Origin of the sequence: Paenibacillus chibensis (assembly GCF_004001045.1) — a bacterium.
Taxonomy (GTDB): domain Bacteria; phylum Bacillota; class Bacilli; order Paenibacillales; family Paenibacillaceae; genus Paenibacillus_AQ; species Paenibacillus_AQ chibensis.
Map to the genome: position 1 here is coordinate 1 of NZ_BIMK01000004.1, position 115,343 is coordinate 115,343.

The 115,343-nt window shown below is 48.2% G+C and carries 97 protein-coding genes and 5 pseudogenes (1 of these 102 running past the window's edge); 69 read left to right on the forward strand and 33 right to left on the reverse strand.

The features are described from left to right. The 40 genes and pseudogenes from PCH05_RS03890 to PCH05_RS04085 form a co-directional block, all read left to right on the forward strand. On the forward strand, nt 1–289 hold a 289-nt coding region (locus PCH05_RS03890), incomplete at its 5' end, for a YunC family protein (RefSeq protein ID WP_246049349.1). Between the two features lie 36 nt (nt 290–325). Then, complete coding sequence (gene dpsA, locus PCH05_RS03895) at nt 326–1,252, forward strand: dipicolinate synthase subunit DpsA (RefSeq protein ID WP_127600886.1); 927 nt, start codon at nt 326–328, stop codon at nt 1,250–1,252. A gap of 325 nt (nt 1,253–1,577) precedes the next feature. Next, on the forward strand, nt 1,578–3,752 hold the full coding sequence (locus tag PCH05_RS03900; RefSeq protein ID WP_127600888.1) for a PAS domain-containing protein: 2,175 nt from the start codon (nt 1,578–1,580) through the stop codon (nt 3,750–3,752). Between the two features lie 158 nt (nt 3,753–3,910). Then, nucleotides 3,911–4,954: an ATP-binding protein gene (locus tag PCH05_RS03905; RefSeq protein ID WP_127600890.1), complete on the forward strand. Its 1,044-nt coding sequence runs from the start codon at nt 3,911–3,913 to the stop codon at nt 4,952–4,954. 196 nt (nt 4,955–5,150) lie between these two features. Beyond that, nucleotides 5,151–5,588: an Hsp20/alpha crystallin family protein gene (locus PCH05_RS03910; protein ID WP_054943631.1), complete on the forward strand. Its 438-nt coding sequence runs from the start codon at nt 5,151–5,153 to the stop codon at nt 5,586–5,588. Between the two features lie 105 nt (nt 5,589–5,693). Beyond that, nucleotides 5,694–6,041 carry a hypothetical protein gene (locus tag PCH05_RS03915; RefSeq protein ID WP_023559073.1) on the forward strand — a complete coding sequence of 116 codons (348 nt, stop codon included), beginning with the start codon at nt 5,694–5,696 and terminating at the stop codon, nt 6,039–6,041. A gap of 134 nt (nt 6,042–6,175) precedes the next feature. Then, a complete protein-coding gene (locus tag PCH05_RS03920; RefSeq protein WP_023559074.1) occupies nt 6,176–6,490 on the forward strand; it encodes a hypothetical protein in 315 nt (104 codons plus the stop codon). A 175-nt stretch (nt 6,491–6,665) separates the two neighbouring features. Beyond that, nucleotides 6,666–6,854 (forward strand): annotated as a pseudogene (locus PCH05_RS03925) (SpoVA/SpoVAEb family sporulation membrane protein); the annotation flags it as partial. A 26-nt stretch (nt 6,855–6,880) separates the two neighbouring features. Continuing rightward, nucleotides 6,881–7,076: pseudogene (locus PCH05_RS27600) on the forward strand (phospholipase D-like domain-containing protein); the annotation flags it as partial. 257 nt (nt 7,077–7,333) lie between these two features. Beyond that, nucleotides 7,334–7,591 carry a hypothetical protein gene (locus PCH05_RS03935; RefSeq protein WP_023559076.1) on the forward strand — a complete coding sequence of 86 codons (258 nt, stop codon included), beginning with the start codon at nt 7,334–7,336 and terminating at the stop codon, nt 7,589–7,591. A 525-nt stretch (nt 7,592–8,116) separates the two neighbouring features. Next, nucleotides 8,117–8,389, forward strand: coding sequence for a 30S ribosomal protein S18 (rpsR, locus tag PCH05_RS03940; RefSeq protein WP_076172485.1), 273 nt, complete (start codon nt 8,117–8,119; stop codon nt 8,387–8,389). 151 nt (nt 8,390–8,540) lie between these two features. Next, a complete protein-coding gene (locus PCH05_RS03945) occupies nt 8,541–10,370 on the forward strand; it encodes a sensor histidine kinase (protein WP_164766531.1) in 1,830 nt (609 codons plus the stop codon). Further along, nucleotides 10,363–11,946, forward strand: a complete 1,584-nt coding sequence (locus PCH05_RS03950; protein ID WP_164766532.1) for a response regulator transcription factor — start codon at nt 10,363–10,365, stop codon at nt 11,944–11,946. The genes PCH05_RS03945 and PCH05_RS03950 overlap by 8 nt, the downstream gene beginning before the upstream one ends. 294 nt (nt 11,947–12,240) lie before the next feature. Next, nucleotides 12,241–13,179 carry an ABC transporter permease gene (locus PCH05_RS03955; protein WP_127600898.1) on the forward strand — a complete coding sequence of 313 codons (939 nt, stop codon included), beginning with the start codon at nt 12,241–12,243 and terminating at the stop codon, nt 13,177–13,179. 18 nt (nt 13,180–13,197) lie between these two features. Further along, on the forward strand, nt 13,198–14,115 hold the full coding sequence (locus PCH05_RS03960; protein ID WP_127600900.1) for a carbohydrate ABC transporter permease: 918 nt from the start codon (nt 13,198–13,200) through the stop codon (nt 14,113–14,115). 167 nt (nt 14,116–14,282) lie between these two features. Beyond that, entirely contained in the window at nt 14,283–15,758 is a 1,476-nt protein-coding gene (locus PCH05_RS03965; protein WP_127600902.1) for an ABC transporter substrate-binding protein, read from the forward strand. A gap of 142 nt (nt 15,759–15,900) precedes the next feature. Next, the gene (locus tag PCH05_RS03970) at nt 15,901–17,187 is read left to right on the forward strand and encodes a glycoside hydrolase family 125 protein (protein ID WP_127600904.1); all 1,287 of its coding nucleotides are present in this window, start codon (nt 15,901–15,903) and stop codon (nt 17,185–17,187) included. 49 nt (nt 17,188–17,236) lie between these two features. Next, nucleotides 17,237–20,381, forward strand: a pseudogene (locus PCH05_RS03975) (beta-galactosidase). Between the two features lie 59 nt (nt 20,382–20,440). Continuing rightward, nucleotides 20,441–23,194, forward strand: coding sequence for an alpha-mannosidase (locus PCH05_RS03980; RefSeq protein WP_127600906.1), 2,754 nt, complete (start codon nt 20,441–20,443; stop codon nt 23,192–23,194). Nucleotides 23,195–24,062: 868 nt separating this feature from the next. Continuing rightward, nucleotides 24,063–25,802: a peptide-binding protein gene (locus tag PCH05_RS03985; protein ID WP_127600908.1), complete on the forward strand. Its 1,740-nt coding sequence runs from the start codon at nt 24,063–24,065 to the stop codon at nt 25,800–25,802. A 120-nt stretch (nt 25,803–25,922) separates the two neighbouring features. Beyond that, on the forward strand, nt 25,923–26,891 hold the full coding sequence (locus PCH05_RS03990) for an ABC transporter permease (RefSeq protein ID WP_127600910.1): 969 nt from the start codon (nt 25,923–25,925) through the stop codon (nt 26,889–26,891). Next, on the forward strand, nt 26,891–27,877 hold the full coding sequence (locus PCH05_RS03995; RefSeq protein WP_127600911.1) for an ABC transporter permease: 987 nt from the start codon (nt 26,891–26,893) through the stop codon (nt 27,875–27,877). The genes PCH05_RS03990 and PCH05_RS03995 overlap by 1 nt, the downstream gene beginning before the upstream one ends. Then, entirely contained in the window at nt 27,844–28,863 is a 1,020-nt protein-coding gene (locus tag PCH05_RS04000; RefSeq protein WP_127600913.1) for an ABC transporter ATP-binding protein, read from the forward strand. Before PCH05_RS03995 ends, PCH05_RS04000 begins: the two co-directional genes overlap by 34 nt. Then, entirely contained in the window at nt 28,856–29,860 is a 1,005-nt protein-coding gene (locus PCH05_RS04005; protein ID WP_127600915.1) for an ABC transporter ATP-binding protein, read from the forward strand. Before PCH05_RS04000 ends, PCH05_RS04005 begins: the two co-directional genes overlap by 8 nt. 330 nt (nt 29,861–30,190) lie before the next feature. Continuing rightward, on the forward strand, nt 30,191–31,765 hold the full coding sequence (locus tag PCH05_RS04010) for an MFS transporter (RefSeq protein ID WP_127600917.1): 1,575 nt from the start codon (nt 30,191–30,193) through the stop codon (nt 31,763–31,765). Nucleotides 31,766–32,222: 457 nt separating this feature from the next. Continuing rightward, a complete protein-coding gene (locus PCH05_RS04015) occupies nt 32,223–33,233 on the forward strand; it encodes an LCP family protein (protein WP_127600919.1) in 1,011 nt (336 codons plus the stop codon). Nucleotides 33,234–33,385: 152 nt separating this feature from the next. Further along, on the forward strand, nt 33,386–33,820 hold the full coding sequence (locus PCH05_RS04020; RefSeq protein WP_127600921.1) for a CBS domain-containing protein: 435 nt from the start codon (nt 33,386–33,388) through the stop codon (nt 33,818–33,820). A 233-nt stretch (nt 33,821–34,053) separates the two neighbouring features. Beyond that, nucleotides 34,054–34,356, forward strand: coding sequence for a MazG-like family protein (locus tag PCH05_RS04025; RefSeq protein WP_127600923.1), 303 nt, complete (start codon nt 34,054–34,056; stop codon nt 34,354–34,356). An 11-nt stretch (nt 34,357–34,367) separates the two neighbouring features. After that, the gene (locus PCH05_RS04030; RefSeq protein ID WP_246049350.1) at nt 34,368–35,279 is read left to right on the forward strand and encodes a DUF2232 domain-containing protein; all 912 of its coding nucleotides are present in this window, start codon (nt 34,368–34,370) and stop codon (nt 35,277–35,279) included. Nucleotides 35,280–35,289: 10 nt separating this feature from the next. After that, the gene (locus PCH05_RS04035; protein ID WP_127600925.1) at nt 35,290–37,305 is read left to right on the forward strand and encodes a DHH family phosphoesterase; all 2,016 of its coding nucleotides are present in this window, start codon (nt 35,290–35,292) and stop codon (nt 37,303–37,305) included. After that, nucleotides 37,302–37,745 (forward strand): 50S ribosomal protein L9, encoded by a 444-nt coding sequence (gene rplI, locus PCH05_RS04040; protein WP_127600927.1) that lies wholly within the window; start codon nt 37,302–37,304, stop codon nt 37,743–37,745. The genes PCH05_RS04035 and rplI overlap by 4 nt, the downstream gene beginning before the upstream one ends. A 1-nt stretch (nt 37,746) precedes the next feature. Then, nucleotides 37,747–39,108: a replicative DNA helicase gene (gene dnaB, locus PCH05_RS04045; protein ID WP_127600929.1), complete on the forward strand. Its 1,362-nt coding sequence runs from the start codon at nt 37,747–37,749 to the stop codon at nt 39,106–39,108. Between the two features lie 320 nt (nt 39,109–39,428). Then, on the forward strand, nt 39,429–40,712 hold the full coding sequence (locus PCH05_RS04050) for an adenylosuccinate synthase (protein ID WP_127600931.1): 1,284 nt from the start codon (nt 39,429–39,431) through the stop codon (nt 40,710–40,712). A 277-nt stretch (nt 40,713–40,989) separates the two neighbouring features. Next, entirely contained in the window at nt 40,990–41,766 is a 777-nt protein-coding gene (locus tag PCH05_RS04055; RefSeq protein ID WP_127600933.1) for a hypothetical protein, read from the forward strand. A gap of 308 nt (nt 41,767–42,074) precedes the next feature. Then, complete coding sequence (locus PCH05_RS04060; protein WP_127600935.1) at nt 42,075–43,628, forward strand: peptidoglycan DD-metalloendopeptidase family protein; 1,554 nt, start codon at nt 42,075–42,077, stop codon at nt 43,626–43,628. Between the two features lie 203 nt (nt 43,629–43,831). Beyond that, the gene (gene yycF / locus PCH05_RS04065) at nt 43,832–44,563 is read left to right on the forward strand and encodes a response regulator YycF (RefSeq protein ID WP_127600937.1); all 732 of its coding nucleotides are present in this window, start codon (nt 43,832–43,834) and stop codon (nt 44,561–44,563) included. A 75-nt stretch (nt 44,564–44,638) separates the two neighbouring features. After that, nucleotides 44,639–46,387, forward strand: a complete 1,749-nt coding sequence (gene walK, locus PCH05_RS04070; RefSeq protein WP_371860513.1) for a cell wall metabolism sensor histidine kinase WalK — start codon at nt 44,639–44,641, stop codon at nt 46,385–46,387. Further along, on the forward strand, nt 46,384–47,664 hold the full coding sequence (locus PCH05_RS04075) for a YycH family regulatory protein (protein WP_127600941.1): 1,281 nt from the start codon (nt 46,384–46,386) through the stop codon (nt 47,662–47,664). The genes walK and PCH05_RS04075 overlap by 4 nt, the downstream gene beginning before the upstream one ends. A 111-nt stretch (nt 47,665–47,775) precedes the next feature. Further along, nucleotides 47,776–48,573 (forward strand): two-component system regulatory protein YycI, encoded by a 798-nt coding sequence (yycI, locus tag PCH05_RS04080; RefSeq protein ID WP_127600944.1) that lies wholly within the window; start codon nt 47,776–47,778, stop codon nt 48,571–48,573. Nucleotides 48,574–48,578: 5 nt separating this feature from the next. Further along, nucleotides 48,579–49,385, forward strand: a complete 807-nt coding sequence (locus PCH05_RS04085) for an MBL fold metallo-hydrolase (protein WP_127600945.1) — start codon at nt 48,579–48,581, stop codon at nt 49,383–49,385. Here the strand turns inward: PCH05_RS04085 and PCH05_RS04090 are convergent. After that, nucleotides 49,354–49,560 carry a hypothetical protein gene (locus PCH05_RS04090; RefSeq protein WP_127600947.1) on the reverse strand — a complete coding sequence of 69 codons (207 nt, stop codon included), beginning with the start codon at nt 49,558–49,560 and terminating at the stop codon, nt 49,354–49,356. The genes PCH05_RS04085 and PCH05_RS04090 overlap by 32 nt on opposite strands. Nucleotides 49,561–50,284: 724 nt before the next feature. On the opposite strand from PCH05_RS04090, the gene PCH05_RS04095 reads away from it, so the two are divergent. From PCH05_RS04095 to rlmH, 3 genes are all read left to right on the forward strand, one after another. Beyond that, the gene (locus PCH05_RS04095) at nt 50,285–51,532 is read left to right on the forward strand and encodes a S1C family serine protease (RefSeq protein WP_127600949.1); all 1,248 of its coding nucleotides are present in this window, start codon (nt 50,285–50,287) and stop codon (nt 51,530–51,532) included. 177 nt (nt 51,533–51,709) lie between these two features. Next, a complete protein-coding gene (locus PCH05_RS04100; RefSeq protein WP_127600951.1) occupies nt 51,710–51,877 on the forward strand; it encodes a CxxH/CxxC protein in 168 nt (55 codons plus the stop codon). Between the two features lie 167 nt (nt 51,878–52,044). Then, the gene (gene rlmH, locus PCH05_RS04105; protein WP_127600953.1) at nt 52,045–52,524 is read left to right on the forward strand and encodes a 23S rRNA (pseudouridine(1915)-N(3))-methyltransferase RlmH; all 480 of its coding nucleotides are present in this window, start codon (nt 52,045–52,047) and stop codon (nt 52,522–52,524) included. Between the two features lie 259 nt (nt 52,525–52,783). On the opposite strand, the gene PCH05_RS04110 is transcribed toward rlmH, so the two are convergent. From PCH05_RS04110 to PCH05_RS04125, 5 genes are all read right to left on the reverse strand, one after another. Continuing rightward, nucleotides 52,784–54,451 (reverse strand): recombinase family protein, encoded by a 1,668-nt coding sequence (locus tag PCH05_RS04110; RefSeq protein WP_127600956.1) that lies wholly within the window; start codon nt 54,449–54,451, stop codon nt 52,784–52,786. A gap of 19 nt (nt 54,452–54,470) precedes the next feature. Then, the gene (locus PCH05_RS27870) at nt 54,471–54,593 is read right to left on the reverse strand and encodes a hypothetical protein (RefSeq protein ID WP_281278739.1); all 123 of its coding nucleotides are present in this window, start codon (nt 54,591–54,593) and stop codon (nt 54,471–54,473) included. A 108-nt stretch (nt 54,594–54,701) separates the two neighbouring features. Beyond that, on the reverse strand, nt 54,702–56,234 hold the full coding sequence (locus PCH05_RS04115) for an AICE element replication initiation protein (RefSeq protein ID WP_127600958.1): 1,533 nt from the start codon (nt 56,232–56,234) through the stop codon (nt 54,702–54,704). Between the two features lie 518 nt (nt 56,235–56,752). Beyond that, on the reverse strand, nt 56,753–57,226 hold the full coding sequence (locus PCH05_RS04120) for a hypothetical protein (RefSeq protein WP_127600960.1): 474 nt from the start codon (nt 57,224–57,226) through the stop codon (nt 56,753–56,755). Beyond that, nucleotides 57,196–57,600 carry a hypothetical protein gene (locus PCH05_RS04125; protein WP_127600962.1) on the reverse strand — a complete coding sequence of 135 codons (405 nt, stop codon included), beginning with the start codon at nt 57,598–57,600 and terminating at the stop codon, nt 57,196–57,198. The genes PCH05_RS04120 and PCH05_RS04125 overlap by 31 nt, the downstream gene beginning before the upstream one ends. Nucleotides 57,601–57,799: 199 nt before the next feature. Here PCH05_RS04125 and PCH05_RS04130 point away from each other — a divergent pair, with 199 nt between their 5' ends. The 3 genes from PCH05_RS04130 (at nt 57,800) to PCH05_RS04140 (ending at nt 61,776) form a co-directional block, all read left to right on the forward strand. Next, a complete protein-coding gene (locus tag PCH05_RS04130; protein WP_127600964.1) occupies nt 57,800–59,176 on the forward strand; it encodes a helix-turn-helix domain-containing protein in 1,377 nt (458 codons plus the stop codon). Nucleotides 59,177–59,178: 2 nt separating this feature from the next. Beyond that, entirely contained in the window at nt 59,179–59,682 is a 504-nt protein-coding gene (locus tag PCH05_RS04135; RefSeq protein WP_371860512.1) for a VOC family protein, read from the forward strand. Nucleotides 59,683–59,928: 246 nt separating this feature from the next. Next, entirely contained in the window at nt 59,929–61,776 is a 1,848-nt protein-coding gene (locus PCH05_RS04140; RefSeq protein WP_127600966.1) for a DUF262 domain-containing protein, read from the forward strand. Nucleotides 61,777–61,784: 8 nt separating this feature from the next. On the opposite strand, the gene PCH05_RS04145 is transcribed toward PCH05_RS04140, so the two are convergent. The 10 genes from PCH05_RS04145 to PCH05_RS04185 all read right to left on the reverse strand — a co-directional run bounded on the left by PCH05_RS04145 (nt 61,785) and on the right by PCH05_RS04185 (nt 74,216). Further along, complete coding sequence (locus PCH05_RS04145) at nt 61,785–63,431, reverse strand: recombinase family protein (RefSeq protein ID WP_127600968.1); 1,647 nt, start codon at nt 63,429–63,431, stop codon at nt 61,785–61,787. After that, nucleotides 63,428–64,987, reverse strand: a complete 1,560-nt coding sequence (locus tag PCH05_RS04150; protein ID WP_127600970.1) for a recombinase family protein — start codon at nt 64,985–64,987, stop codon at nt 63,428–63,430. The genes PCH05_RS04145 and PCH05_RS04150 overlap by 4 nt, the downstream gene beginning before the upstream one ends. 10 nt (nt 64,988–64,997) lie before the next feature. Beyond that, complete coding sequence (locus PCH05_RS27160; protein ID WP_164766533.1) at nt 64,998–65,162, reverse strand: hypothetical protein; 165 nt, start codon at nt 65,160–65,162, stop codon at nt 64,998–65,000. Between the two features lie 43 nt (nt 65,163–65,205). Further along, entirely contained in the window at nt 65,206–65,616 is a 411-nt protein-coding gene (locus tag PCH05_RS04155) for a JAB domain-containing protein (protein ID WP_127601271.1), read from the reverse strand. A 59-nt stretch (nt 65,617–65,675) separates the two neighbouring features. Continuing rightward, nucleotides 65,676–66,062 (reverse strand): hypothetical protein, encoded by a 387-nt coding sequence (locus PCH05_RS04160; protein WP_127600972.1) that lies wholly within the window; start codon nt 66,060–66,062, stop codon nt 65,676–65,678. Nucleotides 66,063–66,426: 364 nt separating this feature from the next. Further along, on the reverse strand, nt 66,427–69,366 hold the full coding sequence (locus tag PCH05_RS04165; protein ID WP_127600974.1) for a bifunctional DNA primase/polymerase: 2,940 nt from the start codon (nt 69,364–69,366) through the stop codon (nt 66,427–66,429). A gap of 116 nt (nt 69,367–69,482) precedes the next feature. Then, complete coding sequence (locus PCH05_RS27165; RefSeq protein WP_164766534.1) at nt 69,483–70,481, reverse strand: hypothetical protein; 999 nt, start codon at nt 70,479–70,481, stop codon at nt 69,483–69,485. Nucleotides 70,482–70,701: 220 nt separating this feature from the next. Continuing rightward, nucleotides 70,702–71,655 (reverse strand): helix-turn-helix domain-containing protein, encoded by a 954-nt coding sequence (locus PCH05_RS04175; protein WP_127600976.1) that lies wholly within the window; start codon nt 71,653–71,655, stop codon nt 70,702–70,704. 244 nt (nt 71,656–71,899) lie between these two features. Continuing rightward, complete coding sequence (locus tag PCH05_RS04180; RefSeq protein WP_127600977.1) at nt 71,900–72,586, reverse strand: hypothetical protein; 687 nt, start codon at nt 72,584–72,586, stop codon at nt 71,900–71,902. 34 nt (nt 72,587–72,620) lie between these two features. Continuing rightward, the gene (locus tag PCH05_RS04185) at nt 72,621–74,216 is read right to left on the reverse strand and encodes a hypothetical protein (protein ID WP_164766535.1); all 1,596 of its coding nucleotides are present in this window, start codon (nt 74,214–74,216) and stop codon (nt 72,621–72,623) included. Nucleotides 74,217–74,606: 390 nt separating this feature from the next. Between PCH05_RS04185 and PCH05_RS04190 the strand changes: the two genes are divergently transcribed. Beyond that, entirely contained in the window at nt 74,607–74,972 is a 366-nt protein-coding gene (locus PCH05_RS04190; RefSeq protein WP_127600981.1) for a helix-turn-helix domain-containing protein, read from the forward strand. Nucleotides 74,973–75,382: 410 nt separating this feature from the next. On the opposite strand, the gene PCH05_RS04195 is transcribed toward PCH05_RS04190, so the two are convergent. Together PCH05_RS04195 and PCH05_RS04200 are read right to left on the reverse strand one after the other, a co-directional pair. Beyond that, complete coding sequence (locus tag PCH05_RS04195) at nt 75,383–76,420, reverse strand: hypothetical protein (protein ID WP_127600983.1); 1,038 nt, start codon at nt 76,418–76,420, stop codon at nt 75,383–75,385. Between the two features lie 21 nt (nt 76,421–76,441). Beyond that, complete coding sequence (locus tag PCH05_RS04200) at nt 76,442–76,840, reverse strand: hypothetical protein (RefSeq protein ID WP_127600985.1); 399 nt, start codon at nt 76,838–76,840, stop codon at nt 76,442–76,444. Between the two features lie 219 nt (nt 76,841–77,059). Between PCH05_RS04200 and PCH05_RS04205 the strand changes: the two genes are divergently transcribed. Next, nucleotides 77,060–77,683 carry a BglII/BstYI family type II restriction endonuclease gene (locus PCH05_RS04205; RefSeq protein WP_127600987.1) on the forward strand — a complete coding sequence of 208 codons (624 nt, stop codon included), beginning with the start codon at nt 77,060–77,062 and terminating at the stop codon, nt 77,681–77,683. A gap of 76 nt (nt 77,684–77,759) precedes the next feature. Here PCH05_RS04205 and PCH05_RS04210 read toward each other — a convergent pair whose 3' ends face one another. Next, nucleotides 77,760–78,953 carry a DNA adenine methylase gene (locus tag PCH05_RS04210; RefSeq protein WP_127600989.1) on the reverse strand — a complete coding sequence of 398 codons (1,194 nt, stop codon included), beginning with the start codon at nt 78,951–78,953 and terminating at the stop codon, nt 77,760–77,762. A gap of 146 nt (nt 78,954–79,099) precedes the next feature. Between PCH05_RS04210 and PCH05_RS04215 the strand changes: the two genes are divergently transcribed. The 3 genes from PCH05_RS04215 to PCH05_RS04225 all read left to right on the forward strand — a co-directional run bounded on the left by PCH05_RS04215 (nt 79,100) and on the right by PCH05_RS04225 (nt 81,048). Beyond that, entirely contained in the window at nt 79,100–79,720 is a 621-nt protein-coding gene (locus PCH05_RS04215) for a class I SAM-dependent methyltransferase (RefSeq protein WP_127600990.1), read from the forward strand. A 190-nt stretch (nt 79,721–79,910) separates the two neighbouring features. After that, nucleotides 79,911–80,201: a DUF3892 domain-containing protein gene (locus PCH05_RS04220; RefSeq protein ID WP_127600992.1), complete on the forward strand. Its 291-nt coding sequence runs from the start codon at nt 79,911–79,913 to the stop codon at nt 80,199–80,201. Nucleotides 80,202–80,604: 403 nt separating this feature from the next. Next, nucleotides 80,605–81,048, forward strand: coding sequence for a GNAT family N-acetyltransferase (locus PCH05_RS04225; RefSeq protein WP_127600994.1), 444 nt, complete (start codon nt 80,605–80,607; stop codon nt 81,046–81,048). Between the two features lie 641 nt (nt 81,049–81,689). Here the strand turns inward: PCH05_RS04225 and PCH05_RS04230 are convergent. Then, nucleotides 81,690–82,954: pseudogene (locus PCH05_RS04230) on the reverse strand (IS110 family RNA-guided transposase). A 332-nt stretch (nt 82,955–83,286) separates the two neighbouring features. Here PCH05_RS04230 and PCH05_RS04240 point away from each other — a divergent pair. Further along, nucleotides 83,287–84,276, forward strand: coding sequence for a BtrH N-terminal domain-containing protein (locus PCH05_RS04240; RefSeq protein WP_127600997.1), 990 nt, complete (start codon nt 83,287–83,289; stop codon nt 84,274–84,276). Between the two features lie 188 nt (nt 84,277–84,464). Here the strand turns inward: PCH05_RS04240 and PCH05_RS04245 are convergent, their stop codons facing one another. After that, entirely contained in the window at nt 84,465–84,878 is a 414-nt protein-coding gene (locus PCH05_RS04245; RefSeq protein ID WP_127600999.1) for a MerR family transcriptional regulator, read from the reverse strand. A gap of 192 nt (nt 84,879–85,070) precedes the next feature. On the opposite strand from PCH05_RS04245, the gene PCH05_RS04250 reads away from it, so the two are divergent. From PCH05_RS04250 to PCH05_RS04265, 4 genes are all read left to right on the forward strand, one after another. After that, nucleotides 85,071–86,015, forward strand: a complete 945-nt coding sequence (locus PCH05_RS04250) for an MBL fold metallo-hydrolase (protein ID WP_127601001.1) — start codon at nt 85,071–85,073, stop codon at nt 86,013–86,015. 146 nt (nt 86,016–86,161) lie between these two features. Beyond that, complete coding sequence (locus PCH05_RS04255; protein ID WP_127601003.1) at nt 86,162–86,731, forward strand: TetR/AcrR family transcriptional regulator; 570 nt, start codon at nt 86,162–86,164, stop codon at nt 86,729–86,731. Nucleotides 86,732–86,849: 118 nt separating this feature from the next. After that, entirely contained in the window at nt 86,850–87,971 is a 1,122-nt protein-coding gene (locus tag PCH05_RS04260; RefSeq protein ID WP_127601005.1) for an ABC transporter permease, read from the forward strand. After that, on the forward strand, nt 87,971–88,666 hold the full coding sequence (locus PCH05_RS04265; RefSeq protein ID WP_127601007.1) for an ABC transporter ATP-binding protein: 696 nt from the start codon (nt 87,971–87,973) through the stop codon (nt 88,664–88,666). Before PCH05_RS04260 ends, PCH05_RS04265 begins: the two co-directional genes overlap by 1 nt. Nucleotides 88,667–89,027: 361 nt before the next feature. Here PCH05_RS04265 and PCH05_RS04270 read toward each other — a convergent pair whose 3' ends face one another. The 5 genes from PCH05_RS04270 to PCH05_RS04285 form a co-directional block, all read right to left on the reverse strand. After that, nucleotides 89,028–89,915, reverse strand: a complete 888-nt coding sequence (locus tag PCH05_RS04270) for a CPBP family intramembrane glutamic endopeptidase (RefSeq protein WP_127601009.1) — start codon at nt 89,913–89,915, stop codon at nt 89,028–89,030. A 188-nt stretch (nt 89,916–90,103) separates the two neighbouring features. Further along, nucleotides 90,104–90,334, reverse strand: a complete 231-nt coding sequence (locus tag PCH05_RS27495) for a response regulator transcription factor (RefSeq protein ID WP_174806225.1) — start codon at nt 90,332–90,334, stop codon at nt 90,104–90,106. Next, nucleotides 90,303–90,791: a response regulator gene (locus PCH05_RS04275; protein WP_174806226.1), complete on the reverse strand. Its 489-nt coding sequence runs from the start codon at nt 90,789–90,791 to the stop codon at nt 90,303–90,305. The genes PCH05_RS27495 and PCH05_RS04275 overlap by 32 nt, the downstream gene beginning before the upstream one ends. Further along, nucleotides 90,778–91,947 carry a sensor histidine kinase gene (locus PCH05_RS04280; RefSeq protein WP_127601011.1) on the reverse strand — a complete coding sequence of 390 codons (1,170 nt, stop codon included), beginning with the start codon at nt 91,945–91,947 and terminating at the stop codon, nt 90,778–90,780. Before PCH05_RS04280 ends, PCH05_RS04275 begins: the two co-directional genes overlap by 14 nt. A gap of 299 nt (nt 91,948–92,246) precedes the next feature. After that, nucleotides 92,247–93,116, reverse strand: a complete 870-nt coding sequence (locus PCH05_RS04285; RefSeq protein WP_127601015.1) for a helix-turn-helix transcriptional regulator — start codon at nt 93,114–93,116, stop codon at nt 92,247–92,249. A gap of 83 nt (nt 93,117–93,199) precedes the next feature. On the opposite strand from PCH05_RS04285, the gene PCH05_RS04290 reads away from it, so the two are divergent. The 5 genes from PCH05_RS04290 (at nt 93,200) to PCH05_RS04310 (ending at nt 97,460) form a co-directional block, all read left to right on the forward strand. Then, nucleotides 93,200–93,922 carry a DUF4386 domain-containing protein gene (locus tag PCH05_RS04290; protein ID WP_127601017.1) on the forward strand — a complete coding sequence of 241 codons (723 nt, stop codon included), beginning with the start codon at nt 93,200–93,202 and terminating at the stop codon, nt 93,920–93,922. Between the two features lie 44 nt (nt 93,923–93,966). Next, nucleotides 93,967–94,242 (forward strand): hypothetical protein, encoded by a 276-nt coding sequence (locus PCH05_RS04295; protein WP_127601019.1) that lies wholly within the window; start codon nt 93,967–93,969, stop codon nt 94,240–94,242. Nucleotides 94,243–94,366: 124 nt separating this feature from the next. Continuing rightward, nucleotides 94,367–94,945: a TMEM175 family protein gene (locus PCH05_RS04300; protein WP_127601021.1), complete on the forward strand. Its 579-nt coding sequence runs from the start codon at nt 94,367–94,369 to the stop codon at nt 94,943–94,945. A 17-nt stretch (nt 94,946–94,962) separates the two neighbouring features. Further along, the gene (locus tag PCH05_RS04305) at nt 94,963–95,487 is read left to right on the forward strand and encodes a nucleotidyltransferase domain-containing protein (RefSeq protein ID WP_246049351.1); all 525 of its coding nucleotides are present in this window, start codon (nt 94,963–94,965) and stop codon (nt 95,485–95,487) included. Between the two features lie 218 nt (nt 95,488–95,705). After that, entirely contained in the window at nt 95,706–97,460 is a 1,755-nt protein-coding gene (locus PCH05_RS04310; RefSeq protein WP_127601025.1) for a methyl-accepting chemotaxis protein, read from the forward strand. A 155-nt stretch (nt 97,461–97,615) separates the two neighbouring features. Here the strand turns inward: PCH05_RS04310 and PCH05_RS04315 are convergent, their stop codons facing one another. Next, nucleotides 97,616–98,524, reverse strand: coding sequence for a LysR family transcriptional regulator (locus PCH05_RS04315; protein WP_127601027.1), 909 nt, complete (start codon nt 98,522–98,524; stop codon nt 97,616–97,618). 144 nt (nt 98,525–98,668) lie between these two features. Here PCH05_RS04315 and PCH05_RS04320 point away from each other — a divergent pair, with 144 nt between their 5' ends. Together PCH05_RS04320 and PCH05_RS04325 are read left to right on the forward strand one after the other, a co-directional pair. Then, nucleotides 98,669–99,688, forward strand: a complete 1,020-nt coding sequence (locus PCH05_RS04320) for an alpha/beta fold hydrolase (RefSeq protein WP_127601029.1) — start codon at nt 98,669–98,671, stop codon at nt 99,686–99,688. 69 nt (nt 99,689–99,757) lie between these two features. Next, nucleotides 99,758–101,455: a M3 family oligoendopeptidase gene (locus PCH05_RS04325; protein WP_127601032.1), complete on the forward strand. Its 1,698-nt coding sequence runs from the start codon at nt 99,758–99,760 to the stop codon at nt 101,453–101,455. A 97-nt stretch (nt 101,456–101,552) separates the two neighbouring features. Here the strand turns inward: PCH05_RS04325 and PCH05_RS04330 are convergent, their stop codons facing one another. Together PCH05_RS04330 and PCH05_RS04335 are read right to left on the reverse strand one after the other, a co-directional pair. Continuing rightward, entirely contained in the window at nt 101,553–102,398 is an 846-nt protein-coding gene (locus tag PCH05_RS04330; RefSeq protein ID WP_246049352.1) for an SDR family NAD(P)-dependent oxidoreductase, read from the reverse strand. 361 nt (nt 102,399–102,759) lie between these two features. Then, nucleotides 102,760–103,338, reverse strand: a complete 579-nt coding sequence (locus PCH05_RS04335) for a DUF4062 domain-containing protein (protein WP_127601036.1) — start codon at nt 103,336–103,338, stop codon at nt 102,760–102,762. 186 nt (nt 103,339–103,524) lie between these two features. On the opposite strand from PCH05_RS04335, the gene PCH05_RS04340 reads away from it, so the two are divergent. Next, the gene (locus PCH05_RS04340) at nt 103,525–105,801 is read left to right on the forward strand and encodes a preprotein translocase subunit SecA (protein WP_127601038.1); all 2,277 of its coding nucleotides are present in this window, start codon (nt 103,525–103,527) and stop codon (nt 105,799–105,801) included. Between the two features lie 113 nt (nt 105,802–105,914). Here the strand turns inward: PCH05_RS04340 and PCH05_RS04345 are convergent, their stop codons facing one another. Further along, nucleotides 105,915–107,363 (reverse strand): DHA2 family efflux MFS transporter permease subunit, encoded by a 1,449-nt coding sequence (locus PCH05_RS04345; protein WP_127601040.1) that lies wholly within the window; start codon nt 107,361–107,363, stop codon nt 105,915–105,917. Between the two features lie 167 nt (nt 107,364–107,530). Between PCH05_RS04345 and PCH05_RS04350 the strand changes: the two genes are divergently transcribed. Next, nucleotides 107,531–108,085, forward strand: a complete 555-nt coding sequence (locus tag PCH05_RS04350; RefSeq protein WP_127601042.1) for a TetR/AcrR family transcriptional regulator — start codon at nt 107,531–107,533, stop codon at nt 108,083–108,085. A gap of 145 nt (nt 108,086–108,230) precedes the next feature. Beyond that, nucleotides 108,231–108,506, forward strand: coding sequence for a hypothetical protein (locus PCH05_RS04355; protein WP_127601044.1), 276 nt, complete (start codon nt 108,231–108,233; stop codon nt 108,504–108,506). Between the two features lie 308 nt (nt 108,507–108,814). Here the strand turns inward: PCH05_RS04355 and PCH05_RS04360 are convergent. After that, a pseudogene (locus tag PCH05_RS04360) lies at nt 108,815–109,837 on the reverse strand (SMEK domain-containing protein). 366 nt (nt 109,838–110,203) lie between these two features. Between PCH05_RS04360 and PCH05_RS04365 the strand changes: the two are divergent. Both PCH05_RS04365 and PCH05_RS04370 read left to right on the forward strand, forming a co-directional pair. Further along, the gene (locus PCH05_RS04365) at nt 110,204–110,803 is read left to right on the forward strand and encodes an SH3 domain-containing protein (RefSeq protein ID WP_127601048.1); all 600 of its coding nucleotides are present in this window, start codon (nt 110,204–110,206) and stop codon (nt 110,801–110,803) included. Between the two features lie 14 nt (nt 110,804–110,817). Further along, complete coding sequence (locus PCH05_RS04370) at nt 110,818–111,549, forward strand: hypothetical protein (protein WP_127601050.1); 732 nt, start codon at nt 110,818–110,820, stop codon at nt 111,547–111,549. A 111-nt stretch (nt 111,550–111,660) separates the two neighbouring features. On the opposite strand, the gene nspC is transcribed toward PCH05_RS04370, so the two are convergent. Beyond that, nucleotides 111,661–112,788, reverse strand: coding sequence for a carboxynorspermidine decarboxylase (gene nspC, locus PCH05_RS04375; protein ID WP_127601052.1), 1,128 nt, complete (start codon nt 112,786–112,788; stop codon nt 111,661–111,663). Between the two features lies 1 nt (nt 112,789). After that, nucleotides 112,790–114,028 carry a saccharopine dehydrogenase family protein gene (locus tag PCH05_RS04380; protein WP_127601054.1) on the reverse strand — a complete coding sequence of 413 codons (1,239 nt, stop codon included), beginning with the start codon at nt 114,026–114,028 and terminating at the stop codon, nt 112,790–112,792. Nucleotides 114,029–114,726: 698 nt separating this feature from the next. On the opposite strand from PCH05_RS04380, the gene PCH05_RS04385 reads away from it, so the two are divergent. After that, on the forward strand, nt 114,727–115,343 hold the 5' portion of the coding sequence (locus tag PCH05_RS04385; protein WP_127601056.1) for a DNA alkylation repair protein. 88 nt of this gene lie beyond the right edge of the window; the window shows 617 of its 705 coding nt (coding positions 1–617); it begins with the start codon at nt 114,727–114,729; the stop codon falls past the right edge of the window.

Here is a 115,343-nt window from a genome sequence, read left to right on the forward strand (position 1 = left end):
TGAAGGTCATCAGGTTATAAGTATCGAGGTCGCCCTGCCCAAAACAACACTTCTGGCCATCACAACCGATCACGGATATATCATGTGCGGAGCGCTTGATATTCGTTTGTTAAATGAGAAATTAAACGATCGCCGCATTGTGGCAGGACGCGCAACCGGGGTACGAACAATAGAGCAATTGCTGGATGCCCCACTCGATATGGTGACCACAGAGGCGGAATTACGCGGAATTTGCCCTGGGATGAAAGGAGCAGATGCGCTTTTAAAGATGGTAAACGAGGTTAGTTAATTTTAAATCCATACTTAAGGAAAGTAGGGGGATTTTTTGTTAACGGGTCTGCATATTGTTTTCCTTGGAGGCGATGCCCGGCATCTTGAAATCATTCGGTCATTCACAGACCTGGATGCAAATGTTGTGGTAATCGGTTATGAAGATTTGCACGAACAACTTCTTGAAGTTCAGCATTCCAAGCTTACGAGGGAGGTGCTTCGCAATGCTGATGTATTGATATTACCGGTTGTCGGTACAGACGACCATGGCAGAGTAGAGTCTTCATTTTCATCTGAAACGTTATTGCTGAACAAGGAATATATGTCTTCCTTGCCGAAACACGCAAAAGTCTGTACTGGCATAGCCAAGTCTTACTTGAGGAACCTTTGCGTAGAACTAGGAATAGATCTGATTGAATTATTCAGCAGGGACGATGTTGCCATATACAATTCCATTCCCACTGCGGAAGGCGCCTTATTGATGGCCATTCAACATACGGACATTACCATACATGGTTCGCGTTGTATGGTGCTGGGTTTGGGGAGAATCGGTCTTACGTTAGCCGGCATGCTTCACCGCCTGGGAGCACACGTCAAAGCGGGGGTTCTGAAACCGGAGCAGTTTGCACGTGCATGGGAGATGGGGATTGAGCCGTTTTATACGAAAGATTTGTACGATGAAGGCGTAAATGTGGATATTATTTTTAACACGGTTCCGGAGCAAATCCTTACTTCTCGTGTGTTGACCCGTATTCCGCATCACGCTATTATTATTGATTTGGCTTCCAAACCAGGTGGGACCGATTTTCGTTTTGCCGAAAAACGTGGAATCAAGGCCTTGTTGGCACCAAGTTTACCGGGATTGGCCGCCCCAAGAACGGCTGGACGTATATTGGCGAGAACGTTATGTCAATTGATCCAGGACGAACGGAGTCAAAATCGAGAGCAAATGGATATACTTGCTTGTCCTTCCGGGTTATGAGATCGTGAACACTGAATAACGAATCAATTGAAGGTGTGATTACTTGTGTATACTTGATCATAGAGGCTGGCAACTTTGCCGGCCTCCGTCTTATTTTCGTAAGAATTCGGATGATGAAGTGCGTGGTGAAGCGGCTCTTTCGCAGATCACAAGTCGGTTCCGTTTCCATGGCTAGCGTTCGGGGACTCCAAGTTAAGTTGGTCTCGGAATCTTGTTCCAACTGTTACAAATGACCTATATAATAGAGTACATACATAGGTTCTTAACAGAAGAACGTTACGTATGCAACTATACGCTTATTGCACAGTCGGAGGTTACTTGCACAATGGATATTTCAGATTTGCTTTCGCATCCTGTCGCCCACCACGCATTTCATTATACACTTGTCGGAAAAGCTATGGTTCGGCTCGGCGGGGAAGTGGAAATGGTCAATCGCTCGCTATGCAACATGCTGGGCTATACAGAACAAGAACTGCTGCGAATGAGAATACATGATATCATTTATACGGAAGACGTTCCATTATATAACGGATCCATCAATGACTTGTTAGGCGGTAATTCCGATTATGTCGAAATGGAAAATCGTTATATTTGTCTTGACGGCAGACACAAATGGGGAACGACAACCCTATCGATCATCGAAGTGGAGGAATATCCGGAAAGGATATTCTTGATCCAGATTCAGGAGATCACGTATCGCAAAAGGCTTGTTGAATTGAACGAGGAATACGCGGATAAATTCAGAATGATTGCTGACAATCATTCCGATCTTGTTTACGACGTCATGTTGGATGGAAGTATCAGCTATGTGAACCGCGCCTGCACGAAATTATTGGGCTATGACTTATACGAATTGGAAAGAACACTTGGAGACATCATTTGGAAAAGTCTGGAGCACGTGACGGAAACGTATACCAATGCCCCGTTTGAAATGGAAACTTCAATTGAAGCGAAAGACGGCCAAATATTAAAATTCAGCGTATTGCATATCCCGAATTTCATTCAGAATGAACTCGTAGGGCTGCATTGCATCGCAAGGGATATTACCCTGCAATCCAGTATGGAAAAGGCCCTGAAGCACAGCGAGAAAAAGTATCGTTTGTTAGCGGACCACACGGGGGAAATGATTGCTACACTGAATATCAATGGCATTATCTACTACATATCGCCGGCGTGCAAACCATTGCTGGGTTATGATGCGACGGAATTGATAGGAAGACCTGTCTGGGAACTGTTCTATCCTCCCGATATAGAAAAATTGGACAACTCGCAAGAGTGGATGAATGAAGACGGTTATGTCAACATTTTGCGATTACGTCGAAGAGACGGCTCCTTTGTTTGGGTGGAGGTCGTAAGCAACACGCTACGGTACGATTCGGGCAATGTTCGTGAAATAGTTAAGGTTTTTCGAGATATCACGAGCCGAAAGACGCTGGAAGACGTCCTGGCTACTCAAGAACGTGTCATGAGTGGTATTGTCGAAATGATGGATGTCGGCGTTGTGATTTGTGATGAAAATGGGATATTGACAAGCATGAATAGAGCCGCAAGACAATTGCACGAATTCGTACAGATACCTCTTTCTCCCGAACACTGGAGTTCTACATACGGATTGTATGAATCGGATGGAAAAACGCTGTTGAGCAAGGAACGCGTCCCGCTTTATCGGGCGTATCGGGGCGAAAGTTTCCGCGATCTGGAAATGGTCGTTAAAAAGTCGAATGGCGAGCATCGCCTCGTTCTCTGTCATGGGAAGCCGATCATTGTTCACAATAAAATTGTGGGCGGCATTTGTGTCATGCACGATATTACCGAATTTGATGCAGCCAAGCAATCTGCTCATCAGGCAGACAAATTATCCATAGCGGGTCAAATGGCCGCGGGAATTGCGCATGAAATTCGAAACCCGCTTACCGCGCTGAAAGGATTTCTGCAATTGTTAAGCGCCGGCAACGAAAATGGAAGTAAGTACTACGATATTATGAAGGATGAATTAACTCGTATCGAACTTATTCTAAATGAACTGCTGGCCTTAGCCAAACCGCAAGAGATGAACATGACGCGGCATGATCTTTCCGAGCTGATTCAGGATATCGTCGTGCTGCTTCAGGCGCAGGCCACTTTACATAATGTTGAAATTCACTTTCATCCAACCAAGGAATCCGTGCAGATCCGGTGCGATGGAAATAAAATGAAACAGTTATTTATTAATTTGATTAAGAATGCCATTGAAGCGATGCCTGAAGGGGGAACTGTCTGGATCGAACAAATGCGATGCGATGAATGGGTTAAAGTAAGCATAAGGGATAACGGGGTTGGAATTCCGCAAGAATTGTTGCAAAAGATCGGACAACCCTTTTTTACGCAGAAAGAGACAGGAACGGGTCTCGGGCTATCCATTTGTTATCAGATTGCAGAGTATCACAATGCGAATATTGAGGTTGCAAGCGAGGTTGGTGAAGGTACAACTTTCACCGTATCGTTTCCCGTCGCTCTGTAACAACGAATTTAATAACTTCTTTGAAAGTGGGTTTAATTTTATTCATAACCCATCCACTTCGTGACGAGAAATTCGCTCGCTTGTTTACTGCAGTTTGCACATGATAAGTGGCCGGGAAGGGAGTTAATGGAGGAAGCAAATGGAGGACGTTAATAGAGATGAAGCAAATCGTAGAGTTCCTTATGAATTCCGATCAAATGGATATTGGACTGGCTGTCGTTGATTCAGAAGCCAGAATTTTATGGTTAAATACAACCATGAACACATGGTACTCAGTAACCCCCGAAGAAGAATTCCCTGCACACTCGGCAATACAAGCGATCGTGGGGCAAGTATTGCAGGATAAAAAGAATTACCCGGGAGTACTCGTACAAGAGAAGTTAGATGGCAAAGTGCGATCCATGATCGCCTATGTATACCCTCAGTTAAAAGGGGAATGTTTTGTTCTAATGGCCGATATCCAAGATTTTCAACAGTACGTGCAAATTCAATGTGAGAAAGAAAGAAGGGAAACGATTGGGCATATGGCGGCGGGCACAGCCAATATCATTTTAAATCCTTTAGCGGTAATCAAAGGGACGCTTCAACTTCTGGAAAAAAGTTCGAAGGATCATGTTTCCGTTTTGCAATTTGCGGCATCTCCGCCTCATCAGAAAATGACAGGATACTTTAAGCTGCTCGATGAGCAAATTCAGACGATCGACAAAGCGTTGCAGCGGTTTTTGCTCTTTGGAAAGCCTTCCGAATTGAAATTTGTTCCTGTTTCCGTCATTTCGTTCATGCAGGAATGGGTTCCCGGTATACAAATCCAAGCACTAGACAAAAAAGTGCGTTTCGCTTTGGAATATCCGGAGCGAAACGGCTTTGTGTTAGGAGACCCCAAGCTGCTGCGAGCGGCGCTGCAAGAAATCATTGACAACGCATTAGATGCAAGTCCCCCAGGTTCTGTCTTAACGCTCCGAATAAACATTACGGATAATCATATCCACATCATTGTTCGCGATCAAGGAGCAGGAATTCCAAAAGATCTGCAGTCCCGAATCATCCTACCGTTTATTACAAGTAAACCGGACGCTATCGGATTTGGGCTTAGTTTCAGTCATGCTATGATCGCAAAAATGGGGGGCTCTTTGAATTTCGAAAGCTCGGAGGTCGGCACAAATGTTATCGTTCAATTACCGACATTTACGGGAACAACTTAAAATTGTCGGTAACATTGCTGTAAATGCCAATGGCTACACAACAAACCCTCAAAAAATTTTTTCGGGGGCTATTGCCGGGAGTTTCTGACCAAAGGCATATTCCAATTCAACTATGCAGGGTAGCAAAGAATAATATTTTCCGAAGAGTACAAAATAAAGCTGAAAAAAAAGATAATGTGACAATGGAGGAACTTACATGCCGCTCATTCCTTGGGATTCGTTTCGCAATACCGATCTATGGAGAAGGGATTTGGAAAAAATTTTTAACGAAGGTTTTCCTGAAATAGGCGCGCGTCTGGGATTTGCTACCCCTCGTATTGATGTATTTGAGACTGAACATGAAGTGATTGCTTCTTGTGAAATCCCTGGTTTGGATAAAAAAGAAGACCTTCATATCGATGTGGATGAAAACATGCTTACAATTAGTGGGACCATAAAGCAAGCGAATGAAGTGAAGCAGGAACAAATACATCGCAAAGAACGGTTTGTCGGACGGTTCCAACGGTCGGTGTCTTTGCCATCACGCGTTCAAACGGAAGGAACGACAGCCACGTACCGCAACGGTGTCCTTGAAGTTCGCATGCCGAAATTAAAAGCCGATACCCAACGGCAAATTGATGTGCAGTTTCATTAAAATGAATTGTGAGATCACAATATAGGCGTTACATGAAAAATGGGCGCTTGCACATAATAAGCTTTGGGGGATGAAGTCCTACCATATTGAAGGAGGTCAAAAATCGTGTATCAACAAAACCTTTCACAGCAAGCAAGCCAATGCGCGCAGATTATTCAACAGTTGATCCAGCAAACCCAGCAATCGAGCAACATGTATCAACAAATGTTGCAACAGGAGCAGCAAAACGCCGCCCAACTGGATCAGCTGGCCCAGAAAGAACGTCAAGCGGTTCAAACCATTCAATCTGTTCTGCAAGGACATCAAACTGCCATACAGCAGATGCAGCAGGCGATGCAAATTTGTTCTCAGCTTCAACAAACAGCGCAACAACAAGCCGGCGTGCAGAATGCGGGCTGGCCAATGGCTCAGAGCTGGCAGAATCAGAATTTGCAGCCACGGCAGTATCAATAGAACAGCAAGTGAAAAAACGATCGCTTTAAAAAGAAGGCGGTCGTTTTTTCACTTGACGATGCGTATACCCCAAAACCATTCAGCCGATTTTCTTTGCAAATAAGTCCCAAATGCCGCGCAAAAGGTTCAGCAACATGCCGAACGAGACTTGCACCCCTGCCTTGCCTAGCGCCTTCAGCCTCCCGAGCCAACCAGCGCGCCTTGGCTTGGGAGGCGACCTGACAAGCAAGCTGCGCAAGATTTGGGAGGGATACAGGCATGGCAACTGCAAAATTTCGCGAGGAGCAGTAATCGTGATCAGCGTATGCAAGGTTTGCGGGGCTGAAGAGCGGGAGGATACGAAGGCGGCAGCGGAAGGCAGTGTATCCGACACCATTCTTCATTTAGTCTGCCTTGCGGATCGGCAGCAGTACATCGGCGGTACAGCTGCGGATCATTTGCTGCCCTAGCCGGGATCTGCTTCCGGTTTTGTTCATGGATGGACTAGAAGCCCTTGAATTGCGGTTCTTCCCTGGGTGCTTTTCAGCGAAGCCAGGCAAGTTTTGACCTGAGTAGCTACAGTCATTGCCCCAATCCCTCCTTTCCTGATTATCTCTCATATAAGATAAGATGTCTTTTTCAGCTGCGGGCGCCGTCGCGACCGTCCCGATCACCAGTTTTGGAAACTCTCTGGTTCATGGTGCGCTTCAGGAGCTGCAGCAGGATGGATGGATCGGCATCATCATCGGGATTTTTGAGTTAACGAGCGCCGGCGTTTCAGCAGCGATCATTTTCTCTTTTCTTGCGTCGCTCGTAGCAAAGCCTCGTGGATAAAGCATGTGCCCGGCTTCTAAGATAGGAGCCGTACCTACTACGGAAGCCGGGTACAGATTTACATGTACGAAAAAGGGATGCTGCACGCAAAGGTGATGGTCGTCGATGAGGAAACGGCTGTGGTATGTTCGGCGAATTATGATTTTAAGAAGCAATCGCCTCAATTACAAGGTGTGCGAAGTTTTGTACAGCGCCGGCGTAGCGCGGGAACTCACGGAGCAATCTGCTTGCCTCGCTGTTATAGCTCGCGGGTTAACGCACCAGGTATGGTATGAATTTCTTACAAGACATTTCATAGAGGAGCATCCTACAGAACAGATTTATGACGATTTGTGTAAAGAACTAGGAGTAACGCTCACCTGTAATGCCTGGAGACGTTTCGAGAGCTGCATACCGCATTCGAGCTCGCTTACCGTGCGCAGGGCTTGAAGCCGCAGCGCCACGGCCTGCCGCTGCATACAGCTAAGGAGTGGAACGCAATGCTGGCCGCAGCCGGGTTTATGAACCCGCGGCGCCGCCAAAACGTCCGCATCGAACGGTACCCGACGGTGCGCGATTTTCTCCATGCGATAAAAGCGATCGGCGCCAGCGCCTCGGTAGCCTCCCCTTCCGGCCGAATCGGCCTACGCCGCCTTTTTCACGACATGTTCCAGCACTACGAGACGCGATACGGCGACTCTAATGGCATCCTTGCGACATATGAGCTGCTGTTGCTGCATGGTTTCGCTCCGAAATAAAGTATCACCGAGGGAGAGGATGAAGAACAGGAAACCGTCTACGGAACGTTAGCGTATATTATGTTGAAATTGGCAGTAATGACGAAGCGAATAATCATAAACAGCTAAATCCTTAGAGTAAGAAAAATAACAGGGACAACGAGGGCTTAGTACAAAAATTTACATATGCATCTCTCGTCTGGAAAAGTTTAAATTCTGCATGTTTAGTTCTGGAGAGACAAATAGACTACCAGAACAACCAATCGTGGCAGCCTATTTGCTCTAAGTGCAAGGAGGGGACTGTACCCCACCATTAGTATATATACCGAGGAGGTTGTTTAAGTACAATTATCGAGTCGGAACGAGGTCCGATTTAAACATTTGATTTCTAGACGTATTTGTGGTAATTTTAGAAAAGTGAATTCACGGTTTACACAGGGACGGTGTGTAACCAATAAAAACTCAATTAGAACAAGGAGTATTGGGGAATTACACAGTATGCGTTCTTCAATATTGCCATTTTAATTAGGGAAAGGACTGAACAGCATGGCTTTTAAACAAAGAGAAGGCGGAGACAACGATAAAAGACCGGCTCGCCGCGGCGGCCGTAACAAACGTCGTAAAGTGTGCTTCTTCACTGTGAACAAAATTACTCACATTGACTATAAAGACACGGACCTGCTGAAGAAATTCATCAGCGAACGCGGTAAAATTTTGCCACGTCGTGTGACTGGCACGAGTGCAAAATACCAACGCATGCTGACGATTGCGATCAAACGCTCCCGTCAAATCGCGTTGCTGCCTTACACAACGGAATAGTCCGTTACGCGTACAAGACCAGCATTCTGGATGACTCCAGGGTGCTGGTTTTTTGCATTGTTCAATACTCTGCCATTTGAATAATGCCATAGGGAAGAGGTATCATAATAGCTGTCATTCGTGAAAGGCCCAAGGGAAGTGAGAAATGGACATGCTGAAGAAGATCTACCACAAATATATTAAGAACAAGCTTTTTAATAAAATGATTTTAATTTATACGATCATTACGGCGACCACGTTTCTAACGCTGGCTTTCGTGATTTATTATTTTATTTCGCAGTCGTTCCAGGAAAAAGAGCTCGCGGCGCAGCAGAAAACAGTGCACAGCGTATCCGAATATTTGAATCTGAAGATGACGAACGCAGAGCAGGCCGTGCTGCAAATTTATCAGGACAATGCACTGTCGGACGACTTTCTGGCTTTCATGAAAAATGATTATGAAACGTACATTAAGCATCATTTGGATGTGTATACGCAGTCCGGCTATTTTGCTTCAAGAAGTGTGGACAGCTTTATCCGCGGACAGATTGAAAAGGACCCGGATCTGGCGAGCATCATGCTGTACAGTAAAGATAAAAAATTCGTCTACCGTTATGAACAAAACGACAACCAAGAGTACCAGCAGCTCAAAGAAGGCGAAGGCATCCCCAAGGAAATGATCCCTTTGCTCGGCAAGGATTTGTCTGGCGGTATCAATCTGAAGTTCAACACGGTGATTGCTTCCCCTGATACGGGTACATACAGCATCGCCTACCGCATTAACGATCCTTTCACGCTTAAGGATGTCGGGTATATTCTGCTTGTTTATCCGACGCAAAACATTTTCAAGGCGATCGATAACATGAACCAGAACTTTACCGGTCATCTGATGGTGATGCTGAAGAGCGGCGAGATCCTATTCGATACGGCGGCGAAGCCCTCAACGAAGCCTTATCCTTATTATAGCGAGGTCATGTCGGTCAAGGGGCAGGAGCGGCTGATGCTGGACGAGGAGTCGTTTGTCACGCATCAGGATGACAGCAAATCCAAGCTGGATGTCGTGCAGGTGGTCCATGTATCCGATGTGGAAAAAAGCTACGGCAACCTGAAACGGCTGATTATCGGTTTGACGGTCCTGAGTATCGTGGTTACCTTCGTTCTATCCTACCTAGCCGTAAAAAACGTATCGAACCGGACGCAAAATATTATCCGCGGGATGCGGGTCGTGCGCAACGGGAATTTGTCCGTGCGGCTGCCGGTCGTACGCGAAGATGAGCTTGGGGATATATCGGCAAGCTTCAATCAGATGTGCGAGGACCTGAATCGGCATATCCACCAGGTATATATTTCCGAAATCAAGCAAAAGCATGCGGAGCTGGTGGCTTTCCAGGCTCAGATTAATCCGCATTTTCTATATAACACGCTCGAAGTGATCCGGATGCGGGCGATTGCCAAGGGAGCAGATGATGTCGCGGAGATGACATACATTTTATCGTCCCTGTTCAAATATCTGGTGAAAACAGAAACGATGGTTATGCTCAGCGAGGAGATTGAAAATTCGCGCAATTATCTTGAAATGTTCCGGATCCGCTACAAGGAGCGGTTTCAATTTGCGATTGACGTTGAGCCGGGCGTGCGGCAGGTCTCAATCCTGAAGCTGTCAGTGCAGCCGGCGATAGAGAACTACATTCTGCACGGGATCCGGTCGGGACGGACCGATAACATGATTCGGATTCATGCCTACGCGGAGGACCAGGGCGTCAGAATCGACGTCGAGGATAATGGCAAGGGAATTTCCCGGGAGAAGCTTGCGGAAATTCAAAGCCGGCTAAAGGAGCCGGGGGAGTTCTCCTCCGATTCCTTGGGGCTGAAAAACGTGGCGGAACGGCTGCGGCTGATGTATGGGGAGCCGTACGGGCTTACGATCGACAGCACGCCGGACCAGGGAACGCGGGTCACGATCCGCATTCCGTTCGCAACAGAGGAGGGGCAGCATGTATAAGGTGTTTCTGGTGGATGATGAGCCGTTTATTGTTGAAGGGCTGTACTCCATTTTGGACTGGTCGGATTTTCAGCTCGAAATCATCGGGAGCGCCGAGAACGGAAAAGATGCGCTGGACCAGCTTCGGGATCATCCGGCGGATCTTCTGATCACCGATATCACGATGCCGGAAATGACGGGGCTGGAGCTGATCCGGGAGGCGAGAGCCCTGTTTCCGGATTTGAAAATCATCATCTTAAGCGGATATAACGAATTCAATTATGTCAAAGTGGGCATGAAGTACGGCATTGAAAACTATCTCCTGAAGCCGATCAATGTGGAAGAACTGAAGCAGACGCTGAAAAATACGGTGGACAAAATCGAGAGCACGCAGACGCAAGCCATGGCTCATCAGGATATGGATATTTTACGGAGCAACATTCTGAACCGCTGGGTCAACGGCCAAATCCAAACCGAGGAGCTTCTTGAACGCGGGCAGCTGCTGGGCCTTCAGGTATCGCATGGTTTTTTTGAAACAGCAGTGATCAAGCCGATGATTCCGCCCGGCTCGCAGCCGGACGACATGATCCAATACCGTAACGAGAAGCTGGATCAGGTGTACCAGCGGGTACGGTCGATGACCGAGCATGATGAAGCGACTCACGGTATTTGCTTTGTGGATTGGGACAGCGATATTGTCGTTGTGTTCGGCTGCGGCAGCGAGGCAGAGCAGCACGAGATCGAGGATGCGTTCAGCCAATTGATGGATCAGCTTCGCATTATATATCCGTTCGAGCTGCTGGTTTCGATGGGGGAATTGCAGAGCGGTCTGGACGGAGCGGCGGAAAGCTACCGGGACGCCAAGAAAATACAGCAATTTTTCCTGATTAGCCCGCATCATATCGTTCTGACAAGCAAGCGGATCGAGGAGCTGAAGCATCAGAGCGGAAGCAGTATCCATACCCCGGATTGGGGCGAATACTCCCGGCTGCTTTTATCGCTCCAGCAGGAGGAGCTGCTGGAGAAAATCGGGGCCGATCTGGACCGGCTATCCTGCACGGAGGGCATTACCCCGCATCAGGTGCAAAACCGCGTGGTAGAGATGATCATTTGGTTTAAGCAGGTCATCAAGGAAGCCAATCTTCCCGATCCGGAAGAGGCGGAAGGATATAAAAGCATCTTTGCCGGCGTCTTCAGCTCCCTGACGATGGACGAGCTTAAGCAGCAGGTCACGCTTGCCGCCCAAAACGTGATGGGATATCTCAAAGAACAGCAGTCGCTTAGCCCGGTGGTGAAGCAGGTGCTTGCACAGATCCATGAGCATTATGCGGACGAGCTGTCGCTGAAGCTGCTGGGGCAGGAATACAATATCAATCCGGTGTATCTCGGACAGCTCTTTCACCGCGAAACGGGCAAAACGCTGTCCGATTACGTGAATTCCTACCGGATCGAGAAAGCCAAGGAGCTGCTGAAACGCTCGAACCTGAAGGTGCAGGAGGTGGCACGGATGACCGGCTACCTGGATAACAGTTATTTTTTCAGGCAATTCAAGAAATACGTCGGCGTCTCGCCGGCAGAATTCAAAGGACTGATGTGATCCGGTGGATCGCATCAGTTTTTTATAATCAGAAAGTATAAACTACAGAGCCATGGCTTTGTGATATTGCAAGAAAAACTTCTGCTGATGGCCGTCTGTCTTGTGAGAAATTACGTCGATAGACGTTTTTTTTATTTTCTTAGGGGAAAAGGTTTACATTTACAGCTTGTTTTACGGTTTCATGTGCCTATGGACTTATTTTGTATTTAGTTTGTCCATCAATTCTATAGTATTTCAACTTTTTCGGAAAACGCTTTCAAATTATACTGAATGTACAGAGGGGGAGGGACGAACATGAAAGGCTTTGCCAACATGCTAAAAAACATCAGCCGGAACAAGTGGTTTTTGCTGATGGTATTGCCGGCAACCATTTGGTTCCTGCTATTTTCCTATTTGCCTATGGTGGGTACGATAATAGCTTTTAAAAGCTATCGCTATTCCAGGGACGGATTTTGGGCAAGCTTGTTTCAGAGCGACTGGGTCGGATTCAAGAACTTCAAGTTTTTGTTCGCCACCCATGACGCCTACATCATAACGAGAAACACGCTGCTGTATAACTTGGCCTTCATTATTCTGGGGCTGATCTGTTCTGTGGCAATGGCCGTTGTATTGAGTGAAATTGTAAATAAAAAACTCGCTAAAGTGTATCAGACGGGAATGTTTCTGCCACACTTTTTGTCATGGGTCATTATCGGTTATTTCGCATTCGCTTTCCTGAGCGAGGATAAAGGGGTGCTGAACCAAATTCTGACCGGTATGGGGCTGCATCCGATTTCATGGTATTCGGACAAAACCTATTGGCCCGTCATTCTGATCGTCATGAACGTATGGAAAGAGCTCGGATATACGAGCGTGATGTATCTGGCGGCTATCGTCGGGATCGACCGATCCTATTATGAGGCGGCCATGATTGACGGCGCGAGCAAATGGCAGCAGTTCAAGAACATTACGCTGCCGGCGATATCGCCGCTGATCATTACGCTGACTTTATTGAACGTGGGACGCATTTTCTATTCCGACTTCGGTCTGTTCTTCCAGCTGCCGCGCGATTCGGGTGCTTTGTACGCGGTAACTAACACGATCGATACTTACGTATACCGCGGTCTCACCGCAACAGGCGAAATTGGCATGAGTACCGCCGCCGGATTATATCAATCATTGGTCGGATTCATTCTGGTCATGGCTGCGAACCTGATCGTTCGGAGGATCGACAAGGACAGCTCATTGTTCTAATTCGGAGAAAAGGGGGTAATGGCGATGGCCAAAGCAAGAACTTTAAATCAGCCTTCACGGGCATCCAACACGATTCTCAATATTATCGCTGCAGTCTTCTCGATTGCCTGCGTGTTTCCGTTCCTGTTCGTCATCATCATTTCATTCACGAATGAGAAAGCATTGTCCCGGGACGGATATCGGATCATTCCGAAAGAGTGGAGCCTCGAGGCATACCGATACATTTTTAAAACAGGCGACCAGCTGCTGCGCTCTTTTGGCATCACGGTTCTGATCACCGTGGTCGGCGCGCTGCTGTCACTGATTCTGATTTCGCACTTTGCGTACGCGATTTCCCGTTCCAGCTTCCGTTACCGCAACTTCTTTTCCTTCATCGCGATCTTTACGATGTTGTTTAACGGAGGCATGGTGCCGTCTTATATCATTAACACACGCATGCTTCACTTGAAAGATACGCTGTGGGCGCTTATTCTGCCGCTCGCCGTGAACGCTTTCTATATTATGATCATGAGGACGTTTTACCGGACGACCGTGCCGGATGCCATTGTGGAGGCTGGCAAGATCGACGGAGCCGGAGAACTGCGCGTGTTCTACAGCGTTGTGCTTCCGATTTCGCTTCCGGGCCTGGCAACAATCGGTTTGTTCAGTACGCTGGGCTATTGGAATGACTGGTTTAATGCCCTGCTGTACATCGACAATCCGAATCTGGTGCCGCTGCAGGCACTTCTGATGCGGATCGAAAACAGCATGCAGTTCCTGGTGACGAACTCCGCTCTGAGCGGTTCGGGTCAAGGTATGGCCCTGCTCAGCACGCTGCCTCAGGATTCTGCGCGAATGGCGATGGTTGTACTGGCTACTGTGCCGATCGTACTGGCCTACCCGTTCTTCCAACGGTTTTTCATTTCCGGTCTTACGGTAGGTGCGGTCAAGGGCTGATTCGTCAGCCCGAAGCCCGGTACCTGCACGTAGGTCAACCCATACCGGTTTGAAAATAGCATGATAAGCTTTGCAAGCAGTATACTTTGACACATCTATATAAATTGAACCAAAGAAAAAGCACGTTAAACCTTTCGTTCAATTTATCAACAAAGGGGGATTTTCACATGTGGAAAAAGAAATTGGCTACCGTGGTCAGCTTGGTTACCGTATTTTCGGTTGTACTTGCAGGCTGTGGCGGCGGATCCAAGGATGAAGGATCCAGTGCAAGCGGAAGCGACAAGAAGGACAAGCCTTATCAGTTGGTTTGGTATCAAATTGGCGACCCGCAAAAGGATACAGACAAGGTTGTTGAAAAGATCAACGAATACACCAAAGAGAAAATTAACGCAACCGTTGACCTTAAAATGATCGGCTTTGGTGATTACAGCAAAAAAATGCAGGTCATCACCGCTTCCGGTGAACCTTACGATATCGCATTCACATCTTCTTGGGCGAATGACTATCTGCAAAACGTAGCTAAAGGCGCATTCGTGGAGCTCGACGATCTGCTCGACAGCAAAGGCCAAGGAATCGTGAAAGCGCTCGATCCGAAGTTTATCGAGGGCGCGAAAGTCAACGGTAAGATCTACGGCATTCCTACCAATAAAGAAGTTGCAACACAAAGAGTATTCCGCTTTAACAAGCAGTTCGTGGATAAATACAACCTGGACATTTCCAACGTCAACTCACTGGAAAGCCTCGAGCCGATCCTGAAGACATTCAAGGAAAAAGAAGGATATGCGCCGCTGTGGGGTGACAAAAACACATCTCCTTACCTGGCTTATGATTTCGTGACGGAAAAACTGCCAATGGCTATTCCGTTCGGTTCGACCGACTATAAAGTCGTGAATTTCCTGGATCAACCTGATACAATGAAGACGTTCGAAACGCTGCATAAATATTACAAAGCCGGATACCTTCCAGCTGACATTGCAACATCGACCAACTCCGACTATCAGAAAAACGGCAAATGGCTCGTGGATATGGCGGACAGCCAACCATACGCTGACCTGACTTGGTCCCGCAGCGCAGGTTACGATATCGTATCGAAGCCTGCCGGTGATGCCATTGCGACGAATACGTCCGTTCTTGGCTCCATGATGGCGATCTCCAGCACTTCCGAGAATCCAGAGAAAGCCATGGAATTCCTGAACCTCTTGAACACCGACCCTTATCTCCGCAATCTGGTCGATATGGGCATCGAAGGTACGCACTACAAGAAGAACGCGGACGGAACGGTTACCGACCTGCCGGCTGCCAAAGATTATGACATGCCTTCCTTCGCGCTGGGCAACGAATTTATCCTGAACCTGTACGACAACGATCCGAAGGATAAATGGGAACAGTTCAAGAAATTTAACGCCGATGCAAAAAGCAGCCCGCTGCTTGGCTTCCACTTCGATCCATCGAAAGTGCAAACCGAAATGGCTGCTCTGAAAAACGTATCGGACGAGTATATGCCTGCTCTTATGACGGGTACGGTGGATCCGAAGGATTACATTGCCAAAGCTGACCAGAAGTTCAAAGCTGCCGGACTGGATACCGTTATGGCTGAAGTCCAAAAGCAAATCGACGAGTGGAAAGCGACTCAAGGCAAATAATAGATCTTTAATCAGCAATTCTAGATAAGATGAACATTTCAACCAAGAAAAGACCTGGACGGCACACATGCGCTTGCCAGGTCTTTCTATTCATGTATAGACATCCTAGACTATTTTACTTCGGAAAGGGAGATTTATCGCTATGACAAACATACTGCCGGCTGCCATTCAAAAGGCCATGAAGAAAGCCGATGAAACGCTGCATAACGAAAAGCTGAAAAACATGTTCCGCCAGTGCTATCCGAACACGCTGGAAACGACCACGCGTCTGCTTGACGATGGTACGACATTCGTATTTACCGGCGACATTCCGGCCATGTGGCTGCGGGACTCAAGCGCTCAGGTGCGTCAGTACCTGCCGTTTGCCAAAGAAGACAAGGATCTGCAGCGTCTGATCGGCGGACTGGTTCGCCGCCAGGTGGAATGCATTCTGATCGACCCTTACGCGAATGCGTTCAATGAGCAGCCGAACTACAAGAGCTGGGATCAGGATTTGACCGAGATGGGCCCGTGGATTTGGGAACGCAAATATGAGATCGATTCGCTTTGCTACCCGATTCAGTTGAGCTATCTGTATTGGAAGGCAACGGGCAACACCGATGTATTTGACGCCAAGTACAGAAAAGCCGCCAAATCGATCATCTCGCTCTGGACCACGGAGCAGAATCATTTCGAGGACTCCCAGTACCTGTTTGCCCGCACCCAGGGACCGAAATCAGACACACTCCGCAATAACCGCAAGGGCATGCCGGTGAACTATACGGGAATGACCTGGTCGGGCTTCCGTCCAAGCGATGACGCCTGCACGTTCGGCTATCTGGTTCCTTCCAACATGTTCGCGGTGGTCGTGCTTGGCTACCTCGAGGAAATTGCCCGGGAAATTTACAAGGATGAGGAGCTGGAGGAGGTGGCGGCTGTGCTGAAGGAAGAAATTGACTTCGGCATTCAAACCTACGGCACCTATCGCCATCCGAAATATGGTAAAATCTATGCTTATGAGACAGATGGTTTCGGCAACCACAACTTGATGGATGATGCGAACGTGCCAAGCCTGCTGTCCATTCCGTACATCGGGTATGCGGACAAGAACGACCCGGTCTACCAGAATACGAGACGCTTCATTTTAAGCGAGGAAAATCCGTATTACTATGAAGGAACGGTTGCCAAAGGCATCGGAAGCCCGCATACGCCGGATCGCTATATCTGGCATATCAGTCTTGCGATGCAGGCGCTGACTTCGACCGATCCGCAAGAGGTGCAGGAGATCGTGGACACGATTCTGCGCACGGATGCCGATACGGGCTTTATGCATGAAGGCTTTCATGTGGACGATCCGGCTCAGTTTACCCGGCCTTGGTTTGCATGGGCCAACAGCATCTTTGCCGAGCTGATCTGGGGATTGATCGAAGAAGGCAACGTGAAATTGTAATTGTAATGCAGATCCAGGGGAGCGAAGGGAGCGAACATTCTTGAGCGATATGCTGATTTTTTACGATGAAACATTTCCGTACGACGGTGTGCGTCCGGGAGAAGAGGATCTTGCCATGCTGCGGGAAGCCGCGCAGGTAACGGAGGCTGAAGGGCTGGAGTCTGCGCTGAACGGACTCGCCGGAGGCACGCTGGTCATGCTGCACGCGCCTTATGTACCGAAGCAGGCGTGGACGGCCGTGCTTGCTTTTCTGAAACGCGGAGGCAATCTGCTCAGCTTGGGCGGAGCGCCGTTCAAGCGTCCGGTGCGAAAAGAAGCAGGCGCATGGAAAGTGGAAGCGGAACAGACGGCCTACCATCAGCAGCTGCATATTCATGAGGAGCTGCGCGTGGTGTCTTGCCCAATAGAACATTTGCAGGCAGATACGCTGAATCCGTTGTTTGAAGGCTTCGAGACGTTGTTTGAAGTGGCGGATACCTGGAATCTGGTTCCCCACGTCACCAAAAATGTAGAGCTTCCTCACCAAATGGGCTCGGCCGGATCGATGGATACGCAAATTTCAGCGCTTCTCAAAGGAATTTCCGCAAATGGCCGCGAAGTGGCGGCGCCAGTCGTGCAGTGGGAGAACAGCAGGGGGGCCTTTCGCCGGCGGGCGCTGGCTGCTCGTGAATCAGACCCTAAGCGGGAAGTTCTGGGAGCAGGGCGGAGCTGAGGCGGTTCTGGAATGGGCAGCCTACTGCAGCCATGGCGTGACGGAGTGGACGCTGAAGCCGGGCTACGCGGCTTACCTGCCAGGAGAACGCGCGGTGCTTACGCTGCAAGCGCAGGACCTCGGCCGCGATCTCGGAGATGAGAAGACGGAATGGACATTTGGCATCAGCGTTCGTCATGCAGACGGGCAAGAGCCGGTCTTCACGACGGAAGTTACCATTCAGGCCGGCAGAGAGATGGAAATCCTCCGCATACCGGTTCCCGTGGAAATCAAGCCGGGCATGTACCATGTGCAGTGCCGGGCGGAGTCCGAGCACGGCGAAATCCGGTATCTGAACCAGGGCTACTGGGGGCATGACGCGGAGCTGCTCAGCGAAGGCGCGCCGGTCACCTGCGGACGCGACTATTTTATCAAGGATGGAAGACCGCTGCCCGTGGTAGGCATGACCTACATGGCCTCCGACGTGGCGCGCAAGTTTCTGTTCCTGCCGAATGCGGCCGTATGGGACCGGGACATGGCCCAGATGGCGAAGGCGGGCATTAACTGGATCCGGACCGGCATCTGGACGGCATACCGCAATGTGATGCAGGCGGACGGGCATGCCTCGGAAGAAGTGCTGCGCGCGATCGACGCGTTCCTGCTGGCTGCGAAGAAGCATGGGCTGCAGGTCACCTTTACGTTCTTCTCCTTCACACCGGAGCCGTGGGAAGGATTGAACCCGTATTTGGATCCGCGGAGCCTGGAAGCGCAGAAGCGCTTTATCCGCTCCATTACGCTGCGCCACCGCGCGACGACAAACGTTGATTGGGACTTGATCAATGAGCCGTCTATGTTTGACCCGGATCGCATCTTCTCCGATGGCCCACGTTCGTCACGGGATCCGTTCGAGAAGGCTGCCTTCGTAGCGTGGCTGGAGGCGCGCCATGGAAATATCTCTGCGCTGCAGGAGCGCTGGAACATGACGCCGGAGCAGCTCCCGGATTTCGCCGCTGCGGTGCCGCCGGAGGCCACGGAGATCAACTTTGATATCCAGGATATCCATTCGGGCAAAAAAGGCACCCGCTGGCTGGATTATGTCCTCTTCTCGATGGAGATGCATAACCGCTGGGCGTCCGAGCTGACAGGGGCGATCAAACGGGATAACCCGGATCAGCTCGTGACGGTCGGGCAGGACGAAGCGCTCGGCGCCTCGCGGCCGTCGCCGTTCTTCTACGGCGAGGCCGTCGATTATACGACCGTGCATTCCTGGTGGCTGAACGACCAGCTCGTATGGAACGGCATTTTCGCTAAGACCATGGACAAGCCGAACCTGATTCAGGAAACCGGCATCATGTATGTGGAAACGCCGGATGGACGCGCCAAACGGTCCGAGCAGGAGCTGCGCTCCATTCTGGAACGCAAGTATGCGTATGCTTTTTCGACGGGCGGAGCGGGCGCGATCCACTGGATCTGGAATACAAACTTCTATATGGATAACGCCAACGAGTCGCATATCGGGGCGCTGCGTGCCGACGGGACGGAGAAGCCGGAAGCGGATGTATCCTATGATTTCGGCAGCTTTATCGGGCAGACCCGCGATTTGTTCGTGGATCGTCAGCTTGAGGACGTGGTAGCCATTTTCCCGTACTCCAACGATTTTTCGAACCGCAAGCTGGCTTTTGAAGCGACGACGCGCTTGACGCGGATCCTTTCTTACGAGCTGAAGGTGCCTTTCCGTGCAATTGGAGAGTACCAGATCGAGGATCTCCGCAAGCATACCGCTCCGAAGCTGATTCTGCTGCCTAGTGCGCATAACATCGCCGACGAAGCCTTTGACCGCTTGATTGAATATATCGAAGAGAGCGGGTCGACGCTTCTGTTGACCGGACCTATCGGGATCGATGCCTACTGGCATCGGACGAACCGCTTGGAGGACAAGCTGGGAATGTTCGAGGACGGCACCCGCATGCTCAGCAACGTGCTGAGGGAGGAAGTGCTGGAGCTGGATGGGAAGCAGCTGCCGTTATCCTATGGAAGCCGTAAAATCGCACAGGTCATGAAGGAAGTTTTTGGAGACCGGAACAGCGGCATAACGGCTGCTGAGAAGGCGGCATCGGAACCGACGCAGCTGATTAAGATGTCCATTGGGAATGGACAATTGTTTTTCTGCCCGCTGCCTGTCGAGATCAGCGACCGGGAAGAGACTGTTGCAGAGCTCTACCGCTATGTACTTGCACAGGTTGGCTATCAACCGGAGCTGGCGTGGATTTCAGGTGAAGATTCTGGAATTTACGGCAGAAAGCTTCTATATAAAGAGGGCGCGCTTTTCGTCTTTGTTTCCGAGCAGGCAATGAACACATCTGTAGCAATCAAAGACCACACGACCGGAAAGACATATGCCTTTGAACTCGAGAAGGAGCGTTCTGTCCTGTTCGCCGTAGATGGACAAGGAGAGCTGTTGTCCGTTTACCGTCCGCATCAAGTTCATATCGAAGTGAAGTAGTGTTTACACGAAATGCAGGAAAGATCAATTGACTAAACGGCGAGAGGAGACTACCTCACATGACATCTGAGACAACAACCCAAAGAACCGCGCATATCATTTCGCATACCCACTGGGACAGAGAATGGTATCTGCCTTATGAAAAGCATCACATGCGGCTCATCCGCCTGATGGACGTATTGATGGATACGCTGGAGAACGACACGGAATACAAAAGCTTTTATCTGGATGGTCAAACCATTATTCTGGAGGACTATCTTCAGGTTCGTCCGGAGCAGAAAGAACGCTTGGAGAAATACATCCGCGAAGGACGCATTTTCATCGGTCCGTGGTATATCCTGCAGGATGCTTTCCTGACCAGCGGCGAGGCCAATATCCGCAATATGCAGATCGGACATAGGGATGCGCGCCGTTATGGGCAAATTTCCAAAATCGGCTACTTTCCGGATACGTTCGGCCTTGTCGGCCAGACGCCGCAGCTCATGCGCCAATCCGGGATTGATAATGCCGTGTTCGGACGCGGCGTGAAGCCAACGGGATTTAACAATACTGTGGCTGATTCCGATTACGAGTCCTCCTTCTCCGAGCTGATCTGGGAAGGGCCGGACGGCTCCAAGGTGCTGGGCATTCTGTTTGCCAACTGGTACAGCAACGGCAACGAGGTTCCGGTCGACCCGGAGGAAGCGAAGATCTTCTGGGACAAAAAGCTGGCTGACGCTGAAAAATATGCTTCGACGCCGGAGCTTCTGTACATGAACGGCTGCGATCACCAGCCGATCCAAACCGATTTGGCTCAGGCGCTGGAAACGGCGCGTGCCTTGTACCCGGACACGGAGTTCGTGCATTCGAACTTCCCTAAGTACCTGGAAGCGGTGAAGCAGGCGAAAGAAGGCGAGCTGTCCGTCGTGCGCGGCGAGCTGCGCAGCCAGCGCACCGATGGATGGGGCACGCTCGTGAACACGGCCTCGGCCCGCGTGTACCTGAAGCAGATGAACCAGCACGGGCAGGCGCTGCTCGAGAAGGTGGCCGAGCCGCTGGCTTCGTACGCCCGCTTGGCCGGTCAGGCTTATCCGCATGACCTGTTGACGTATGCATGGAAAACGCTGATGCAGAACCATCCGCATGACAGCATCTGCGGCTGCAGCGTGGATGAGGTACACCAGGAAATGGTGACCCGCTTCGCGAAAAGCCGCAATGTCGCCGAATCGATCATCGACGAGAGCAAGCAGGCGATCGCCGACGCGGTGGATACTTCCGTGTTCAGCACGTACGGAGAGAATGCGGTTCCGTTTGTCGTGTTTAACACGACCGGATGGAAACGCAGCGGCGCCGTGTCCGTAGATCTGGACGTGGAGCGGGTGTACTTCCGTGACGGCGGCACGCTCGAAGAAATGAGCCGCCGCATGAAGGAGCTCGATCTTGGACCGCGGGCTGTCATCGACGCCGACGGTAAGCCTGTGGCGTTCACGCTGGAGGATCTTGGCCTCCGCTTCGGATACGATCTGCCGGATGACAAATTCCGTCAGCCATTTATGGCGCGCGCGGTTCGGATTACGCTTGAAGCGGACCAAATTCCGGCGCTTGGGCTCAGAACCTATGCTCTCGTTGGCGGAGCGGCGGCTGAAGGCTTGAACGAGCCTAACGGCTCGCTCGTGAAGGAGGGGTATGTCATGGAAAATGACAACCTCCGCATCGAACCGGCCGCAAACGGCAGCATCGCCATTACCGACAAGCGTAGGGGACGCGTATACCGCGATCTCCTGATCTACGAAGATACCGGGGATATCGGCAACGAGTACATGTACAAGCAGCCGGAAGGGGAAGTAGCGCTGACCACGAAGGACCTCAAGGCTTCCATTCGTGTCGTGGAGGATACGAGCTATCGCGCCGTTCTTGAAATTACCCATGACTGGGCTATTCCTGCCTCGGCAGACAAGCTGCTGGATCAGGAACAGGTGGAGCTGGTGTATTTCCCTGAACGCAAGGCGCAGCGGGTTCAAGAGACCGTGCCGATGCGCATCCGCACTCGGATCACCTTGGAACGGAAAGGGCAGGGCGTTCACGTTGAAGCCAGCTTCAACAACCAGGCGAAGGACCATCGCGTGCGTTTGCTGATGCCTACGGACATTACGGCTTCGAACCATCATGTGGATTCCATGTTCGAAATCGTGACTCGTGACAACAATCCTGCCAAAGAATGGCAAAATCCTAGCAACGCGCAGCATCAGCAGGCTTTCATGGATGTGAGCGGCGAGGGAGTCGGCTTGACGGTGGCCAATCTCGGGCTGAACGAGTACGAGGTGCTGCGAGACGGCCGCAATACGATTGCCGTTACCCTGCTCCGCTCCGTGGGCGAGCTCGGGGATTGGGGACATTTCCTCACACCGGAAGCCCAGTGTCTGGGCGAGCATACCGTTCATTTGGAGCTTATCCCTCACGATGGCGACGGCGTGGGCTCCGGTGCTTACCAGGAAGCGTACCAGTTCCAGATCCCTTGGACGGTAGCCCAAACCGGTCAGCATGCAGGCAACATTCCTGCAGAGCATGCGGCGTTTGCCTGGGAGGGCAAGGACCTGGCGTTCTCTTCCTGGAAAGTGAACGAGGAGTCCGGCGACGATATGCTGCGCTGGTATAACATGAAGCCTGAAACAAGCCAGCTCCGGCTGCAGCTTTCGTCTGATCACGGATTCGTATACAAAACCAATATTCTTGAAGAGCCAAGCTCGGAACAACTTGCTGTCCATGAGGGCCGCACCGAGCTCCCGGCCGGACCTTGCGAAATCATTACGGCCGGCATTCGCCCGCTTTCGTAAACCGCGTGAAATCAGGAGGAGGAAGGAGACACCCGTCCCCTTCCTCCAAATATTTCATGATTTACATAAAGGAATTTACCAAATTTCACCGAATAAGAAATATTGCCACTGCATAATTTTTTTCATTGACAGATGTTTTTGTTTCCAGTACATTTGAACGTATTAAATTAATTGTCATTTATGTCAGGTAACCTGACACAGAAAACATTATATTTACAATGTAAGCGATTTACATTTTTGAGGTCACTCCCGAAACACCATTTCCAGTTCAGGCATCCTCTGCTTTTAACATTAAAATTCGACGGGAAATGGACACCTTTTTCACAACAAACCCTTTACTGGCGCTAGTTTTGGATCATTAAAAAAAAATAATCCAAAGTGCCTAAAAAAAATATTGACGTGATATAAATTTACACGTATCATTTACATTAAATTTATGTAGGAATTTTTAACCAATAGGTCAATGGTGACTTTTGTTGATTTCAATTGACCGATGGTCATTTAAAGCATTAATGCTTTATTGCGTTATTAGGTCCGCGTAAATTTGTCCGGTGCGTTCACAATTTCAGCGATGTCTGATCGGTGCAATTCCGGAGCTGGTTTTTCCTAACATTTGGATATATTAATTTTTTTAATATATTGCTTCACCTGTTGTGCCGTCGTCTTGTTTTAACTTTGTTGAAACCAAGAGGGGGAATTGTCTCACACGTAATTCGGGGGTCAGTAGAACGAATTCAACACAGGTGTAAAAGTCCCTAATAGGCAGGCGGACAAGATTCGTTTGGACTATTAGCAAGGTCTTGGGATGCTTTATGCAGCTACTGCAAGTATCCATCATTTTTATTCTCAAAGGGGAGGAATATGGTAAATGGCAAGTAAGAAAAAATGGTTGTCGTTAATGGTATCATTGTCTGTTGTCAGTGCACTGTTTGTAGGCTGCGGCGATTCCAAAACTGCAGAGTCTCCGAAAGACGAGCCTAAGAAAGAAGACACAACGAAAACGGATGAGGGCAAGACTGAAGAACCAGCTGCTGGCGCTCCTAAAGACGGCGGTACGCTGACTTTCGGCAGCACATCCGACATCGTAAGCGTGAACCCGATCTATGTACAAGATACAGCATCCGGTGACGCTGAGCAGTGGCTGTACGCTAAATTGTTCGATATCGACCGTTCCGGTAAAGTGGCTGTTGAGCCTTGGTCCCTGGCTGCCGAGCCAATGACGATCTCCGAAAATGGTCTGGAATACACAGTTAAACTGAAAGACAACGTCAAATGGAGTGACGGCCAGCCGATCACTGCGGACGACATCCTCTTCACGATCAATACGATCCGTGATCCTAAAGCAGGTTCCCCTGCAATCACAGGTTTCGACAAAGTGACCAAAGTCGACAAAGTCGACGACCACACGGTTAAAATCACTTTGAAAGAAATCTACGCTCCGTTCCAGTACGTTCTGGCTATGGAACTGATTCCACAGCACGTTCTGAAGGACGTTAAGCCTGAAGAAATGCAAAAATTCGCATACGGCGCTGACCCTGCCCAAACCGTTACAAGCGGTCCTTGGAAATGGACAGAGTGGAAGAAGAACGAATATCTGACATTCGAAGCCAATGCGGATTACTGGGGTCCTAAGCCTCACATCCAAAAGGTCGTATACAAAATCTATGCTGACCAAAATACAGAAGTTCAAGCTCTGATCAAAGGCGACATCGATCTCGTATCCGGTGTTCCTGTAACGCAGCTGGACGTTCTGAAATCCAAAGACAACCTGGCCGTTAGCTCGGAACCAGGACCACAATACGAATACCTCGGTCTGAACCATAAGGCTGACAACTTCAAGGACAAATGGATTCCTTGGTCCAGTGCCAAAACAAGACAAGCGATGGCTTATGCCCTCAACCGTCAAGGCATGATCGACAACGTTCTGAAAGGTATCGGTACCGTTATGGACGCTCCGTTCCTGCCAGGATCTTGGGCTGATCCGAAGGAAGCCGCTACTCACTACGACTACAATCCTGAGAAAGCAAAGGAACTCCTTGCTGAAGATGGATGGGTAGCTGGTAAAGACGGCATCCTGACAAAAGACGGACACCGTTTCTCCTTCGAACTGCAATACAACGCCGGTAACAGCCGTCGTGAGCAAGTATCTGCTGTTATTCAGCAAAACCTGAAAGACGTTGGTATCGAAGTGAAGCCTAAGGCTCTTGACTTCGCTGCTTGGATCGACCAAAACCTGAACCCAGGTAAATTCGAAGCCGTTCTGATCGGCTGGTCCCTGAACAATCCGGATCCGGACCAAGAAACGATCTTCGGTTCCAAGTTCACTCCGCCAACTGGCCAAAACAACGTTTGGTACAACAACCCAGAACTTGATAAGATCTGGCAACAAGGTACTTCCGTTGTAGACCAAGCCAAACGTGCTGAAGTCTACAAAGAAGCAGCTAAAATTCTTTCGACAGACCTGCCATACATCTTCATGTACCAATACGGTACGCCTGAAGCGCTGTCCAAAAAAGTTAAATTTGCTGAAGAAGACAAACCAGAAGCATCCCTTGCTTACGGCTACTTCTTCCACGCGATCAACTGGTGGATCGACGACGCAAAATAACAAATGTCACAATTTAGGGGCACAGATCGTGCTAGAGGGGAAGGTTACTTCCCCTCGCCCTTTTTTGCGTTTCTGAATGTCTACGGTGTCGAGCACGTTTAATTTTTAGGAGGATCAATTATGACTGAATATCTCATCCGCCGCTTGCTGCAATCCATATTGGTAATATTTTTGGTTTCGATCGCTGCTTTTGGCTTGATGCATGCTGCACCCGGCGGTCCGACACAAATGATGATTTCTCCGGGGCTATCTCCAGAGACAGCAGCAGTACAGAAGCATAATCTGGGCCTGGATAAGCCAGTACCCACCCAATACGTCATTTGGCTTAAAAATATGTTGAAGGGCGATATGGGAAATACGTTTAAGAATAATACACCTGTAGGCGATTTGATCTGGCCAGCGGTGAAAAATACACTTGCGCTAATGTCGTTTTCTTGGGTCATAAGCTTGTTGATCGCTATTCCTTGGGGAATTTACAACAGTACCCGGGAATATGGTATATCTGATCAATCGGCAAACTTTATTACTTATCTTGGTTTTGCCATGCCGGCCTTTTGGTTCGGGATTATTTTGCAGGAATTCTTCTCGATTAAGATGGACTGGCTACCACTCTCAGATATGTATTCAATGGAAAAGCACGGTGATTTAGGAAATTTATTTATGCACTTGATTTTGCCTAGTACGGTTCTTATTCTTGTGAATCTAGCTGGATATGTTAAGTATTCACGTTCCAGTATGCTTGAAGTATTGGAGCAGGATTATATCCGAACTGCACGCGCAAAAGGCGTGCCTGAACGTAAAGTGATTTTTCGCCATGCATTGCGAAATGCCCTAATTCCGATTATTACAGTAATAGGTATGGATCTGGCAAGTCTCGTGGCTGGGGCAACCCTCACGGAAAAAGTGTTTAACTGGCCGGGTATGGGACGCTTGTTCGTCGATATGGCGTTGGCGCGCGAGTATACAGTCCTGATGGCTATTACAATGATTACCGCCGTCGCTGTCGTCCTGGGCAACCTGATTGCTGATATTCTTTATAAATTGGTAGATCCACGCGTACAACTCGGACGTAAAGGAGGCAAAGCTTAATGAGTGATTTGAATACTGCAACGGCTCCGAACGTTCAAAATACAGATCCAGTTGTAACTGGAAATGCACCGCTTCCTCCAACCGGTAAACCGCCGGGTCCATGGAAGATCGTGTGGCAGAAGTTTTCCCGCAATCCTTTTGCAATGACAGGTCTCGTTGTTTTGTTGATTTTCATTTTTGTGGCCGTTTTTGCCAAATTTATTGCTCCGTTTGATCCGGCCAAAATTGATTTGATGACTGCAAACCTGAAGCCGGGAGTCGATGGACACTGGCTCGGAACAGATGAACTTGGAAGGGATATCTTCTCCCGTCTCGTACACAGCAGCCAAGTATCCTTGTTGATCGGCTTCTCTGTTGCAATTATTGCAGTTTTCTTGGGTTCAATTCTTGGTGCCATTTCCGGCTATTTCGGTGGATGGATCGATACCGTGTTAATGCGTTTAATTGACGTGATGATTTCCCTTCCGTCGCTGTTCATTAATATCCTTGTCATGGCTATATTCGGTACAAAATTACTTTATCTCATCTTGATCTTGGCTCTAACGAGCTGGACCGGCGTAGCCCGTCTTGTACGGGGACAGTTCCTGCAGCTGCGTGAAATGCAGTATGTTGAAGCTGCCAGAGCCACCGGCGTTTCCCATTCGGGCATTATTTTTAGACATCTGCTTCGCAATGCCAGCTTCCCGATTATCGTCAATGCGACGCTGATGGTTGGCGGAGCGATCCTGTCCGAGTCGGGTCTTTCCTATCTCGGTCTCGGTATTCAAATGCCGGCAACAAGCTGGGGTCTCATGCTGAGCAACTCCCAGGAATTCATGCTGACCAATCCAATGCAAGCGGTCTATCCGGGTCTTTGTATCCTGATTGTCGTGCTTGCTGTTAACTTCATTGGCGACGGTATCCGTGATGCTCTCGACCCAAGACAGAAAAATACCCGGAGGAGGTTAGCGAAATGGCGGAAAAACTTCTCGAAGTCCGGAATCTGACCACAGGCTTTTTAACGGAAAAAGGTTTTGTCAAAGCAACGGACCGGATCTCCATTAATATCGAAAAGGGGAAAACGCTCTGCCTCGTCGGCGAGTCCGGTAGCGGTAAAAGTGTAACCTCCTTGTCTATTATGCGTTTGATCGATTACGCCGGCGGCGTAATCCTTGAAGGTAACATCAACTTTAAAGGCCAGGATCTGGCAGCAAAGAAACAGGAAGAGCTGAAAGAAATCCGCGGCAACCAAATTTCGATGATTTTCCAGGACCCGATGTCGGCTCTGAACCCGGTATTCACCGTCGGCGAACAAATTGCCGAGAGCTTGCGTCTTCACCAAAACAAAAATAAAGATGAAGCTTGGAAGGAAGCCGTCGAGCTTCTGAGAATGGTAGGTATTCCTTCTCCCGAAATCCGCGCGAAGCAGTATCCGAACCAATTGTCCGGCGGTATGTGCCAGCGCGTGGTCATCGCGATCGCCTTGGCTGCCAAACCGGAGCTCTTGATCGCCGACGAACCGACGACAGCGCTCGACGTAACGGTACAAGCGCAGATCCTGGAGCTGCTTCAGGATTTGAAGGAAAAACTCGGAACTTCCATCTTGCTGATCACCCACGATATGGGTGTAGCAGCTGAAATGGCCGATCATATTGCCGTTATGTATGCGGGTGCGATCGTGGAGCAAGGAACCGTGGAAGAAATTTTCGCGAATCCGTCCCATCCGTATACCGTAGGTCTTCTGCAGTCCATTCCTGGATTCGAAGGCGAACGCGGCGGCGAGCTGTACACGATCAAAGGTACAATTCCTGGCCTGGGCAACCTTCCGCAGGGCTGCCGCTTTAACCCGCGCTGTCCGCATGTGATGGATAAGTGCCGTCAGGTGGAGCCGGGAGATATCCAAATCGGCGCGGAGCACAAGACGAAGTGCTGGTTGTACGAAGATCAGGCGAAGGTAGCGGCTGCTGGGAAAGGGGAACACATCCATGGCTAAGAATCTGGTTGAAGTCAATAACGTCAAAAAGTATTTCCCGATCCATAAAGGCCTTCTGAACCGTGTTGTCGGCAACGTTAAAGCCGTTGATGACGTATCCCTGACGATTCGCGAAGGGGAGACCTTCGGACTCGTAGGCGAATCCGGCTGCGGCAAGTCTACGCTTGGACGCGTAATTCTACGGTTGCAAAGCGCAACGGAAGGTTCGGTTAAGATTAACGGCCGTGATGTTCACAGCCTGAGCAACAGAGATTTGAACAAAATGCGCGAGGAAATGCAGATCATTTTCCAGGATCCGTTCGGTTCGTTGAACCCGCGCTTTCTCGTGAAGGACGTCATTGGTGAGCCGCTCAAAATTCATACGAAAATGTCGGCGAAGGAAATCGATGAACGTGTCGTGGAACTCATGAAGATGGTTGGTCTCGATCCAACCCGCCGCAACCGTTATCCGCATGAATTTTCCGGCGGTCAGCGTCAGCGGATCGGTATAGCCCGCGCCATCGCGCTGAAACCGAAATTCATCGTGGCGGACGAAGCTGTATCGGCCCTCGACGTATCGGTACAATCGCAGGTGATCAACCTGCTCATGAGACTGCAAAAAGAAATGGGACTGACCTTTTTGTTCATCGCGCACGGTCTGAATGTCGTTCGGCATATTTCCGACCGCGTAGGCGTGATGTACCTGGGTAAAATGGTTGAGGTCGGTGAAACTGAGTCGCTGTATGCCAGCCCGCTGCATCCATACACGGCTGCCCTGCTCTCGGCGATTCCGTTGCCGTCTCCAACCAAAAAACGGAACAGGATCGTGCTTCAGGGCGATGTGCCTTCACCGGCAAATCCGCCATCAGGCTGCCGTTTCCACACGCGTTGTCCTTTTGCGCAAGAGAAATGCAGTCAAGTGGAGCCGAAGCTTGTAGAGGTTCTGCCAGGCCGCGAAGTGGCTTGCCACTTCCCGATCGGCGTAGAGGGCGGCTCTGATCTGAGCAAGCTCCAATAAGATTAGCAGGCAGGATTGGGGTCCTCCTGAGCGTTGAGTTAAATACGAAATGCCATGAAACAGCCTTGTGCCAGAACTCTGGCCGCAGGGCTGTTTTTTGTAGGCATTTTTTTGGATAAATAGTCACTCGTGAATAATCAAGGTGTTGACTATGTGTCAAAACAGGTATATATTTTATCTAAAACTGACCCGGCGGTATAATTATATGAGAGCTCCCTTGGTGGATATTCTGTGTAAATAAGTCAATACAGAACATAGGGAAGAGGGAACTGGCAGATTGCCTGAGGTCGGAGTACTCATGTAAAGGAGAGGCATCCCGTGCAAAGAAATATGAAGGCATCATTGATCATTTTCGCAATCGGCGTATTTATGGCCGCACTGGACAACGGAATCATCACATCCTCCCTCACCACGCTGATCTATTCCTTTGGCGTAAGTCCGACCTGGGGGGCGTGGACAATCACGTTGTACACGCTCGGTCTCGCCATCAGCGTGCCGATCGCAGGCAAGTTGTCTGACCGTTATGGACGAAAGCTGCTCTTTATGATTGAAGTGAGCCTATTCGGCGTCGGTTCACTGCTCGTTGCGCTGAGCCCGAACTTTACGTTCTTTCTCATTGCGCGGCTGATACAAGCGCTGGGTGGGGGCGGCATATTCATCATTGCCAGCTCCTATGTGCTCGCGACATTTCCGCGGGAACGCCACGGGCGCTCGCTGGGGATGCTGGGCGGCATGAACGGCATCGCCTCGGTGCTCGGTCCGAATATTGGCTCCTTCATACTAGGTGCCACGGGGAACTGGCATTGGCTATTCCTGATCAATGTGCCGATTGCGGTGATACTGCTCCTGTTGGGCGGACGCTTCATTAAGGAAAAACAGGAGCACTCCCGCGCAAAGATGGACTGGAGCGGTATTTCCGTTCTGATTCTCGGGGTACTCAGCCTAATGTACAGCTTCACGAATCTGGATGGCGTGAACCTGGCCGAAAGCCTGATATCCTGGAAGTTCTACGTGTTCTTCTTGGCGGCGATCATGCTTCTGGTCATATTCTACTTGATGGAGAAACGGCTGCAGCATTCCGATACAGAGCCGGTCGTACCAGTACAGCTGCTGCATCAATCCACCTACCGCTGGACGCTGCTCATTGCATTTTTCTCGGGAGCGATTCTGGCGTCCGTGATCTTCCTTCCGGGCTTCGTGGAGCAGTATTTGAACGTATCCAGCACGGTGGCAGGCTATTGGTTTACGCCAGTGGCGCTTGCTGCAGGCATTGGAGCCGCGGGCGGCGGATTTTTGGTGGATAAAAAGGGGCCGACCTGGACGATTGCGCTGGCGAGCAGTCTGGGTATTATCGGATTTTTGCTCTTCGCGCTTTGGGTGCAAAGCATATGGCAGATGGTCATCGCGGGCGTGTTTGTCGGAATCGGCTTTGGTTCCATGCTCGGCGCGCCCGTGAATGTGCTCGTCACCGAGGAAGCGGGCGAGAAGAACAAAGGGATTGCGGTGGCTACGAGCTCGCTGTCCCGGCAGATGGCGATGGCGATTGCACCGACGATTTTTGCAGGCTTCCTGGCTCGCTCGTTCATGAACATCGGCAGCCATATCAAACAGGGCTTCGCTGACAGCGGCATTCAGGTACCGGCAGACGCCATGCAAAAGTTTGCGCCTGGAGGCGGAGCCGCCGGCAGCAGCGACTTTCACAGCCTGCTCGAGGGCTTTCGCAGCATTCCGGATGAAGGTGTGCGCCGTGTGCTGCTGCATGCGCTGCACGTGACGGTGAAGCAAGGATATAACGGCCTTTTCTGGTCTGCGCTAGTCTTCAGTGCACTGTCCTTGATCTCGGCGCTCATTCTCGGTGCGATCCGTCGCAAGAAGTCGTCGAAGCCGAAGGGCAGCCGGGCCTGATGTATAAAGGGTATGGAGATGAAGCTCTGCCTTTCGGCAGGGCTTTTTTTGGAGAGACAACAGATATCCCGCAGGAAAAATAGGTGCGGCCAATGTTTCATGAAAGAAAGCTAAACAGTTGTTTCTCTTCCATGTATAAATTATGGGACCCCTCCTATCGGGCTTCGGAGCAACGCCCACTTTGTGCGGTTATTTTATGGGCGGATATACGCGGAAAAACTGCACATATTTAACGGCAAAGGAACCTTTTTTCCCGGAATCGACACCGAAATACGGTTTCTTTTTATAAAATTAGCGTTTACAATGTTAATGTCGTTTTACAATGGCTAAACGGATCCAAGACCAGAAGCTGCGTCAAAAATTCGATGATCCGTTTATATAAAGGAGGGAGGCCAGAGAACTCCGTTTTTTCAAGAAATTAGGACTTTTATTCTATAATAAAAGAAGGAATCATTGAATGAAAAAGAGAACAAAAATATATATATCGATCGCTGTTATTCTGCTGCTGGTGGCCGGAAGCGCATTCGCATTCCGCAAACAGCTCGCAGTCATGGCGTTTGACATCTTTCTTTCCAAGCGGGTGGAGAGCTCGCTGCAGAAATCGTACCAGCCGCTGGAGTCGAAGGACAACACGCCCACCAAGCCCGCCGAGCCGGTCGTCTATGAAAACAAGCCTTTTTCGGTCATGCTGCTCGGTTCGGACCAGCGCAAGGATGAGCCTGCCCGTTCGGATACGCTCATTTATGCGGTTGTACGGCCCAAGGATTCCAAGGTTCTGCTCATTTCGATTCCGCGGGATACGTATACTGAGATTGTAGGCAAAGGCAAGAAGGATAAAATTACGCATGCCTACGCTTTTGGCGGTCAGCAGATGTCCAAGGATACGATCGAAGCGTTCCTGGATCACAAGGTCGATTATTACGCGACGATCAATTTCCAGGGCCTGAAGGATGCGGTCAACGCGCTTGGCGGCGTAGAGCTGCCGATCGGGAAGGATATCGTGAACAAAGGCCGCGACCATGAGAAGTTTACGGTAAAAGCGAATCAGCCGATCTATAACGGCGAGGATGCGCTCAATTACGTACGCTACCGGGAAGACAGCGATTTTAACCGCACGAAGCGGCAGCAGGTATTCCTGGACGCGGTCGCTAACCGGATGCTTCACCTGAACCAGATTTCCAAAATCCCCGAGCTGCTCGATATTATGGGCGACAACTTCCAAACCGATATGCAGCCGAAGTTCATTATTGATTTGGCGAAGCAGGTATTGACCGGTTCTGAAGCGCAAATCACCAGCTATACGATCATGGGCGAAGGGATGAAAATTGACGACATTTACTATGATGAGCCGATTCAGAAGGACGTACAGAAGGCCAAGGAGCTCATTGACAGCTGGAAAAACCAAAATACGCCTTCGGATCAGCTGATGCTGCCGGATGACAAAACAGACGAAAATACAGTAAAATAATGGTTAACGGAACTTGTTTCTTTTATCGTCATAATAGGATCGGCAGCCACTGGTGCGGCTGCTGATTTTGTGTCTGCGTGAAACAATCGCGGATTTCATACGTATGAAGCTAAGGGGAAGCAAGAAGAAGGGTAGAGGAGGATTAATCCCACATGAATATAGCGTTTTTTCTGCTACCTAAACAGGAAGTCGTCACGGTGACGATGGACTCTACGCTGCGGCAGACGCTGGAGCGGATGGAATACCACAGGTACACGGCTGTACCGATTCTGAGCAAGGACGGCACGTACGCCGGAACGGTAACCGAAGGCGATCTGCTGTGGTATATGAAAAATTCGAGCGGCAGAATCAATTTTGAAAGTGCATCCAAATTTTTGCTTAAGGATGTGCCGCTGAAGGTGAATAATAAGCCGGTGTCCATCGACGCCAACATGGAAGATCTGATCAATCTGGCCAAGGTGCAGAACTTTGTACCGGTGGTGGATGATATGAATCGTTTTATCGGCATCGTGCGCAGAAGCCAGATTATCGAATATTGCGAACGTTTTGTGTCCAAAGAATCGAAGGAATCTTTGAATTCCCACTGAACAGGCCGGAAGTGTTACGTTAACCAACGCTCGAAAATGTTTGCGGTTGCCTGCGATTAATGAAGGGCCAAGAGGCATAGAATGATAAAAGACCTGCTTTTGATTTGACCGTATCTGCAGGTCTTTTTGCCGCAGGCAGAGGATGAAGGCCGGCGGGGCAGATTTTCGTGAGCGGCAGCTTTTTATGATATAATGGAGAATAAAGCTTTTTTCAGGGAGTGTGACCTTCAAACATGCCAAAAGATTTGGATGTAGCCAAGCGCGCGAAAGTCATCGAATGGCTAAAAACCGAAGTGGTTGACAACGTATCGAGGCTGTTCAAGGCATTATGGGAAGGCAGCACGACCCGCGTGGGGGATAGTCTCGCCAGCTTGATCATGAGTTCCTACATATTGGCTCGCAGGCTTGGTATGTCGTACCGTGACCTGGATGATCTTTTGATCGAGAAACTAAAGAAGCATAAACAGGAAGGCCACCAGCTTGAGGACTGGTATCAGGATATTTCCGCGCTGGAAGAACATATGCGTAAGAGGTGAAGACATTGAAAATGCGCTGGACATCAGTGGTATGGAGCATTGTGTATCTGCTTCTGCTGCTATCCTTAATTTATCCTTTATCGATCGTGACGGTATTTTTTATGATATTGCCCGCCACGATTCTTTTTGCAACCCTGAATTTCAGGGCTTTTGTGCTGCATGTGATTCCGGTATGGCTGATCGCGATGATCGTCCATCCGGTGAATCTGTTATTGGGCATCTATTTCATCATTCCGGCGATTGTGATGGGGCGTGCTTATAAGAAAAAGGCGCCCGCACTGCGCACGCTGATGGCCGGGGCAGGCACGATTTTGGCCGAAATGCTGCTTTTGCTGCTGATTGGCACCGTATTTCTCCATTTCGATCTGTCGGGTTACGTGCATGAAATCGTGAAAATGACCATGTCACCGCTGAAGGATGTGGGCGGGAACAATCCGCTCGTCAATGATATGGCGTGGACGCCGGAGGATATGCAAAAGGTAAGCGATGCCACGATGCAGATGATTCCGTTCGCCATGATTATCAGCTCGTTCATGATGGCCGTCATTACGCATTCCCTGGCGCGTCCGATTATCGAGAGCATCGGCTTCCATGTGCCTAAACTGAAGCCTGCGCGCGAGTGGATGCTGCCAAAATCGCTGATATGGTACTACCTTATCGGGGTTATCGTTGAAATATTCGCACACAATTCGAGCAATTCCTTTTGGACGATGATTGCTGCGAACCTGGTGCCGCTGCTGCATATTTGTTTTATGATTCAAGCCATTGGATTTTTCTACTACCTGGGATATACGAGAAAATGGCACCCGGTTGTACCGCTGCTGTTCGCGATTCCGATCCTGCTGTTTCCGCCGATGCGGATCATCGGAATACTGGATCTTGCATTTCCGCTGCGTCAATTTATGACTAAATCAAAACGTTAGGGTGGGTGTCATGCCTAAATTTCTACAACAGCGCTGGCACGGCTATTATACCGTCTGGGCGTTTATGCTGATGCTGCTTTTGGTCATTATTGTGATCCGGTACAATTGGCCGCTCGGAATCATAAGCCTCATTCTGGTGGCGGCGCTCTGCTACCTGTTGCTGAAGGCGGAAATGCGGTATCGCAAAAATTTGCTCGAGTATATCAACGGCTTGTCCTTTCGTGTCAAAAGGGTCGAGGGCGAAGCCATTAACACCCTGCCGTTCGGAATCGTGCTGTATGGCGAGGACAAGGCCGTTGAGTGGAATAACCGCTATGTATGCAAAATTTTCGGACAGAAGTCGCTGGTCGGCGATTCGCTTCAGGAGCTCTTCCCATCGCTGCCGGCCCTTATTAACGAGAAGCGGGATGCTCACAAAGAGGGGCACAAGGACGGACATAAGGACGGAAGTAAAATCATTCAGACGGAGATCAAAATCGGCGAGCTCTATTATCATCTGATGCTGAATACGGAAGAACGCCTGATTTATCTGTATGACGTGACCGAAATGGCCGTGCTCAAGGAAAAATACGAGGCGGAGAAGCTGGCGATCGGCATTATCATGATGGATAATCTCGACGAGGCGGCCCAGGGAATGGATGACCAGCAGCGCACGTCCCTGATCGCCAAGGTCACGACAGAAATTACCGAGTGGGCAAGACACTACGACGTTTATCTCCGCCGGCTGTCATCGGACCGGTATCTCATGATGCTGAATTACAAAGCGCTGCAGGAGCTGGAAAAGAGCCGTTTTGTCATTCTTGACGAAGTTCGCGAAATGACGGCGGAGCTCAAGGTGCCGATGACGCTGAGCATTGGACTCGGCTTCGGCCCGGAAAGCATCAGCGAGCTGGGCGAGCTGGCGCAGTCCTCGCTGGATATGGCCCTGGGCCGCGGCGGCGATCAGGCGGCCGTCAAAGCCGGACAGCGCTTGTCCTTTTACGGCGGCAAATCCAATGCGGTCGAGAAGCGTACCCGCGTGCGCGCCCGGGTTATTGCGCATGCCCTGCGCGATCTGATCCAGGAAAGCGACAAGGTGTTCATCATGGGCCACCGCTTGCCGGACATGGACGTGATTGGCGCCTCGATCGGCGTGCTGAAGGCAGCGCAAATCTATAACGTGGATGCGTATATCGTCCTGCCGGGCACGAATCCGTCGATTGAACGGATGATGGCGCAGGTACAAAAGGATGAAAAGCTGGTTGAGCGGTTCATCTCGCCGGAGCAGGCGCTCGCGATGCTGAATCCGCACAGCCTGCTGGTCGTGGTGGATACGCATAAGGCTTCGATGACGATGGAGCCGAAGCTGGTGCAGAACGCAAGCCGCATCGTCGTCGTAGACCACCACCGCCGCGGCGAGGAATTTATCAACGATGCCGTGCTGGTATACATGGAACCTTATGCCTCTTCGGCCTGCGAGCTGGTTACCGAGCTTTTGCAATATATTCATGAGAAAGTCCAGCTTACACCGATGGAGGCAACCATGCTGCTGGCGGGCATTGCCGTGGATACGAAGCATTTCGCGCTTCACACCGGCTCCCGGACATTCGAGGCGGCAGGGTTCCTGCGCCGCAGCGGAGCCGATACGATTCAAATTCAGCGGATGCTGAAAGAAGACCTGCAGGAATATCTGGCAAAGTCAGATATCATTAAGCATGCTAAAATGGTATATGATCATGTCGCTCTTGCAGTAACCGAGCCGGGAACCGTCATCCCGCAGCTGCTGATTGCTCAAGCGGCGGATACGCTGCTGAACATGACCGACGTCGTGGCGTCGTTCGTCATCAGCGAACGGCCGGATGGCCTAATCGGGATCAGTGCGCGTTCGCTGGGCCGGATGAACGTTCAGGTTGTCATGGAAAGACTCGGCGGCGGCGGACATTTAACGAATGCGGCCGTGCAGCTCAAAGGCAGCGTGGAAGAAGCCGAAGAGCAGCTGCTGGAGGTTCTTGCGCAAATTGAGGAGAAAGAGGGGTTGTTCGAATGAAAGTGATTTTTTTGAAGGATGTTAAAGGTCAAGGTAAAAAGGGACAGGTGAAAGAGGTCTCTGAAGGATACGCAAGCAATTTTCTGCTGCCGCGCGGTTTGGCTCGCCTGGCAACGGATGGAAATATGAAAACGCTGGAGAACCAAAGCGCAGCGGAGCAAAGACGCAAGGAGCAGGAAAAGGAAGAAGCGCAGCAGCTCGGTAAAAAGCTGGAGGATATGATGGTGCAGCTGAAAGCTAAAGCCGGTGAGGGCGGACGGTTGTTCGGGGCAATCACCAGCAAACAAATCGCAGAGTCGCTTGCGGAGCTGGGCGTAAAGGTCGACAAACGAAAAATCGAATTGGAAGAACCGATTCGTCACCTGGGCGTGACCCAGATGACGGTAAAGCTGCATCCTGAAGTGAAAGCAACGCTTAAGGTTCAGGTTACGGAGGAATAAGATGGGCGGAGAGCTCTTTTTCGACCGGATTCCCCCGCAGAATCTGGAGGCAGAGCAGGCGGTTCTAGGCGCGATTCTCCTCCAGAGTGAAGCGATGATCACCGCGATGGAGCGGGTGCAGCCGGAGGACTTCTACGACGCGCCGCATCAGCTGATCTATGAAGCGATGATCCAGCTCGGAGAAGAGAATCAGCCTGTCGACCTGATTACCCTGACATCACGGCTTCAAGACAAGGGCCAGCTTGAGGATGTCGGCGGCGTCAGCTATCTTGCGAAGCTGGCCCACGCCGTACCGACGGCAGCCAACGTAGAGTATTATGCCCAGATCATCGAAGAGAAATCGATGCTGCGGCGCCTGATCCGGACGGCTACGCAGATTGTCAGCGAAGGCTATACCGGCGGCGAAGATGTATCCGGCATGCTCAGCGATGCCGAACGGAGGATTCTTGAGATCTCCAATCGGCGGACCGGCAGCGGCTTCGTGGCGATCCGAGACGTGCTGATGGACGTATTCGATCGGGTTGAAATCCTGCATCAGCAAAGCGGAAGCACCACAGGGATTCCGACAGGCTTTGTGGATTTGGACAAGATGACCAACGGCTTTCAGCGTTCCGACCTGATCATCGTGGCGGCGCGGCCTTCCGTAGGTAAAACGGCGTTCGCTTTGAACATCGCCCAGAATGTGGCCGTACGGGCCAAAGAGACCGTAGCTATCTTCAGTCTGGAGATGTCCGCGCCTCAGCTGGTCAACCGGATGATCTGCGCGGAAGCCAACCTCGATGCCAACATTATGCGGACGGGTGATTTCAAGACCGATGACGATTGGGCCAAGCTGACCATGGGCATTGCCTCGCTGGCCGAATCCGAGATCTATATTGACGATACACCCGGCATTACGGTCGCGGACATCCGCGCCAAATGCCGTCGTTTGAAGAAGGAGAAAGGCCTGGGGATGATCGTAATCGACTACCTGCAGCTCATTCAGGGCCGCGGCAAAGCCGGTGAGAACCGCCAGCAGGAAGTATCCGAAATTTCGCGTACGCTGAAGCAAATTGCGCGCGAACTGAGCGTGCCGGTCATTGCGCTGTCCCAGCTCAGCCGGGGCGTGGAGCAGCGTCAGGACAAGCGTCCGATGATGTCCGACCTCCGGGAATCCGGTTCCATCGAGCAGGATGCCGATATCGTAGCCTTCCTCTACCGCGACGATTACTATAATCAGGAGACGGAGAAGAAGAATATTATCGAAATCATCATTGCCAAGCAGCGTAACGGCCCCGTGGGAACCGTCGAGCTGGTGTTTCTGAAAAACTTCAACAAATTCGTCAATTACGAAAGGGCGCATGCGGAGCCATTTGCCATGTGACCCTAGCTGTTCCAATTCCGAACAATCACACACCCTTATGTGTGATTGTTCGTTTTTTATTTGACTTTAAAAATAGGGACTGTTACACTGGAAGTGCTGCTTTGGGAATCAATTTCATAAATCATATCGAGTTTTTAAGCCGATCCAGCATGATTTCAAATATCTAAATTGAAATTTTTATGGCAGTGGCATTATGAAATTGATTATTAATGCAGGCAGTGAAACTTTGCTGCATATATGTATAGAGCTTTGAATTTTCGAGCAAAATTCATAGGAATTATTAAAATGAGGTGTGTAAAACACCAAGCGGGGGAATGAAAATGTCAACAGTAGTCGTTGTGGGAACACAATGGGGAGACGAAGGCAAAGGCAAAATCACGGACTTTCTCGCGGAGAGCGCCGATGTGGTAGCCCGTTACCAGGGCGGCAACAATGCCGGACATACCATTCTGATTGACGGTAAAAAATATAAACTTACGCTGATTCCATCCGGCGTATTTTATTCGGATAAGGTTTGCGTGATCGGTAACGGTACGGTCATTCATCCGGCTGCACTCATTGATGAAATCAACTACATTCATGATAATGGATTTACAACGAACAACTTGGTCATCAGCGATCGCGCGCATGTCATCATGCCATACCATCTGGTTCTGGACGCGCTTGAAGAAGACCGTAAAGGCGAGAACAAAATCGGTACGACTCGCAAAGGCATCGGCCCTTGCTATATGGATAAAGCAGCCCGTAACGGCATCCGGATCGTCGATCTGATGGATGCGGATGAATTCGAACAGAAGCTGCGCCCGCTCATGGAAGAGAAGAACAACTTGATCCAGCAGGTGTATGGCGGCGAGCCGCTTGATGTTGAAGAAGTGCTGAAGCAGTACCTGGAGTACGCGGAAGTGCTCCGCAAATATGTAAAAGATACTTCGGTCGTGCTGAACGAAGCGATCGACGCGGATCAAAAAGTGCTGTTCGAAGGCGCGCAAGGCGTGATGCTGGATATCGACCAAGGCACCTATCCGTACGTAACCTCCTCAAACCCGTCTGCGGGCGGCGTCTGCAACGGTTCCGGCGTAGGTCCATCGCGTATCAACCAAGTCATCGGGGTTGCGAAATCCTACACCACTCGCGTGGGTGACGGACCGTTCCCGACCGAGCTGAACAACGAAATCGGCGATTACATTCGCGAAAAAGGCCATGAGTACGGTACGGTAACCGGACGTCCTCGCCGCGTCGGCTGGTTCGACAGCGTCGTGGTACGCCATACCCGCCGCGTCAGCGGTTTGACCGGATTGTCGCTGAACTCGCTCGACGTATTGACGGGTCTGGATACGGTCAAAATTTGCACAGGCTACAAATATCGCGGCGAAGTTATTCAGCATTATCCGGCGAACTTGAAGATGCTTGGGGAATGCGAAGCCATCTATGAAGAAATGCCGGGCTGGCACGAGGATATTACGGGGGCCAAAACGCTGGAGGATTTGCCGGAAACGACGCGCAATTACGTGAAACGCGTATCCGAGCTGACTGGCATTCCGATTGCCATCTTCTCCGTCGGCCGCAACCGCAGCCAAACGAATCAGCTTCTGCCGATCTACTAATTCATATCGAAAACCGCCCACTCACCGGAAGTTCTGTTCCGGCGGGTGGGCTTTTTTTCATTTCGGGGATTAAAAGCCGCTATCATCCGTCAATACTTCTAATAATAGAGAGTTTACGGATTTTCTATCACTAGCAATCATCCAAGTAAAATGGCCGAAAGAATAGCGGGCTTCTCCTATTATCTCGCAGCGTCCATGCGGGAATAGGAGAGGTTGAGGCTTGCGTGTCCTTCGGTTCATTTTATCCAGCATGATTGGCATAAAGGAGGAAAGGCGGATGAAATGGACGGTTTGGCTGGTCAAGACGGTACTGACGGTGGTCCTGGTCTGCGGGTTGACGCTGCTGACGACCGGAGTGATAGTCAACAGCTACGTGCAGTCACTGCTATCAAGTTTTAATATAACGCTGGAGGGGCAATCCTTCAGTCTGGGAGGCATGATGAAAGGCATGCTGGGCTTGGGCGGCAGCGGCTCGGGAGATCAAGCGAAGAAGGACTCTAAGGCAGATGGCGGGACATCCGGAACGACGGCCGGGGAGCGCGAAGATTCCGGAGCGAACTCGTCAGGCGGCAGCTTGGGGTCCATGACCAGCGGCAGCGCAGATCAGACGGGGAGCGGCACGGACGCGAGCGGAGACAAGGACGTCGGAAGCACGGGAGGCGATTCGGGCTCTACGAGCGGCAGCAGCAGTACGGACAGCGGTGCGGACAGCAGCAAGACCAGCGGCGAAGATGCACCCATCGACGCGCTGCCGGTGACGGGTCAGGGTATGCTGGGCGAATCCTCCGCGGAAAACGGCTCTTCCCCGGATCATCAGGACACAATCAGCCCGGATGATGCCGCCCAGAAGAAGCAGGAGCTGACGAGCAGCGAAAAGGATCAGATTTTTAATATTCTGATGACGAAGCTGCCGCAGTCCGAATTGCAGAAAATTTCGACCGCCATGGAAGATGGCTTGACGGCGGAGGAGCTGCAAACGATGGAGGAGACCATTTCCAAGTATTTGACGACCGAGGAATTCAATGTGCTGAAGCAAATGCTGGAGCAAAAATAGAAGTAGAAGTAGAAGTAGAAGCGGGAGCCATTTCCGCAGAATATAAACGCTGATTTTACAATATGCAGCATGAACGACATGTGAATTGTTATCTTTTTTGTCACCGGGAAAACGTCTCGAATTCGATAGCATATAGCCTGAAACCCGCTTTCCGAGCGGGTTTATTTGCTAACTGCGCGGAGTTGAATTGTTAACTGACCTTGTGTTACAGTAGACAAGGGTGTAAAAAGGTATCAAAATTTTAACCTTTTTGTCTATGGATTTGTAAAGTCCATAGCCCCGAAACGCAAAGCACAAGGGAGAGTATTATGAAAGGTTTGAATGGTTTTCGCCAAACGGAAGAAACGCAGGCAGAGCAAACAGAGGCAGCGCAGGCTTCCGGGCACGAAGAACATGACGGCATGAGCACTTCTACCCTCAGCGAGCCGAAACGGCGGAGATGGAGTGCCGCCCGGAGATGGATCGTAGGCACGGCCGGAGCGGCTGTGGTGATCACGGGTCTCGTGTTCGCAGGCAATCAATATGTCGATGCCCAAACGGTCCCGTACTATCATGTATACATACATGGAGAAGAAGTCGGAACGATTGACGACCCGGATCGGATTGAACAACTATATAGCCGGAAACGGCAGGAATATCAGGACAAGTATCCGGATGTGGCGATGGAGCTGCATACGGAAGGCATTACGACGAAGCTGGAGCGTGGCTTTAAAGCCGAGCCCGACACCGAGCAGACCATGGCCAAGCTCGGCGGCATGCTGAAGGCATACGCGGAAGGCGTGGAGCTGAAAGTGGACGGCAAAGTCGTAGGCATCGTGAAGGATCAGGCTGCGATCAGCGCTGCGTTGGAGAAAGTGAAGCAGAAATATGCGCCGCAAACAGCGGCTGCCACGGGAACCAGCGGAGCGTCGGTCAAGAAGCTTGCGGCCAGCAGTACCGCCAAGCCGCAGCAAACGGCGGCCAATCCCGTCAAATCGGTTCGCATCGAAGAGGACGTGACTTCGGCTCCGGTAGAGACCGATCCGAACAAGGTACTATCGGTGGATGAAGCGGCCAAGCTGCTGATCACGGGCAAGGATGCCCCGCTGGTGTACACGGTGGAAGAAGGCGATACGATCAGCTCGATCGCCAGCCAGTTCCATCTGACCCAAAAGGAGATTTTTGCGAACAATCCGCAAATCAAGGAAAAGTACATGCAGATCGGTGACCGGCTCCAGTTAACCGTACCCAAGCCTCCGCTGACGGTGACAACGGTGGAGAAGGTATCCGAACAGGTGGCTACGGCCCCGGACATTGAAATTCGCAAGTCGAAGGATCTGCCGGCAGGCAAGAGCAAGGTGGTCCGTCCCGGCCAGGAAGGCCTCAAGGTCATGAATTATGTCGTTACGAAGCAGAACGGAAAGGTCGTCGATGAGCAGTGGGTCGGCCAGACCGTCGTCAAAGCCTCGCTCACGGAAGTCGTGCTGCAGGGGACCAAGGTGCCCGGCAAAGGCTCGGGCCGATTCGCCTGGCCGGTCAGCGGCGCCAGCATCTCCAGCTCCTACAGTTCGCGGTGGGGCCGGGCGCATAAGGGCATTGACATCGTATCGAGCAACCGGACGATTAAGGCTGCCGATGACGGCACGGTGACCTTTACCGGACAGATTAACGGCTACGGCAACGCGATCATTATCAGCCACGGCAATGGCTACGAAACGCTTTACGGGCATTTGAAGAGCATCTCGACCCATCAAGGGGCGCATGTGAACCAGGGCGACAAGATCGGCATCATGGGCAGCACCGGCCGTTCCACCGGTACCCATCTCCATTTTGAAATCCATAAGTCAGGTTCGATTCAAAACCCGATGAAATATTTGAACTAACACCAGTCATCACACGCATCAGCACTCATACACGAATATCATGGATAAGCACTGCCCCTCTTCTTGGGGGCGGTGCTTTTGTATTCCAAAAAATAGCCTGATTTAAACGGCATGAAAGCGCCCTGGCAGGATGTGACGCGAAGCCAGGTATGGTAAAATGAAAAAAGGACTGTACAAGTTCGGATGAACGGGGTGAAGAGCCGATGCAGGGAACGATTCTGGTGGTGGATGATGAACAGCCCATTGCCGATATTTTAAAATTCAATTTGGAAAAAGAGGGCTACGAGGTCATCTGCACATTTGACGGCGTCAGCGCGGTGGAGATGGCAAGTTCCATTCAGCCTGACCTGATGCTGCTTGATCTGATGCTCCCGGGCAAGGACGGCATGGACGTGTGCCGCGAGCTGCGTGCGCAGGGCCTGCATATGCCGATTATTATGCTGACCGCCAAGGATGGCGAGATCGACAAGGTGCTGGGTCTCGAGCTGGGTGCCGACGATTACGTGACGAAGCCGTTCAGCACGCGCGAGCTGCTCGCGCGGGTGAAGGCGCAGATGCGGCGGCAGACCAAGCCGGCAGGCACGGAGGCGGCAGCCGTGGCGGCACCGGAGCCGAAGCAGGGCATACAGCTCTTTGACCTTTTTATAGATACGGATATGTATATGGTGTACAAGGATGGCGAGGCGCTCGACCTGACGCACCGGGAATATGAGCTGGTGTATTATCTGGTGAAGAACGCCGGCAAAGTCATGACGCGGGAGCATTTGCTGCAGGCGGTGTGGGGCTTTGAGTATTTCGGGGACGTCCGCACGGTGGACGTGACGATCCGGAGGCTGCGGGAGAAGATTGAGGAGAACCCGAGCAAGCCGGAATACATTTTGACGCGCCGGGGTCTCGGGTACGTGATGCGCAGTCCCAAAAACGGAGGCCTGTAAATGAAGTGGATCTCCTTTTTCCGCACTATTCAGGCGAAGCTGATCATTATTTACGTCCTGCTGATTCTGATCGCTATGCAGCTGATTGGTGTTTATTTCGTGAGCGCCATGAAAAACTCGCTGACCCGAAATTTCACGCAGGACCTGCAGGAGAGAGCCGAGCTTCTGTCCGTATTGGCCGCGGAAAAACTGGAGAGCACCGCCGACACGGGTGAAAACAACGTGGAGAGCCTGGGCGCGATCGTCACGAATCTGTTCAACATGGACGGCGCGGAGATTCAGGTGCTGGATGCGAGCGGCAAGGTGCTGATTACATCCAATCAGTCGCATGCGGATTATGTGGGCCGCAAGAACACGCAGACCGTGGTCAGCCGCGCACTGCAGGGCAGCAAGGACAACGAGGAATACGTCATCGACGAAGACAACATCCGTAAGAAGGTCGTAGCCAAGCCTGTGCTCAATAAGGGCAAAATCGTCGGCGCCGTGTATATCGTCGCCTCGATGAAAGAGCTGTATACGACGATGGGGCGGGTCAACAATATTTTCATATCGGGGATCCTGCTGGCGCTGGGATTGACGGCCGTTCTCGGCGTGATTCTGGCGCATACGATCACCCATCCGATCAAGGAAATGACGAAGCATGCCACCGCGGTGGCCGAGGGGAATTTCGATCAGAAGATGCCCGTCTTCGGCAATGACGAAATCGGCCAGCTGAGCGAGGCGTTCAACTACATGACGACCCGCCTGCGGGAAGCGCTGCTCGTCAATGAAGAGGAGAAGGAGAAATTAGCTTCCATTCTCACGAATATGAGTGACGGTGTGATCGCCACCGATGAAGCGGGGCGGATCATCCTCATGAACCGGCGCGCAGGCGCGATTCTGGGCGTGGACGAGGATGAATTGTCCGGCAGCGGCATTGCCGAGGTGCTCGGACTCAGCGAAGAGCAGACGCAGACGTTCACGGAGGGCACGTATGTGACGATGCTGCTTCAGATTGGCCACGAAGCGGAGCTCTCCTATATGATCCGGGTGACGTTCACCCCGATCCACCGCCGCGAGTTCGGCATTACGGGCACGATCGCCGTGCTGCAGGATGTCACCGAGCAGGAGAAGCTGGAAGCGTCGCGGCGCGAGTTCGTGGCGAACGTGTCACATGAGCTGCGGACCCCGCTGACGACCATTAAGAGCTATACCGAGGCGTTGGATGACGGAGCGCTCGACGACCCGCCGCTGGCGTCGCGCTTCGTGGGCGTGATCCAGAACGAGACCGGGCGGATGATCCGGCTCGTGACGGATCTATTGCATCTATCGCGGCTGGATAACAAGGAAGCCCTGATCCGCAAGCAGCCATCCGATGTACTCGAAATGCTGGAGGACGTGGCGGACCGGTTCGCTTTCCAGATGCAGCAGAAGGACATCCGGAGCGAGGTCAAGGTGGAAGCCGGCCTGCGCAAGGCGCTGTGCGACCGGGATCAGATCGACCAGGTGCTGGACAACCTGGTGTCCAACGCCATGAAATATACGCAGCCCGGCGGCAGCATCGCCATGGGCGCGGCGGAGGCGCCGGGCAATCTGCTGGCGATCTCCGTGCAGGATACGGGCATCGGGATCCCGAAAAAGGATCTCGATCGCATCTTCGAGCGCTTCTACCGGGTGGACAAGGCGCGCTCGCGGAGCATGGGCGGCACCGGTCTCGGGCTGTCGATTGCCCGGGAGATCGTGCTTGCCCACGGCGGTACGATCTCCATTCAATCCGAGCTCGGGCAGGGCACCAAAGTGACGTTTACCCTGCCACTCGCGGAGGATGAGGGGGTGGCGACATGAAGGAACGGATGAAATCGCTCCTCCTGCTGCTGCTCGTCTTGGGCAGCCTGGTACAGAGCTATTACCTCATCTATCGCCTTCCGGGCAGCGATACGGCTGCCAAGGCGATGAACAACTATATCAAGACGGATAACATGGGCCCGCAGGATAAAGTGGAGAACCTGCTGTACCCGGATAAAATGCTGATTCATATGGGGGAAGGCAAGCATACCGTCTTCTATCCGAATTCCACATTCTATAAGCTTATCTATTCGCGTCTGAAAGGGCGCAGCTTCGAAGGCTTCCAGCGTCGTTCGGTAGAGAATATGGATTGGAATAAAATCCGCAACGAAAACCCGGGCATCGAGCTGACCTTCGGCTCCGGCATTCCGGTCACGCTGCTGCAGCGGGTCATGCAGATTCAGCCTGATTCGCTCTTTGAAGCCGAGCGGATCAACCGGATCTGGATTTACAGCGCGCCAAGCGACTCGAAGGCGCATGCGCTGTTCTTCAGCACCGAGGGGGATGTCGTCTACGAGGCCGGCAAAGTTGACCTGACCGTGCAGGACGTGCAGCAGCATGTGGACTTCGGCAAAAACTGGATTCCGTATGCGATGCAGGGCGACGGAGCGTATTATTTGCCGGAGAAGCCGGTGGACATGGTCGAGGCGAATCTGGAGATTGGCTGGTATACGATTGCTCAGATGCAGCAGAGCCTCTTCTTCGACCCGGGAATTACGCGTTATATCCAGGAGAAGGACGGCTCGGAAATCTATACCGACTCGAAGCGGAGCCTGCAGGTGCGGCAGGAGCAGAAGTGGATGAGCTACACGGATCCTGCGGCTCCGCCGGCCGGGGAAAGCACCGACAGCAAGGATATTTTGGCGGCCGTGGATTTCGTGAACGAGCATGGCGGCTGGAACGGCGTGTACCGTTTGGATTTGTCCGGTATCGGCGCAGAGCAGAGCCAGATCATATTCCAGCAGTATTACGGCTCGTATCCGGTTCTCGACACGATGAATTTCCATTACGGCACGATGAGGCTGGATTTGCAGCAGGGCAACGTGTCGACGTATGAACGGTCCCTGATCTATATGAAAACAGGCCAGCAAAACAAGCAGATGAAGAAGCTTTCTGCCGGAGAAGACCTCAAGGCGATGCTAACGGCTTACAGCAAGGAGTCGCCGATCGTGGACCTCTACCCGGCATATTTGCCGGAGCTGGAGTCGAAGGGGCTGAAGCTGACGCCGGTCTGGGCTGTGAAGCTGGCAAACGGACAAATCCGTACGATTCGCTAAGAATGTAAAATGTTAAGCGTAACAAGGGAAAGCTGCGGCAGCAATCGCGATTGGAGATCCAATCCGTGGATGCGGCGGTCATCGTCAAGAATAAATAAAGGAGGCGAATGAATGGATTGGGGAAGAGCCAAAAATGTGCTGATCTACGCTTTTTTGCTGCTGAATCTCGTGCTTGGCTATCAGCTGTGGGCTGATGTGCGCGAGCAGGCGGACACCAGTCTGGATTTTGCCTCCTTATCGGAGAGCACGCAGAAGGTGATGAAGGAAAAAACCATCCAGCTGCTGTGCCAGATTCCGAGCATGACGCCGCAGCTGCCCAAGATTACGTATCAATATCAGAGCGGTGAGAGCATCGGCGATCAGGTGACCCTGAAGGAACCGATCGAGAGCCAGCTCATTTTCAGGGACAAAGAATTGGTGAGCGCCTTGAAAGGGGAGATTCCGGAGATCGGAAACTACCGGTACGATCCGCTGGCGAGCGAATATATGAGCAAAAGCGAAATGGAGCGGGTCAAAGAGGCCGGCGCAGCCGGGCGCTTCGTCATGCATGCGCTGGTGGACCAGAAATGGCCGCTCTTTAACGACCAGCTGGAGCTGTATTACAGCGAGCAGCGGATCATCGCCTACCGGCAGTCCGGAATTGAGATCTCCGCTTCCGGAGATGACGAGAATCAGAAAATGATGCCGGCCAGCAATGCGCTGAAAACGCTGGTGGAGCGGCATTTGCCGCCGGGTTCCAGTATCAAGGACATCCAGCTCGGATATTACGGGCAGGTCTACAATTCGGAGAGCCAGGTTGCCGCGCCTTCGTGGCGGTTCACGCTGGAGAGCGGAGAGATGTATTACGTTCAAGGCATCAGCGGGGACGTGACGGTAAGCAGTCCGAAGACCGAGAAAGAAAGGGAGTAGGAGCAATGGGAATATCTTTTACGGTGCTGTCCAGCGGTTCGACCGGGAATGCGACCGTCGTCAGAAACGAAGAAACGACACTGATGATCGACGCGGGTCTCAGCGCCAAGCGGATTGACGAGCTGCTGAAAGAGCGGGAAGTAACCGGCGAGGAAATAGACGGCATTCTGGTTACGCACGAGCATTCGGATCATATCAAGGGTCTCGGTGCCGTTGCACGTAAATACGATCTGCCGATCTATGCCAATGAGAAAACGTGGGAAGCGATGGAGAAGTCCATCGGCAAAATTGCGGAAGAGAACCGCATCGTCATGGATAGCGGCGAAGTGCGCGACTTCGGCTCGCTGCGCGTGGAATCCTTCGGTATTTCGCATGATGCGGCAGAGCCGGTGGGCTACTGTTTCTATGACGGCAACGAAAAGCTCAGCGTCGCGACCGACCTCGGCTATATGAGCGATAAGGTCAAGCAGGCGATCAGCGACTCGAACGTGGTGGTGCTTGAAGCCAATCATGATATCGAGCTGCTGCGGATGGGCAGATACCCGTGGAACATCAAGCGCCGCATTCTCGGCGATATGGGCCACTTGTCGAATATCGACACAGGAGCAGCACTGAGCGAGCTGCTGACCGGTGATCTGAAGCGGACCTATCTGGCCCACCTCAGTCGCGACCATAACATGATGGATCTGGCGAAAATGACGGTGCGTGACAGCATGGAGGAACGCGGCTGCTTTTATAAAGACAGCGAATTTAAATTATGCGATACGTACTATGACCGCCCTACACCGTGGGATAAGGTGAGTGAACCATAAACTGGTCGAGCTCGGCCGCCTTCCTCTCCACTTCTTCCCGGGTGAGGATACCCTTGTCGATGAGCAGCTCGATGATCGTGCTGAGGGCAAGGGTATTGCGGTAATGCTCGTCCTTCAAATCCCCAAGCTTGGCCATCATCTGCACATAGTCCATACCGGACGGAAATCGCTCCATATCATTCAACCTCCTGTCATTGTTTTGAGGCATATGCCCTTCTATTATGATTTCCAAAAATAAGTAGTCAAATTCCACAACTCACCAGCATAATCTTTTAACATACATTAGGTACAGAGTCCTTCTTGTGGTACAATGGTCTGTACCGGTGCTAAACCTGAAATGCCTTGCGGCATCGGGTCTCCGGGGCATCATCCTTCCCCAAATTATGGGTGGAAAATGTGAAAAGAACTTTCTTGCCGGGCGGCTGTTTGCGTCTTGGTTTCTATTATTCTAGTCGCGGACCGCTGGAAATATTCCTGTTTTTAGTAGAATAAATGCTGTGAATTGGAAAATAGCATCATACAGGCGAAATATTCACTCTTTCTTTCATTGTGATATAGAAAAATGGGTTTTTCTGCTTAAGAGGGGCTTTTTTGTGGTGATTAAAAATAAGGGAATGCCAACGCAACCTTTAGAGGGTTCCTGCAGTTTATATAAATGAAGACTTTTGCACTACAGAAAAAACGGCGCCAAAAAGGTAATCTTTAGGTATAACCATTGTATGGAAAAGGAAGACATTTCCCTTGGACGGCTTTTCATCGGGATCAACGCCATGAGGCCGGAGGGCAAGCTTTTTGCGATACAGAAGAGGACCGGACAGGATTACATACCGAAGTGAGGTATTCGAGGCACAAGACGGCTGGTTGTTTTGGGTGCGTGACAACAAAGGGGAGAGGATCACATGGGGCTGTTTCAAGATGATTTCTATTCGACCAAGGTGACGAAGCGCAGACGCAGATTCGGTAAAGCCCGCGGAGCACAGGAAGCATGGCCGAGATCCAGGCGCAGCCGGGGGCTGTCAACGCTGCAGATCGCTACGATCAGTTCGGTCATCAGCGCGTTTGTGGCCGTTCTGTTGTTCAGCATGATTACGGGTTTGCCTTCCCCGGGGAAAGAGGCGGCTGTGGTCAGTGCCTTGAACTCCAAACAGCTGGATAGCACCGTCGACCCGTATGATCGATTGGTAACGGCTGCGGCGAAGGTGCGCCCGACGGTCGTCAGCATTGTTAATTACAAGGACGCCAAGAAGGATAAGAACAATCTGGAGGATTCGGCTCTGGGCTCCGGCGTTATTTTCAAAAAAGACCAGGGTCAGGCCTTTGTGATCACCAACAATCACGTGATTGAAGGCTCTCAGGAGCTGGAAGTGGTCACGGTGAACGGGGAAATGAAAAAAGCGAAGCTCGTGGGCGCCGACAAGGTGAACGATATCGCCGTGCTGGCCGTGAACGATAAGAACATCAACGAAGTCGCCGAAATGGGCGATTCCGACAAGCTGCGCCTTGGGGAAACAGTGTTTGCCATCGGCAATCCGCTGGGACTCGGCGACACGCTGACCTCAGGGATTGTCAGCTACACGAACCGTATCGTGCCGGTTTCGCTCAACCAGGACGGGGTGTATGACTGGGAGCAGGAGGTCATTCAGACCGACGCGGCCATCAATGAAGGCAACAGCGGCGGCGCACTCGTGGATCTGAACGGCCAAGTGATCGGCATCAACACGATGAAAATTGCGGATACCGGCGTGGAGGGACTCGGTTTTGCCATCCCGGTGGATCAGGTAATGAAGACCGTCGATGAGCTGATGGCTCACGGCAAGATTGCCCGTCCGTATATTGGCGTGTATTCGATGGATTTGGGCAATCCTTATGCTCCATTGGATGATGACCAGGTCAAGGAACTGAAGCTGCCAAGCGACGTGACTGACGGCGTCGTCGTGCTGGATGCCATCGGCCCGGCGCAGGAAGCGGGGCTGAAGCTGAATGACGTGATCGTCAAATTCAACGATGAACCGATCAAGACAACGCTGGAGATGAAAAAGTTCCTGTACGATAAGGTCAAAATCGGGGACACGCTGAAGGTGACGTTCTACCGCGACGGCAAGGAGCAGACGACGAACGTGAAGCTGGCCGAGAAGCCGGATCAATAAAAGCCTGAACGGCATGAAATGAACGGGAAAATCCTGCATTGGCGGGATTTTTCCTTGCATAAAAAACAAGTGTGCGAATTGCTGAAAAAGGGCTATAATTTGAGTAAGACATCCGCATTTTGCACAGAATGGACTTATGACAACCGTGTTGCAGCACTAGAAGGGAATGCTTTCATTATGTACGTAGTATGCAAAGAACATTTGGAGCTTGCCATTGATACGTTCGTGGACGAATACGAGGACGCTCCGGACGTGGTGGACCTGAAGGATACGGAGTTTTCCGATTGGGATCCGCCGGTGCAGTGCGCGCACTGCGAGCAGGCCGGCAAGTATTTGGTGGTATAACCGCGAACTGCATAGGGTAAGGGAGGAGCGTGGATGCACGCTCCTTTTTAGTTGGTTTGGGAGGCAGGGCACGCAGCAGGCTGGGGTAGATTCCATGGCTGCTGAAACAATAGAGTGACATGAGGGAACAATAAATTACATAACGAGGTTTAAACGGAGGGTATATCATGTTGATTCAATTGATTGGCGTCGGCAAGCTGAAGGAGAAGTATTTGGTGCAGGGCATCCAGGAATACGCCAAGCGGCTGACCCCGTACATCAAATTCCAGATGATCGAGGTCGCGGACGAGAAGGCCCCGGACACCTTGAGCGAAGCCGAGGTGTCGATCGTGAAGGAGCGCGAGGGCGAACGCATCCTCGCGCATGTCAAGGAGAGCGCGCATGTGATCGCGCTCGCCATCGGCGGCCAGCTGTGGAGCTCGGAAGAGCTGGCCGCCGAACTCGACAAGCTCGGCACGTACGGGACGAGCCATGTCGTGTTCGTGATCGGAGGGAGCCACGGGCTCTCCGAGGCCGTGCTGCGCCGCGCCCAGCAACGCTTAAGCTTCGGGCGCATGACGCTGCCGCACCAGCTGATGCGGCTGGTGCTCACCGAGCAGATTTATCGTGCGGTGAAGATCAATCGGGGTGAACCGTACCATAAATAAGGGCAAGTTTTTTTGCGGAGTTCCTTGCGGGGCATGGATTTGTATATATGTGTGCAGGTTTCGGGCCAAGGAAACGCAAGAAAAGTACATAGGGCGATCGTTTTTTGAGTAGAACATCCTCGTCACATCCCACGGAAGGAAGAGGGCTTCGTGGATGGGGGAGGGTCTCCGAGGCTGGGAAAGAAAAGTGTCAGAAGTGTCGATGCTGGCAGTTTATGCGCTTCTGACGGTACTTTCGCTTAGCGGAAAGAGAGATGCCCTAGATCACGATCGTAAAGGGTGAGGGGTACTTGCGTCTGGACAAAGAAAAAGCCCCGTCCACCTTGTCGGTGGAGGGGGCTGCGACGACCAGACATTGTCTGAGCGTCTCGTCGAATTCCAGTTCAATGCCTCGAAGCTTTTGGCCTTGCTGTACGGCTATCTGCTTCACTATGGTCTGTATCAGGGTCTTCTGCGTTTCGACTGGAGAGGTCTGAAGAAGCCCGTTGAAGTCGCTGAGCGCTTTGCGTACAAGCTGAAGCGGGATGGGCTCGGCTTGGTTTTCGTCCAACTGGCGTTCTGCTTCGGACTTTCGGTTTGCGAGCACGTCGTACTTCGACTTCAATTCGTTAATGCGCTCGACCAGCATGTCGTTATCGATCGTATCGCTTTCGTAGAGGGCAAAATACCTTTGCTTCTGGGAGTCTAGCGTTTTCAACTCGCGCTTGATTGCAGCTAGCTCTTTTTGAAGCGGAGCAACGCTCTTGCTCCGCGACTTGTTGAGGCTAACGACAATGTCGTCCAACAGTTTTGGCGTTTGTACTACCGCCGCGATCCGTTCGATGACGTAGCGTTCAGCGAAGTCCGCCTTCACCGAGTTGGAGTTACAGACTCGGCTCCCCTTGTTGCGGAAGTTGCTGCAAATGTAGTATCTTCGGACGACCTTCTCACCACTCTTTAGCGTGTCGTTGATTCGATGGGCGACAAGCGTTGCTCCGCACTGAGGGCATCTCATGAGCCCCGTCAGAAGGTAGATACCGTCGAATTTTCGAGGAGCGGAGACGGCCTTCTTCTTGTAGAACTTCTGAACAGCCTCCCACAATTCCAGGCTAATGATCGGTTCGTGCTCACCGTCAACGACAATGGGGTCTTTGTTAGTGCCTTTCCGCCGTTTCTCATTCCAGTTTTCCCTTACGTTGTAGCGAATTTTGCCGATGTAGACAGGGTTATTGATGATCGTTTTGACCGCAACACTACTGAAGGCATTGCCTAGCTTGGTCTTTAATCCTTCGGCGTTCAGTTGGTTTGCAATGCTTCGCAAGCCTTGTCCGCCACCGTACATCCGGAAAATTTTCCGTACGAGCTCTGCTTCGATGTGATTGATCTTCAGGATGGAGTCCTTGCCGCGTCCGCTTTCCACCTCGACTACATCGTAACCGAGGACCGTACCGCCGTTCCATTTCCCCTTTCTAGCCCGCTGTTTCATGCCCATCTTGACGTTTTCCACGATGGTATTCCGCTGGAATTCGGCGATTACGCCAAGCATCTGGATGTTGAGTTTGCCGGAGGCTGTCTCGGTATCGAAGTCTTTCTCCGAGTAGCTGCGGAACTTGACGTTGTTGCGGTTCAGGTGCTCGACGATTTGGAGCAAGTCAGACATCTTGCGGCTGATCCTGTCCAGCTTCCAAACAAGTACCTCTTGAATTTTGCCTTCCTCTACGTCACGAAGCAGTTGCTTCATTGCCGGACGCTTCTCGATCGTTTTTCCCGAGATGCCCGCGTCGACGTACTCCTTGAAGACGATTTTCTGTTCAGCTTTGCAAAGATTACGAAGGGTCGTTATCTGAGCCTCGATGCTGTAGCCTTGTTCAGCCTGTTCCTCGGTACTGACGCGAGCGTATATGCCGACGTACTGTACATCGTTTTCGTAAAGGTCATTTCTTTTCATCAAGGTGTATCCATCCTTTCTAAGCGGTTTTTTTGTAGGTGAGTTTAGATTCAGATTTTTTGTTCTGCTCTTTCAGGCATTCACTAATCATTCCAGCAAGGAGATCGACCAATTGCTGGTATGAATTTGTATCACTTTCCATGTCAAAGCTCCTTTCGGGTATGGATTGTAGTGAAAGACGCGGGAAAAATAGCGTCAGTCGTGTCAGTGGTGACAAGAGCGCTTCTGCCGCAACTGACGCTATTTTCTTCTAGGCGGCTTTCTTCTTTTTTCGATTCGCTTGTCCGCTTCGCGCTGGTGACATTTGAATCGTTGCGATCTTGTGTGTTCCACCGTGCCGAATCACGACGTCAATGCCGCACGACTTCAGGTTGGACATGACCTCGTTGATTCTTCTGCTAAGAGCGTGAGGGGCTCGCGGCCACTCTTTCGTTCTGGTGTCGATCCGTTCCCGAATTGCTATGTTTTCAAGCACATTGAGCAGTTCTGCCACAGGACCTTCCCATAGCGTTGTCGTTTTCATCAGCGCGATGATTGCCGACGCGACTGGATGGGCGGAGACTGCTTCTTCGCTCGCACGATTTCGGTTCCGCTTGTACGCTTTCAGGAAGGCTTCTCCGTACCCTTCTTTGATCGCCTCTGCTATGGCGTATCCCCACTTTGCGAAGTCCGCCATCCGAGGGAGCGCACGAAGCTGTACGTTCGGGTAGATGGCCATGGCTTTGCTCAGGGTGTCGAAGATGCCGCCTAAAATGATTGGCATGTCTCGCTCGAACTCTTGGACAATTACGCGTTCCTCTTTGCGCTCTCCTTCGTCGATGCGATCTAGCTCAAGCATGATGCAGCGATCGAGTAGGTCCGCTTTCGATGCGACGACGTTGATGCCGTTCAAGACGACGCACCGTTTGAACGAGAGAATTGTCTCCTCGTCATCGGTAAAGAATTTTCTTGTGGAGAATCCTCCTCCCGTCGCAGCCGTGCAGAGCAGGTCACTGATCTTCGGCGTGATGGAGGACAAGTTATCGTAAACGGGCATATAATTGTTTTGGAGCGAAAGCCCCAGGTCATGTAGTCCCGTTGGCAACGAAGTCATGTCACGTTGCGCCGGATCGACGATTGCGCGGGTGATTCTCGACGATGTCGATTTTGCCGCTCCTTTTTCTCCCCAAAGAATGAGAATGGGGTGAGGGATGTCGAACACGAAGCAGGAGACAATATATACAAGGTACAGCAACTTGTCGCTGTTACTCTTGAAACGAATGTGTTTGAGAAGTCGCCACAGGTTTCCTCCGGTTTCATTCGGTACGACCTGGGGCTTCATGTTTGGTGTCCCCAAGAAGTACACCGGACTGCCTGATGTTAGACGCCAACCGTCTTTTCCGATCTCTACGACGGAATCCTTGCCGTTCCTACTCAGATCGTAGTAGAAGTTCTCCTCGTGTTCTCCGACACGCAACTCGACGGGGTGAGTGCCCCCGGAAAATGTTGCAATGGCATCGAACTGGTTGAGGGCTTGGTTTAACGCGTCCGGAGTAGGTGCTTCACCTGTTTCCTCAAAGAATAGCTTGGTCAGCAGGCCTTTGAAGTTCTTGTGCTTGATCTTCATTGCTTTGCTCGACTGTTCGAAATTCAAGCAGACGTAGGGCTCGTGGTTAGGGCTGGAGAAGAATTTGTTTCCTTCTTTCCCCAAACGAAGTAGTGTTTGATGCGGGCCTACCTTTGCTGCTTGCGTTGCAGGTGTTGCGGTCATCTTTTTGCGAAGTGCGTTTTGATTCGTATCCATTTTAGAATGCCCTCCTTGGTATGTTCCCGAAGTTGCCTAGTCGACCGGGCTGCAGAGGCATTCAGGTTGTTATTGTCACTTGCGGACGGCGCCTGTCCGCTGAGCAACTGCTTACAGGTATAGATTCTACAGGGTTTTCCTTTGGCTATCACTCCGGTGGTTGGGTAGAAAAATGGAGGCGAAAAATGACGCTGAAGGCTATCCGGGAGGGGTCGCTCGCGGAAAGGTCCGACGAGAAAAACGAAGTGGGAGCTATTTTAACTAAAAGCCACTACAGAAGAATATTTGGCTGAATTCGCCGAATTTCGGTGATTCGAATATTTAATTTGCGATCCCTATGATCCGGCAAGATTGCCTATCGATTAGGCATCAATACTATATGCTAAATAATAATATCTGTTTGTAATTGGGGAGTTTTCGCAGAAAAAAAGAGCCTGGGATTGCACCAGGCAGATGGGGGCGGCAACAAAAGCGTCAGTTGCGCCCAAAGCGGCAAAGCGGAACTTACGCTTTTTTCGCTATTCTTGGTCAGTGGTGTCTCCCGTCTCTGTTGGGAGAAAGGGGTCACTGTACTGACAATGGAAAGGCTCGCCCAGTTCTTTCACCCAGCGGACGGAGCTGGCTACGTCTCCGCCGTGAAAAAGAGGGGCCTCCCCGAAACTTTCGTCTTCCCAAACAAAGTCCGCCGTCTGTTGCTTCTCATCGACTGCGAGGAAGAAGTCGGAGCCGTCAACATACGGGTTGGTACCTGTTTGGGCATCAGTGGTTCTCAGGACAACACGGGCGCGATGTGTCGGCATTTGCTCAGTCAGCGGGTACGAGAGGTTCTCTACAAGCAGGTCAGAGAAGGGTTCCGACACTACGAGCATGACCCAAACGTTCGTCCAGTTGATGTTGTCGGCGACAGCTTCGCGCCGATCGAACGTCATTTTCAGCTTCTGGAGGACCAGCTCATTTGCCGTCATCTTCCTTCCGCTTGGTCTTTGAGCCATTGTTCCACCTCCTCGTCGTGTGCTCCGGCTTGCGTGAAGAACGTCATTAGGTAGTCGTTGTCGTACAGTACCGCGATTTTGTACGCTTGGAGTCCTCCGCCTACGTCGAGCAGTTCGACGTACTCGGGACAACTTCCCAGCATTCCGCCTCTTTCGCGGCTCAGCCCGACGTTACCGAGGTCTCGGACGTTGTCTCCAGCTTCGAGAACGACGATGTAGCCTCTCATGCCCAAGCAAAACTCGCTTTCAAGTTCGTCTACCTGCTCGTCCCTTAGCTGCTGGAAGTAGTCCTCGACCTGATCGAGGAGTACCGCAGGAAGTGCTTTTACACGGCGCAACACGTCGAAGTCCTGCTGTGTCTTGATGATCCTCATTCTTACATCCCTCCTGAAAATGAAAATGCCCCCTCGAAAAGGGGTCTTGCTATGAGTCACGAATATGATATATATCTGAGAATTAATTTGAATCGATTTTTGATAAGAATAGAGACTCCTTCTATGGAACAATTTGCTATGATAAATTCAACGGCAGGTTGTAACCAGTGAAAATGATTGTGTGTTGAAAGGGGGCTTTATGCATACGGTTGAGAATGTCCAGAGTGCTATTGATTATGTAGAGGAACAACTTGCCGAGCAACTTTCGTTAGAGGAAATCAGCAGGGCGGCTGCGATGTCGGTACCGAACTTATATCGCTTGTTTTATGCAATGACGGGTCACCCTATAAAAGAATATATTCGCAAACGAAGGACTAGTGAGGCAGCGTGTCTCTTGCGACAAACTAACCTACCGTCGATTGAGATAGGATTTCGCTGCGGGTTTGATACGAATCAAACTTTTATCAAGACATTCAAGCGAAACACAGGGTTGACCCCTGGACTTTATCGAAAAGCAGAAGTCATTTACAGCTTCGAACGGATTCGCCTTCATGAACGATTTTCTTATTTAGAGGAACGGGAGATTTCCGAACGTTACCCGGATGTGAAGGTTATTAGTCTTTCTCCCCAAAAAGGAATAGGTTATCTTCATGTTGCCGATCGGGAGGAAAGACTTGAAGAAGAGGCTTACATTCAGTTTCAATCTATTCTTTCCGAGAGTAATATCGACTCAAGTCAAATGAGGTTGTTTGGGTGGAATGTCGATTTGGAAGGGAGTAAGCCATCATTCGGTTATCAAATGATGGCCGTTAGCCCAGAGAAAAAGGTGAGGTTTGTAGAGCATACGGATTTGCAACCTATTGAACTTTCAGGCGGTACATATGCTATTACTTGGACACCGATGGATTCCAGTCCCAAAATCGTGAATGCTTGGAACCGACTACTGTCTGAGTGGCTGCCTTTGAGTACTTTTGAACTCGGGGGTCATGGTTTTCTCGAGGAATACCAACAATTTAACGGTCGAATATCTCGATTGAAGCTTTATCTTCCCGTTAGGCGCTCTCAAGAGAAGGAAACTATTGAAATTTTGGTGCTGAAACCTCTGAGGGTGATGAGATTTCGAGCGGAAGGTGTCAACTGCGTGTCAAGGGCCGACGAGGCCGCTATTAAATGGTTAACACGTAATGGCTTCATAGGAGATAATCGCCTTAAGGTATTCATGAGTAGTAGCTACGGCAGTCCGTCTGATGACAGCAGTATGTATGAAATTTGTATCACTCTACTGGAAGGTTTTGTCCCCTCCCGTGAGGAAGAACACCGAGTGACGTATATGGAAGGCGGTTTGTATGCTTGCTTAACAACCAGATCCTTAGGTTCAATGGATGGAGTCCTTGAACGGATTTACCGTTGGCTGGGTACATCTTATGAGTATGAGGCGGATGAAGAACGGTCTTGGTTTACTCACTACATTCTTGATGAAAGCGTGGAGGAGTGGGAGGCTGGATCTCTTGAAAAATTAGTGAGCGTAAAATGCTGTGTGCCCATCGTTTTACGAAATCTGAAGCAGGGGGATTGATCATGAGCGAAGTACCTGCACGCAAAAACTTACCAGAAGGTTACAGACCCGTAGTAATTCCGAAAACTCTAAAAATGATTCATGGAGGTAGAATGATGAACGAACAACATCAAGCCAAAGAAAGCAATTCGCAGGCCAGCCCGGTCAAAAACAAAGTCGGAAGCATTTTTGTCCCCGTTAGGAATATTGAGAAGTCACGCAGTTGGTATTGTCAGGTTTTAGGACTTAATGAAGATGACTGCAATATCATAAATGGTCACTTATGTCCTTTGCCAATGGAAGGAACCGGGATTATTCTTGATACGATGCCAAAGTGGGGAGGTGACCAACCGGGAGGAGCTCCGTCTATCGAAACTCCTGCCTTTATGTTAATGACAGAAGATCTAAGAAGTTCACTTGATTATATGAAGAAGATTGGTGTGGAACTCGTTACAGAAATTGAACACGATCATTGGTTCGTTGTGAAAGATCCAGACGGAAACAAATTGATGATATGTCGGGAATAGAGAAGATCTCAAGCACGATTGAACCAAATCATTCTCTAAGAAAAGGCCATCCTTTGTGGGATGGCCTAAAAACTTGCCGTTACAGACAGCGCGGAGAACCGTACCACAAGTAGGGCGAAATTTTTGATATTAAACTCTCACTGAGCTTAATGGGCTTGCAGGAACATATTATCTTTTGTTGAATGAAATATATAGGCCCATTATTTTATAATTGGTATAGAGTATTTTAAATGGAGGCTATAAAGGATGGACGTAACTCCGGACAAGCAAAATATTGATAAGTTATTCTCGGGAACAACCTACTATATTGATTTTTATCAGCGGCAATACAAATGGACAAGTGAACCTGTCATTAGACTCCTAGATGACATAATGTACAAGTTTAATCTTGAATATACGATTCATAAAAGCAGTGACATTCAACTTGATAAGTTAATTGAGAAGTACTCTTGGTATTATCTGAATACTTATGTGACGAATTTAGTAGATGGTAAGGTGTTCATCGTAGATGGACAGCAACGACTAACTACCCTAACACTTATTCTGATTAAGCTTTATCAATTAGCGAAAGACCTACAATCAGATTTAATTGATTGGATTTCAAGTCGCATAGTGGGGTTTTCTGGATTCCAAAAGGATTTCTGGATGAATCACGAGCAGCATAAGAAAGCCGTCGAAGGTTTATACAAGGGGGAAGAGATCGATAAGATAGATGTGTCGACCGGTATAACTGCAGTAAATATGGTCGATAATTTCAAGACGATTTCAGGATATATGAAGAAAGAAATAGGGAACGATAAGCATCGGTTTGAGAGCTTCGTATTTTTCTTCCTAAAGCGCTTGGTGTTAATTAATCTTAACGTAGAGCAAACAGATGTGCCAATGATTTTTGAGGTGATCAATGATCGTGGCGTGAAGCTTAAGCCATATGAGATTCTTAAGGGGAAGCTGTTAGGGCAGATCGACAAGGATGAAATGGATCACTTCGGGTTTAACGAGCTTTGGGATACGAAGGTTCATTTAATGAATGAATATGCAGAGGATGAAATCGATGAATTCTTCATTTATTACTTGCGCGCCAAATTTGCGAATACAGTAGGAGATTCAAAGAAATTTGATCAGGCGGCATACCACCGAACGATATTTATGTCCGAGGTAAATCATTCGCTTGGGTTGCAGCATAATCCGAACGCGGTCAAACATTTTCTGAATAATGAATTCAAATACTATAGCGACCTCTACTTGAAGATTCTCAAGTATCAGAAGGATTTGGATAGTAATTATCCGCATGTGTACTATAATAAGCTGATTGAGATGGATAGTCAGTTTTTGCTGATCCTGTCGGCATGCTCATTGCGGGATCAATTGGAAGACGAAAAAATTAAATTGGTTTCATATCACGTAGATCGGCTATTTACGCTGCTTCAATTACAAAGAAGTTACGACAGCAACGATTTCAATGAAATGATTTATAAGATCTGTAGTCAGATACGAGAAAAGACACCAGCAGAAATTGAAGCAGTTTTTGAGGCTTCTCTACTTGCTATGATCTCCGAGGTACGGGGGACTCCAGTTACGGAACCAGTTTCGTATCCTCTATTCAGAGATACGGGCTATGAGTTGAATAAAAGGTTTAAGAGGTATTTCTTTGCGCGTATTGAGGAATTTTTAGCTTCTGGTACTAAGATGAATATGAAGCATTCGATTACCGACCTAGTGCAGAAAACAGGCAGCGTTTCCGGATTTCATATAGAGCATATTTTGGCGGAAAATTCGGAGAATCTACAAGCCTTCGGCAATGACCGAGAACGATTTGAACGTGAGCGTAATCGACTAGGCGGCCTTCTCCTTCTTAAAGGTAAAGATAACATTTCCAGCAATAACGAGGCGTACGCCAAGAAATTGAAAACATATGCTAACTCGCTTTATTGGAATGAAACGTTGCGACAGGATAGTTATAAAGCCAAGAAGGACTTTGATCATATGATGAACACATACAAGCTACAGTTCCGACCTATGGATATATTTGGTGCTGATGAGCTCGAAGAGCGACATAGGCTACTTTTCAATATGATTAAATTAATTTGGATATAAAGAAAGACTCAGATCACTATACTCAATTTCTGCTTCAGCGTAGGGGCTTTTCCGAAAGGAAAAGCCCCTTCTGCATTTAGTTCAGCAGAAGGGGCTACGCTTAAAAAATGCTTCTCGGTCTCCTCGTTGAAGGCGAGCTCGACGCTGTCGACGCACTTTCCTTCGTCCAGCGTGATCTTCTTCACGATCAGGTGCATCAGTGTTTTGCGCTGCGGGAACGGAGAGCGGTGGAGCAGGGTGTCGAACCTGCCCACCAAGGAACGTACGAGCTCGTAGGAGACGGGCTCGGCCTGATCGTCGCGGAGTTCCAGTTCCAGCTTCGACCGGCGGGTAAGCTCAGTGTCGAGCTCCCTGTTCAGGTCATTCAGGCGTTCCGCGAACAGGTCGCGGTCGATCTCGTCCATCTCGTACAGCCCGAGGTACTTGAGTTTCTTTTCTTCCAGCTTGTCGATGCGGGCTTGGACTGCCGCTAACTCGTCGCGAAGCGGCTTGATGCGTCCCGATCGGTGTTCGTTGATGCTGCGTACGACTTTCTTGAGAATGTGGGGCTGAGTCACTGCCTGCCGGATGCGCTCCGTCACGGCTTTTTCGGCCTCGTCCTTGCGGACGCTGTTGGCGTGGCAGACCGAGCTGCCCTGGCTGCGAAAGCGACCGCAGGAGTAGTACATGCGGACGATCTTCGTCCCGTCCTTCGCCCGGTTCACCGTGCGGCTTGCGGTCATCGCCGCACCGCATTCGGGACAGCGAATGAGCCCAGTCAGCAGGTATTCCCCCTCGAAGCGTTTCTTAGGCATTGAGCTTTTCTTTTGCCGTAGAAGTTGAACCTTCTTCCACATCTCATCTGAGACGATTGCCGGATGATGGCCCTCGACAAGAATAAGCTCAGAAGTTTTTCCCTTGCGGCGTCTTTCCGCCCAATTTTCGTAACGGTTGTAGCGGATTTTTCCAACGAACATCGGATTGTCGAGAATGTCCCGGATGGCGCAAGTGGAGAAGGGCTTACCAATCCTGGTCTTGTGGCCCCTGTGGTTCAGGTTGTTAGCGATCGCCTTCAGGCCGTGACCGGCAGAATACTGCTCAAAAATATTGCGGACAATTGCCGCTTCTTCCTCAATGATGACGATCTTTGACTCTCTCCCTCGTAAGTCTACCTTGACGCTTCGGTAGCCGAGTGGCACCTTGCCGTTGTGCTTACCGGTTTTTGCCCGATGCTTGTGGCCCATTTTCACATTATCCACGATCGTGTTACGTTCCAGTTCACTTACCGCACCCATCATCTGCAAGGCGAATCGGCCTGTAGGGGTGCTCGTGTCAAAGCTCTCGGAGAAAGAGCGGAAGGCAACATTGTTTTTTTCGAGCATATCAACGATATGAAGAAGGTCAATGTTCTTCCGTGCCATTCGATTGAATTTCCAGACGATGACCTCATCAAACTTCCCGTCCTTGGCATCGAGAAGGAGTCGTTGCAGTTCATAGCGCCCTTCTATGCTCTTCCCGCTGACACCTCGGTCAACGTATTCCCCTGCGATTTCTCTGCTATAAAGTTCGCAATATTTACGCAAGGTATCAAGTTGGGCATCGATAGAATAACCATATTCGGCCTGTTCCTCTGTACTTACACGTGCGTAGATGGCGACTCTTACCTTCTGGATCATGCTTGCTTATCTCTCCCTATATTAATTGGCGGAATCTCCAGGTTGAGCAGGGCCGCCGTACCCTGGATGGATGACTTTGTAATGTCCCGGTCATGTGGGACGACGATTTTGTCGATGAGGCTTCGGTAAAGTTCCTTTTGCTTCTCAGGCGAGGCGTTCCGCAGTAGTGAGCGAAAGTTGTTCAGCGATTGCCGAATGCTAGGCGCGGGAATGGAATGTACAGGCTGCCCTGCTCCCGAACGATTTAATTGCTCCCGTTCTTCCTCCAGAAGGGCTGACTCTGAACGAATCTCGTCTAGCCTTTTTCTGAGTTCCGAGGCATTGATGTGACTGTCCTCGAAAAGCTCGTAGCAGCGTAGGCTCCGGCCCTTTAGGGAAGCAAGAAGGGTATCAATTTGCAACAACCGTTGTCGGATGGGCATCAGCTTCTTGTCTCGCCTGCAATTAATCTCGGCAACCAGCCGTTCGATAACGGATGGATGGGAGATGAAATGCCGGACCTGGGATTCGACCCAGGCTTCAGCCTCCTCCGCCCGGATGTGGTTTGGCAGGCACACCGCGCTTCCCCCTGAGTTGTAGCGACAGCAAATATAATAGAAGCTTTCGGTATGTTTACCACTTTTTCGTTTTCGTGGTACATGACATAGGGTCATGCTGCTCCCACAGGTTGGGCATTTGAGCAGCCCCGCGAGTGGGAAAGATCGGGTGACTCGCTTGGTTGGCTGGTGTGAACGCTCGACAATCTGCCGTTGCACCTGCTCCCAAAGTTCCGTTGAGACAATAGATTCGTGTTCACCGTCCACTATTTCTCTGTTGCCATTTTCGTCCGTGTAGCTGATCTTGCCGATATAGTTAACATTGGCAAGGATGCTGCGCACCGAGGTGCTATGGAAGGCTTTGCCCCGCTTAGTCCTGTGCCCTTTAACATTCAGTCGATTGACGATGGCTTTCAAGCCGAGGCCACTGGAGTACATCTCGAAAATGGAGACGACACGCTCGGCCTCCTCGGGTACGATCTCCACGTGGGAAAGACGCGGGTCGTCGGGATGGGTGATCCAGCGGTATCCGAGAACCTGATTGCCGCTGTTCCACCTGCCAAGCTTGCTGCGCCGCTGCATGCTGTGGCGCACGTTCTGCGCGATTTGCCGCCTTTCGTGCTCGGCTACAGACCCAGCCATCTGAAGGGCGAACTTGCCCATAGGCGTGTCCGTCTGGAGTTCTTCGGTTAGGCTGCGCAACGCGATGCTGTGCATGTCCAGCAACTCGACGATGTGTAGGAGATCCACCAGATTGCGGGAAAGCCGATTTAGCCGCAGACACACGACTTGCTGGAAGCGACCGCTGCGGGCGTCTTCCAGAAGTTCGCGGAGTGCCGTTCGGCCATCGATGGACTTGCCCGATCGTCCCGCATCAACGTAGACCTTGTGGACATCAACACGAGCCTTTCGGCAGTAGTCAAGCAAGGCAGCCCGTTGGGCCTCCAGACTGAAACCTTCGACCTGTTCTTCAGTCGAAACGCGAATGTAGAGGGCAGCTAGTTGTTGTTCGTGATTCATGGAGATCCCCCTAGGCGACGATCTTCGCTTCGATGCCTACACTTTTGAACAGTTTCAACCAGTAGTCCGCACGCTGTTGCAGCTCCTGTTTGGCATCGAGGTATTGGCATATCATTTCGGCGAGAACATCAATGAACAGGCCTTGCTCGTTTGATTTTTGCATCGTTGTTTTCATGGTAATTCCCCCTTGGCGTTAGTGGTCTTCAGTGTTTGATAATTTACATGAGTCCTTTTTCTTTCAAGCTGACGAAGTTGCCGGCACCTAGAATGATATGGTCCAGGAGATCGATACCGAGCAAGCTACCACTGTCCCTCAGCCGCTCTGTAATCTCCACATCCTGTTGACTGGGATCAGGCTGGCCGGAGGGGTGATTGTGGCAGGCAATGATTGAAGCAGAATTCGCTAAAATTGCCAGTTTGAAGGTTTCACGTGGATGAACCAGCGAAGCGTTTAATGTACCTGTGGACACTTGATGGAGCGCCGTAGGTTCGTTTTTTGTGTTTAGGCAAAGGATGCAGAATGATTCCCTGTCACAGTCTCCAATGAACTGTCCGAACAAATCGGCGGCGTCCTTCGCAGTTCGAATCATCCGACCAGGGTAGAAAATTGAGGTCGATTCGCGAACCATTCTCAAACCGACTACCTGGATTCGCTTTGCAGGTGAATTTGCCTCTAAGACTTTTTTATTCAAAAATGATCACCGTCCTCAATCAAGCTATTTAACCAAGTTTCCACGTCCTCAGCTTGTGTGCCTACTTTTAAAAACAGGAAAGTGAATGATTCATTGCCCTCCATGAGACAAACTTTGAAAAGCTGGCAATCGCCAAGGTCGATCCGTTCAACATATTCAACGTTGATTGTCATACTCTTTTGCAGATCGGCTGAAAGCTCGCCGGGCCCAAGAACGAACAGCGCGTATCCGTGGTTGGACAACCGGAAGGGTTCATTCTCAGAATCGAGTGACAGTTGAAGCAAACTGAAAAAGTCTGCGAGAAACCGACAGGCCAACGCTGGAAGTACATCCTTTTCTGTGCATACGACTAGCGTGTCTTGAAAAGTATCGATGTTAAACAATTACATCCGCCTCCATGATAAGATTTCCATATCATGGTTATATTAAATGAACGAAAAGTGGATAAAGACGATTTTGAAAAAGGGACATTGAATACTTGTCTTCAGATGTGATAACTGGCCCATTCACGCCTCTCCGGCATGCGAATAGCCTTCCTCATCGCACAACAGACGCCCCCGCTGCCCCCGCGATTTTTAGAGGGGAGATGCCCTTTTTTCTACTGTCAGATGGGGGGGGATTGTTTTGTTTTTTTATTTTTAGGGGGCAATGGGGGCGGGTAATTCCAAAATCCTTGCCCCGCTTGACACTTCCCTGCCCCGGTTACTGCGTTTTCAGTGGGCTTAGCCCCAGTCTTTGGGGGCGTGTTTACATCAAGCCTGAGCCCGTTTCCACTTCCCTCTCATGTTCTTCCAGAGAGCTTCGTTTCACCCAGAGCAGCCTCGAACGGTGCCCTCTAACTGTTTTTTTCACGAGCATGTGCCGTCTTTCCTTATCTTTTTCTTTTGTGGTTTCAGTGTTTGTCATTCCTGCATCGGCCAGTTCCCTCCAGAGCATGGACGCTGAAAGTGGAAAATGCTCACCCTGTCTGGACAAAAACTGACTCACCTGGTTGTAAATCACCTCCGGGAAAAGGTAGTAATAAGTATCATCATGCCAACCTACGTGACAACTACTCTTCGGTAAGGTTTCTGGCAAAGGTTCCCTCAGTACGGCATCTGTATGGATACTTTTATTTGTAAGCAATTGGGACACGATAGCTGCAAATCGTGTCGACGCCTTGACCTCGGTAACTTGTTGTCCTTGCACGTCGGCTATGTTAAGGAACACCTTCCATGCCTCGGCCCGAAGCTCTAGTCCCTGTTCAACTGCTATCGCTCCAATTTCTTCGGCGTATTCAAGGCCCATGTGAAGGCCCATGTACAACCAAACTGAGGCTTCAACAAGTCTACCGTGAACACCTAGTTTGGCTGCTTCCTGTCGCTTTTCAATAAAAAGCTCCTTAAGGCCACCTTTTTCAGGCATGAGCATACCCTGTCCAATCCACTCCAGGTAACCTCTCATTGCTTCGCTCAGTTTCCCGGCGCAAAGCTGAGCCGTTGTCAAAAGGTCGAGTGTCACATCTGTTTTAAGCAGTTCGACGGGAAACAGTCGGGCCACGCTGGACCCTCCGCTCAACATGTCCTCTGCTGTCACAATTGCCATGCCGCGCGGGGGATAGTCTGCTCGGAGGGTTGTGTCCTGTTTCATTCGGCCTCGCCCCACTCTGTCTCCGTAGCCTCTAAGAACCTGCTGAGCGAGCAGCTCCATGCTTTGCTTTTCTCTCGGGGAGCTCGTGGGATGGTAATCGTCGATCAGAAGAAGTGAATCCTTCGCATCGAAACCGCGCTTTTCTACCGAGTTTGCAGTGTCTTTGAAGCTGGCGGGAGGATGCTCCAGCAGATCCCCGAAATGACTGAGAAACAGTTTCGCTAGGGTAGTCTTGCGACTGCCCGTATAGCCATATAGCCACACCAGGAACTTTGGTTCTATACCTATTCTTCGTAGCCACTCACACAAAGGCGAAAGGTATGTTAAGCCCCACAATGCCAGCGTTACCCGATGCGGGGCTACCTTCAGCAATTCCAGACTTGCCTTCATAGCCTTTTTAGGACTGTTAGGACTTTCGGAAAGTTTGTAGTTTTGAAGCCTTGGGTCTAGTTCAACTTTTACTTCAGGGGCACCCAAGGCTCCACCTGCGTGAAGGTACCCCCATTTTCCATCAAGTGAAATCCAGCCAAGGTGAGCGTAGGTCTGTTCATGAACAGCTGCCGTTGCGGTTGATTGAATGGAGAAGCGAACCATGTCCCGAGTCAGGTTGCCCGGAAAGATATTCGGCTCAGGTCCCCACATGGATAACCACTTCATACTTTCAAATTCGCTGGCAAGGACCTGAACCGGGGGAAGAGGCTTTTCCGATCCAAGTAGTATGCCGTCGACCTCATACAGGGTCATACGCTCCGCTCCGTTGTCCTTCGTGATCGATTTGACTATCCGAGCTACAAAGTTTGCTATCGGTGTGTAATCTGGTTCATCTTCTTTTTTGAACTTGATTTTGCAGAGATTATTTCCGTGTATCCCGTAGTTATCGGTGAGTAATCCTGAATAATGTTCCACGGGAGTCTTCTTGGGCAATGCAGCTGTCTTGTCGAAAGACAGAAGAAAGGCAGCGGGAGAGTTCGAAGGCTCCCTGGTATGTTGATCCAAACGAACGGTACGGTGGCATTTCTCAATTTGTTTCGAATCACAACCGAGCGTAGTGCACCGGGTCGGGCCGTAGGTCGCGATGTCGCCTTCAGAGGTCATTTCAAGGATACGCTGCTCGCTGCGGCTATCGTGTTTCTCGCTTAGTTTTGAAAAGGTGAGAGCGGCATCCGAGAATCCGGCACGAACAAGCATGGACACAATCTGATGCCAGCGGTCCTCCCCACACCCCTTGTGATCCTGCTCGAACACTGCTTTCTTGAACACCTGGCAGCTCTTTGAAAGTTTCTGCAGTTCGGGATTAGGAAGTGAAATGTCCAATTCAGGCGGCATTCCGGCGACAAAATGTCTTTCACGCTTGTCAAGCTTTGACTGTCGATGGGTTCCTTTCGTTGTCGCCACGGTTTTCAATTCCGATGTGGAAACGACCTGTCTTGAGCACATTCTCTCTAGTACGTTTTCTGGAAGTTCGGCCAGTGGGATGTCCCCTGGGCCCCTGCCTGTGACCCAGAGGTATTGCCCTCCATTTTGGTGCAAGGAGGGTGGGATGACCGTCATTTGGCCGTCAGCCAATAGGGCTAGCTCCTCATGATCGGCATTCGGGTTAACATCAGAAAATTTCCTTAGAATTAGGCCCTTTGTTACACCAAACAGAAACCTTGATCCACCTCCCGGGGTAGTAAATTCCCAGGTGGGAGGGATAGAGCCATTGAAAAGCTCATTCATTTTGGCTTTTCCGTACTCGCCGTCAATATCAAATCCAACCACACCAACTTGACCGCCTAGTGTCATTCCAAGGTTCATGTTGGGTTTCCGGTTGAACCAAGTGTTTAACAAGTTTGGATCGTCCGATGCATTCAAAGTCCATTTGGTCAAAAGGGGGACTTTCCCAGGTCTTTTGCAGTTCTCCTTGTGCTTCGTAGAGACTCCGTTATGATTAGGCGGGCAAAGGGGCAGGTATTTTGGGCCGAGTTTGGCCTGGCCCATTGCTTGGGCAGCAGCAGCGGTTGTCATGGCATTTAGGGCTTCAGCAGCGAGCTTATTGTCTGATCTCAATTGCGTCATGTTTGATCTCCATTTCCTATCTATTAAGGGGGAGCACCAGCTCCCCGCTTCATTTAATTTTCACCAGATTGTAATAGGTGCCACACTTTCCGAGAGACCTAACTTTTATTCGGTCTTCAAGCTAACCGACGACGTTTACGACCTGTTAAATTGCTGTGCAGGTAGTTTGAACTGGTTTCATCAGGGTCCGAATCATCGTAGTCATCGCCGTCCGCGTCGGGGTCCAGGTCGTCAGAGTCATCGCAGTCATCGCCGTCCGCGTCGGGGTCCAGGTCGTCGGAGTCATCGTAGTCATCGCCGTCTGCGTCGGGATACAGGTCGTCGGAGTCATCGTAGTCATCGCCGTCCGCGTCGGGATCCAGGTCGCCGGAGTCATCGTAGTCATCGCCGTCCGCGTCGGGATCCAGGTCGTCGGAGTCATCATCGACATCGCTGTCTGCGTCGGGATCCAGGTCGTCGGAGTCATCGTAGTCATCGCCGTCCGCGTCGGGATCCGGGTCGTAAGAGCCATCGTAGTCATCCATATATGCGAAGGGATCCAGGTTGTCGGAGTTATCATCGACATCGCCACCCGCGTCGGGGTTGGGGTCGCCGGAATCTTCGTCCATGTCAGAGTTCCGGCTGTCAGTCGGATCGCCAGCATCTTTTGGAAGACTGTCTGAATCACTTGTATTCACGGACATTTTGATGATGGCTACATCCCGTGACTCGACTTTCTTGTAATCTACCTCCTGAAACGTGATAGAAGTAGTGTTAGTGAAGTCAAGCCCAAAGGTCTTCATTAATTCAGTCACTAGTTGACTAGAATAGATAACTGCTTTATTTGCGGTCTGTTTCAGATTGAAGTAATTATCGTCACTGGTGAATTTTTCACCTATGGCGATTGCAGCATTACTTAGAGCGATCTGTACACGTTTTGGGGAGCCGATCCTATTAATGACCTCCTGATCAATTGCGACTCGTTTACCGTTGCCCTTGGTACTGACCACTGTTACTACACCCTTTTTGGAGATGGTTCTGCTCGACTGTGTGCTATCTGAGGGACGATAATCTTGCCCAAGGATGTCGAGCACCTCGCTTGGCAGTTTTTTTTGGGACTTCTGATTTTCATTCATGGGTCATTTCTCCTTTTTGGTTTTTTGATTTCTTCGTTCAACGCTTACTAGATTACTAGAGTTCAATGTTTGCCTTTTGAGATGGGTGAAGGCTTTACGCAAGCAAGTGCTTACCAAAAAAAATCCACTTTTAAAAAAGTGTAGAGTTTATCAGGGATACAAACTCAATTTTAAATCCAAATAAAAGTGTCGTTTTTCAATTGATAAATAGCTAAGCACTTTAATTCGTGCTTAGCTTATCGAGGAGTGAGAGTAATTCTTTTTGCTTTCTTTTACCCAGCGTCTTTTCTTCGGTATTTTTTAGAGGAAGATTTAATTTATCCAGGATATGATCTTTTACATCTTGGATATAATGGAGACCTGAGACTCCATCTGGGAGGTAATGAATATAAAGCTTCTTCTGATCTATATGGGTAAATCGGGAGGCAACGAACTTGGTATACTGTGATTTGGGAAGGTAGAAAAAAAGAGCCTCTTGATCTGATTTCTTTATTGCAGCATTAATTATGTCTTCCCATTGTTCCTTTTTATCCCGATTCGGGCTAACAAAATGACAAACCGTATTGAACACATCATATTGTCTTGCACACAGGACAATTGCACGCCTTCTTTTGTATTTCTTTTTTGTCTTGTACGCTGCCCTATATCCAACGTAGAATTGACCGAAGATCCAAACGGCTGTTTCAGGCTCAGTTAGATTCTGGATAATTTCCCTTTTAAACATTTCCTCAACATCCTCCGAGTCTATGCTCCTAAGGGACGATATGTTTTCATAGAAATTTTCTCTTAATATTGTCCTGCATGACTCCAGAGATATAATCACCTCAAATTTATCCTCTATATACAAGGCCAATGTAGCAGGAGTCCATTCTGTAAGGGCATATCCGAACTTGGTAGGGGACTCTCCCAAGTCTTGAATGAGTTCATCCTTTTGTGATTGACTGAGTAAGGCGAGGTTACCCGGAGGACGCCTTTCTAAAAAGTGATCATGGCCCACCTCAACAAATTCCTTAATGTAGCGCTGTACGCTTCTTAGAGAAACTCCAAGTCTCATGGAGATTTCACTTGAAGCAGTTCCATCTAAATAGTATCTTATCGCTAAAAGGCGATTTCGTTTGTACTTAGGAATGCCGTCATTCAAAAGTTCCCTTTCTATGCAATCGCGAACATCCACTTATCCATCTCCTTTTCTGCAAAGACATCGCACTAATGATCATAGATTTTTAGAGCCAAGTTTTTAATTCCTTCATTCCTTTCTATGTACCTACGTGCCGTACGCCGAGCGTCTCAGCGTCATACATAGATATAATATACATTTAAATTCCCGTTTGAGAGCGAGGCATATTAATGATGACCCATTACAAGATTATTATCTTGTAACAAAAAAAGAAAGGCTGCAGCGCAGCCCTCCTCACAAACTACTTCAAGATATTTTTAAAATTTGAAATCGCGTGCCAAAGTGATAATAAGACTAACCATAAAGAAGGGAAGAAGTTGGCTACGCTTTGAATAGGGTGGAAAACAAGCCCAATCAAGCTGCCTAAAACCAACATGATGATGGCAACAAAAACTCCACTTATAGCATGAAGGATATCCCAAATAGCAAAGATCCAACGTTCAGAGCTGTGTATTTTGAGAGAATTACTAAAATCAAATGTCAGGTTATTGATTAGTTTGCTTGGTGTATTTAGTAAATACGAAGCGTTATATAGGAAATTTGTGGAAAAGTCCAGCGTTGTTGGCATCCATGCCCCTTTAATGATCCGCAAGTGATATCTGAGATCAGTTTCTCCGTAGGCAGTCGCTATCGTCCTTTTAGATTTGGCGGAGGTTTTTCTGATTTCTTTTGCGAGTAATTTTGAGTCGAATGTCTCTACAAAATTAACAAAGAACGCCTTGCCGTATTTAGTTGCCTCGGATTCGATTGAATCTGGACTTTCTGTTAAGGCCGATAGATCTTTGGTCTCACCTGAAACTGAAAACGTCGAGGCTAGAATTTTGACATCGTATTTTTCTTTTAAGCTAGACATTGAAGTCCATGAGTATAAAATAATCGCTGAAATTACTGCTATCGTAGCAAAGTAGTCAAAAAATTTGTTTTTCAAGATGAATGCTTCCTCCTACACCTTTTCAATGTGTTTACTTAGTAAATGCACCATTATTATATGTGAACTCATCAAAAAGGCCTTGAGATCCATATGGTAGTGTAATCTTATTGTTACTTAGATTAATATCAGATTGTCCTTCTGCATTCATCAGAAGTTCTAGCGGTGAAGTTCCATTTTCAAGCGCAACAAAGTTATAACCGAACACCCACACAAATGTTTGGTCAACTTGATTACTTGCAGCGACAACCACTTCTGGAGTGCCGTCGTTATCGAAGTCGTAATCTCTAAGATACAAACTGAACCCGGACTTAAGATCACCAAATTCATCAAATGGTCCATCTTCATTAGTAGGCAATTCAAGTTTCCAACCTGTCTGCATGCTGTCAATAAAGACACGTAGATTGATTCCGTTTGGTGTATCAGCTCCGATGATTACCGAAGCCTTTTCTCCGTCCAATTTCAGGGGGATCTCCTTTTCCTTGTCCGAAGTATCCCAAATTAAAAAGTTCATAAGTGAGATGTCAGATGTATTCTGTACAGTAGTCCCCTCTTCTTGTTGGCTTGTTTGTTTTACGGGGGCAACTGATTGGCTATCCTGAGGTTCATCTTGTGTTGTAGTGGCGTCTGGATTCTGTACAGGCTCTTCTGTCTTAGTTTGCTTCCCTTCGTATTTATCTGTTGCTTCTGCTAGTAGAAATGTCCAATCCGGAAGTTCGTGCTTTTCACCATCCACTGAGAATTCGACAGGATCAAACTGATCCGGGCCAAAAACTTGTAAGATGGATCGGATGTGTACACTGACGCCTTGATCAGAGTAGGTGGATTCATACATAACGAACTTGTCAATATCATCCTGATCTCCATTACGTGCTACCTGAGACCATTCAACATTACTAAAAATCTCTTTGTTTTCAAGCACCTCTTGCAAAGCGTAAGGTTTTCCTGGAATAGCTGTACTTTCTTTAACCCAATGGACATACTTGTTGTCAAAGCTGCCTCTTGAGGAGATTGCAACGAACAAAATAAGTAAAGCAATTACTGCTGCTGAACTAATCATAAAGATGGCCTTCTTTTTGTTATTCTCCCTTATTGGTTTGAGAGGGGAATGCGAATCTTTTGTTTGTAATTCACTGGAACAGGCTACTTCGGTGTATTGATTTACTGTTCTCGTCAGGAATTCTGCAAACTGATTGGCGGCACTTTTAGAACCGGACAGTATATTTATTCGGTTACCTAATGTATCTGTTATGGAAATGGTAGTATTGAAAGTACGCAGTAGGAAAAGTGCAGTTAATAACAAAGGCCAGAAAGTCATCGTTATAAGTGAGACTATTGCAAAAAGAATGGCGAATACCATATCAAACCAATTTATTTTTGAGCCTACCGATACCTTTTTTATATTGGTAATTGGTAATTCGTTGGTCTTTGGTCTGCTAGGGAAAGCACCTAAAATATAATTTTGTGCTTTGATGATGAGATTACCCTTTGAAAGGGTAGCGTCGCTTTTTTTCTTGAGATAAGTAAGGTAGCTAAAGCCACCATTCCAGACAAGGGTAAAATCCCTATTTGTAACCTTCGTTTCATTTGTTTCTTGACTGTTCATTGGACACCTCTTTAGTTTTTTCATGATGACGCTGTGTAGACACATTGGTCAATTCCTTTCCAGGGAGCATCATCGTGCATTCGTTTCACTGACTTTGTACATAGCGGTATTAATAATTGTAATTAGGAAATTAGACTCATAAGTTGAGAGACCTAAGAACCACGCCAATGCTCCTAATTATAAGCAAAGGAAGATATATATGGAAGTGGTTTTATTGAAAAACTGCTGCCTGACAAAAAACTCAAGGTATTGCTAATCATTTTTTAAAGAAATTCATTCAGATAAAAAGAACTATTGAGGTAATATATACCTATTATAGTTACTAAGAGTATCAAAAACAATGAAATATATAGTTTGATGGTCTTTATCGGACGACCCAGTCACCCATACTTTTATTTGTGAGGGGTGAGTGCAATGTCGGATTTATTGAAATTGGTAGGTGCAAGAATTAGACAACTAAGAACATTGCAAAGGTTGTCTCAGGCAAAATTAGCAGAGGCAGCAGATTTACAGGTTTCTTACATTGGCGGTGTGGAACGGGGAGAGCGTAATATCTCTCTGAACTCATTAGAAAAAATCACAGCGGCTTTGGGAGCCACCCCGGTAGATCTGTTCAGTTTTGGTCAGCTAGATGAGGTTGAAGGTGTTACCGAGAAGCAGCATATTCTTGAAATGCACTTATCACTCTTAAGAGATAGAAGTCTCTCGGAAGTCAAGCTGGTTCAAAGGATGACAAGAGACATGATAAGTACTTACGATAAGGAAATGGGACGAGATTAAAATAAAATTATAGGAGGCGAGCGAGCGGTGTAGGCCGCACCACTCGCCTTTTTATTTATCCTCGCGGTCTGACCGTTCGTAAATGAGACGAAGCCTGCACTTCAAAAGCTTACGATCTGCCTTTGCGAACTGGCAATGAGCTTCAAGCGCCACCGAGAATGCGGTGGAGATGTTGAGGCTGAGAGAATTCTTGTCGACATGCAGAAGAATGCTGGTCAGCAGGTTCTGTGACGCCTCAACTGTTCGAGCAGTTGATCTGCCTGCTCTGTCAGTTGGGCGATCGGGTTTTTGTTGGACATGGATGAGTCTCCTTTTCAAAGTAAATTGATGTTGTTCAGGATTTGTTGCTGTTCCAAAAAGCGTCGGTACTGTCCTTGTCGCCGTCGACGCAAGTGACGCAAACTTGCGGGTCAAGAACGGGCGTACTTCGGATTGATAGAGATAGATGCATCCGCATGCTTGCAGTAGAAGCGCATGTCCCGGCTCGATTGGTTGGCCTGGGCGGTGAATTCTGCTTGTAGCGTGTCATCCTCGAAAGTAAAGAAGTCACGTCCCTTCTGGCCTCCAAACAGGGCGATCATGGCGTAGTGGTAGCTGCCCGGGTTGCAGACACCACCGCTTCCGAGCGGGACAAGCTCGGCAACTTCCCCGACGGTGAGCTTTTCCTTGCGTTCCGGCTGCCCGTCGAGAGCGAGGAGCAGGCAGGCGAACAGCACGTCCGCATTTGCCCTTCCCTCGATTTGTTCGGGAGCGTATTTCTTGCAGTCGATGGCTTCCCAATTCAGTGATCGTATCGCGGGCTCAATCGTGGCCGGAGTCTTGCCCGCCAGCTTGGCCAGCGCGTGCCGGTTCCCGTACGCCTTCAAAAAGCGGTCTAGCTGCACACGCGCCCGATTCGCATCTTTGGGTTGCATCCTGGGGAGCAGTGCCCGGAAAAAGTCGGTGTAACGAAGGAGTCCATCCAAGCTACAGTCGTCGTTATGCTCGCCGCCGTCATGCCCGACCTCTTTGAGGAGGTCCCGCATCGCTTCTAACCGCTGTGCGTCCGCCAGCTCTAGCGCGTCAGGGGAGATCAGGTGGGCGAGAAATGAGGCGGTATCGAAGGCGAGGGGGTCGTTTTCGAGCCTGCTTGTCCAGAAGTCGAACACATGGGCGGGTTCAGCAGCCTCCTCCCGCACGAACTCCGGCCATAACCTGATGGCGGACAGGGCAGTCTGCCGCTGGGCGTAGGGCGCGTCCTTCCGTTGCCAGAATCCGCCGCGCCAGGACAGCGCTGCGCGAATCGTCTTCGGGTCGACCGCCTTCGGATCGGCGAACTGTTCGCGCCACTGGTTGAGCGGTTCCGTTGGGTACTTGGCGTAGGGGAAGTGTGTCATGTGCTCGTCGAGGTGATCGTTAATGTAAGCAATGACGGCTTTTTTCTTGTTCTCGCTAATGGTCAGATGCATTGTATGATCTCCTTTTCGCAGTTATTTTCGAGGGTTATTTCGAGGTGGTAGTTTGTTGCTAGCTGTGGCCGCTGCGAGGGCTTCGGGCGATACATAAAATGGCTCAGCCAGTTCAGATACCCAGTCTAACGCAAGTTCAATGGGACTTCCCTCAATTGCTGGTGGGCCATCCGCCCAATCTTTTTCCTGAGTGAATTCGATGCTGTCCTCGCCTATTGTTATAAAGAGATCTGTACCATCATAATAAGGGTTTACCGTGTCACCTTCCTGAAAAGTAAGAGCGACCCGCACTTGATGTACGGGTCGCTCTATTTCATGGATTTGGATTTGTTTTTCTGCGATTGCCAGGAAGTGAATGTCGCCTTCGGGATTGAAGGCTGATTCAAGCAATTTAAAAATTTGATTGTATAATGTGTTCATTTTATCCCTCCATAATACGATTAAGTTTGATTTTATAAGGACCTTAAATTAGATTTGAACCCTTTACCTATTAGGCTTTGGAGATAATTCCGGGACCTTGAAATATGATAAGACATCTGGTATACTTTGTCCATCAAGGACCTTAATAATTGTTTAATCCTTGTTTTATCAATGTTAATTCTTGTAGTAAGGATTCAAAATTATAAAGGGAGGATAACAATGGCATTAGATCGGTTACCAAGAGAGATTCGTGAGAAATTTGATGTAGTAGAAAGAAACCACGCAAGTGGAATTTTGCAATCTGATTTTGTGGATGAGTACGAGGAAATCCTTGAAGTTCTAAGCAAATTTGAATTGACCAGAATTGATATATTAAAGCCTGGGGGGAGAAAATCACCAATTTCCGAAAAATTAGATGGCGAATTTTATGATAGAGGTTGGGTAGAAAAGAAATTTGATATAAACATTACAATAGATGACATTGAATACCCGACTCCAACACATAAAGTGGACTGTTTTAAAGAGAAACAATTTTCTGATGAACGTGGGAATATTATCAAGAAAGGCATTGGTCTGGAAATTGAATGGAATAACAAAGATCCGTTTTTTGACAGAGACTTAAGTAATTTTCGTTTACTTCATGAATTGGGTGCCATCAGCGTTGGCATTATCATTACAAGGGCAGAAGAATTACAAGATATTTTTAACAACTTAGGGAAAGGGAGTTCATATGGAGCTTCGACAACACATTATGGAAAGCTAAAGAAGCGGATTAAGGGCAGAAATGGAGCGGGTTGCCCATTATTAGTATTTTGTATAAACAAGAACAGCTACGTTGACTGATAAATATAGGGAAGATAGGACTGGATCAATCCTATCTTCCCTAGCTTTTAAGGAATTCTCTTTTGTTCAAAAATCGTCATAATCGCTTGGCAATAATCAATGCTTCTTGGACATTTCTGCTCTTGTCTTCTCGTCTACCCATTGTGCTGTGGAGATAATCCACAGTTCTGGTTTCAATCATATAACGAATTCCGAGTGTTCTTGTAGCCAAATCAATAAGAGCCTCCAAATCAATCATTCCCGTGTTGCTGTAACTCAGGACAAGATTAGCCTCCTTGTCACTGATTCTTTGAAACATTTCTTGAAATGCATCTTCTACTTGAGTTCTGATACAAAACGGTGATTGGTGTCTGTCAGTTCTATATCTGCCTTTGTGTCGAACTTCTGGGTAATCATATTGCACCAACGTTTCTATGGCGTGATAGAATCTGGAATAATGAACAAAGGCATACGGAGGGTCAGCATAAACTACAGCATTTTTAGGGAGTTGCCCAAGGCAATCACGATAATCCATACAATAGGTATCAAAAGAGAAATTGTTTGTACCTAGAGTTTGTTGTAGTTCTTCCATTTTTCTAATGAAGAATGGGGTGATTTCCTTTCTTCGATAAGTCAAAATATCCTCCATGGAGGATTGACTTGTAGCGTCTCGATATTGTGCATAATGCCCGGTACTTTGGGAATTGTAAGACATCGCAAACATCAATGAGGCCAATATAGCGTGATAGAAAGGTGTTCCCTTGTACTCCTCAGCAGTTGCTCTATAGGCATCGATCCATACGCATTGACTAAAGGACCAGTATGTTCCCGAATAGTCCTTAGCAAATAAATGATAGTCAAAGGAACTAAAATCGTAGTCAATAAGTTGACGTTGCTTTTCTTCTAGCGACACAAACTCACCCACAGTGAACTCTTGTTCATAATCGAAGTTCAGTGCCGGGAAGGCTTCAAAGAATTTGGTGGCCTTCTCACTTGCTGAAGAAACCACATCTTGAACGAGTGATGGGCAAGACCCCCAATTATAGCTGGTTAGATAAGCTCTAGCCAAGACAGCAGAGTAGGCTTGAATATCGTTACTAATCATATGAGTTTGATTTCTGAGAATGCCTGATAGTACGCTAGAACCCGCGAACAAATCACAAACAGGCCCATCTGTCTTAACTTCGTTGATTGCTTCGACAACAAAGTTGATGATCTTTCTTTTGGAGCCCATATATTTTATAAAGTGAGGGACTTCTACTTCCTTGTTAAGGATCGCTATGTTATCCATGTGGTTTACCGCCTTATACTTTGTACTTTATTCTTAGGTGACAAGATGATATTATTGAATAATAAAGTAAATATAATTATAATGCATTGGAGCAAAGCATGCCCACTTTTTTTTGGGTGTGCTTTTTTGCGTTCAGAGGAGGTTATATGAAAAGCATTTTATCTTATCCGGTAAGAGGTAAGTGGGGGAAGTCAGACTACAGGGGAAATTGTTCGGGATATGTCATATTAGACTTATTGAAGTTTTATAAACCTCAAAAGTTTTTAGAAGTATTTGCTGGCGGAGGAACAGGTTACGAAGTGGCTAAAGAGTTAGGGTTCACCAATTCCGTTCACCTTGACCTAAATCCCCAGTGGGGCGGATGGAATGCTTTAAAAGATGAGGTACCATTAAATACCGATTTGATATTTAGCCATCCTCCTTATTTTGATATGGTTGTCTACTCAGGGCAAGTGTGGGGTGAAGCCCATGACGATGACCTCTCTAGAGCACTGAGCTACCAGGATTACATAGATAAATTAGACAGAGTAAATATAAAACTAATGAATAGCCTTCGGGTAGGTGGTAGATTGGCTATCTTGATCGGTGACTATAGAAGGAACGCCAAGTACTACTCTATAATCAAGGACATGAATTACCCAGGAACCTTAGAATCACATATCATTAAGATCCAGCACAACGTAACATCTGGACGGCATCATTACCGAGGGCGATTTGTGCCAATTGTCCATGAACATCTGTTGATTTTCCGAAAGACGACAAGATAATTATTGAATACAGAAAAGACAGCGTTGTTCTCTTTTCTTTGACTTTAAACGAACAACAGAAGCAATGGGCATTGTTGAGGAGTTACACCCGAACTTAGAACGTACGCTCTTGACGGGAACATATGTTTGATATATCCTAGAAAAAGGAACTAATAACAATGCTGATTATAATTCTAGAGGAGGCTTCAAAATGGCTGATAGGCATCAGATTACATGTGTTAACAAGTCAGAAAGATATAACCCACATGAAAGAATCACACATGTTGGTGGTAAAAATGCAGACGGAACAAGATGGCGTATTACACAGCAAGACGCTATTCAAGGAATTGAAAATGGAAAGTGGGCCTTCTATGTGAGCGCGGGCGGAAGGACTGTAGATGTGATTGTTGCTAAAAGTCAGTATGGTCACAAGTATTTAAAAACAGTTGCCGATGGTTCACAACCTGATAATCTGCTTAGCTTGTCTGAATGTCCTTTGTGAGTTTTCCAACCCAGTCTTACACTTGAATTTAAATTGAAACAAGCTCAAGGCACCCGAATGGGTGCCTTTCAATTTCGCTCTATAGATGTTACGGTGAACCGTATCACAAGTGATGGTACACACAAAAAGAAATAGTGTTTGATAGTAGTTATATCAGCGGATTAAGGCGATAGTGACAAGACGGTGGTTGGCATGACAACAGGAACAGCTATTGAGCGGCGTCAACTAAATAAGATAGAATAGATAACTAAAGTGAAATATGTTTGATTGCAAATCGATTAATATAATTCCAAAAAGAGTGGTAAACATGAAGTCATATATCAATTGGAGATATACGATCACCATCTACAAAAAAATGATGAAAGGAGCGTGATAAATTAAAAAGAAAAAGGAGCAGAACGAAATGATACAAAACAGAAAAGCAACTGTTAATGACTATGATATGATTATAAATCTTTGGGAAAGATCGGTAATGGCCACTCATCATTTTTTGAGTTTCAACGATAAAGAGGAAATCAAAAAAGAATTGCCCATGTATTTTCCTCATCTTGATGTACGTCTCTGGTATACCGAAGACTCTATCATTGGTTTTACCGCCATCAATGAAAATCACTTGGAAGCACTATTTCTCGATCCCGATAAAATTGGCAAAGGGTATGGGAAACAAATTATGCAAATATGCATCAATGGTTTTGGAATCACGTCCGTTGATGTGAATAAACAAAATGAGAATGCGACAAGGTTTTACATCAAAAGCGGTTTCGGAATAACCGGTGAAGATTTGGCGGATGGAGCAGGCCGCCCTTACCCCATTTTACATTTGAAATACAATGAACAGCAGAAGTAATTCTTCACGTCCAGGCTGTCGAGAAATCGACAGCTTTTTAAATAACTATGGAATATCTTTTATGACAGCACACAAAAGTTTAATGTTTTGCGAAACATAAAGTTACATAACTACTTTGGTGATTCAACAATTCTGTTAGAGGAACATCGATAGAATGATGGTGGAACAAAAAATCAAACGCGCAAAGTCGAGATTCGAACAAAAACTGCATTACTCTAATCATTAAGTAATGCTGTTTTGTTTATTGTTGTTCTTTGTTAGTTGAACCATTAAGCTCCCTCGAAATAATTCAGTTTCCTCACTCAGACTCATGAATTCGCAGGATTTCACCCTGAGCTAAACATGAAAGCAAAGAATCCAGGGGGAGTCGGTGGCTGGGGACTATAGAAAGGGCATGCGGGAACAAGGGTGTTGTGTCCAATACCCACTTTGTTCCATATCATGCACGTCTCCACGTCACCCTAGCGATTCTCACTCCCATGTCTCAACGGGTCAAGCCCTATCATTCCTTCGTCACATCTAACTAAGGGGTGGAGGTCGGTTTTTCTAACGGAACGGGTCCGAGCCCTTTTGCGCAACGTCTCCCGATACTCCGTGCTTCTTGTCATCCTGCGAATGCATCAACTGGTGAAATAACGCTCTTAAGCCGCTTGCGGAAACACTTTAGCTGAACTGTATGCTTCGTTGCTCTTTGCCAGACTGACGAGCATTCGAGCCACTTTACCGCATAGTTTCATAATGGATTTCATTTTCTTGAGCTTTTTCACATCGACATTGTAGTGGTGCAGGGCTCTAACATCCGGATTAGTCATAACCATGCACATCGTCATGAGATAAAGGAAGCGCCGGAGACGAGGGCGGCCACGCTTGCTAAGTACCATTTTTCCACGCCATTTCCCTGAGCTGGCTTCAGCCAGGTTAAGACCTGCATGTCGAAGCAAAGCATTACCGTGAGCATAGCCACTCAGATCACCGGCTTCACCTAAAATACCGGCTAAGCTGATTGCATTACACCTTGAATAGCAAGCATCTTCTTCGCATAAGGGATGCGCTTAAGAACGAGTTGGAGTTCATTTTCGATTTGCTCAAGCTGACGTTGGGCCAGGTCGTATTCTTCGAGTAATTGACTTAAGTGCAGCTTGTAGGCGTGCAAAGCCTGTGTAGCGCCAACGCTGCGTTTAGCCAATGCGATGAGCTGCGCGGCTCGCTGCAAACCCGCGTGACGTTTCACATATTGTTTCCAGCCGGCTATGACTTGCTCGGTTGTTAAACGGCTAATTTCTGTAGGAAGAGGAAAGAGCCTTAATGTGGCAATGCTACTTGTGCAGGTTAAGATTTTAAAGACTTGCCGCAGTTCCGGGAACACAATATCTACCCAGCGATGAATCTGGTTAACAGCGCTATTAAGCCGTTTGGTAACCGTGTCTCGGTTGGCCATGAGAATTCGCAGTTCCTTGTAGGCTTCCGGATTGAAACGTACGGGGGAATAGTAGCCGTTTTTGACCATATCTGCGATGACAAGCGCGTCCTTACGGTCGCTTTTAGAGGGAGTATTGTCCCGATTTTCCTTGTTCTTTTTGACGAGGTGGGGATTCACAAGAACCGCCTCAATCTCTTGCTCTGAAAACCAGCGAGCCAGACTCAGCCAGTAGTGGCCGGTAGGTTCCATACCTACAATAACTTTGCTCAGTTTGTAAGATTTGAGTAGATCTCGAATCCAGCGGCTGAACAGCTGAAATCCCTCGTCGTGGTTGCCAAATTCCAGCGGCGATCCTAGAGCAATTCCCCGAAAGCTGACCGCACGGGCGACGTGAGTCTCTTGGGCAATATCTACGCCGACAACCAGATGCGATGAGGAAATGTTTTCAATGAGTTGATTTTGCTTGTCTTGAGCTTTAAACTTCATAGTAGAGCGACCTCCTAGATGGTGAGATTAAAAGGGCTGTAGACCCGTTTCCAACTCCCATGTTACAGAGGCGCTCTTTTTTGTACAAAGTCCAAATTATTCATTCTACAGGAATTCTAACGGGCAGGAAACAAGATTTATAATAGGGTATATCGATTATAATTAGAATTATCTGGTATCTAAATACTTTGAAAGCATCATTTGAATCTTGGATTTATGTAAAAGATTATAAGTAGGAAGTGGAGGGACCTTCCTTCATCCCATGAGTCTTATCGAGAGTGAGCAAGCGTTCGTTGCGAAAATAATCAACGATTTGTTGGGGGAGACAAATGATGTCTAAAATCATTGAGGGTTTTAGTGCCTTTCAAGGAGAACATTGTGAGACGACAACAATAGGCAATCTACTTCAATTTGCGGGAGTCCGTCTATCGGAGCCGATGTTATTCGGTATTGGGCAAGGGCTGGGATTCATTTATTGGGATTCAAAGGGAATGGACTTTCCTTTTATTGGGGGAAGGGTGAAGCCGGATGAATTAACTGCATCCATAGCATCCCGGCTCAACTTAATCATCAAGGCGCAAGAAACCTCGTCTATTGAAAAAGCTTGGCAGAACGTACGGAGCTTCATCGAATGCGGAACTCCGGTGGGGCTTAAGCTGGACTCCTATTATTTGGATTACTTTACGAATAAAGTGCACTTTGCTGCCCACTATGCGGTAATATATGGCATGGATGACGAATGCGCCTACATGGCGGATACGAGACAACAGGGAGGACTTGTGAAGACGAGCTTGGCCAATTTGGCTATGGCTAGAAACGCAAAGGGGCACATGAGTTCTAGGAATCGTTCCTTTACGATCGAGCCGATCGGCACCCTTCCACCGCTTATCCCCGCGATACGATCATCCATAACCAAGAATGCACATGATTATTTAAACCCACCGATTCGCAATATAGGGAATAAAGGCATTATGAAAATGAGCAATGAAATCCTGAAGTGGCCTTCTCGCAGCAAGAATTTTGAGCATGATTTATGCCTGACAGCGTTATTAATGGAAAGAGCGGGAACCGGCGGTGCTTTGTTTCGGAATCTGTATCGAGATTTTCTAAAAGAATGCATGGATCTGTTTGGAGACCCAAAAGTAGAACAGGCTTACTTGTTGTTTACTGAAATCGCTCCTATATGGGTTAACGTTTCTTCTTTGATCGACCTTGCAGGAAGAACGGGTGACCTGCGGGAGTTGAGCCAGGCTTCCAAGCTTTTGCTCGAGATTGCCGATAAAGAACGAGCAGCCATGGAGTATCTTTGTAATTTGGCATAAATCGAGCCCTTGCTGGACGGATTGATGTATCGCTTCATTCCATCCGTGCTGAATTGTTGAGGAAATGTATCAGAAGGATATTGTCCTAATGGCTTATTTTTCTGAATATCTGAGCTGCATGGCAGGAGAGGAGCAGGGTGTCTGCTACATCGGGCACCCTACCATGTTCACGTAGGCTCACGCCGTTATTATATAGTATCTACGATGGCTTCTTTCGTAAGTTCCCGGTATAGGGCGAGTTTCTCTTCGGTGAGAGAAATAATGTCATCGATTTCTTGCCGCCTAGCTACCATTCCCATCAGATGCTTCTCAAGGATTTCCATCCGTTTTTCTAAGGTAGGAGTATAATTAGAAAGATGATCCCCTTGTTGGATTTTATCCATCACACAGCCCTCACGAGTAAATTCCGTAATCTCCTCAAGCGATAAGCCCAATTTTTTTAGTTTATTTAGACATTGAATGTAGGAGACCTCGCTTTCTTTATAAACACGTGCCCCTCCATTTTTACGCTTGGGTTCATGTAGTACCCCGATTTTTTCATAATAACGTATCGTATAAGGAGTTAATCCCGTTTTTTCTGACACCTGACTTATCGTAAGCATACGATTTCTGCTCCTCCTTTTATATGCTAATATTGAAAACTATTATACAGCTTGCAGTTAACCCAAAGTCAATGCTTACAACCGCTCCTAATTATGCCTTATAAAATCCCTTGACTTCTAGTTGACTCTAACTTGTAAGTTAAAGTTACTAGCGGAAATACAGGAAACAATAAACACTAAAGGGGTATAAAAATGGATAACGAATATTTCACAATTCAACAAGCATCGGAAGGTATTTGGGGAGCTATTTCAGTTCCGGGCAGCGGTTCTCTGGGGAATGCAGCAATTATTGATCTTGGGGATGTAACCGTTGTAGTGGATACAACTAACCTACCGCATTCCGGTGCTTTGTTACGTCATACTGCGGAACAATTAACAAGCAAACCGGTTAAATATGTCGTGAATACACATTTTCATGGAGATCATGTCAACGGCAATCAGGAATTTATGAAAAGCGAATTCATATCTACCGTTTGGACAAGAGATCTGCTATCTGATATGGGAGAAGTGAATGTTGATCTTATGCAGCAAAACATTCAAAAGTTAATCACGAGCCTAAATCATGTACGTTCACAGCAAAGAGATCCTCACATGCTAACCGAAATCGATTATGATCTTTCCGTACAGAGAGCCCTGTATGATGCCATCCCTTCCCTCAGCAGAGTGATACCCACGATAACTTTTGAAGATAAACTCGTTATTCGAGGAACAAAGCGAACTATGGAAGTTTTATCTTACGGAGGCGGTCATTCTTTAAGTGATGCTGTGGTGTACGTTCCAGAAGAGCAAACTTTGATCGCTGGAGATTTAATATCGACGAGGACGATTCCGGTCATGCCATATGGTAATCCATACGCTTGGATACGCATTCTTAAACGCATTCAAAAAGATCTTAAGGTCAATGCAATCGTTCCGGGACACGGCGATGTGTCTAACTCGGATCGAATCACGGATGTCATACAATTTTTGGAGAAAACGATCGCTTATGTTTCTAAGGCTGTAACAAGCGGGAAATCAGAATCATACTGGTTGGAACAAGGGGTATTACAAGGCTATGAGGATTGGCATCTGCCCCAGTATTTCAGATGGAATTTTCGCTGGCTCTTTAACAGTATGCTTGTTCAAAATAACAGATGAGACAACAAGCAACACTGCCAATACGCACTTCGGCATGCACCTTTCGACTTTCCGCCGATAGACCCGTTAAGCTAGAACCGTATCACATAAGGCAATATTTTTGTTACAATGTAATATGCGGCTAGCAATTAGGGATGGTGATTAACATGGGAAGAAAGCAGGCTTTTACAAGATCAGAGTTGCTTGACCAAACCAAGAGAGTGCTTCTTGAATACGGTTATGAGGGATTCCAGCTTAAGTTGCTATCGAAGAGCCTGGTTGGAGCAAGAAGTACGATATACCAATATTATGCCAACAAAGAAGAGATCGTTGCCGCATGTATGAAACGATCCATGGAAAATGTATTACAGAAGGCGTCGGCTATTGATGAAACGGATTGCATGGCTGCTCTTCAACATCTGCTGGATGTATATCTGGAAGAAGCTAATCTCCATCAATTGCTTGGATACGCTCATAAAATAAATAAAGCCAATTCTGCGGCTGCGGCCCATGATCTTGAATTTGTTGAGCAAGCGCACCTGACTTTAAAAAGTCAATTGGAGCGATTGTTTGCTCGTGCTCAGGAAGAGGGACACTTGAATACAAGCATCCCACTTCCCGCCATTATAGGTGTATTTTTTAACCTGATTGAAACTCCCAATATGATGAATATTCCAACTCCTCAGTGGAGCAAGCTATTGTACCAAATGTGGCTGGGAGGGGTAGGAAGTCGATAAGGAATACAAATATATTTGACACGCGTGTCATATAAAACCTATAATGAATACGTTCCGGACAAGAGGTGATTAATTTGACACGAGTGTCATTTATTTGTGTTGAGGGGAGAAGTAGCATATGTTTTTGGCTTTGAAGGAATTGAGACACAGCAAGACAAGGTTCTTGATGATTGCTATCATTTTTGTGCTTATTTCTTGGCTGGTGTTTATATTGTCAGGTTTGGGGAATGGGTTATCTACGCTTGCGGCTTCGACGTTCAAGACGATGAAGGCTGATTATGTGGTTTTCGAACAAGGGTCGAAGGCTTCGATGAGTAAGTCTTTATTGTCTAATGATTTGTCAGCTAAATTAGCAAAGATGCCGAATGTAAGTGCCGTTTCACCTATGGGAACCATCATGGCATCGGCAATTAAAGGGAGCAGCAAGTTGAATGAGGATAAAGTAGATATAGCGATTATTGGAATTGACCCGGGGAGCTTTCTTGAACCGGCGATTATTGAAGGCTCGGGGCTGACATCCGATCAGGTGACGAAGGTCATCGTCAATGAGACGATGAAAGACGAAGGATTTAAGCTAGGCGACACCTTCCAATTAGATGGTTCGACGGAATCGTTGACAATTGTCGGCTTTGTCAAGAATCAGACGTATAACCACGTCGCAGCGGTATTTACACCTATGGAAGAGTGGCGTAAGCTTGCGTTTGCGGCACCAGGCTCGGACAAGGGAGTCAAGGACCCCGTCAATGCGATTATGCTTCAAGGTAAAGATATAGATCGGAGTACGATAAATAAACAGCTTTCGGGTACCGATACGGTTACCCGTGCGGCAGCGGTACAGGGAATGCCCGGATACAAAGAAGAGAATGGCACCATCATGATGATGCTTGCGTTCCTGCTTGCGATCTCTGCATTCATCATCGGCGTGTTCTTCTATGTATTTACGATGCAGAAGTCGAACCAGTTCGGGATTATGAAAGCGATCGGGGCCAAGAATGGATTCTTAGGTAAAGCGGTCGTTTCACAGGTGTTCGTCCTGTCGCTCTCAAGCATTATCGTTGGCATCTTATTGACCTATGGGACAGCGGCAATCATGCCCAAAGGCATGCCGTTCATGCTGGATACAAAGCTGGTGTTCACGTATTCCATTGTATTGCTCGTGATCTCATTGCTTAGTTCCTTGGTATCCGTTCGCACGATTTCGAAAATTGATCCGCTTAAGGCACTTGGGAGGGTTGAGTAATGACAGAAGGCTTGCAAATAACAGCAGCTTCCAAATATTACAACGAAGGAATGAATCGTATTGCGGCATTAGACCGAGTGTCCTTCAAAGTGGAACCGGGTGAGTTCGTCGCAGTGGTGGGTCCGTCCGGTTCTGGCAAAAGCACCTTCCTATCCATCGCGGGCGCACTGCTTAAAGCTTCCGAGGGAAAGGTTAGACTAAATGGGAAGGACATATCGGAGCTGTCAGGCAAACAACTATCCGATATCCGATTGCATGAGATTGGTTTCATCATGCAGGCCTCGAATTTGGTTCCGTACCTGAACGTTCTTGATCAGCTGCTTGTCGTGAAGCGGATGTCGGGAAAGGTTCGAGCAGCAGACAAAGCTATGGCTATAAAGTTGCTTGAGGAGCTTGGTCTAGGTACGAAGCTGAAGAACTACCCGGAGGAGCTGTCCGGGGGCGAGAAGCAGCGTACCGCCATTGCCCGCGCATTAATTAACGATCCCAATGTCATATTGGCCGATGAACCTACAGCGAGCCTGGATACCAAGCGCGCCCATGAAGTTGTCTCCTTGATTGCCCATGAGGTGAGAACACGCCACAAAGCGGCGATTATGGTCACACACGATGATCGGCTGCTTACCTACTGCGACAAGGTATACCGGATGGAGGATGGCAAATTATCTCTAGCGGAGCTGGAGTCCATCCATTAAAGCGGTGTTGGAATCCTCTTAATTTTGTGAGCAATTTAAAATTCCAAAAAATTAGGGGGATGGTAAGGATGATCGCAAGTCTTTTCGCGTGTTCCGCTGCGATCGGATCGATTCTGCTGTCCCCTCGCATATCCCGCCGCTTGACCTGCAGCAGATTCTTCTGGGTCGTAAAGAAGAGCTAATTCGCTTAGAGGCGATAGCATATACCTGTAGGCTGAGCTGTCCAAAGAGGGTGTAGAAGCATGTGAGGCGAACCCTTGCCCGGTTGCCCTGCTCCATATTCGCAATGACGGCGACGAAGCGTATCGGGCGTATCTGACTGCACAAGGTTTTCCGGAAGGCGCGCATTGCAATCACCTTATTATTTTGGATCTCGACGGAGTGATATGAGATGCCCTTTGCGGCGAGCAAAAATCAACATGGGGATGGCGATCAACAGACTGATGATTACGGGTATTATCGAAGCTTCAAGGCCAAATGCGCCTCCAGTGAGAAGGGTCGGGCCTGTAACTTCGACCGTGAAAAGACCCGAGGAGGGATGGCCTGAGACGGGAATACCCAAGAGTCCCTCTGTTGTATTCCAACAGAAATGTAGGCCAATGATAAACCAAACATTACGCCGCCACAGGAAGGCTGCACCTAGCAATACACCAGCTTCAATAGCAATAGAGAGGGCTCCCCACATTGTAGCTCCAGGGTTGCCTAGATGAGCGATCCCAAAGAAGAGGGATGTTAGGGTTAATGCGATCCAACTTCCGCCCATTTTTTCAATGGCTTGAAAGGCAAGCCCTCGAAAGATCAATTCTTCTACGACGGCAGCGCCGAGTGATGTGGTGATGATAGGCCAAACGACGGAGCCGATGTTTTCGTTTGACCACTTGAATGAATACCCATCAAATAAGACGATGAGAGCTGTTGATACGATGATGAAGATAAGGCCGACGACAGCACCGGAAATCATTTCCGATCCTGCACGCCGCTGGAGCCGAAGTTCAGGAACCGGACGTCGCGCCAGAAATTTCATCACAAGCCAGTAGATAACGATTGCGACGGCGCTTCCGACAAGTGTCAGTATGATGGACTCTAGCGCTTGTGAATCTTCGGATAACGAGTTGAATGCCACGTTGGCAAGGATGATCCCAAGCGCTCCCGCGAGCATCCAGACGAGAGGAAATTGGAAGAACGAAACAAACTTAGATTTTCTCTTACCGCTAAGTACTTCATTTTCTTGTGTATTAGTCTTTCTCATAATAAGTGATCGCTCCTCTTCCTCTGACAGGATATCGATTTAGATTCCAATACTGCAGATTACAAATCATACAATACTTTAAAAAAGTCATACGTCAGTAGTGCCGTTTCGTCATATCATGGTCATATGACGTTAGCAAAATAAAAGCCGACATCCGTTAAGGTGTCGGCTTTGAGCAGATCTATTGTTTAAGAATCTAGAATCCCTGTTTCCCTGGCCTTATCGGCAGCTTCTCTTCTTCCCTTTACATTTAATTTCGAATAAATATTCGAAATGTAATTTTTAACCGTACCTTCGCTAAGATATAATGCCTTAGCGATATCCTGATTGCGTAAACCTAACGCCAGCTTGTGAAGAACTTCGACTTCGCGGGTGCTAAGTCCGAATTCATTGTTTTTCTCGATCCATTCGGGGATCAAAGGCCGCTGGATCTATAGTCGATGAACGACTGCTTTTCAGCATGATTTTAATCATTTTGTCTGCCATTTCTGGCGAAATGAGTGTGCCTCCTGTGTGAACCACCCGTATGCCGGCTATAAGGTTTTTGGGATGGATGGCTTTGAGCAGGTAACCTTCAGCTCCATGGCTTAACGCTGCCAGAACATATTCAACTTCCTTGTACGAAGTTAGAATAATAATTTTCGTTAACGGGAATCGAGGTTTGATCTTCTCTGTAGCAACAACACCATCCATAATAGGCATATTGATATCCATGAGGATGATGTCCGGTTGGGATTTTTCACAATAGTCGATAGCTTCTTCACCATTCTTAGCCAATCCCACTACCTCGATATCGTCTTCCATCTCTAGTACTATATTTAGACTTTCAAGGATCAATTCCTGATCATCAACGATGAGCACTTTAATTTTCGGCATATAACTGATCTCCCTTCAGTGGTATTTCACATCTGACTTCAGCGCCAGTGTCCGCCAAGGCGGAGATTGAAAAGGTACCTCCCAGCATCTCAATCCGATTCTTCATTGTCGTCAGACCAAACCCATACTTTATTTTACCCAAGGGTTCTCCATCATTTTGAATGGAAACTAGCAAACGGGATGGAGAAAAGTGGAGACTCAACTCAATCCCCGTTGCTTTCCCATGCTTTAGTGCATTCGTAAAGGACTCCTGTATCACTCGAATTATCGATTGCCGCACATCGAAATGAATGGACTGTTCTGTCCCCTTCAGCGTGAGACGAATGATCGTTCCTGTATATTCTTGAAAGTTATTGACGAGTCTTTCAACATGATGCACTAGACTTATATCCTCTTCCTCCCCCATCTTATGTACGATATCCCTCATTTCATCCAAATTTTGTTCCGTCAGTCCTCTTATACTAATTAATTTTTCTTTGGCTAGGTTTGGGTTTTTGTCTAAAAGTGCAATAGCAGCATCGAGACTCATTATAAGGGAGATAAAAGAGTGTCCTAACGTGTCATGCATCTCCTTGGACATACGACTTCGTTCCTCTAGCAGAGTCATTCTTTCGATCTCGGCAGCATATTGGGTTAACAATTTATTTTGATCATCAATTTCTTTAGCTAGTTTATTTTTCTCATGATAGGCTTTGGCAATGAAGTTGACCCAAATTCCGATAAAGGAGAAAAGAAGGTTATCTGAGCTTGAACCGAGTGCCAGATTCCATGTAACTTTTCCGAATAGCATGCTGGTGAATGGTAGTAACGATAATACCGGCAACGTCCAGGCTGTCTTTCTGGTCAATAAGTAACCGATTGTAAGACTCGGAATGAGATAATCCACACTCCCCAACTGATCGGCCTGCATGAACGATTTAAAATAATAAGATCCTCCAAGCAATAGTTCAAGTAAGATGAACCCTTCCTTATTCATCCTTAGCCGCGGGAACCAGAAAAAAATGGGAATAATAAAGGCTGCTAAGAGCCAAACGATGTTCGCGAGCAATCGAGGAGAATATTCAGTCTGCATCAAAAGATGAAATAACAACAAAAAATAATAATAGGACCGGAGCCCAAATATCCCCCAATCCATGATAGAAAACACTTTTTTCATAGGTATCCTTCCCTGCTCACGCATAACGATTTTCTTTGATTATACATGAAATACGGAACCTCAACGGGGTCATGAAACGGGGGAGTTCCCAGCTTATGAAAATAGGAAAACAGGACATTGATCTTAATAAAGTTTTTCGAACTGGATGCATCTCGAGAGAGATGCATTTTTCGTTCTTAAATTACAGCAAGATGTGGAAAGCCCGGGCGAAACCCGTTATGTTATTTTATTTGCAGAAAAGAAAATGATCCACTTCGAGCAAAGAAAGGAGCAGACAGAATGGCAAGCGAACCGCGGTCTTACAAATCAGAATCGGTAGGGGGTTTTTTGATTGGCGCATAGATATGGTAGGTCGAATCCAGATGATGGACGTCATCAAAAGCTTGAATGAGTTCAATATCTATTTCGTCCGTTTCCTGCCTGGAGATTTTTAAAAAACGAGCATAGTCGCTTTTCAGTACATCCCCAATATCAAGAAGGTCACCGCCATAGTTGAACCTGGCACAAAAAATCTGAGGCACATCAACCGTGAAATAAAAAGGTTCATCGATTTCAATGCTGCTTGGGATCCCAAACAGCACCTTAAACCGAGTTGAATCAGGTTGACAGTTTGAATAAATGACATAACAGGGACCATTGATGGTCTCATCAATATGACTCAACAGCATTTTGGAATGTGCGCGAATCTTCTCCTTGTAATCATCATGGGCTAAATCCACTTCAAAGGCGATCCCGCTGATTCGGGTCTCCTTGAATTCGGTCAGGGTGAAATCCGTGACGATATCCCCGTTAATGTTTTTTATAGGTCTCTTCACCACGGTAGGTATGGGGACAGGAGAGATGGCTGTAAGTCCTGTTTTTAAAGCACTTGGAGCTACGCCGTATTGTCGTTTGAAAGCACGAGTGAATGAGGCTTGCGTACCGAAGCCCATCTGATACGCAATATCGGTTAGAGAGCTGTTTTTGCTTTGAATAAAGGTTAAAGATGCATTCAATCTTCGGGATAGAATGTATTGGTTTAACGAACAGCTCATCATAGCAGAAAACAGCCGATGAAAATAGTATTTAGACATGTTGAAGGTATTGGCAACGGATTCTACGGTTAAGGGCTGTTGTAAATGGCCCTCGATATGGATCAAAGCACGTTCGATGACTTCGTTATGGTCCATAATGACTCCTTATATCAGGTTTTGTGGCAAGTATATCATACGTCCATCAGCAAATATATTGAATATCTTAGGAGGCACAAAAGATGATGCGAGACCGAAGGAATGCAAGGATACTGGGGATTTTTTATATTCTTGCTGCAGTGACGTCAATCATAGCGGTTGTTTTGTATGGGCCGGTTTTGTCAGAACAATGGCAGATGGCCGTGGTAAATGGATCGGAAACGAAGGTCTTAATCGGTGTATTCAATGACCTCTTGCTTATCGTAACGGCCGTTGGTACAGCAGTCATGCTGTTTCCGTACGTTCGGCATTGGAATGAGCATCTTGCATTAGGGTATCTTTGTTTTCGATTTATGGAAGCTGTTTTTATTGCGATGGGTCTTGTAAGTATATTGGGTTTGTTACAGCTTAGTTCATATTACGATACCACTAGCTTAGCGGGTAAAACCAGTATTGAGCCCATAGGGCTGTTGCTGCAGTCGATTTATCGCTGGACGGCGATGCTGGGTCCAAATTTCATGTTGGGCATCAATACGAGTCTGTATAGTTATTTGCTTTATCGAACAGGCTATGTGCCTAAACCGTTAGCGATTTTCGGAATGATTACAGCCGTTATGGTATTGATAGCTGGTTTGCTGCAAATGTTTGGGATCATCGGACCCTATTCGGCGGTAAAAGGTTTGATGGCGCTTCCTGTGGGCGTTTACGAGATGAGCTTGGCAGTCTGGTTCATTGTGAAGGGATTTCATGGGGAGAACCTGGCGAAATTCAGAGCAAAAACAGCTTCTTCGTCAATAGTAAAATAATAAAGCAGAACCTTATCACAAATGAAGCAAATTTTTTTATTGTAATGTCGAAATTCATTCCACTCATACGACTTCTTCCTGAAGCAAGGGTTATTAATCCAATTTATGGGGGGATTGCTCAGAAGATGCGAATGAGAATATTTCTATTGTTCTTGATTATGTTTGCACTTGCTGCCGCTCAAGTACTAGATATTCCGGTCGGAAGCCTGTTAGCTTCTGCCCAATGGAATCTCTCATTCTTTGCAGTTGGTGGCTTTTCACTTGTATTAACCGTTTTGGTTCGTTTTATATTGCCGTCTATGAAACCTCGCGATATTTAAGCAACCTTGTACGTGCTTAAGCAGGTAACGAAGGCTTTTTCTTGACGAGATGAAGGGTTTCATGCAAAGTTACTATTATCGAAAAGGTTAATATAGCGCGAGAAGCGAGAGAGGGTAAGACACAATGAAGGCGAATCGGATGGAAGCGTTCAGCGATGGCGTACTGGCGATTATCATTACGATCATGGTACTGGAGTTTAAAGTGCCGTCAGGCCATGACTGGCATGCGCTGATCGAGCTCGGCCCAAAGATTCTTAGCTACATCTTTAGTTTCGTATATATCGGCCTCTACTGGAACAATCATCATCATCTGCTGCACATGGTTCGAACCATGAACGGGCCGTTGATGTGGCTCAATTTGCTGCTTCTATTCTGGTTATCCCTTATCCCGTTTACGACAGCTTGGATGGGGGAAAGTCATTTTGCAGCCACCCCCACAGCGCTGTACGGTATTATACTTCTACTCGCAGCATTCTCGTACTGGCTGCTTCAGCGGGCGATTATGAGTCAGCATTCCAGCGATTCCTCATTCGTTTTGTTGATGGGAAAGGACTGGAAGGGAAGAGTATCCCCCTTACTCTACCTAGCTGCAGCCTTGACCGCATATGTAAGTCCTTGGATCTCTGGCTTCTTTTTTGTACTCGTTGCCGTAATCTGGTTCATGCCGGATAAGCGAATCGAGCATGCTCTGAAAGGACATTAAAAAACATGATAGAGCCAATGTTTAAAAATCAAACAGAGCAACAATTAAAGATACTACGTGAGATCAGTACAATTTGCGCAACAATTGATTGCAGGTTCTGGTTGCGTGGTGGATGGGCAATCGATTTTTTGCTCGGGAAGGTTACCCGTCCACATGACGATATAGACTTGATAACATGGATTCAAAACAGAGAACAGCTAGAATGCGCTCTTGCCGAAGCCGGTTATGGACAGACTCCTGTAAAAGAGCAGTTTCGTGGGAGACAGTCTGATTTCCGTAAGAATGACGTAGATATAACATTCGGCTACATAACAACTACCAATGATGGAAGCATTATTATGAATGACCTACCAGAGTGGGTATGGCGAGGCGATTCATTGTTACTACAAACCTTTATGTTAGACGGATTACGAGCCCATGTCTTAAATCCAAGACAGCTTTTGGAGGAAAAGGAGGTTTACAAACAAATTGGTAGAAAACCTCGACCCAAGGACGAAGATAGCATAAATATTCTGCTTCGTATAATAGCAGAGTTCAATTGACCGAAGGGGCAAGATAATCATTGTCACTTGGTTTTTCCTTTAATATACGAAGAGTAGGTTGCCTCAATCATCACCATGAAGATTGAGGCAGCCTTTTTTGTGTCGAAAATATCTCCGAAAATTAGACAAAAAGCAACAATACTCATTGTTAAAAACAGGAATTACAATATTTTTCGACGAATACTAGGTCATCTGATCTTAAAGGGGAACCCGAATTCATGTCCGTAATAAAAAGCCGTTTGGTTTGGAAGCTGTCTGCCGTTATTTTGGCGGTACTGCTGCTTCTCTCATGTACATTAGTTTATACGCAAATCCAAAATACGAAGAAGGCAAGCGAAGAAGCCATCGGCGATTTCAGCATACATCACGTGAGTGCGTATGCAGGGACATTCGACTTGGAAAGGTATGAAAAATTCACGAAAAATCCGCAAGAGAACGATCTATATTGGAATATTCGGGCAGAGTTGAACCGGTACCGTGAGCAGATCGGAGCCATGTACGTGTATACGGTGAAGATCGATGACCAGAAGAAACCCATTCTACTGATTGACGGCCAGCCCAAAGACTCGAAGGCCGCATCTCCGATCGGTGAAGTCACGGATATGCCGCAAAATGCTATAGATCTGATTTTAAAAGGGGAATCGGCCAAATCGAGTATTATCCGCAATCCGGAATACGGAAACTACATTTCATCGTATGCCCCGCTCCGTGATTCGGCTGGAAACATCATCGGAGCGATGGGGCTCGATATGGACGTATCGGTATACGACTCCATTAACCGTCAAATTATGGGGCAGAGCATTCCGGTATTCGTCTTGATGGGGATTCTGGCTCTTATCGTCTACGCGCTGATCGTCTGGTACTTATCCCGATCGTTGCGCCCTTTGGGTATCATCGTCAAAGGAGCCGAGGCTACTGCGAGAGGGGATGTCGCGGAAGCCAAAATCATTCTGAGCGGCGCTCGCATTCACTCGAACGACGAAATTGGACGTGCCTATTCCGCAATGACACAAATGGTTGATAAACTTGGCGTTACACTGAAGGAAGTGGTTACCGACATGGAATTAACCGCGCACAACCTCGTCCATTCCGTCAATCAGTTCAATTCAGAAACGAACGATATGCTCAATCAGAATGTGAAGCTTGAGGAAGCTGTCACGCAATTAGCGCAAGGCGCGCAGCAGCAGCGATTAGGTACGGAGGAAAGCGCCAAGTCCATGGGCGATATTAATTCGGCGATTACACGTGTATCCGAGGCGTCGAACGACATGACGAGAACGTCCGGCGAAGCGCTGGAACGGGCAGAGGAAGGAAAGGATTCGATTCGAAGGTTGAAGCATCAAGTAGCGTCTATTTACGATATGACCATGCAGACGTCGATGACAATGGACAACCTGAACGAACGGATGAATGAGATTGATCCCGTACTCCATTTGATCGCGGATATCGCCGAGCAAACGAAATTGCTTGCCCTGAATGCCGCCATCGAGGCTGCAAGAGCGGGAGAGCATGGCTCAGGCTTTGCGGTTGTAGCCGGGGAGATACGAAAACTTGCCGATACCTCCGCTGTTTCCACGCAGCGTATTACTTCGCTTCTCCAACAAATCAGACAGGAAACCGCTCAAATTGTCGAGAGAATGAGAGAGGGAAGTCATGGAATACGAATGGGGACCGAGCTGTCAAGTCAAGCGGAAGCACTATTTAACCGAACGATGGAAAGATTCGTCCATGTGAATAGTCAAATTCAGGAGATATCTGCAGCTTCGGAAGAGGTGTTGGCAAGTACCGAGGAGGTTACGGCCTCTGTGGAGCAAATTTCGCATATTTCCGGGGTGGTCGCTGAAAATACGCTGTTAGTTCAAAATATGTCGGCATTGCAGCTGGAAGCGGCGAAACGAATTGCTGAGACGACAGAGCTTTTGAAGCAGAGAAGCGCAAGTCTGGAGGCCGTCGTCTCAAAGTTTGCCTTATAGAATTAAGGTCCAGTGGTGCCCAATAGATCCGATTTGGAATCGATCCGGGGATGCGCGGATTGCGATGAATACGAGGAAGTAAATCCAGCCCAACGATGCGGAACAAGGATCAAATTGCCTGTAGGTGAACAGGCGTCGTCCTAACGCTGAATAGGTTAAACGGTTGGTTTCTCCTCCTCTATAACGAGAACCTCCCTGGCTGCTTCTAAGAAAGACAACATGATTGGTGATAGCCACTTGTCTTTATGCCACAACATTTGCGTATACACGCGCAAGTCCGGAATTTGCCATGGAAGGGCAACAAGTTCTCCGCGTTCAACTTCGGCTTCCACTACAATTTCAGGAAGAAAGGCAATACCGATTCCCGAAATCGCACATTGTTTAATCGCTTCGGCACTTTGAAACTCCAAATACGTAATGCTATCAATTCCCTCTTTCTCAAATGACCGGTCAAACATGGTGCGATAGGGACAACCCTTTTCATTCGTCAGGAACACCTCTCCGTGAAAATCTTCTAGCTGCAGCACCGTTCGTTTGGTGAGCGGGTGGTCTGGAGCAGCGAACAAGCGGAACGTTTCTTCCCGCAACGGTTCCACGGCCAGTCCGCTCGAGCGAATAGGTTCGTCCAACATATAGACGACATCGGCGGTTCCCTCAAAAAGGGTTTGTTTGAGCTCTTGATTGGGAACGGAGCGGAAAATCAGACGAACTCCCGGATGCTGTGAACGAAACCGTTGAAAGACAGCCGGAAGCCGATAGGCGCAAATAACTTCATTGGCACTTACCGTTAGGGTGCCGCTTAGATTTTCATTGTCATGAACGTCGCTGCGAGCCTCGTCCAATTTATCAAGGACGCCTTGGATATGAGTTAAAAAACGTTTACCCGCAGTGGTGAGAACGAGCTGCTTGCCCAAGCGATCAAAGAGACGAACACCAAGCTCATCCTCCAATGCTTTGATTTGCATCGTGACGTTGGAGGGGACGTAGTTCAGCACTTCCGCAGCCCGAGTGAAATTTAAGGTGGATGCAACCGTGCGGAACGTATTCAGTTGGCGTAACTCCATCTTACGATCCTCCTTGTACTTTCAATATTTTTGAATACTATTGTGAATTTCATTCACTTTTATTGAGGGTATCACAGCCCTATACTAAGTTCAAGAAATCACCCGCTGAACGTGTGGTTTCATATTGAAGGGAGCGATCGTACGATGGACTATAAAATTTTTAATTTGGGTGATGTCACCCTGCAGTCAGGAGTGACGTTACCAGGCGCTTTTCTTGCCTATAAGACCTATGGAAAATTAAATGAACAGAAAGATAATGTCATCGTCTATCCAACGGCTTTTGGTGACCAGCATGTTCAGAATGAATGGCTGATTGGCAGCGAGATGGCGCTTGATCCTGAGAAATACTTTATTATCGTTCCGAACCTGCTGGGCAACGGATTATCTTCGTCTCCGAGTAACACGCCTCCTCCATTCGATCGGGCCCATTTTCCGCAGGTAACCATCTATGACAACGTCAGATTACAGCACCGGCTGTTGACTGAAGAATTTGGCATTCAAAAGATTGCCCTCGTTGTTGGGTGGTCCATGGGAGGCATTCAGGCATTTCAATGGGGTGCAAGTTATCCCGAGATGGTGGAACGAATTGCACCTTTCGCGGGAATTGCCAAGCCTTGGCCCCATACATTTGTGGTCCTGGACAGTATGAAAGCTGCGCTGCTGGCTGCAGTTGGCTTCGATTCAAGTAAACTAAACCAGTTGACCTCTGCAGACATGCGCGCCGTTGGCCGGGTCTATGCGGGATGGGGATTATCGCATGCGTTTTATAGAGAGGAGCTTTATCGTGAGATGGGATTTGACTCCTTGGAGGATTTTGTGGCTGGCGTCTGGGAAGATAGCTTTATGAATATGGATCCGCATAATGTCCTGGCCATGTTATGGACAGGCCAACATGCAGATATTAGTGCAAACCCATCCTATAACGGAGATTTCGATAAGGCGCTTAAGAGCATTAAAGCACTTGCCTGCATTATGCCGGGGAGCACGGACCTCTTCTGCACAGCTGACGATAATAAATACGAAGCTGAGCGTATACCTAATGCTGTTTTTAATCCGATCGAGTCGATCTGGGGCCATTTTGCCGGTCGCGGAATCAACCGTGCCGATAATATATGTATTGATGACAACCTAAAACATTTGTTGACGCTTGAAGTAACGAGATAAATTTATCGGTCTAAAATTGGTAATTTAAGGTATGATGGAATGGAGATTACGAAATGGGAGGGATTAATTTTGTCTGAATTATCTTCTATAAAGTATTATTCCGATGCCATCAATCTGAAAGACCCCGAAGCGCTAGAAGCCAGATTGCAGCAGATGCTCCAGCAGGAAATAAAGTCCGTTGCCGATTTGGAGGAATGGCTCGAGGGGGAGAGGAAGCTCCGGGAGGAGATTGAGGAGGCAATGTACGGCCACCAAATCGACTTCTATTGTGATACCACAAATGCTGTCATGCGCGATATTTTTTTACACGATCAAACCGCTGTGCAGCCCATGCTGATGAAATATCTGGCCGAGTTCGACAAGAAGCTATTGGACAGTTCGTTTCACGAACAGCTGGACGATAAGAAATACGGCCTGATGCTTAAAGTGCGGCGAACAAAGGCGGAACTGTTTCGCGAGGAGAATATTCCGCTTACCGTCCGGGAGCAAGAGCTGGTCACCAAGTACAATGAGATTATGGGTGGTTTGAGCATCGAATGGGATGGCGAGACCAAACCGTATTCATTCGTAGAGGGACGATTGGACAGTCCGGATCAAGTAATCCGCGAACGAGCTTGGCGTGCATTGGCCGCTGCTAGGTTACGTGTAAAGCCGCAAATGGATGAACTGATGAACGAATTGGTGAGCCTTCGGCACAAGATGGCTGTCAATGCCGGTTTCGATAATTACCGTGACTACATGTTCACGATGAAGAACCGCGAATATAGCATCCAAGACTGTTATGACTTCCATGATTCTGTAGAGAAACATGTGATCCCGGCATGGGACCGGCTTGCCGGCATTATGCAAACAAGCCTAGGCATAGCATCTTACCGCCCATGGGACAAAGGTCCGTGCTTGATGCAAGGTGCGCCGTTCCAAACGGTTTCTGAGTTGATGGATGGCGTGGATCAGATGCTCGGCATGACCGATCCCTATTTCCAGGAAAGATTCCGTCATATGCGCGGGAATGGGCTGCTCGATCTGGAGGTTCGTCAAGGAAAGGCGCCCGGCGGGTTCTTAGAATTCCTGCCAGCGACCCAAAACGCATTTATATTTTGTAATTTCAGTCCATCGTTCTTCGCGCTCATCGCCCTGATTCACGAAATGGGTCATGCGGTGAACGCGTATCTGCAGTACGAATCCGGAGAAGGGATTCAGGAGCATCAACTTCGTGCGGAAGTAGCAGAGCTATACTCGCACGGCTTGGAGCTGTTGTTGCTCGACAAGCTTCATATTTTCTATACCGATGATAAAGAGTGCAGGAATGCACAACGTGAAGAGCTTAGCCGCGCATTCACCATGCTTATCGGGCCCGTCGCAGGCGATTTGTTTCAGCATTGGCTCTATACGAATCCGGATCATACACCGGAAGAGAGGGACCAGAAGTACCTAGAATTAGAAAAACGCTTCACGTATCACCCTGTAGATATTACGGGTTTGGAGACCGAAGTGGCAACCAGGTGGACCGCTGTCACTCACTATTTCGGTTATCCGTTCTACAATATCGAATATTCAATGTCGATGGTGGGCGCTCTGCAGTTATTACAAATCTACCGGAAAGATCCCGCTAGAGCGACGTCATTATACAAGCAGGGCGCAGGTGCGGATCCCAATCAATCTATAGCCGATATTTATCGGGATACGGGTATTGAATTTGACTTTACAGAACGATGTCTGATGAAGACCTCCGAATTTGTGATGGGTTTGATTAATGAGCTGCAGTAACACCGAGATTGTCGTTCGTGTGGATAAAAATATAGCAGCGGCCGCGGATATGATTCTTTTCGTCCACGGCTGCTGCGGTTTGTAGCAACGGATAAGCTTAGATAAGAAAGCGAGGGATAAGTCGTCCATCCACATCGGTGAAGCCGTATTCCTGGGCAAGATCACCAACTTGCAGTACCTGTCCGTTTTTAAGTTTTACTTCACCATCACTTGCCAAGGCAGACACAGCTCGCCCAATATAGTACGGAGATTCCGTGTGTTTGAGAGCTTCAACCTCATTCCAATGATCTTCATCTGTATGGAAATTCCTTAAAACCAGCTCTGTTCTCATCCAACCAGGAGAGACCGCTACCGCCGTTATGTTAGTGTTTTTGAGATCATGAGCTAATCCGAACACGGAACGGTTAATTGTATTCTTGGCAAGGTCGTAATAGAAAGTCCCCAAGTACTTATCCTGATCTTGAAATGTGGTATGTATGATCAATCCAGAATCAGCTTCGAGCATAAGCGGAATGGCATAATGGTTTGTCGCTATTTGTGCACGAGCTCCGTTCTGAAACATAGCATCCCACAAGTTCAGGGGATATTCCCAGAAAGGCTTGGGTTGTAAATTCACCTCCAAGTCATGAAGACCCCAGACATTATTCACAAGTATGTGGAGACAGCCTTGTTCCTGACGGATTCTCTCGATTAAGGCTTGTGTTTCTTCATCACGGGTATGATCGCAACGACAGGCGTATGCCTCTCCTCCATTTTTGCGAATCTCCTCGACAGTTTCATCAATACTACCTGGAAAACCGTGTGTAGTAGTACCGCGTAAGCTTCTTCCAGAAACATAAACTACGGCTCCAGCTTTCCCAAGCTCAACAGCTATCCCTCGTCCTGCTCCCCGACTTCCTCCGGTTACGAGAGCGATTTTCCCAGCGAGTTTCTTCAAGTTCATCCACTCCTTCAGAGTTATTGGTTTTATAATACAACAGTAATAGGTCATGAAGTGTCGTATTAAGAATGAACTAATAAGCGTTAATTAGCGGATTCCGCTACTCGCTTAAGCACTGAAAGGATGGATTGACCGCCGTCCTCAGCTTCCGCACTGTGAGTGCCTAACAGCTAAAATGAAGCGGGGAGGGAAAGACATGCTCGCGGAAATTGTAACTTTTGCGACATCCATAATTAGTGAAGAGAGAAAGCCACCCGTATGGGTGGCTTTTTGGCTAACAATGGATCAAACGATGATATCCCCGGTGACCAACCCTGATGTTAAAAAAATCATCATCCATCGGGGCAAGCCATTCACTTTTTTATTAATTTGCGGGGTTCATTTTCTCCAGCTCTGCCTTTAATCGTGCATTCTCTTCCAACAGCTTTTGAACGTCCGGAACATCCTTACCGGAAACCCAGCCATACAAATCGTCTCTTGCTGCATATTCCGGCAATTGATCACGAAGTACCATTTTAATGTGGCGTACATCTTCAACATAATAGATAGGGACTTGTTCCATGACGGTTTGCTTAAACTCCTGAAACTTCTGATAGTATTCAATGGCTGTGAAGTCGTATGGCTTCTGTCTTAATGCTTCGTCTGTGACAACAAAAGCAAATCGAGGTTTGCCCGCTTCTCCGGCATACTCGTATTCCCAATGCGTATAGCTCTTGGATTCATCAGGAAGCGTTAAACCATAGAATTCTCCGAGAATCAGAATATATACATCGGACTCGTCAATCCATCTCTTTCTCATGTTCATCGGACTTTCCTTGAAAAATTGCTCAATTCCAGCAGGGATATGACCCGCTTGAAGTATAGCTTCAACAGCGGTGTGTCTTTCCTCAATAAGATCGTTGAAGGTAGACGATATGTAAATTTGTAATTTTTTTCTTCTCATAGGCCCCCCCAATTAAAGAGTTCGTATAAATAGAATCTACTACGCTCTCATTTTATTTGTCAAAATGGACTGGATATTCATGCGGCAAGCATGCCGTATATTTTCCATAGCTGGCAAAAAAGTACTGCGACAGTATAATGTTATATATATCCTATAACGGCACTTAATGGGAGGGAGCAAATTCCGATGAATATAGCCGTCAAGTTGATGCAAAAATTCAAAGACTACGATAACCAGAATAAGCTGAAAGTCTATCGGGACAAAACGGAGCTCATCAGGAAACGGAATTTGGAAGCATGGGGCGATGGGCAGCTGCAAGCGGAATCCCTCCGGCTGCAAAATGAAGCAGCATCGGGTACGCTTTTGGACGAGCTGCTTGTCGATGCGTATGCGTTAGTCTGCGAGGCAGCGAAGAGAAAGCTCGGATTACAGCCTTACGATGTCCAGATCATGGCTGCCATCGCTATGCACGAGGGATATGTGATCGAGCAGCATACGGGTGAAGGGAAAACGCTCTCTGCTGTCATGCCTGCTTATCTAAATGCGCTGACCGGCGAAGGCGTTCATGTGCTGACGTTTAACGATTATTTGGCCAATCGGGATGCGGAGTGGATGGGCCCGATCTATCGTTTCCTAGGATTAACGGTAGACTCGGTTCAAGCAGGCATGAGCCTGTTCGAGAAACGGAAAGCATACGCCAAGGATATCACCTATGTTACGGCTAAAGAGGCGGGATTCGATTATCTGCGCGACACGATCGCACTAAGCGAAGCCGATACCGTGCATCGTCCGTTCCACTATGTCATCGTTGACGAGGCGGATTCACTGCTTCTCGACGAAGCACGGGTGCCGCTAGTCATCGCTAGCGAACCGGATTCGTCCGGCAATGACGGAATTCGCTTCGCAGATGTGGCTAGGCAGCTCGAGCAAGATAAGCATTACGATTTTGACGAGTTCAAACGGAATGTATATTTAAATGAAGCGGGCTCATTAAAAGCGGAATCACTGCTGGGATGCGGTAATTTGTACGATAGCCATCATAGTGATTTGTTATCATCGTTAAATTGCGCGCTGCATGCGGAAACATTACTGAAAAAAGACGTCGATTACATCGTCCGGGACGGCAAAATCGAGCTGATCGACGAATATACCGGCCGCGTGGCGGAGAACAGGCATTTGCCGGAAGGACTGCAAGCCGCGCTTGCGGCCAAAGAAGGGCTGCACTCGAAAGCCGGCGGGAAAATTCTCGGAACGATCACCCTTCAACATTTCATTAGCCTGTACCCGAAAATTTGTGGGATGACGGCTACCGCGTACGCTTCCGCCATGGAATTCGAAGAGATCTATGCACTGCAGGTCGTACGGATTCCGCCGAACCGGCCAAATATCCGGATCGACCATCCGCACCGGATTTATACCCATAAAGAAGCGAAGCTAAAGGCGGTTGTACGTGAAATCTCATCCGTCCATCGGGCGGGAAGGCCGATTCTCATTGGTACATCAAGCGTTGAGGAGTCAGACATGCTGGCGGAAGCGCTGGCCGCTGCAGGCGTACCCTGCCATGTTCTGAATGCGAAAAACGATGCAGAGGAAGCCGAGGTCATCGCCAGAGCCGGAGAAATCGGCGCCGTGACGGTGTCTACGAATATGGCGGGACGCGGTGTCGACATTCGGCTCGGCGGCGGCAACCCCACGCAAGCAGAAGCTGTCGCCAAGCTGGGCGGGTTGTACGTGATGGGTACGCATGTAAACGAAAGCGTACGGATCGACGACCAGCTGCGCGGACGTTCCGGCCGCCAAGGCGACCCTGGAGCTTCCGTATTTTTCGTAAGCCTGGAGGACGAGTTGTTGCTGCGGTTCCGCATCCATAAAGCAGTTCGCGCCCACAAGCAGGACGAGGCTCTCGAAGACCCGGAGCTCCGCAGCAAAATCGCGCATATTCAGCGTGTTGTCATGGGCCAAAACTTCGATATTCAGCAGGAACTGAACTGTTATTCGGATATGGTGGAGGATCAGAGACGAATTCTATACGAGGAGCGGCTTGCAATTTTGAAAGGCAGGAAGCCGATGAGTCCCTCGGAGCAGCGGGTACGGCTTTTTTATATCGATAAGTTCTGGGCTGACCATCTGGCATACGCTTCATACCTTCGTGAAAGCATCCACTTGGAGAGCCTTGTCAGCGGTAATCCGATCGACGAATTTCATGCACAAATCACCCGAGCTTACGAGCAAATTCCAGCTAAAATAAATAGCGAGTCGGCGAATATGCTTATAAGGCTCGGAGATTCGAATGATCCAGCGAAGTGGGAAGAGTTTGGTCTGAAGAGCCCTACTTCCACTCGGACATATATCATCAACGATCAATACATCCAGAATAAGCGCAGCTCATGGACGGGAATGACCGTATTTGCTTTTGGGATTCGCAAGATGTTGAGGCCGATATTCGGGTGGGAAAAATTTTGATGCGGCAATAAGGAAACTATATTATGGAATGTACATGGAAAGCCCCTCCGAGAAAAATGATCGAGAGGGGCTGGCTTATTTGTATCATATCGAAGGTATATTTTTCCTTCAGACTACATTTCCTTTCCTCCAACCATGCTCTTTTTTTTCATCGGCATGAACAAGGTGATTACAAACGCGACAGCGGCTAGAATCATCATAAAGTAATAAGCGTCGCTTGCCCCTAAAATAGATGCCAGAGATTTCAGAAGCTTGCCGGTCGTGGAAGGATCGCTCTGCATGACGGCAGCTGCATGGCTTTTGGACTGCACGGTATAGATTGTAATGACGACAGCGGTACCGATGGCACCGGCAATTTGGCGGACGGTATTATTCACCGCCGTACCATGCGTACCGAGTTGTTTGGGCAGCGCATTAAGTCCGGCCGTATTGAGCGGCATGGTGATGAAGCTGAGTCCAATGCGCAGGCAAATCGTACGAACCATCAAGTACATATACGTCGTCGATTCGGATAAATCGGTGACCGCCCACATGGATGGAATAATGAACAGCAAACCGATGATGAATAGCGGCTTCGCGCCGAAGCGGTCGTACAGCTTGCCGGTGACGGGCGACATCAGCGCATTGACAAGCGCGCCCGGCAACAAGAGCAGTCCTGCATCAAACGCTGTAAAACCACGGCCATTCTGCAGATAAATCGGCAGCAAAATCATATCTGCGTACATCATCATCGTGACTAATACGTTAATGATGGACGTTAGCGTGAAGACTTTATTTTTGAAGACAGACAAGTTGAGCAGCGGATCATCGGACTTCATCTGCCGAATACAGAATACAGCCGTCACAATGATTCCGATCGCCAAGGACAAGATGACTGTGACATCGTCCCAGCCTTTACTGCCCGCACTGCTGAAGCCATATAAAATCAGTCCGAATCCGACGGTTGATAATAACACGCTGAATACGTCCAGCTTCGACTTTGACGTTTCGGATACATTCACCAGATATTTGAAGGCGAGTACGATCACAATGGCGACAAGCGGGACAAGACCGATAAATAACCAGCGCCAAGAATGGTATTCGACGATAAATCCCGAGAGCGTCGGTCCGATGGCAGGAGCAAAAATCATCGCCAGTCCAAGCAGTCCCATCGCGCTGCCGCGCTTTTCAACCGGGAAGATGGTGAGCACGACACTCATCATGAGCGGCATGACGATCCCTGCGCCGGCAGCTTGGATCATCCGTCCCAATAAGAGCACCGTAAAGCTTGGCGAAGCCGCGCAAATGATTGAGCCGATCAATAAAAACCCCATGGCGCTTATAAATAACTGCCGCGTTGTAAAGCGTTTCATTAGATAGGCCGTAATCGGGATCAGTATCCCGTTGACCAGCATGAAGCCGGTTGAAATCCATTGCACGGTTGCTGCCGTGACATCAAATACATTCATCAGACTGCTCAAGGCGACGTTTAATAGCGTCTGGTTGAGCGTGGATAAGAAACAACCCAAGATTAAAATCGTGAGTAAGATTCCTTTGTTGAATTTCTTTATGTCTTCCTGCATAAATGCGTTCCTCTCCTCATTGCTTTTTCAACACAGTGTCAATAAAATATATCATATCAGTATTGAAGAGAGTTTCCCATTTGCAATTCTGCCGAAAATGTCGACTAATCGACAAAAGACGCAAATGGGTTGATGAAGTGACAAATAAACGATAATCGAGGGATGGCATGCCTGAACATAAAAGAATCGATCCACGAGCCCTGCGCTCAAAAAAGATGCTGAAAGATGCCGTTTTTTCATTACTGGCCGATCATCCGGAAATTTCCCAATTGACCGTCCAAAAAATTGCCAAACGTGCAGAGCTGAACCGCGCCACGTTTTATTTGCATTATGAGGATCTGAACGATTTGCTGCGCCAGATCGTGCACGAAATCTTTGATGACTTGTCCATGAAAGTGGAACCGCTATTACAACTGAAGAGCGAAAGCGAGCAGGAGCAGTTGGTTACGTTCTTAAGTTATTTTTATGAATACCGGCAGGTTTTCGCTGTATTGGTTGAGCATCCAGGCTTCAAAAAGCATTTGTCCAATCTGCTGAAAAGCACGATCGAAAAACGCAGGGAAGCAAGAAACATCAACTCCGCCAAGGGCGTGGCCTCGGTTGATATCGTTTCTTCATCCCTTCTGGGGGTTATTATGTGGTGGATTAAGGATGGTACGGAGTATAGCGCTGAGTATATCGCGGATCAAATTACCTTGATGTATAAACGAGAATATTTGTAACGCAAGGGAGTATGGCGCGGTTATTTAGTGTAAAGTTCGTTTAAGATATTCATTGCCTATATGCCACGAGTTCCCACTGGTAATCTTATTCTATATCAGATGCGCATCTGATGACTCCGAATGAATAAGGGGAAGGAAGATAACGATGGGTAAGGATCATATCATTAAATCGATACTTTCTGAAAAAGTATGCATGACGCCGGATGGTTTTGTCGCAGATCAATTGAACCCGGAACAGTTCATGGAATGCCATGAGTTGTTTTTTGACAAAATTCTTGAAATTCATTCTTCCGATATCACGTCGATCGAAGGCTATGGAGAGTTTAACGAGGAATGTAAAACGGAATATGGCTCCTGTAAGGATTTTCTGGTCGATACATTCGAATCAAAGGCTTCTTCCCCTCCGTCTTCCTGCTTTTAGTTTCATGCATGTTTCATCTCTCCTCTTATTAGAATCGTGGGTTGTGGTCAGGTGCACAAAAAAACACCTTACAACAGAAACCTCTAGCCCAGAAAAAGCTTGGCATGTTGACTCCGATAAGGAGAGTCAAAAAAAGGTTCGCTCTTGTAAAGTGTATTTCATCAAAGCATGTGACGTCCCATGAGCGCGTGCTAGGGACTGTATTATTAAGAAGGTTTTATGCTTCTCATCTTAGCATCATTGCGAGAAAATGAAAAGGAGCGAAATAGGCATCTGCGCCCTTTACGCTCCTTGAATAATAAAATCCCTCAACTGAAACATGTGAAATCTAAATCAACAAAAATTTGTTTTTCATTGAAACCCTTTTCCTCAATATACTCTATCATATCAACTAAAACAGGTTCCTTGTTAAATGACCCATTCAATATGATCCAGAGGTCATCATCATACTCGTTCAAAGAAGCGAGATGATATGCTTCAAGTAACTTTAATTCTTCCTGGAACCGTGTTTTAGAAATATTAAGTACTCGCCTTAATAAAGGTTCTCTGACTCCATAAGATTCCCAACTCGCAAGATATTCAGACCGGTCAAGATTGGCGAAGTAAAACTCCCTCGTAATTTTCGGCAACTCTGCAAGTTGAGCATAAAATGTCTGATATGCTACATCCTTATCCTCAATCTCTAAATTGACATTTTGCTTTTCATTGACAAAAGCAATTAAACTGCTGCAACCAGTGTACCTTCTTTCAGGTCTTGGCTCCAGTTGGTCTAACATGGATGTCGACTCTCCAGAAGGTGTGTATCCAACGTCTAAATCGCTATATATCCTAATCAAATCGCTTTGCAGAAAATCATATATAACCTTAATCTTAGCGAGAGAAAGAGTGACGATTGCTCTCTCTAAATCAATAAAATCCCAAATATCATTCTCGGCAACAAAATGAAGGTCAGCAGCCAACTCGATGTTAATCCCGTCATAACTGTTTTGTTTAGAGCCAAGAATGAGAATCACGAATCGGTCATATCGTGATTTTTGTTTATCGGTTATTTTTTCCAGGGTATGATTAACCTTGGCTGACTTTTTATCAGTAGTTACTTGAATGCCCAGTTTCTAAAACTCGTCGCCCAGGTCTAATCCCGGTTCGTTAGATCTCGTTTCATTCAAGTTAGAAAGGTTATAACCATAAATTAGATTCAGCAAATCCTTGATGAAATCCTCGCAACACTTGTTCAAATCGTAGAGCCCTAATCTGTTTCTGGTTTGAAGGACAAAATTTAGTTGTCCCAAACCCTCCATGATATCTCCAAGCAGCTTTCCCCGAGTTAACATCGCACACTCCCCTAATTCATGTTACATGCTGTATTGATTCTTATTATTCAATATGAGTCAGTATATATTTCAACCACATGCAATTCATAGCTGCCAACTACCAGCTGCACTCAGGCAGTAAGTCCTTGATATAATATTCAAAGAGAAAGGCTTTTTAAAATCCAGGATCATGAATTTCCAAGCTCAAAGATCGTTTTACTGTATTAGAAGAGTTACAATTAATTCAAAAATATATGTAACATTCCCATTTTTTAAAACGTTTTATACAGAGAACCTCATTTTTTTAAAAACACAATTCATAACAGAATGGAGGGATTATTAATTTTTAAAAGGTAACAAAAATAAAATTTAGCGGAGGTGTGTTGCATGAACAAAACCAAACTATTTAAAGTAGTTCTATTTTTTATGCTATTCTTTTCGATACTTAATCTTCAATGGATATTATCTACACACGCATTTGACGCCAAAAACACGAGTGTTTTTGATGTTAAAGCAGCAGGCTTGAATGTGAGAAGTGGGCCTGGCACATCCTACCCCGTAATAGCTCAAGTTACCCAAGGGGAAGATATTGTTAATTACTGTCCAGTAGCAGGTACAGGCGCCAGCTGTCCACCAACTTCAAATGGAGGATTAGAGTGGGATCAAAATTATTATCCAGACGGTTCAATTGGATATTACGCAAATGCGGCCAAAGGCTACATGGCATGGATGAACACCGGTGGAGGCGGCACTTGGAATTATAATTATGCAACAAATGCAGTAGTAAAAAGGCAAAATAATATTTACAACTTCGCTTGCCCCAATTTAAATAGTCAAGTGGGAACTATGGCTCCAGGTACCTACGTAAAGGGAGACTATAATGACGAATTACGTGCGGCGGTATGTAATCCAAATGCCTGGACCATTCTTAGTGCCGATACGTTTATAAGTGGTTATGCAAATGGATGGAACATGAGCGCTTATTAAGGGAGGAAATGAAAATGAAGAAAAAGAAAGTGATAACCATTGCTGCTGTTCCTCTGGGTATAGCAATCTTGGGTGGATCTATCATGTTGTCTTCCCATGACTCTGTCGTTAGTGCACAAAGTCAAGTTCTTAGTGCTGCAGAAAATGCAACTAAAACAAACCTGGAATACATCAAGGTGACTACGTATGGTGACGATCCCTCTGTTCAATCTTACACGATTCGTATTCGAGATAAAGCAAACCTCACTGAAGTAAGCGAAGATTATGTGAATGGTGTTTTACAAAGCAAAATTATTATTAGTGAGAAAGGAAGCAAAGTAACTTCAATCGGCCGGGATTTTACTACCAATGAAATGACAGGAAGTACGTGGACACTACCTGAGAATCTCTCTAAAGAAAATGAGCGGGTGCTTAAAATTTCGCTTTTGGAGGAACAAAAACAACAGGTAACAGGACAAGACTGGGTTGAAAGTAAGGATTCACTTACTAAAAGTGGTTATAAAACGGCAGTTTCTGAATTGAAAGACCGCAAGGACGTAGTGACAATTGATGAAAGCAATGGAATGTTAGTGAAGAAGGAAACGTTCATAAAGAATGGGGACGGCATATGGAAAAGTAACCCCTCACGTGTTGAAGAATATAAATATTTAGACTCAATACCGATGAACATCATGAAAAATGATGAAAATATTGAAATAAAAGAAAGACCAGCACCAATTATTGAAGATAAATTGTTTAACGGATAAATTCTCTACTTGGTAGATAGGAAGTTTATTTATATTGATAAAGCCTGAATATAAAACGGGCCACCCGCGAAGGGTGGCCCTGAACTTGTCGTTATAGATATCGCGCTGCAATCAAGCGAGTCTCGTCTTGAAGTCCTGATAACCGAACTCGCGCACGACGCGGCAATTGCCGTCTTTGTCCTGCACGGCGATGGCCGGCAGCGGCATGCCGTTGAAGGTGTTGGTTTTGACCATGGAGTAGATCGCCATATCTTCGAATACCAATCGGTCTCCGTTCTTCAGAGGCTGGTCGAAGGAATAGTCCCCGATGACATCGCCCGTCAGGCAGGTCGGACCGCCGAGCCGATAGGTGTACGGCTTCTCGCCGGCTTCGCCCGAGCCGACCAGCGGCGGACGATACGGCATTTCCAGCACGTCCGGCATATGGCAGGTCGCTGATGTGTCCACGATCGCAATCTCGATGCCGTTCTTATGGATATCCAGCACGGAGGTGACCATGTAGCCCGCATTCAGCGCGATGGCTTCACCGGGTTCAAGGTAGACCTCCAAGCCGTATTTATTCTGCATCCGCGAAATGCAGGCTTCGAGTCTCGGAATATCATAATCGTCTCTCGTGATATGATGACCGCCGCCGAAATTGATCCATTCCATTTGCGGCAGCCATGGCCCGAACTTGTCTTCGACCGCATTCAGCGTGGTCTCCAGATCGTCCGAGTTCTGCTGGCACAGGGTATGGAAGTGCAGCCCCGTCACGCCCTCCAGCAGTTCCGGCCGGAAATCCTCGCGTTTCACGCCGAATCTGGAGCCCGGCGAGCAGGGATCATAGATTTCATGTCCTACCTGCGTCGAACATTCCGGATTGATGCGAAGGCCGATTTTTCTGCCTGCAGCAAGAGCTTTGGCTTTGTACTTTTCCAGCTGGGAGAAGGAATTGAAGATGATATGGTCGCAAATGGACACGATCTCATCCATTTCATCCTCACGATAGGCAGGGGCGAAGACGTGATTTTCCTTGCCCATTTCTTCGTGTCCCAGCCGTGCTTCGAATAATCCGCTCGCAGTGGTGCCGCTTAAGTATTGCCCGATGAGGGGATACATGGCGGTCATGGAAAAAGCTTTTTGCGCCAGCACGATCTTGGCTCCGGTACGCTGCATAACGCCGTTCAATATGTTCAGATTCTTCTCGATGAGTGCTTCATCGACGACGAAACAGGGTGTCGGTAACTCCTCGAACCGCATATTAACGAACGAGCTCCGGCTCTTTCGTTTCTTCAGGCAGAGCGTCAACCAGCACCGGATTGAAGTCTTCTACCCATGGGAGACCCCATTTGTTCAGTTCTTCCATGAATGGATCCGGATCGAATTCTTCGATATTGAATACGCCCGGTTTATTCCATTTGCCGGTCATGACCATGGCCGCACCGATCATGGCTGGAACGCCGGTTGTGTAGGAGATGGCTTGCGAGCCGACTTCTTTATAGCACTCTTGATGGTCGCACACGTTGTAGACGTAGTATGTTTTGTCTTGGCCGTCTTTTTTCCCTTTGAAGATGCAGCCGATGTTCGTTTTGCCCACCGTGCGAGGTCCCAGGGAAGCCGGATCCGGCAGCACAGCCTTCAGGAATTGAAGCGGAATGATTTGTTTGCCTTCGTATTCGATCGGCTCGATGGACGTCATGCCTACGTTTTCAAGCGCCTTCAGGTGCATGAGGTAGCTTTGGCCGAAGGTCATGAAGAAACGGATGCGTTTCAGACCAGGCATGTTTTGCGCAAGGGATTCGAGCTCTTCATGGTACAGCAGGTACATGTCCTTTTGACCGACTTCAGCGAAGTTGTACTCGCGTTTGATTTCCATCGGCTTCGTTTCGATCCATTGTCCTTTTTCCCAGTAGCGTCCGTTCGCGGACACTTCGCGGATGTTAATCTCCGGGTTGAAGTTGGTTGCGAAAGGATAACCGTGGTCCCCGCCGTTGCAATCCAAAATGTCGATATATTCGATTTCGTCAAAATAGTGCTTCAGTGCATAAGCGGAGAATACGCCGGTTACGCCCGGATCGAATCCGCTGCCGAGCAGCGCGGTGATGCCTGCTTTTTCAAAGCGCTCGCGGTATTCCCACTGCCATTTATATTCAAATTTCGCCGTATCTTCCGGCTCATAGTTTGCTGTATCCATATAGTGTGTTTTGGTTGCCAGGCAAGCATCCATGATGGTCAAATCCTGGTAAGGCAGAGCCAGGTTCATGACGATATCCGGTTTAACTTCGTTAATCAGCGCGATCAGCTCATCGACGTTGTTGGCATCGACCTGCGCAGTTGTAATTTTGGTTTTGCCGCCGTCCAATTTCGCTTTCAGCTCATCGCATTTGGATTTGGTACGGCTCGCGATGCAGATTTCTTCGAATACCTCGCTGTTTTGAACGCATTTATGAATGGCTACAGATGCTACGCCGCCGGCGCCGATGACAAGTGCTTTTCCCATTTTTCAATCCCCTATTCCGAATTAGATTTTTTTCAAATGTAAAAACGGCAACAAAAAAAGCAAGCGAAACACGCGTTATGCGCATCACACTTGCTCTGATATAGTCAAATAATAAGATCGTCCCAAAAAGCATCATGACCGGACAAACCTCTTGCGTGCTCGTCAGTCAGCCATAAAACGCAGCGTTTTACGGAAAGGCGCTTAATATTCAAATATATCATGTTAGGATCAGAGTCTATATAGCAAATAATTACTTTTACCACTCTTATTGACCGTTTCACAAGTTGTGTGCGTATGCACTGGTTGTAAAGTAACCAACTTATAAAATTTGAGCTTTTAACTCAATCAATAAGGCAACGAAAGTTGCCAATCGGCATTTGACCCGGCTGTCCGTATGGCCTTAACTTCTGATTGGAAGTGGTCAAAGATTATCTGCTTGGAAAGATCCTAAATGTAGTTGAATATTCGCTTTCCAAAAATCATGCTTCTTCATAATAGCAGGATAGGTATTATTCAGCAAGAGGAAATTTGAAGTAAACGCAATATGGCGAAAATATCGGCAATCTCCTATGGAAACGGAGCGGGAGGCTGTAAGTTTTGAATCGCTACTGATTTCATTGGATGAATGCTGTTCTGTGATATATTCATGTAAAGAAGCCTAATCCCTAAGACAAGCTATTCAAAAGGAAGTGTGAATAATGAATGTAGACATGGTCATGCAAGAGCTTGAGGCTCTCGGTAAGGAACGCACCAAAAGGATGTACCAATCCAACGGGGCGCGCGAGCCTCTTTTTGGCGTAGCCACAGGCGGGATGAAGCCCATCTTCAGGAAAATTAAACGCAACCAGCCCTTGGCTGAGCAGCTTTACGCCACGGGGAATTACGATGCGATGTATTTTGCAGGGGTGATCGCTGATCCGAAAGCAATGTCCGAGGCGGATTTTGAACGGTGGATGAATGGAGCTTATTTTTATATGCTATCGGATTATGTGGTAGCCGTAACTCTGGCAGAAACGGACATTGCGCAAGAAGTTTCCGATAAGTGGATCGCAAGCGGCATAGAGCTGAAGATGTCGGCGGGCTGGAGCTGTTACTGCTGGCTGCTCGGCAATCGCCCGGACCGTGAATTTTCCGAAGAGAAAATAGCCGGTATGCTGGAGCTTGTAAAAAATACGATTCATGATGCCCCTGAACGCACGAAATACGCGATGAACAATTTCATATACACCGTGGCGGTGTCCTATCTGCCGCTTCATGATAAGGCGGTCGAGATCGCAAAGGAAGTAGGTCCGGTGGAAGTTGGACACGGTGCCAA

Excerpts from the sequence above, each read along its gene's own strand:
- PCH05_RS04330 (WP_246049352.1), bottom strand. The coding sequence starts at position 102,398 with ATGAACTTGAAGAAACTCGCTGGGAAAATCGCTCTCGTAACCGGAGGA.
- PCH05_RS04085 (WP_127600945.1), top strand. The coding sequence starts at position 48,579 with ATGGGAATATCTTTTACGGTGCTGTCCAGCGGTTCGACCGGGAATGCG.
- PCH05_RS04310 (WP_127601025.1), top strand. The coding sequence starts at position 95,706 with ATGTCCGTAATAAAAAGCCGTTTGGTTTGGAAGCTGTCTGCCGTTATT.
- PCH05_RS04275 (WP_174806226.1), bottom strand. The coding sequence starts at position 90,791 with ATGCCGAAAATTAAAGTGCTCATCGTTGATGATCAGGAATTGATCCTT.
- PCH05_RS04110 (WP_127600956.1), bottom strand. The coding sequence starts at position 54,451 with ATGAAAAGAAATGACCTTTACGAAAACGATGTACAGTACGTCGGCATA.
- PCH05_RS04240 (WP_127600997.1), top strand. The coding sequence starts at position 83,287 with ATGTCTAAAATCATTGAGGGTTTTAGTGCCTTTCAAGGAGAACATTGT.
- PCH05_RS04265 (WP_127601007.1), top strand. The coding sequence starts at position 87,971 with ATGACAGAAGGCTTGCAAATAACAGCAGCTTCCAAATATTACAACGAA.
- PCH05_RS04090 (WP_127600947.1), bottom strand. The coding sequence starts at position 49,560 with ATGGAGCGATTTCCGTCCGGTATGGACTATGTGCAGATGATGGCCAAG.
- PCH05_RS03900 (WP_127600888.1), top strand. The coding sequence starts at position 1,578 with ATGGATATTTCAGATTTGCTTTCGCATCCTGTCGCCCACCACGCATTT.
- rlmH (WP_127600953.1), top strand. The coding sequence starts at position 52,045 with ATGTTGATTCAATTGATTGGCGTCGGCAAGCTGAAGGAGAAGTATTTG.
- PCH05_RS04025 (WP_127600923.1), top strand. The coding sequence starts at position 34,054 with ATGCCAAAAGATTTGGATGTAGCCAAGCGCGCGAAAGTCATCGAATGG.
- PCH05_RS04340 (WP_127601038.1), top strand. The coding sequence starts at position 103,525 with ATGAATATAGCCGTCAAGTTGATGCAAAAATTCAAAGACTACGATAAC.
- PCH05_RS03910 (WP_054943631.1), top strand. The coding sequence starts at position 5,151 with ATGCCGCTCATTCCTTGGGATTCGTTTCGCAATACCGATCTATGGAGA.
- PCH05_RS04305 (WP_246049351.1), top strand. The coding sequence starts at position 94,963 with ATGTTTAAAAATCAAACAGAGCAACAATTAAAGATACTACGTGAGATC.
- PCH05_RS03955 (WP_127600898.1), top strand. The coding sequence starts at position 12,241 with ATGAAAGGCTTTGCCAACATGCTAAAAAACATCAGCCGGAACAAGTGG.
- PCH05_RS04220 (WP_127600992.1), top strand. The coding sequence starts at position 79,911 with ATGGCTGATAGGCATCAGATTACATGTGTTAACAAGTCAGAAAGATAT.
- PCH05_RS04145 (WP_127600968.1), bottom strand. The coding sequence starts at position 63,431 with ATGATCCAGAAGGTAAGAGTCGCCATCTACGCACGTGTAAGTACAGAG.
- PCH05_RS04150 (WP_127600970.1), bottom strand. The coding sequence starts at position 64,987 with ATGAATCACGAACAACAACTAGCTGCCCTCTACATTCGCGTTTCGACT.
- PCH05_RS04290 (WP_127601017.1), top strand. The coding sequence starts at position 93,200 with ATGATGCGAGACCGAAGGAATGCAAGGATACTGGGGATTTTTTATATT.
- PCH05_RS04215 (WP_127600990.1), top strand. The coding sequence starts at position 79,100 with ATGAAAAGCATTTTATCTTATCCGGTAAGAGGTAAGTGGGGGAAGTCA.
- PCH05_RS27165 (WP_164766534.1), bottom strand. The coding sequence starts at position 70,481 with ATGAATGAAAATCAGAAGTCCCAAAAAAAACTGCCAAGCGAGGTGCTC.
- PCH05_RS27160 (WP_164766533.1), bottom strand. The coding sequence starts at position 65,162 with ATGAAAACAACGATGCAAAAATCAAACGAGCAAGGCCTGTTCATTGAT.
- PCH05_RS04100 (WP_127600951.1), top strand. The coding sequence starts at position 51,710 with ATGTACGTAGTATGCAAAGAACATTTGGAGCTTGCCATTGATACGTTC.
- PCH05_RS04255 (WP_127601003.1), top strand. The coding sequence starts at position 86,162 with ATGGGAAGAAAGCAGGCTTTTACAAGATCAGAGTTGCTTGACCAAACC.
- yycI (WP_127600944.1), top strand. The coding sequence starts at position 47,776 with ATGGATTGGGGAAGAGCCAAAAATGTGCTGATCTACGCTTTTTTGCTG.
- PCH05_RS04130 (WP_127600964.1), top strand. The coding sequence starts at position 57,800 with ATGCATACGGTTGAGAATGTCCAGAGTGCTATTGATTATGTAGAGGAA.
- PCH05_RS04165 (WP_127600974.1), bottom strand. The coding sequence starts at position 69,366 with ATGACGCAATTGAGATCAGACAATAAGCTCGCTGCTGAAGCCCTAAAT.
- PCH05_RS04295 (WP_127601019.1), top strand. The coding sequence starts at position 93,967 with ATGTCGAAATTCATTCCACTCATACGACTTCTTCCTGAAGCAAGGGTT.
- PCH05_RS04210 (WP_127600989.1), bottom strand. The coding sequence starts at position 78,953 with ATGGATAACATAGCGATCCTTAACAAGGAAGTAGAAGTCCCTCACTTT.
- PCH05_RS04245 (WP_127600999.1), bottom strand. The coding sequence starts at position 84,878 with ATGCTTACGATAAGTCAGGTGTCAGAAAAAACGGGATTAACTCCTTAT.
- PCH05_RS04250 (WP_127601001.1), top strand. The coding sequence starts at position 85,071 with ATGGATAACGAATATTTCACAATTCAACAAGCATCGGAAGGTATTTGG.
- PCH05_RS04075 (WP_127600941.1), top strand. The coding sequence starts at position 46,384 with ATGAAGGAACGGATGAAATCGCTCCTCCTGCTGCTGCTCGTCTTGGGC.
- PCH05_RS04380 (WP_127601054.1), bottom strand. The coding sequence starts at position 114,028 with ATGGGAAAAGCACTTGTCATCGGCGCCGGCGGCGTAGCATCTGTAGCC.
- PCH05_RS04125 (WP_127600962.1), bottom strand. The coding sequence starts at position 57,600 with ATGAGGATCATCAAGACACAGCAGGACTTCGACGTGTTGCGCCGTGTA.
- yycF (WP_127600937.1), top strand. The coding sequence starts at position 43,832 with ATGCAGGGAACGATTCTGGTGGTGGATGATGAACAGCCCATTGCCGAT.
- PCH05_RS03980 (WP_127600906.1), top strand. The coding sequence starts at position 20,441 with ATGACATCTGAGACAACAACCCAAAGAACCGCGCATATCATTTCGCAT.
- PCH05_RS03945 (WP_164766531.1), top strand. The coding sequence starts at position 8,541 with ATGCTGAAGAAGATCTACCACAAATATATTAAGAACAAGCTTTTTAAT.
- PCH05_RS04140 (WP_127600966.1), top strand. The coding sequence starts at position 59,929 with ATGGACGTAACTCCGGACAAGCAAAATATTGATAAGTTATTCTCGGGA.
- PCH05_RS04205 (WP_127600987.1), top strand. The coding sequence starts at position 77,060 with ATGGCATTAGATCGGTTACCAAGAGAGATTCGTGAGAAATTTGATGTA.
- PCH05_RS04300 (WP_127601021.1), top strand. The coding sequence starts at position 94,367 with ATGAAGGCGAATCGGATGGAAGCGTTCAGCGATGGCGTACTGGCGATT.
- nspC (WP_127601052.1), bottom strand. The coding sequence starts at position 112,788 with ATGCGGTTCGAGGAGTTACCGACACCCTGTTTCGTCGTCGATGAAGCA.
- PCH05_RS03920 (WP_023559074.1), top strand. The coding sequence starts at position 6,176 with ATGCCGAACGAGACTTGCACCCCTGCCTTGCCTAGCGCCTTCAGCCTC.
- PCH05_RS04345 (WP_127601040.1), bottom strand. The coding sequence starts at position 107,363 with ATGCAGGAAGACATAAAGAAATTCAACAAAGGAATCTTACTCACGATT.
- dnaB (WP_127600929.1), top strand. The coding sequence starts at position 37,747 with ATGGGCGGAGAGCTCTTTTTCGACCGGATTCCCCCGCAGAATCTGGAG.
- PCH05_RS04315 (WP_127601027.1), bottom strand. The coding sequence starts at position 98,524 with ATGGAGTTACGCCAACTGAATACGTTCCGCACGGTTGCATCCACCTTA.
- PCH05_RS03990 (WP_127600910.1), top strand. The coding sequence starts at position 25,923 with ATGACTGAATATCTCATCCGCCGCTTGCTGCAATCCATATTGGTAATA.
- PCH05_RS04270 (WP_127601009.1), bottom strand. The coding sequence starts at position 89,915 with ATGAGAAAGACTAATACACAAGAAAATGAAGTACTTAGCGGTAAGAGA.
- PCH05_RS04055 (WP_127600933.1), top strand. The coding sequence starts at position 40,990 with ATGAAATGGACGGTTTGGCTGGTCAAGACGGTACTGACGGTGGTCCTG.
- PCH05_RS27870 (WP_281278739.1), bottom strand. The coding sequence starts at position 54,593 with ATGGAAAGTGATACAAATTCATACCAGCAATTGGTCGATCTCCTTGCT.
- PCH05_RS04000 (WP_127600913.1), top strand. The coding sequence starts at position 27,844 with ATGGCGGAAAAACTTCTCGAAGTCCGGAATCTGACCACAGGCTTTTTA.
- PCH05_RS04280 (WP_127601011.1), bottom strand. The coding sequence starts at position 91,947 with ATGAAAAAAGTGTTTTCTATCATGGATTGGGGGATATTTGGGCTCCGG.
- PCH05_RS04155 (WP_127601271.1), bottom strand. The coding sequence starts at position 65,616 with ATGGTTCGCGAATCGACCTCAATTTTCTACCCTGGTCGGATGATTCGA.
- PCH05_RS04320 (WP_127601029.1), top strand. The coding sequence starts at position 98,669 with ATGGACTATAAAATTTTTAATTTGGGTGATGTCACCCTGCAGTCAGGA.
- PCH05_RS04350 (WP_127601042.1), top strand. The coding sequence starts at position 107,531 with ATGCCTGAACATAAAAGAATCGATCCACGAGCCCTGCGCTCAAAAAAG.
- PCH05_RS04355 (WP_127601044.1), top strand. The coding sequence starts at position 108,231 with ATGGGTAAGGATCATATCATTAAATCGATACTTTCTGAAAAAGTATGC.
- PCH05_RS04115 (WP_127600958.1), bottom strand. The coding sequence starts at position 56,234 with ATGGATACGAATCAAAACGCACTTCGCAAAAAGATGACCGCAACACCT.
- PCH05_RS03950 (WP_164766532.1), top strand. The coding sequence starts at position 10,363 with ATGTATAAGGTGTTTCTGGTGGATGATGAGCCGTTTATTGTTGAAGGG.
- PCH05_RS04335 (WP_127601036.1), bottom strand. The coding sequence starts at position 103,338 with ATGAGAAGAAAAAAATTACAAATTTACATATCGTCTACCTTCAACGAT.
- PCH05_RS04020 (WP_127600921.1), top strand. The coding sequence starts at position 33,386 with ATGAATATAGCGTTTTTTCTGCTACCTAAACAGGAAGTCGTCACGGTG.
- PCH05_RS04120 (WP_127600960.1), bottom strand. The coding sequence starts at position 57,226 with ATGGCTCAAAGACCAAGCGGAAGGAAGATGACGGCAAATGAGCTGGTC.
- PCH05_RS03995 (WP_127600911.1), top strand. The coding sequence starts at position 26,891 with ATGAGTGATTTGAATACTGCAACGGCTCCGAACGTTCAAAATACAGAT.
- PCH05_RS04135 (WP_371860512.1), top strand. The coding sequence starts at position 59,179 with ATGAGCGAAGTACCTGCACGCAAAAACTTACCAGAAGGTTACAGACCC.
- PCH05_RS04365 (WP_127601048.1), top strand. The coding sequence starts at position 110,204 with ATGAACAAAACCAAACTATTTAAAGTAGTTCTATTTTTTATGCTATTC.
- rplI (WP_127600927.1), top strand. The coding sequence starts at position 37,302 with ATGAAAGTGATTTTTTTGAAGGATGTTAAAGGTCAAGGTAAAAAGGGA.
- PCH05_RS04050 (WP_127600931.1), top strand. The coding sequence starts at position 39,429 with ATGTCAACAGTAGTCGTTGTGGGAACACAATGGGGAGACGAAGGCAAA.
- PCH05_RS04030 (WP_246049350.1), top strand. The coding sequence starts at position 34,368 with ATGCGCTGGACATCAGTGGTATGGAGCATTGTGTATCTGCTTCTGCTG.
- PCH05_RS03935 (WP_023559076.1), top strand. The coding sequence starts at position 7,334 with ATGCTGGCCGCAGCCGGGTTTATGAACCCGCGGCGCCGCCAAAACGTC.
- PCH05_RS03970 (WP_127600904.1), top strand. The coding sequence starts at position 15,901 with ATGACAAACATACTGCCGGCTGCCATTCAAAAGGCCATGAAGAAAGCC.
- rpsR (WP_076172485.1), top strand. The coding sequence starts at position 8,117 with ATGGCTTTTAAACAAAGAGAAGGCGGAGACAACGATAAAAGACCGGCT.
- PCH05_RS04200 (WP_127600985.1), bottom strand. The coding sequence starts at position 76,840 with ATGAACACATTATACAATCAAATTTTTAAATTGCTTGAATCAGCCTTC.
- PCH05_RS04005 (WP_127600915.1), top strand. The coding sequence starts at position 28,856 with ATGGCTAAGAATCTGGTTGAAGTCAATAACGTCAAAAAGTATTTCCCG.
- PCH05_RS04060 (WP_127600935.1), top strand. The coding sequence starts at position 42,075 with ATGAAAGGTTTGAATGGTTTTCGCCAAACGGAAGAAACGCAGGCAGAG.
- PCH05_RS04370 (WP_127601050.1), top strand. The coding sequence starts at position 110,818 with ATGAAGAAAAAGAAAGTGATAACCATTGCTGCTGTTCCTCTGGGTATA.
- PCH05_RS03985 (WP_127600908.1), top strand. The coding sequence starts at position 24,063 with ATGGCAAGTAAGAAAAAATGGTTGTCGTTAATGGTATCATTGTCTGTT.
- PCH05_RS04185 (WP_164766535.1), bottom strand. The coding sequence starts at position 74,216 with ATGAAAAAACTAAAGAGGTGTCCAATGAACAGTCAAGAAACAAATGAA.
- PCH05_RS03960 (WP_127600900.1), top strand. The coding sequence starts at position 13,198 with ATGGCGATGGCCAAAGCAAGAACTTTAAATCAGCCTTCACGGGCATCC.
- PCH05_RS04035 (WP_127600925.1), top strand. The coding sequence starts at position 35,290 with ATGCCTAAATTTCTACAACAGCGCTGGCACGGCTATTATACCGTCTGG.
- PCH05_RS04195 (WP_127600983.1), bottom strand. The coding sequence starts at position 76,420 with ATGCATCTGACCATTAGCGAGAACAAGAAAAAAGCCGTCATTGCTTAC.
- PCH05_RS04095 (WP_127600949.1), top strand. The coding sequence starts at position 50,285 with ATGGGGCTGTTTCAAGATGATTTCTATTCGACCAAGGTGACGAAGCGC.
- PCH05_RS03965 (WP_127600902.1), top strand. The coding sequence starts at position 14,283 with ATGTGGAAAAAGAAATTGGCTACCGTGGTCAGCTTGGTTACCGTATTT.
- walK (WP_371860513.1), top strand. The coding sequence starts at position 44,639 with ATGCAGCTGATTGGTGTTTATTTCGTGAGCGCCATGAAAAACTCGCTG.
- PCH05_RS04010 (WP_127600917.1), top strand. The coding sequence starts at position 30,191 with ATGAAGGCATCATTGATCATTTTCGCAATCGGCGTATTTATGGCCGCA.
- PCH05_RS04285 (WP_127601015.1), bottom strand. The coding sequence starts at position 93,116 with ATGGACCATAACGAAGTCATCGAACGTGCTTTGATCCATATCGAGGGC.
- PCH05_RS04225 (WP_127600994.1), top strand. The coding sequence starts at position 80,605 with ATGATACAAAACAGAAAAGCAACTGTTAATGACTATGATATGATTATA.
- PCH05_RS04190 (WP_127600981.1), top strand. The coding sequence starts at position 74,607 with ATGTCGGATTTATTGAAATTGGTAGGTGCAAGAATTAGACAACTAAGA.
- PCH05_RS04260 (WP_127601005.1), top strand. The coding sequence starts at position 86,850 with ATGTTTTTGGCTTTGAAGGAATTGAGACACAGCAAGACAAGGTTCTTG.
- PCH05_RS03905 (WP_127600890.1), top strand. The coding sequence starts at position 3,911 with ATGAAGCAAATCGTAGAGTTCCTTATGAATTCCGATCAAATGGATATT.
- PCH05_RS04015 (WP_127600919.1), top strand. The coding sequence starts at position 32,223 with ATGAAAAAGAGAACAAAAATATATATATCGATCGCTGTTATTCTGCTG.